This window comes from Streptomyces sp. NPDC007991, from assembly GCF_042958445.1.
In the GTDB taxonomy this organism is placed as follows: domain Bacteria; phylum Actinomycetota; class Actinomycetes; order Streptomycetales; family Streptomycetaceae; genus Streptomyces.
The window spans coordinates 1-115343 of the sequence record NZ_JBIBJD010000013.1 but is presented as its reverse complement, the minus strand read 5'-3'; the positions used below and the strand labels follow the sequence as shown (position 1 = coordinate 115343).

At 71.9% G+C, this 115343-nt stretch carries 96 protein-coding genes and 1 riboswitch (1 of these 97 running past the window's edge); of the genes, 39 read left to right on the top strand and 57 right to left on the bottom strand.

What is annotated here, in order from left to right; translation table 11 throughout:
• The 5 genes from ACFZDA_RS33130 to ACFZDA_RS33110 all read left to right on the top strand — a co-directional run.
• Positions 1–639, top strand: partial view of a helix-turn-helix domain-containing protein gene (locus ACFZDA_RS33130; protein ID WP_391088825.1) — the final stretch only. It extends 1125 nt beyond the left edge of the window; 639 of the gene's 1764 nt are visible here — the last part of the coding sequence; the start codon falls outside the window, past its left edge; the stop codon is at positions 637–639.
• A gap of 80 nt (positions 640–719) precedes the next feature.
• The gene (locus ACFZDA_RS33125) at positions 720–2213 is read left to right on the top strand and encodes an ABC transporter substrate-binding protein (RefSeq protein ID WP_391088823.1); all 1494 of its coding nucleotides are present in this window, start codon (positions 720–722) and stop codon (positions 2211–2213) included.
• Entirely contained in the window at positions 2213–3973 is a 1761-nt protein-coding gene (locus ACFZDA_RS33120) for an ABC transporter permease subunit (protein WP_391088821.1), read from the top strand. Before ACFZDA_RS33125 ends, ACFZDA_RS33120 begins: the two co-directional genes overlap by 1 nt.
• Positions 3963–4943 carry an oligopeptide/dipeptide ABC transporter ATP-binding protein gene (locus tag ACFZDA_RS33115; RefSeq protein WP_391088819.1) on the top strand — a complete coding sequence of 327 codons (981 nt, stop codon included), beginning with the start codon at positions 3963–3965 and terminating at the stop codon, positions 4941–4943. The genes ACFZDA_RS33120 and ACFZDA_RS33115 overlap by 11 nt, the downstream gene beginning before the upstream one ends.
• The gene (locus ACFZDA_RS33110; protein ID WP_391088817.1) at positions 4940–5620 is read left to right on the top strand and encodes an ATP-binding cassette domain-containing protein; all 681 of its coding nucleotides are present in this window, start codon (positions 4940–4942) and stop codon (positions 5618–5620) included. The genes ACFZDA_RS33115 and ACFZDA_RS33110 overlap by 4 nt, the downstream gene beginning before the upstream one ends.
• Positions 5621–5768: 148 nt before the next feature.
• Here ACFZDA_RS33110 and serA read toward each other — a convergent pair whose 3' ends face one another.
• The 6 genes from serA to ACFZDA_RS33080 all read right to left on the bottom strand — a co-directional run bounded on the left by serA (position 5769) and on the right by ACFZDA_RS33080 (position 15715).
• Positions 5769–7358: a phosphoglycerate dehydrogenase gene (gene serA / locus ACFZDA_RS33105; protein ID WP_306963324.1), complete on the bottom strand. Its 1590-nt coding sequence runs from the start codon at positions 7356–7358 to the stop codon at positions 5769–5771.
• A 220-nt stretch (positions 7359–7578) separates the two neighbouring features.
• Positions 7579–8577, bottom strand: a complete 999-nt coding sequence (gene ilvC / locus ACFZDA_RS33100) for a ketol-acid reductoisomerase (RefSeq protein ID WP_391088814.1) — start codon at positions 8575–8577, stop codon at positions 7579–7581.
• A 121-nt stretch (positions 8578–8698) separates the two neighbouring features.
• A complete protein-coding gene (ilvN, locus tag ACFZDA_RS33095) occupies positions 8699–9223 on the bottom strand; it encodes an acetolactate synthase small subunit (protein WP_010048631.1) in 525 nt (174 codons plus the stop codon).
• Between the two features lie 21 nt (positions 9224–9244).
• Complete coding sequence (locus ACFZDA_RS33090) at positions 9245–11092, bottom strand: acetolactate synthase large subunit (protein ID WP_391088812.1); 1848 nt, start codon at positions 11090–11092, stop codon at positions 9245–9247.
• A gap of 230 nt (positions 11093–11322) precedes the next feature.
• Positions 11323–14340 (bottom strand): EAL domain-containing protein, encoded by a 3018-nt coding sequence (locus ACFZDA_RS33085; protein WP_391088810.1) that lies wholly within the window; start codon positions 14338–14340, stop codon positions 11323–11325.
• A 424-nt stretch (positions 14341–14764) separates the two neighbouring features.
• The gene (locus ACFZDA_RS33080; protein WP_391088808.1) at positions 14765–15715 is read right to left on the bottom strand and encodes an NAD(P)-dependent oxidoreductase; all 951 of its coding nucleotides are present in this window, start codon (positions 15713–15715) and stop codon (positions 14765–14767) included.
• Positions 15716–15792: 77 nt separating this feature from the next.
• Here ACFZDA_RS33080 and ACFZDA_RS33075 point away from each other — a divergent pair, with 77 nt between their 5' ends.
• Both ACFZDA_RS33075 and ACFZDA_RS33070 read left to right on the top strand, forming a co-directional pair.
• A complete protein-coding gene (locus ACFZDA_RS33075) occupies positions 15793–16791 on the top strand; it encodes an aldo/keto reductase (RefSeq protein WP_391088807.1) in 999 nt (332 codons plus the stop codon).
• 124 nt (positions 16792–16915) lie between these two features.
• Entirely contained in the window at positions 16916–18088 is a 1173-nt protein-coding gene (locus ACFZDA_RS33070; RefSeq protein ID WP_391088805.1) for a PQQ-dependent sugar dehydrogenase, read from the top strand.
• 20 nt (positions 18089–18108) lie between these two features.
• On the opposite strand, the gene ACFZDA_RS33065 is transcribed toward ACFZDA_RS33070, so the two are convergent.
• The 7 genes from ACFZDA_RS33065 to ACFZDA_RS33035 form a co-directional block, all read right to left on the bottom strand.
• Positions 18109–18324 (bottom strand): DUF6191 domain-containing protein, encoded by a 216-nt coding sequence (locus ACFZDA_RS33065; protein WP_391088803.1) that lies wholly within the window; start codon positions 18322–18324, stop codon positions 18109–18111.
• 49 nt (positions 18325–18373) lie between these two features.
• A complete protein-coding gene (locus tag ACFZDA_RS33060; protein WP_391088801.1) occupies positions 18374–21445 on the bottom strand; it encodes an AAA family ATPase in 3072 nt (1023 codons plus the stop codon).
• A 558-nt stretch (positions 21446–22003) separates the two neighbouring features.
• Positions 22004–22189, bottom strand: coding sequence for a hypothetical protein (locus ACFZDA_RS33055; RefSeq protein WP_391088799.1), 186 nt, complete (start codon positions 22187–22189; stop codon positions 22004–22006).
• A 200-nt stretch (positions 22190–22389) separates the two neighbouring features.
• Positions 22390–22920 carry a hypothetical protein gene (locus tag ACFZDA_RS33050; RefSeq protein ID WP_391088797.1) on the bottom strand — a complete coding sequence of 177 codons (531 nt, stop codon included), beginning with the start codon at positions 22918–22920 and terminating at the stop codon, positions 22390–22392.
• Between the two features lie 35 nt (positions 22921–22955).
• Positions 22956–23531 carry a GNAT family N-acetyltransferase gene (locus ACFZDA_RS33045; RefSeq protein WP_391088796.1) on the bottom strand — a complete coding sequence of 192 codons (576 nt, stop codon included), beginning with the start codon at positions 23529–23531 and terminating at the stop codon, positions 22956–22958.
• On the bottom strand, positions 23509–25755 hold the full coding sequence (locus tag ACFZDA_RS33040) for an MMPL family transporter (RefSeq protein ID WP_391088794.1): 2247 nt from the start codon (positions 25753–25755) through the stop codon (positions 23509–23511). The genes ACFZDA_RS33045 and ACFZDA_RS33040 overlap by 23 nt, the downstream gene beginning before the upstream one ends.
• Before the next feature lie 156 nt (positions 25756–25911).
• Positions 25912–26322, bottom strand: coding sequence for a hypothetical protein (locus tag ACFZDA_RS33035; protein ID WP_391088792.1), 411 nt, complete (start codon positions 26320–26322; stop codon positions 25912–25914).
• 190 nt (positions 26323–26512) lie between these two features.
• Between ACFZDA_RS33035 and ACFZDA_RS33030 the strand changes: the two genes are divergently transcribed.
• Positions 26513–27322 carry a methyltransferase domain-containing protein gene (locus ACFZDA_RS33030; RefSeq protein ID WP_391088790.1) on the top strand — a complete coding sequence of 270 codons (810 nt, stop codon included), beginning with the start codon at positions 26513–26515 and terminating at the stop codon, positions 27320–27322.
• Between the two features lie 66 nt (positions 27323–27388).
• Here ACFZDA_RS33030 and gatB read toward each other — a convergent pair whose 3' ends face one another.
• The 10 genes from gatB to ACFZDA_RS32980 all read right to left on the bottom strand — a co-directional run bounded on the left by gatB (position 27389) and on the right by ACFZDA_RS32980 (position 39718).
• Positions 27389–28903, bottom strand: coding sequence for an Asp-tRNA(Asn)/Glu-tRNA(Gln) amidotransferase subunit GatB (gatB, locus tag ACFZDA_RS33025; RefSeq protein WP_391088788.1), 1515 nt, complete (start codon positions 28901–28903; stop codon positions 27389–27391).
• A gap of 14 nt (positions 28904–28917) precedes the next feature.
• Positions 28918–29157, bottom strand: coding sequence for a hypothetical protein (locus ACFZDA_RS33020; protein WP_391088786.1), 240 nt, complete (start codon positions 29155–29157; stop codon positions 28918–28920).
• On the bottom strand, positions 29154–30653 hold the full coding sequence (gene gatA / locus ACFZDA_RS33015; protein ID WP_391088784.1) for an Asp-tRNA(Asn)/Glu-tRNA(Gln) amidotransferase subunit GatA: 1500 nt from the start codon (positions 30651–30653) through the stop codon (positions 29154–29156). The genes ACFZDA_RS33020 and gatA overlap by 4 nt, the downstream gene beginning before the upstream one ends.
• 6 nt (positions 30654–30659) lie before the next feature.
• On the bottom strand, positions 30660–30956 hold the full coding sequence (gene gatC / locus ACFZDA_RS33010) for an Asp-tRNA(Asn)/Glu-tRNA(Gln) amidotransferase subunit GatC (RefSeq protein WP_004925108.1): 297 nt from the start codon (positions 30954–30956) through the stop codon (positions 30660–30662).
• A gap of 902 nt (positions 30957–31858) precedes the next feature.
• Positions 31859–34156, bottom strand: coding sequence for an EAL domain-containing protein (locus tag ACFZDA_RS33005; protein WP_391088781.1), 2298 nt, complete (start codon positions 34154–34156; stop codon positions 31859–31861).
• 257 nt (positions 34157–34413) lie between these two features.
• Positions 34414–36609, bottom strand: coding sequence for an NAD-dependent DNA ligase LigA (ligA, locus tag ACFZDA_RS33000; protein ID WP_391088779.1), 2196 nt, complete (start codon positions 36607–36609; stop codon positions 34414–34416).
• A 15-nt stretch (positions 36610–36624) separates the two neighbouring features.
• Positions 36625–37632 carry a methionine synthase gene (locus ACFZDA_RS32995; protein ID WP_391088777.1) on the bottom strand — a complete coding sequence of 336 codons (1008 nt, stop codon included), beginning with the start codon at positions 37630–37632 and terminating at the stop codon, positions 36625–36627.
• Positions 37633–37661: 29 nt separating this feature from the next.
• Complete coding sequence (locus ACFZDA_RS32990) at positions 37662–38360, bottom strand: SDR family oxidoreductase (RefSeq protein ID WP_391088776.1); 699 nt, start codon at positions 38358–38360, stop codon at positions 37662–37664.
• An 18-nt stretch (positions 38361–38378) separates the two neighbouring features.
• On the bottom strand, positions 38379–38918 hold the full coding sequence (locus ACFZDA_RS32985) for a TIGR00730 family Rossman fold protein (RefSeq protein ID WP_391088774.1): 540 nt from the start codon (positions 38916–38918) through the stop codon (positions 38379–38381).
• Positions 38915–39718, bottom strand: a complete 804-nt coding sequence (locus ACFZDA_RS32980; RefSeq protein WP_391088771.1) for a methyltransferase — start codon at positions 39716–39718, stop codon at positions 38915–38917. Before ACFZDA_RS32980 ends, ACFZDA_RS32985 begins: the two co-directional genes overlap by 4 nt.
• An 81-nt stretch (positions 39719–39799) precedes the next feature.
• Between ACFZDA_RS32980 and ACFZDA_RS32975 the strand changes: the two genes are divergently transcribed.
• Positions 39800–40123, top strand: coding sequence for a DUF427 domain-containing protein (locus ACFZDA_RS32975; RefSeq protein WP_391088769.1), 324 nt, complete (start codon positions 39800–39802; stop codon positions 40121–40123).
• A 61-nt stretch (positions 40124–40184) separates the two neighbouring features.
• Complete coding sequence (locus ACFZDA_RS32970; protein ID WP_391088768.1) at positions 40185–40967, top strand: alpha/beta fold hydrolase; 783 nt, start codon at positions 40185–40187, stop codon at positions 40965–40967.
• Between the two features lie 73 nt (positions 40968–41040).
• Here ACFZDA_RS32970 and mnmA read toward each other — a convergent pair whose 3' ends face one another.
• Positions 41041–42171 (bottom strand): tRNA 2-thiouridine(34) synthase MnmA, encoded by a 1131-nt coding sequence (mnmA, locus tag ACFZDA_RS32965; RefSeq protein WP_391088766.1) that lies wholly within the window; start codon positions 42169–42171, stop codon positions 41041–41043.
• 60 nt (positions 42172–42231) lie between these two features.
• On the opposite strand from mnmA, the gene ACFZDA_RS32960 reads away from it, so the two are divergent.
• Positions 42232–42897, top strand: a complete 666-nt coding sequence (locus ACFZDA_RS32960) for an N-acetylmuramoyl-L-alanine amidase (RefSeq protein ID WP_391088764.1) — start codon at positions 42232–42234, stop codon at positions 42895–42897.
• A gap of 11 nt (positions 42898–42908) precedes the next feature.
• On the opposite strand, the gene ACFZDA_RS32955 is transcribed toward ACFZDA_RS32960, so the two are convergent.
• Complete coding sequence (locus ACFZDA_RS32955) at positions 42909–43391, bottom strand: hypothetical protein (RefSeq protein WP_391088762.1); 483 nt, start codon at positions 43389–43391, stop codon at positions 42909–42911.
• A gap of 397 nt (positions 43392–43788) precedes the next feature.
• On the opposite strand from ACFZDA_RS32955, the gene ACFZDA_RS32950 reads away from it, so the two are divergent.
• Positions 43789–44166 carry a helix-turn-helix domain-containing protein gene (locus tag ACFZDA_RS32950; protein WP_391088761.1) on the top strand — a complete coding sequence of 126 codons (378 nt, stop codon included), beginning with the start codon at positions 43789–43791 and terminating at the stop codon, positions 44164–44166.
• A 7-nt stretch (positions 44167–44173) separates the two neighbouring features.
• Here the strand turns inward: ACFZDA_RS32950 and ACFZDA_RS32945 are convergent, their stop codons facing one another.
• The 3 genes from ACFZDA_RS32945 to ACFZDA_RS32935 form a co-directional block, all read right to left on the bottom strand.
• A complete protein-coding gene (locus ACFZDA_RS32945; protein WP_391088759.1) occupies positions 44174–45343 on the bottom strand; it encodes an aminotransferase class V-fold PLP-dependent enzyme in 1170 nt (389 codons plus the stop codon).
• A gap of 149 nt (positions 45344–45492) precedes the next feature.
• The gene (locus ACFZDA_RS32940) at positions 45493–45759 is read right to left on the bottom strand and encodes a DUF4190 domain-containing protein (protein WP_391088757.1); all 267 of its coding nucleotides are present in this window, start codon (positions 45757–45759) and stop codon (positions 45493–45495) included.
• A gap of 50 nt (positions 45760–45809) precedes the next feature.
• Complete coding sequence (locus tag ACFZDA_RS32935) at positions 45810–45977, bottom strand: hypothetical protein (protein WP_391088755.1); 168 nt, start codon at positions 45975–45977, stop codon at positions 45810–45812.
• 116 nt (positions 45978–46093) lie between these two features.
• Here ACFZDA_RS32935 and ACFZDA_RS32930 point away from each other — a divergent pair, with 116 nt between their 5' ends.
• Complete coding sequence (locus ACFZDA_RS32930; RefSeq protein WP_391088754.1) at positions 46094–46732, top strand: TetR family transcriptional regulator; 639 nt, start codon at positions 46094–46096, stop codon at positions 46730–46732.
• On the opposite strand, the gene ACFZDA_RS32925 is transcribed toward ACFZDA_RS32930, so the two are convergent.
• Positions 46668–47705: a WYL domain-containing protein gene (locus tag ACFZDA_RS32925; protein WP_391088753.1), complete on the bottom strand. Its 1038-nt coding sequence runs from the start codon at positions 47703–47705 to the stop codon at positions 46668–46670. The genes ACFZDA_RS32930 and ACFZDA_RS32925 overlap by 65 nt on opposite strands.
• 102 nt (positions 47706–47807) lie before the next feature.
• Here ACFZDA_RS32925 and ACFZDA_RS32920 point away from each other — a divergent pair, with 102 nt between their 5' ends.
• Positions 47808–48404, top strand: a complete 597-nt coding sequence (locus tag ACFZDA_RS32920) for a TIGR03086 family metal-binding protein (RefSeq protein ID WP_391088751.1) — start codon at positions 47808–47810, stop codon at positions 48402–48404.
• On the opposite strand, the gene ACFZDA_RS32915 is transcribed toward ACFZDA_RS32920, so the two are convergent.
• Positions 48377–49237 carry an acyl-CoA thioesterase domain-containing protein gene (locus ACFZDA_RS32915; RefSeq protein ID WP_391088749.1) on the bottom strand — a complete coding sequence of 287 codons (861 nt, stop codon included), beginning with the start codon at positions 49235–49237 and terminating at the stop codon, positions 48377–48379. The genes ACFZDA_RS32920 and ACFZDA_RS32915 overlap by 28 nt on opposite strands.
• Positions 49238–49372: 135 nt before the next feature.
• Here ACFZDA_RS32915 and ACFZDA_RS32910 point away from each other — a divergent pair, with 135 nt between their 5' ends.
• Complete coding sequence (locus tag ACFZDA_RS32910; protein WP_391088748.1) at positions 49373–50608, top strand: alpha/beta hydrolase-fold protein; 1236 nt, start codon at positions 49373–49375, stop codon at positions 50606–50608.
• Here the strand turns inward: ACFZDA_RS32910 and ACFZDA_RS32905 are convergent.
• The 9 genes from ACFZDA_RS32905 to ACFZDA_RS32865 all read right to left on the bottom strand — a co-directional run bounded on the left by ACFZDA_RS32905 (position 50499) and on the right by ACFZDA_RS32865 (position 60204).
• Complete coding sequence (locus tag ACFZDA_RS32905) at positions 50499–51173, bottom strand: trimeric intracellular cation channel family protein (protein WP_307177611.1); 675 nt, start codon at positions 51171–51173, stop codon at positions 50499–50501. The genes ACFZDA_RS32910 and ACFZDA_RS32905 overlap by 110 nt on opposite strands.
• Before the next feature lie 76 nt (positions 51174–51249).
• Positions 51250–52371, bottom strand: coding sequence for a dipeptide ABC transporter ATP-binding protein (locus ACFZDA_RS32900; RefSeq protein WP_391089085.1), 1122 nt, complete (start codon positions 52369–52371; stop codon positions 51250–51252).
• Positions 52372–52403: 32 nt separating this feature from the next.
• A complete protein-coding gene (locus ACFZDA_RS32895; protein WP_391088747.1) occupies positions 52404–53486 on the bottom strand; it encodes an oligopeptide/dipeptide ABC transporter ATP-binding protein in 1083 nt (360 codons plus the stop codon).
• Entirely contained in the window at positions 53483–54493 is a 1011-nt protein-coding gene (locus ACFZDA_RS32890; protein WP_391088745.1) for an ABC transporter permease subunit, read from the bottom strand. Before ACFZDA_RS32890 ends, ACFZDA_RS32895 begins: the two co-directional genes overlap by 4 nt.
• A gap of 92 nt (positions 54494–54585) precedes the next feature.
• Positions 54586–56355, bottom strand: a complete 1770-nt coding sequence (locus tag ACFZDA_RS32885) for an ABC transporter substrate-binding protein (protein ID WP_391088743.1) — start codon at positions 56353–56355, stop codon at positions 54586–54588.
• An 8-nt stretch (positions 56356–56363) separates the two neighbouring features.
• Positions 56364–57362, bottom strand: coding sequence for an ABC transporter permease subunit (locus ACFZDA_RS32880; RefSeq protein ID WP_391088741.1), 999 nt, complete (start codon positions 57360–57362; stop codon positions 56364–56366).
• 353 nt (positions 57363–57715) lie between these two features.
• On the bottom strand, positions 57716–58516 hold the full coding sequence (locus ACFZDA_RS32875) for an enhanced serine sensitivity protein SseB C-terminal domain-containing protein (protein ID WP_391088739.1): 801 nt from the start codon (positions 58514–58516) through the stop codon (positions 57716–57718).
• Positions 58517–58679: 163 nt separating this feature from the next.
• A complete protein-coding gene (locus tag ACFZDA_RS32870; RefSeq protein ID WP_391088737.1) occupies positions 58680–59468 on the bottom strand; it encodes an enhanced serine sensitivity protein SseB C-terminal domain-containing protein in 789 nt (262 codons plus the stop codon).
• Between the two features lie 67 nt (positions 59469–59535).
• Positions 59536–60204 carry an AAA family ATPase gene (locus ACFZDA_RS32865; protein WP_391089083.1) on the bottom strand — a complete coding sequence of 223 codons (669 nt, stop codon included), beginning with the start codon at positions 60202–60204 and terminating at the stop codon, positions 59536–59538.
• Between the two features lie 176 nt (positions 60205–60380).
• Positions 60381–60481: riboswitch (glycine riboswitch) on the top strand.
• A gap of 162 nt (positions 60482–60643) precedes the next feature.
• Between ACFZDA_RS32865 and gcvT the strand changes: the two genes are divergently transcribed.
• The 6 genes from gcvT to ACFZDA_RS32835 all read left to right on the top strand — a co-directional run bounded on the left by gcvT (position 60644) and on the right by ACFZDA_RS32835 (position 68328).
• Positions 60644–61765 (top strand): glycine cleavage system aminomethyltransferase GcvT, encoded by a 1122-nt coding sequence (gene gcvT / locus ACFZDA_RS32860; protein WP_391088735.1) that lies wholly within the window; start codon positions 60644–60646, stop codon positions 61763–61765.
• A 105-nt stretch (positions 61766–61870) separates the two neighbouring features.
• Positions 61871–62248 (top strand): glycine cleavage system protein GcvH, encoded by a 378-nt coding sequence (gcvH, locus tag ACFZDA_RS32855; RefSeq protein ID WP_020276709.1) that lies wholly within the window; start codon positions 61871–61873, stop codon positions 62246–62248.
• 14 nt (positions 62249–62262) lie between these two features.
• The gene (gene glyA, locus ACFZDA_RS32850) at positions 62263–63540 is read left to right on the top strand and encodes a serine hydroxymethyltransferase (RefSeq protein WP_391088733.1); all 1278 of its coding nucleotides are present in this window, start codon (positions 62263–62265) and stop codon (positions 63538–63540) included.
• A gap of 105 nt (positions 63541–63645) precedes the next feature.
• On the top strand, positions 63646–65013 hold the full coding sequence (locus ACFZDA_RS32845) for an L-serine ammonia-lyase (RefSeq protein ID WP_391088731.1): 1368 nt from the start codon (positions 63646–63648) through the stop codon (positions 65011–65013).
• A gap of 198 nt (positions 65014–65211) precedes the next feature.
• Positions 65212–65769 carry a GH25 family lysozyme gene (locus ACFZDA_RS32840; protein WP_391089081.1) on the top strand — a complete coding sequence of 186 codons (558 nt, stop codon included), beginning with the start codon at positions 65212–65214 and terminating at the stop codon, positions 65767–65769.
• A gap of 96 nt (positions 65770–65865) precedes the next feature.
• Complete coding sequence (locus ACFZDA_RS32835) at positions 65866–68328, top strand: SpoIIE family protein phosphatase (RefSeq protein WP_391088729.1); 2463 nt, start codon at positions 65866–65868, stop codon at positions 68326–68328.
• A 31-nt stretch (positions 68329–68359) separates the two neighbouring features.
• Here ACFZDA_RS32835 and ACFZDA_RS32830 read toward each other — a convergent pair whose 3' ends face one another.
• Positions 68360–69022 (bottom strand): NAD(P)-binding domain-containing protein, encoded by a 663-nt coding sequence (locus ACFZDA_RS32830; RefSeq protein WP_391088727.1) that lies wholly within the window; start codon positions 69020–69022, stop codon positions 68360–68362.
• A 77-nt stretch (positions 69023–69099) separates the two neighbouring features.
• Entirely contained in the window at positions 69100–69792 is a 693-nt protein-coding gene (locus ACFZDA_RS32825) for an FCD domain-containing protein (RefSeq protein WP_391088725.1), read from the bottom strand.
• A 194-nt stretch (positions 69793–69986) separates the two neighbouring features.
• Between ACFZDA_RS32825 and ACFZDA_RS32820 the strand changes: the two genes are divergently transcribed.
• On the top strand, positions 69987–71699 hold the full coding sequence (locus ACFZDA_RS32820; RefSeq protein WP_391088723.1) for a 2-isopropylmalate synthase: 1713 nt from the start codon (positions 69987–69989) through the stop codon (positions 71697–71699).
• Positions 71696–72487, top strand: a complete 792-nt coding sequence (locus tag ACFZDA_RS32815) for an ATP-binding cassette domain-containing protein (RefSeq protein ID WP_391088721.1) — start codon at positions 71696–71698, stop codon at positions 72485–72487. Before ACFZDA_RS32820 ends, ACFZDA_RS32815 begins: the two co-directional genes overlap by 4 nt.
• A gap of 66 nt (positions 72488–72553) precedes the next feature.
• Here the strand turns inward: ACFZDA_RS32815 and ACFZDA_RS32810 are convergent, their stop codons facing one another.
• Together ACFZDA_RS32810 and ACFZDA_RS32805 are read right to left on the bottom strand one after the other, a co-directional pair.
• Entirely contained in the window at positions 72554–72766 is a 213-nt protein-coding gene (locus ACFZDA_RS32810; protein ID WP_020271014.1) for an EF-hand domain-containing protein, read from the bottom strand.
• 48 nt (positions 72767–72814) lie between these two features.
• On the bottom strand, positions 72815–73729 hold the full coding sequence (locus tag ACFZDA_RS32805; RefSeq protein WP_391088720.1) for a MerR family transcriptional regulator: 915 nt from the start codon (positions 73727–73729) through the stop codon (positions 72815–72817).
• 48 nt (positions 73730–73777) lie between these two features.
• Here ACFZDA_RS32805 and ACFZDA_RS32800 point away from each other — a divergent pair, with 48 nt between their 5' ends.
• Positions 73778–74449 (top strand): GNAT family N-acetyltransferase, encoded by a 672-nt coding sequence (locus tag ACFZDA_RS32800; protein ID WP_391088719.1) that lies wholly within the window; start codon positions 73778–73780, stop codon positions 74447–74449.
• Here the strand turns inward: ACFZDA_RS32800 and ACFZDA_RS32795 are convergent.
• From ACFZDA_RS32795 to ACFZDA_RS32770, 6 genes are all read right to left on the bottom strand, one after another.
• Positions 74403–75029, bottom strand: coding sequence for an ADP-ribosyltransferase (locus tag ACFZDA_RS32795; RefSeq protein WP_391088717.1), 627 nt, complete (start codon positions 75027–75029; stop codon positions 74403–74405). The two genes, ACFZDA_RS32800 and ACFZDA_RS32795, sit on opposite strands and share 47 nt — an antisense overlap.
• A gap of 93 nt (positions 75030–75122) precedes the next feature.
• Complete coding sequence (locus tag ACFZDA_RS32790) at positions 75123–76301, bottom strand: PQQ-binding-like beta-propeller repeat protein (protein ID WP_391088715.1); 1179 nt, start codon at positions 76299–76301, stop codon at positions 75123–75125.
• Between the two features lie 109 nt (positions 76302–76410).
• A complete protein-coding gene (locus tag ACFZDA_RS32785) occupies positions 76411–76914 on the bottom strand; it encodes an ATP-binding protein (protein ID WP_391088713.1) in 504 nt (167 codons plus the stop codon).
• 276 nt (positions 76915–77190) lie between these two features.
• Positions 77191–77958 carry an enoyl-CoA hydratase-related protein gene (locus ACFZDA_RS32780; protein WP_391088712.1) on the bottom strand — a complete coding sequence of 256 codons (768 nt, stop codon included), beginning with the start codon at positions 77956–77958 and terminating at the stop codon, positions 77191–77193.
• 86 nt (positions 77959–78044) lie between these two features.
• Complete coding sequence (locus tag ACFZDA_RS32775) at positions 78045–79265, bottom strand: Ig-like domain-containing protein (protein ID WP_391088710.1); 1221 nt, start codon at positions 79263–79265, stop codon at positions 78045–78047.
• 160 nt (positions 79266–79425) lie between these two features.
• Complete coding sequence (locus ACFZDA_RS32770; RefSeq protein WP_391088709.1) at positions 79426–80670, bottom strand: Ig-like domain-containing protein; 1245 nt, start codon at positions 80668–80670, stop codon at positions 79426–79428.
• Between the two features lie 186 nt (positions 80671–80856).
• On the opposite strand from ACFZDA_RS32770, the gene glgX reads away from it, so the two are divergent.
• Entirely contained in the window at positions 80857–83109 is a 2253-nt protein-coding gene (glgX, locus tag ACFZDA_RS32765; RefSeq protein ID WP_391088708.1) for a glycogen debranching protein GlgX, read from the top strand.
• Positions 83110–83194: 85 nt separating this feature from the next.
• On the opposite strand, the gene ACFZDA_RS32760 is transcribed toward glgX, so the two are convergent.
• Together ACFZDA_RS32760 and ACFZDA_RS32755 are read right to left on the bottom strand one after the other, a co-directional pair.
• Positions 83195–83878: a TetR family transcriptional regulator gene (locus ACFZDA_RS32760; protein WP_391088707.1), complete on the bottom strand. Its 684-nt coding sequence runs from the start codon at positions 83876–83878 to the stop codon at positions 83195–83197.
• A gap of 117 nt (positions 83879–83995) precedes the next feature.
• Complete coding sequence (locus tag ACFZDA_RS32755) at positions 83996–87844, bottom strand: beta-ketoacyl synthase N-terminal-like domain-containing protein (RefSeq protein WP_391088705.1); 3849 nt, start codon at positions 87842–87844, stop codon at positions 83996–83998.
• Between the two features lie 251 nt (positions 87845–88095).
• On the opposite strand from ACFZDA_RS32755, the gene ACFZDA_RS32750 reads away from it, so the two are divergent.
• On the top strand, positions 88096–88914 hold the full coding sequence (locus ACFZDA_RS32750; protein WP_391088703.1) for a BTAD domain-containing putative transcriptional regulator: 819 nt from the start codon (positions 88096–88098) through the stop codon (positions 88912–88914).
• Positions 88915–88920: 6 nt separating this feature from the next.
• Here the strand turns inward: ACFZDA_RS32750 and ACFZDA_RS32745 are convergent, their stop codons facing one another.
• The 4 genes from ACFZDA_RS32745 to ACFZDA_RS32730 all read right to left on the bottom strand — a co-directional run bounded on the left by ACFZDA_RS32745 (position 88921) and on the right by ACFZDA_RS32730 (position 92345).
• Positions 88921–89676, bottom strand: a complete 756-nt coding sequence (locus ACFZDA_RS32745) for an alpha/beta fold hydrolase (protein ID WP_391088701.1) — start codon at positions 89674–89676, stop codon at positions 88921–88923.
• A gap of 116 nt (positions 89677–89792) precedes the next feature.
• The gene (locus tag ACFZDA_RS32740; RefSeq protein ID WP_391088700.1) at positions 89793–91025 is read right to left on the bottom strand and encodes a beta-ketoacyl-ACP synthase II; all 1233 of its coding nucleotides are present in this window, start codon (positions 91023–91025) and stop codon (positions 89793–89795) included.
• Positions 91025–91264: a phosphopantetheine-binding protein gene (locus tag ACFZDA_RS32735; RefSeq protein WP_391088698.1), complete on the bottom strand. Its 240-nt coding sequence runs from the start codon at positions 91262–91264 to the stop codon at positions 91025–91027. Before ACFZDA_RS32735 ends, ACFZDA_RS32740 begins: the two co-directional genes overlap by 1 nt.
• Positions 91265–91334: 70 nt before the next feature.
• Positions 91335–92345, bottom strand: a complete 1011-nt coding sequence (locus ACFZDA_RS32730) for a beta-ketoacyl-ACP synthase 3 (RefSeq protein WP_391088697.1) — start codon at positions 92343–92345, stop codon at positions 91335–91337.
• 356 nt (positions 92346–92701) lie between these two features.
• Between ACFZDA_RS32730 and ACFZDA_RS32725 the strand changes: the two genes are divergently transcribed.
• The 4 genes from ACFZDA_RS32725 (at position 92702) to ACFZDA_RS32710 (ending at position 96862) form a co-directional block, all read left to right on the top strand.
• On the top strand, positions 92702–93694 hold the full coding sequence (locus ACFZDA_RS32725; protein WP_391088696.1) for an aldo/keto reductase: 993 nt from the start codon (positions 92702–92704) through the stop codon (positions 93692–93694).
• Positions 93695–93745: 51 nt separating this feature from the next.
• Entirely contained in the window at positions 93746–94444 is a 699-nt protein-coding gene (locus ACFZDA_RS32720; protein ID WP_391088695.1) for an HAD family phosphatase, read from the top strand.
• 129 nt (positions 94445–94573) lie between these two features.
• Positions 94574–95281 (top strand): HAD family hydrolase, encoded by a 708-nt coding sequence (locus tag ACFZDA_RS32715; RefSeq protein WP_391088693.1) that lies wholly within the window; start codon positions 94574–94576, stop codon positions 95279–95281.
• Positions 95282–95407: 126 nt separating this feature from the next.
• The gene (locus ACFZDA_RS32710; protein ID WP_391088691.1) at positions 95408–96862 is read left to right on the top strand and encodes an MFS transporter; all 1455 of its coding nucleotides are present in this window, start codon (positions 95408–95410) and stop codon (positions 96860–96862) included.
• A gap of 68 nt (positions 96863–96930) precedes the next feature.
• On the opposite strand, the gene ACFZDA_RS32705 is transcribed toward ACFZDA_RS32710, so the two are convergent.
• The gene (locus tag ACFZDA_RS32705; RefSeq protein WP_391089079.1) at positions 96931–97932 is read right to left on the bottom strand and encodes a ScbA/BarX family gamma-butyrolactone biosynthesis protein; all 1002 of its coding nucleotides are present in this window, start codon (positions 97930–97932) and stop codon (positions 96931–96933) included.
• Positions 97933–98239: 307 nt separating this feature from the next.
• On the opposite strand from ACFZDA_RS32705, the gene ACFZDA_RS32700 reads away from it, so the two are divergent.
• The 7 genes from ACFZDA_RS32700 to ACFZDA_RS32670 all read left to right on the top strand — a co-directional run bounded on the left by ACFZDA_RS32700 (position 98240) and on the right by ACFZDA_RS32670 (position 110272).
• A complete protein-coding gene (locus tag ACFZDA_RS32700; RefSeq protein WP_391088689.1) occupies positions 98240–100156 on the top strand; it encodes an ABC transporter transmembrane domain-containing protein in 1917 nt (638 codons plus the stop codon).
• Positions 100153–102033: an ATP-binding cassette domain-containing protein gene (locus ACFZDA_RS32695; RefSeq protein WP_391088687.1), complete on the top strand. Its 1881-nt coding sequence runs from the start codon at positions 100153–100155 to the stop codon at positions 102031–102033. The genes ACFZDA_RS32700 and ACFZDA_RS32695 overlap by 4 nt, the downstream gene beginning before the upstream one ends.
• 22 nt (positions 102034–102055) lie before the next feature.
• The gene (locus ACFZDA_RS32690) at positions 102056–103810 is read left to right on the top strand and encodes an ABC transporter transmembrane domain-containing protein (protein WP_391088685.1); all 1755 of its coding nucleotides are present in this window, start codon (positions 102056–102058) and stop codon (positions 103808–103810) included.
• Positions 103807–105591 (top strand): ABC transporter transmembrane domain-containing protein, encoded by a 1785-nt coding sequence (locus tag ACFZDA_RS32685; protein ID WP_391088683.1) that lies wholly within the window; start codon positions 103807–103809, stop codon positions 105589–105591. Before ACFZDA_RS32690 ends, ACFZDA_RS32685 begins: the two co-directional genes overlap by 4 nt.
• 170 nt (positions 105592–105761) lie before the next feature.
• The gene (locus ACFZDA_RS32680; RefSeq protein ID WP_391088681.1) at positions 105762–107822 is read left to right on the top strand and encodes a M4 family metallopeptidase; all 2061 of its coding nucleotides are present in this window, start codon (positions 105762–105764) and stop codon (positions 107820–107822) included.
• A gap of 210 nt (positions 107823–108032) precedes the next feature.
• A complete protein-coding gene (locus tag ACFZDA_RS32675; protein ID WP_391088679.1) occupies positions 108033–109682 on the top strand; it encodes a M4 family metallopeptidase in 1650 nt (549 codons plus the stop codon).
• Positions 109683–109750: 68 nt separating this feature from the next.
• Positions 109751–110272 carry a DUF1990 family protein gene (locus tag ACFZDA_RS32670; RefSeq protein ID WP_391088678.1) on the top strand — a complete coding sequence of 174 codons (522 nt, stop codon included), beginning with the start codon at positions 109751–109753 and terminating at the stop codon, positions 110270–110272.
• Between the two features lie 48 nt (positions 110273–110320).
• Here ACFZDA_RS32670 and ACFZDA_RS32665 read toward each other — a convergent pair whose 3' ends face one another.
• Positions 110321–112942 carry an alpha-glucan family phosphorylase gene (locus ACFZDA_RS32665; protein ID WP_391088676.1) on the bottom strand — a complete coding sequence of 874 codons (2622 nt, stop codon included), beginning with the start codon at positions 112940–112942 and terminating at the stop codon, positions 110321–110323.
• 290 nt (positions 112943–113232) lie between these two features.
• On the opposite strand from ACFZDA_RS32665, the gene ACFZDA_RS32660 reads away from it, so the two are divergent.
• Together ACFZDA_RS32660 and ACFZDA_RS32655 are read left to right on the top strand one after the other, a co-directional pair.
• Positions 113233–114435 carry a S8 family serine peptidase gene (locus ACFZDA_RS32660; RefSeq protein ID WP_391088674.1) on the top strand — a complete coding sequence of 401 codons (1203 nt, stop codon included), beginning with the start codon at positions 113233–113235 and terminating at the stop codon, positions 114433–114435.
• Between the two features lie 215 nt (positions 114436–114650).
• Positions 114651–115343 (top strand): maltotransferase domain-containing protein (locus tag ACFZDA_RS32655; protein ID WP_391088672.1); only part of this gene is annotated, 693 nt, incomplete at its 3' end.

The window sequence follows — 115343 nt, the reverse complement described above, 5'->3', positions numbered from 1 at the left end:
GGCACCTCGCGCGGAGCGACCCGCAGCGCCTCGCGCGCAGTGGCCGGCGCTTCGGGCAGGCCGGACTCCGGCGCCCCTTCGTCCGGTGCGGGCGGCGTGACCCCGCACGGGCCGGCCGGCAGCCCGAGCGGTGCCCGGGCCGGACAGTCCGGAGCCTCTTCCCACGGGGCGGCCGGCGGTGCCTCGCGCGGAGCGGGGGGTCCCGCCGCCGGTCTCGCGACGCCCCGCTCCGGGCTCGCCGAGCTGGGGACCGCCTGGTGGGAGGCCTCGGCGGCGGCGCGGGCCGCGTTGGCCGAACCCCGGCTGGGGCCCGTCGCCGAGTGGGTGTCCATCGGGCCGTTCCGGCTGCTCACCGCGCTGCCGCCGGAGGTGGCCCGCGACCCGGCGGTGCACGCCCTGCTCTTCCCCGTCCACCGGGAGCTGGCCCGTACCGCCGAGGTCTACCTCGACTGTGCCGGACAGGCCGCCCGCGCCGCCGCCGAGCTGGGCATCCACCGCCAGACCCTGTACTACCGCCTGTCCCGGATCGAGAAGCTCACCGGCCTGGACCTGGACGACGGTGAGGACCGACTGCTCCTGCACATGGCGTTGAAGGGGGCCCGGCTCGCACAGGGGCACGACATCGGACCGTCCGGGTAAGGGCCCCTTCTGAAAACGATTGTCATCATGCTACGGTCATGGCGCTTCCGTCCTTTACCAGGCCTTGACCGAGGTGTCCCGTGCGCGTCCCCGCCCGTTTCGTCCCCTTCGCTGCCCTCGGCGCGGCTTCCGCCCTGCTCACGGGCTGCTTCTCCGGTGGGCAGCCGGCCACCGACGGCTCCGCTGCAGGGGGCAAGCGCGTACGCGTCGCGATGATGCAGCCACCGCGCTCGGGGCTGTCCCCGCTGTCGGACGACGCCTTCAAGCTGTCGCGCTGGTCGACCGCCGAGACCCTGGTGAAACTCGACGCGGACGGCGACGCAGAACCCGCACTGGCCACCGAGTGGACCCAGTCCGGCCGGAGCTGGACCTTCACCCTGCGCGACGGCGTCACCTTCCACGACGGGACGAAGCTCACCGCCGAAACCGTCGTCAACTCCCTCACCAAGGCGGCCTCCGCCGCCCCCAAGCCCCGCATCCTCGACGGCGTCGACCTGACCGCGAAGGCCGACGGCGACAAGGTCACCGTCACCACCGCCACCGAGGACCCCCTGGTCCCGCAGCGGCTCAGCTCCCCGCAGCTGTCGATCCTCTCCGCCAAGGCCTACCGGGGGAAGACCGTCAACCCCGTCGGCGCGGGCACCGGCCCCTTCGAGCTGACGAAGGTCAACGGCACCTCCTCCGCCGCCCTCGACCGCTACGACGGCTACTGGGGCAAGAAGGCCAAGGCCCCCGGCATCGACGTCCGGTTCGTGCCCGACGGCACCGCCCGGGCCGCCGCCCTGCGCAGCGGCGAGGCCGACATCGTCGAGGCGGTGCCGGTGTCACAGGCGGCGGTGCTGGACCAGGACCTGATCACCGAAGTGCCCATGCCGCGCACCAACACCCTGTACCTCAACACCGAGAAGGGCGTCTTCAAGGACGCGTCGGTGCGGGCGGCGGCCCGGGAGGCGATCGACGCCGAGTCGATCGTGAAGGGCGTCTACGAAGGGCGCGCCGACGTCGCCGAGGGTCTGCTCGGACCCGCCCTGCCGTGGGCGGCCGAGCTGCGGGAGCCGGTGAAGCGGGCCGAGGCCGGCGACCCGGCCGGCCGGACGATCACCATTGGCACCTTCACCGACCGCGCCGAGCTGCCCGAGGTCGCCGCCGCGCTGCAACAACAGCTGCAGAAGGCCGGGTTCAAGGTGAAGCTCGACGTCCGCGAGTACGCCAACATCGAGTCCGACGCGCTGGCGGGCGCGTTCGACGCGTTCATCCTCTCCCGCGCCACCGTCCTGGACTCCGGCGACCCGGCCGCCTACCTCTACAGCGACTTCGCCTCCGACGGCTCCTTCAACATCCCCCAGCTCGCCGACCCGGCCGTGGACAAGGCCCTGAGGAAGGCCGGCGAGACGCCGTCCGGCGACGCCCGGCGCAAGGCGGTCATCGCCGCCGAGGCCGCCGTACTCGGCACGGACGCGGCCGTGCCCATGCTGCACGAGCGCGTGATCCAGGGCGACGCCGCCGGCGTGACCGGCGCCGCCCACGACCCGCGCGAGCGGGAACTGGTCACGGCGGACACCTACGTCAAGTGATGGCCCGGATACGGCGGTTGGCGGACGCCGCCGCGCTGACCCGCCTCGTGTGCCTGATCGGCGTCCTGGCCGCCGTCGGCCTGCTGCCCTGGCTCTCCGGCCGGGACCCGGCGCTCGCCGTGCTGCGCGCCCGCTCCGCCGAGCAGGACCCGACGCGGGAAGCCCTTGACTCGGTACGACGGGACCTCGGTCTGGACGCCGGGCCCCTGTCCCTGCTCGGCGGCTGGGCCTCCGGCCTGCTGCGCGGCGACCTCGGCACCTCCTGGGTGTCGGGCACCGAGGTCCTGCCCTCGGTGGTCGCCGGGCTCCAGGTGTCACTGGCGCTGATGGGCGCCTCGCTCGGCCTGGCGCTGCTGGTGGCGTGCACGCTGGTCGCGCCGGTGCTGGTGCGGGGCCGCGCCTCGGCCGGGGCGTGGGCCGCGACGCTGGTCGCCGTACCCGAGTTCCTGCTGGCCACGGTCGTGCTGCTGGTGTTCGGGGTGTGGCTGGGGTGGCTGCCGACGTCGGGCTGGGCGGGGCCGGAGAACATGGTCCTGCCCGCCGTGGCCCTCGGCGTCCCCGGCGGCGGGCTGCTCGGCCGCCTGGTCGCGGACGCGCTGCCCGCCGTGCTCGACGAGCGGTGGGTGGAGCTGTGGCGGGGCGCCGGAGTGAGCCGGGCGCGGATCGCGGGAGCGGCGCTGCGCCGCGTCCTGCCGCCGCTGGTCCCGCAGTTCGGGATGGTCGCCGTGGGGCTCACCGGGGGCGCGGTCGCCGTGGAGACGGTCTTCGCCGTGCCGGGCATCGGCCGTACCGCGCTCGGCGCGGCCAAGTCACAGGACCTGCCGCTGCTCCAGGGCGCGGTGCTCGCGCTGCTCGCGCTCGGCCTGGTCACGGGCGCGCTGGCGGCGCTCGCCCGGCGGCGGCTGCTGGGCCCGGCCCTGCGGGACGCCTCGCTGGCGCTGCCCCCGGCACGGCCGGTGCGCGCCCATCCCGCGATCCCGTTGTCGCTGTTCACCGTCCTCGCCGTGACCATCGGCTGGGGCCTGCTGCGCGACCCGTACACCGTGAACACCACGGCCCGGCTGGCCGCGCCCTCCCGGACCCACCCGCTCGGCACCGACGGCCTCGGCCGTGACGTCCTCGCGCGCCTCGGCCACGGCGCCGCCTCCACCGTCGGCACGGCCGCGGCCGTCTGCCTGCTGAGCCTGCTGGTCGCACTCACCCTGGGCTTTCTGCCCCGGATCGCGCAGGGCGCGTCGGACATCGCCAACGCCCTGCCCCCGGTGATCGTCGGCATCCTGGTCGCGGCGGCCGTCGGCCCGGGCACCGGCGGCGCGGCCCTCGCGGTCGCGCTGATCTCCTGGCCGGCCCTGTCCGCGCACGCGGCGGCGCTGGTGCAGGAGGTGCGCGCCTCGGCGTTCCTGACCGCCCAACGAGCCATCGGGGCGAGCCCGTTGTGGATCCTCACCCGGCACGTCCTGCCGTCGGTGGCCGCTCCGGTCGCCCGCCATGCCCTGCTGCGCCTGCCCGGCATCGCCCTGGCCCTGGCCTCGCTGGGCTTCCTGGGGCTGGGCGCCCAGCCGCCCGCTCCCGAGTGGGGCCTGCTGCTCGACGAGTCCCGCGCCTACGTGGAACGCGCCCCGTGGGCGGCCCTCGCCCCGGCGGTGGCCCTGGCCCTGCTGGCCGGACTCGCGGTGTCGGGCGCGGCCCTCACACAGGGCCGGAGGATACGGCGCGTCACCCCGGGTCCCGTCAAGAAGGAGGCCCCCGTTGGAGTCTGAACCACTGCTGTCGGTAAGCGAGTTGCGGATCGCCTTCGACGGGGTCGAGGCCGTGCGCGGCCTGTCCTTCGACGTCCGGCCTCGCGAAGTGCTGGCGCTCGTCGGCGAGTCGGGAGCGGGCAAGTCCCTGACGGCCCGCGCACTCCTCGGCATGCTGCCGCGCGGCGCGACGACGAGCGGCACGATCGGCCCGGACCTCTCGGACCATCGCGGCCGGCGCATCTGCCTGGTCCCGCAGGACGCCCTGTCGGCCCTGTCGCCCGTGCACCGGGTGGGGGACCAACTCGCGGCCGCCGTACGGTCGGTGGCCGGGGTCTCCCGCAAGGAGGCGTGGGCCCGGGCGGTCGCGGCCCTGGACCGCGTCGGCATCCCGGACGCGGCCCGCAAGGCGCGGGCGTATCCGCACGAGTACTCCGGCGGGATGCGGCAGCGCGCGGTGATCGCCATGGCCACGATCAACGAACCGGACATCGTGGTCGCCGACGAACCCACCACCGCCCTCGACGAGGAGCGCCGTGACCAGGTGCTGCGGCTGCTCGCCGAGCAGCGGGAGGCGGTCGGCGCGGCGCTCGTCCTGGTCACGCACGACATGGACGCGGTCGCGGGCCATGCGGACCGGGTGCTGGTGATGTACGCCGGGCGTCTCAGCGAACTGGGCCCGGCGGAGGAGGTGCTGGCGCGTCCCCGCGCTCCCTACACGGCGGGTCTGCTGGCGTCCCTCCCGCAGCACGCGCCCCCGGGCCGCCGTCTCCCGGCCCTGCGCGGCACCCCGCCCGCCCCGGGCACGCTTCCGCCGGGCTGCGCCTTCGCCCCGCGCTGTCCCCTCGCCGCGGACGCCTGCCACACCGACGAGCCGGAGCCCCGGCCGGTGTCCGGACGCCTGGTCGCCTGCCATCGCTGGGAGGAACTCCCCCACCCGGCCACCGAGTTGTTCCTGAAGGAGATCCGCCCGGAGGGGCAGCCCGCATGACCGATCCCCTGCTCGACGTCCGTGACCTGGTCGTCCGCTACGGCTCGGTCACCGCCGTGGACGGCGTCTCCTTCGCCCTGGCCGCCGGCGAAACCCTCGCGCTGAACGGCCCGTCCGGCTGCGGCAAGTCCTCCACGGCCCTGGCGGTACTCCGGCTGCGCCGCCCCGCCGGCGGTGAAGTCCTCTTCGAGGGACGGGAGTTGACGTCCCTCACCGAACGCGAGCTGCGCCCGCTACGCCCGCGTATGCAGCCCGTCTTCCAGGACCCGTACGGCTCGCTGAGCCCCCGCCACCGCATCCGCGACGCCATCGCCGAACCACTGAAGGTCCAGGGACGCTGGGATCCCGCCGACGGCCCGGCCCGGGTCGCCGAACTCCTGGACCGGGTCGGCCTCGACCCGGCCTACGGCGACCGCCGGCCGCACGAGCTGTCCGGTGGCCAGTGCCAGCGCGCCGGCATCGCCCGCGCCCTGGCGTCCGAACCCCGGCTGCTGGTGCTCGACGAGCCGGTGTCGTCACTCGACCCGTCGGTACGCGCGGGCGTGCTGAACCTGCTCGCCGACCTCCAGGACGACCTGGGCCTCGGCTACCTGTTCATCTGCCACGACCGGGCCGTCGTACGGCACTTCGCGGACCGGGTGATCGAGATCCGTGAGGGCCGCGTCACGCCCCCTTGACGCCCTCGAGGACCTGGCGGCGTCGGACATGCCGCCGCCAGATACGGGAAAACGCCGGACGAGCCGATCAACTCAGCCCGTCCGGCGTGTGAAGACGAACCCGTTCGGGGCTAACGGGGGTCCCGGGGGCGTCAGCCCCCGGGATGCGTCAGACCAGGTTCACCGAGCGGGCCGAGGTCGCACCGATCTCGGCCGCCACTTCGGCCAGCACACCGGAGGTCACCGTGTCGTCCACGGTCAGCACCGCCAGCGCCTCGCCGCCGGCCACGGCCCGCGACACCTGCATACCGGCGATGTTGATGCCCGCCTCCCCGAGGATGCGGCCCACCGTGCCGACGACACCCGGCCGGTCCTCGTACCTCAGGACGACCATGTGCTCGGCGAGCGCGAGGTCGACGTCGTACTCGCCGACGGCGACGATCTTCTGGAGGTGCTTGGGCCCGGCGAGCGTGCCGGAGACCGACACCTCCTCGCCGTCGGCGAGGGTGCCGCGCACGGTGACGACGTTGCGGTGCTCGGTCGCCTCCGAGCTGGTGGTCAGCCGCACCTCGACGCCGCGCTCCTGGGCGAACAGCGGGGCGTTGACGTACGACACCGTCTCGTCGACGACGTCCTCGAAGACACCCTTGAGGGCGGACAGCTCCAGCACCTTCACGTCGTGCTGGGTGATCTCGCCGTACACCTCGACGTCGAGGCGGACCGCGACCTCACCGGCGAGCGCGGTGAAGATCCGGCCCAGGCGCTCGGCGAGCGGCAGGCCCGGCTTGACGTCCTCGGCGATGACACCGCCCTGCACGTTCACCGCGTCCGGTACGAGCTCACCGGCGAGCGCGAGACGCACGGAACGGGCGACGGCGATGCCCGCCTTCTCCTGCGCCTCGTCGGTGGAGGCACCGAGGTGCGGGGTGGCGACGACCTGGTCGAACTCGAAGAGCGGCGAGTCGGTGCACGGCTCCTTGGCGTACACGTCGAGACCGGCACCGGCGACCCGGCCCTCCTTGAGGGCGGAGTACAGCGCCTCCTCGTCGACGATCCCGCCGCGCGCGGCGTTGACGATGCGCACGCTCGGCTTGACCTTGCGCAGCGCCTCGTCGCCGATCAGGCCGAGGGTCTCGGGGGTCTTCGGCAGGTGGACGGTGATGAAGTCGGAGACCTCCAGCAGCTCGTCCAGCGACAGCACCTTGACGCCCATCTGCGCGGCGCGGGCCGGCTGCACATAGGGGTCGTAGGCGACGACCTTCATGCCGAAGGCGGACATGCGCTGCGCGACGAGCGCGCCGATGCGGCCGAGGCCGACCACGCCGAGGGTCTTCTCGGCCAGCTCCACGCCCGTGTACTTGCTGCGCTTCCACTCGCCGTTCTTCAGCGCGGCGTTCGCCTGCGGGATGTTGCGGGCGGTGGCGAGGAGGAGACCGCAGGCGAGCTCGGCGGCGGTCACGATGTTCGAGGTGGGGGCGTTGACGACCATCACGCCGGCCTTGGTGGCGGCGGAGACGTCCACGTTGTCCAGGCCGACGCCGGCTCGCGCGACGACCTTGAGCTTGTTCGCGGCGGCGATCGCCTCGGCGTCGACCTTGGTGGCCGAACGGATCAGGATCGCGTCCACCTCGGCGATGGCCGGGAGCAGCTCGGCCCGGTCCGCGCCGTTGCACTGCCGGATCTCGAAATCCGGGCCCAGCGCGTCGACGGTGGCGGGCGACAGCTCTTCAGCGATGAGTACGACTGGTTTCGAGCTCACGTGAGTCCTCACAAGTCCAATGCTGCGGACGGCCGTCCCGACGGCCGCAGGCGGTGGAGGGGTGCATGCCGCGTGGAAGACGCACGACGCTGTGGGCCTGACGCGTATATATGCAGCAGTGTAGTGGTGCGGCGGTGGGCGTCTCACGCCTGCGCGGAAGGATCACCCGGATGAGAAAGGGCCCGGCCGCGGCGTCGGTGCCGCGGCCGGGCCCGAGGGCTCACGCCTCCTCGTCGACCCAGCTCATGAGCTTGCGCAGCTCCTTGCCGGTGGTCTCCAGGAGGTGCTCGGAGTCCTGCTTCTTGTACTCGTTGTACTTCTTCAGACCGCCGTGGTACTCGTCCATCCAGTTCTGGGCGAAGGAGCCGTCCTGGATCTCGGCGAGGACCTTCTTCATCTCGGCCTTGGTGGCGTCCGTGATGATGCGCGGGCCGGTGACGTAGTCGCCCCACTCGGCGGTCTCGGAGATCGACCAGCGCATCTTCTCCAGGCCGCCCTCGTACATGAGGTCCACGATCAGCTTCAGCTCGTGCAGGCACTCGAAGTACGCGATCTCCGGCTGGTAGCCGGCCTCGGTCAGCGTCTCGAAGCCGGCCTTGACCAGCGCGGCCGTACCACCGCAGAGGACGGCCTGCTCACCGAACAGGTCGGTCTCGGTCTCCTCGGTGAAGGTCGTCTTGATGACGCCGGCGCGGGTGCCGCCGATGCCCTTCGCGTACGACAGGGCCAGCGCGAAGGCGCCTCCCGTGGCGTCCTGCTCGACGGCGGCGATGCAGGGAACGCCGCGGCCCTCCTCGTACTGGCGGCGCACCAGGTGGCCCGGGCCCTTCGGGGCGACCATGCAGACGTCCACGCCGGCCGGGGGCTTGATGAAGCCGTAGCGGATGTTCAGGCCGTGGCCGAAGAACAGCGCGTCGCCGTCGTTCAGGTTCGGTGCGATGTGCTCCTCGTAGACCTGGGCCTGGATCGGGTCCGGGACGAGGATCATGATGACGTCGGCCTCGGCGGCGGCCTCCGACGGCGTCACCACGCGCAGGCCCTGCTCCTCGGCCTTGGCCTTGGACTTGGAGCCCTCGTGCAGACCGACGCGGACGTCGACACCCGAGTCACGGAGCGACAGCGCGTGGGCGTGGCCCTGGCTGCCGTACCCGATGACCGCGACCTTGCGGCCCTGGATGATGGACAGGTCGGCGTCGGCGTCGTAGAACAGCTCGGCCACTTTGGGTTCTCTCCTCGGGAGTGCAGGTGTTGCGTCCCACCGTATGACGGGGGGCGGAAGGGAAGTCTGGGGGTCTCGGAATACGGGCGGACGGCGGCACGCCGACCGCCCGTTTCAGGTCTTACGCCGACCGGTCCAGGGCGCGCAGCGACCGGTCCGTGATGGAACGGGCCCCCCTGCCGATCGCGATCGTTCCGGACTGGACGAGCTCCTTGATGCCGTACGGTTCCAGCATCTTGAGCATGGCCGACAGCTTCTCGCCGGATCCGGTGGCCTCGATGGTGACGGCCTCCGGGGAGACGTCGACGGTCTTGGCGCGGAACAGCTGGACGATCTCGACGATCTGGGAGCGCGTCTCGTTGTCGGCGCGCACCTTCACCAGGACGAGTTCGCGCTGCACCGCCTGCGACGGCTCCAGCTCGACGATCTTCAGCACGTTGACGAGCTTGTTGAGCTGCTTGGTCACCTGCTCCAGCGGCAGGTCCTCCACCCCCACGACGATGGTGATCCGGGAGATGTCGGGGTGCTCGGTGACGCCGACGGCGAGCGAGTCGATGTTGAAGCCGCGGCGGGAGAACAGCGCGGCGATCCGGGCGAGGATGCCGGGGGTGTTCTCCACCAGGACGGAGAGCGTGTGCTTGGACATGATCTCTTCGGTCTCTCTCGCTCAGTCGTCTTCGTTGTCGCCGAAGTCGGGGCGGACGTCCCGGGCGGCCATGATCTCGTCGTTGGAGGTGCCGGCGGCGACCATCGGCCAGACCATCGCGTCCTCGTGGACGATGAAGTCGACGACGACCGGGCGGTCGTTGACGGAGTTCGCCTCCTGGATGACCTTGTCGAGGTCGTCCGGGGACTCGCAGCGGATGGCGTAGCAGCCCATGGCCTCCGACAGCTTCACGAAGTCGGGGACGCGGGTGCCGCGGGCCTCGGGGTTGACGTCGTCCGGGCCGGAGTGCAGCACGGTGTTGGAGTACCGCTGGTTGTAGAAGAGGGTCTGCCACTGGCGGACCATCCCGAGAGCGCCGTTGTTGATGACGGCGACCTTGATCGGGATGTTGTTCAGGGCGCAGGTGGCGAGCTCCTGGTTGGTCATCTGGAAGCAGCCGTCGCCGTCGATGGCCCAGACGGCCCGGTCGGGTGCGCCGGCCTTGGCGCCCATGGCGGCCGGGACGGCGTAGCCCATGGTTCCGGCGCCGCCGGAGTTCAGCCAGGTGCCCGGCTTGTCGTACTCGATGAAGTGGGCGGCCCACATCTGGTGCTGGCCGACGCCCGCCGTGAAGATCGTGCCCTCGGGGGCGAGCTGTCCGATGCGCTCGATGACCTGCTGCGGGGAGAGCGAGCCGTCGCCGGGCTGGTCGTAGCCGAGCGGGTAGGTCTCGCGCCAGCGGTTCAGGTCGTTCCACCACATGCCGTAGTCGCCCTGGTGGCCCTCGCTGTGCTCCTTCTGCACGGCCTGGATCAGGTCGGCGATGACCTCGCGGGCGTCACCGACGATCGGCACGTCGGCGGCGCGGTTCTTGCCGATCTCGGCCGGGTCGATGTCCGCGTGGACGATCTTGGCGAAGGGCGCGAAGCTGTCCAGCTTGCCGGTGACGCGGTCGTCGAACCGGGCGCCGAGGGCGACGATCAGGTCGGCCTTCTGCAGGGCGGTGACGGCGGCCACCGAGCCGTGCATGCCGGGCATGCCCAGGTGCTGCGGGTGGTGGTCGGGGAACGCGCCGAGTGCCATCAGGGTGGTGGTGACGGGCGCGCCGGTGAGCTCGGCGAGGACCTTCAGCTCGGCGGTGGCCTTGGCCTTGAGCACACCGCCGCCGACGTACAGCACGGGTCGGCGGGCCTGGGTGATCAGCTTGGCGGCCTCGCGGATCTGCTTGGCGTGCGGCTTGGTCACCGGGCGGTAGCCGGGCAGGTCCATGGCGGGCGGCCAGGAGAAGGTCGTCTTCGCCTGGAGGGCGTCCTTGGCGATGTCGACCAGGACCGGGCCGGGGCGGCCGGTGGAGGCGATGTGGAAGGCCTGGGCGATGACCCGCGGGATGTCATCGGCCTTGGTGACGAGGAAGTTGTGCTTGGTGATCGGCATGGTGATGCCGACGATGTCCGCCTCCTGGAAGGCGTCCGTGCCGATCGCCTTGGACGCGACCTGGCCGGTGATCGCGACCAGCGGCACGGAGTCCATGTGCGCGTCGGCGATCGGGGTGACCAGGTTGGTGGCGCCCGGCCCCGAGGTGGCCATGCAGACGCCGACCTTGCCGGTGGCCAGCGCGTAGCCCTCGGCCGCGTGACCGGCGCCCTGCTCGTGACGGACCAGGACGTGGCGCACCCGGGTCGAGTCCATCAGCGGGTCGTAGGCGGGGAGGATGCAACCGCCGGGAATGCCGAATACCGTGTCGGCGCCGACCTCCTCGAGGGAGCGGATGAGGGACTGCGCGCCCGTCACCTGCTCGGGGGCGGAGTGCTGTCCTCCGGATCGGGGCCGGGGCTGCGGGTGATGGGCCCCGGTGGCCTGCTCGGTCATCGGCATTCTCTTCTCAGATGCTGAGGGTTTTTGCGAAGTTTGTGCGGTTTTCGTCTGCTGCACGGAAGGCGCCCGTGCAACAAAAAACCCCTCGTGCCATAAGGCAAGCGAGGGGAGCGCGCCGGGTGGGGTCGCTGAGCGGTCGAGGCTCAGCGTCAGCCGACGCGCTGTCCAAGTACGAGAATTCGGGTGCGCATGGCACAGACCCTCTCCCCGGCACGCACTCACTGTCAAGTGGGTGGGACGGGAGTCTCATTATGTGAGCGCAGGACCGTACCGCCCCCTATGACGGCGGACACACCCGAGCTGTACACCCGCGGGGCACCGCCCGCGAACGCCGGTTCGGCCGGTTCGTGCGGCACCGGATAATGGCCCGAAGCGAGCGCCCGGCGCAGCCGGTGCTCGTCGAGTGGCCCGGAGAAGGCCATGCCCTGCCCGAGCGTGCAGCCCATCGCACGCAGGGCGACGACCTGCTCGGGCAGATCCACCCCGTCGGCCACGGACTTCAGCCCGAGATCGCCGGCGATGCGCAGCAGCCCGCTGGTGATCTTGTGCAGACGGGCCGACTCGACGACGCCCTCGACCAGGCTGCGGTCGAGCTTCAGCACGTCGACGGGCAGCCGCCGCAGGGCCGTGATCGCCCCGTAGCCGCTGCCGAACCCGTCGAGCGCGATCCGGACCCCGACCCGCCTGAGGGCGCACAGCCGCCGCTCCAGCTCGTCCAGGCCGGTCCTGGGGTCGGCGTCGGACAGCTCGATGATCAGCGACCCGGACGGCAGGCAGTGCCGCGTGAGCAGCGCCTCGATCGAACCGAGGGGCATCGACCGGTCCAGCAGCCGGCGGGCGCTCATCCGGACCACGACCGGCGCCGACAGCCCGGCCGCGTGCCGCTCGGCGGCCTGATCGACGGCCTCCTCGATCATCCAGCGGCCCAGCTCTGCGGTCTTGTCGCTGTCCTCGGCCACACGCAGGAACTCCGCCGGGGTGAACAGCACCCCCTGCGAGGAGCGCCAGCGCGCCTGCGCGGACACCGACACGATCCGGCCGTCCTCCAGGGACACCACCGGCTGGTGCAGCAGGGCGAACTGCCCGTCGTGCAGCGCGGACCGCAGTCGCGTGGCCAGCTCCGCCTTGCGTACGACGTCCTGCTGCATCTGCGGTTTGTACAGCTCGACGCGGCCCTTGCCGCCGGCCTTGGCCCGGTACATGGCCAGGTCGGCGTTGCGCAGCAGTTCGCCCGCGCCGAGACCCTGCTCGGCGAAGGCCACGCCGATGGAGGCGTTGACCCGGACGTCGTTGCCGTCGATGACGTACGGCTGGGACAGCGTCGTCCTGAGGCGGTCGGCGAGCTCCAGTATGTGCCGCTGCCGGGCCTCGCGGTCGCGGGTGTTGTCCCCGACGATCAGGGCCGCGAACTCGTCGCCGCCCAGCCGGGAGGCGGTGTCGCCCTGCCGGACGGACTCCTGCAGACGGCGGGCGGCCTGGACGAGCAGTTCGTCCCCGGCCTGGTGCCCGATGGTGTCGTTGACGGCCTTGAAGCCGTCGAGATCGATGAACAGCACGGCCGTGTTCCGCAGGGCCACGCCCCGGTCGGAGGCGCGGCGGCCCGACAGCGCGTGCTGGACGCGCTTGGTGAACAGGGCGCGGTTGGGCAGGTCCGTGAGCGGGTCGTGCTCGGCGTTGTGCTGCAACTGGGCCTGGAGCCGGACTCTTTCGGTCACGTCCCTGCTGTTGAAGATGAGGCCGCCGTGATGGCGGTTGACGGTCGACTCGACGTTCAGCCAGCCCCCGTCCCCCGAGCGGAAACGGCACTCGATGCGCGTAGTGGGTTCCTCGACCGGGCTTGCGGCGAGGAAACGCCGCACCTCGTGCACGACGCAGCCCAGGTCCTCCGGGTGGATGAGATGGGCCAGTTCCGTACCCACCAGCCCCTCCGCCGGGCGGCCGTAGACGCCGGCGGCGGCCGGGGAGACGTACCTGAGGACGCCGCTGGGTGCGGCGATCATGATGACGTCGCTGGAGCCCTGCACCAGGGAGCGGAAGTGGTTCTCCTTCTGGGCCAGTTCCTGGGTGAGGGTGATGTTGTCGAGCAGCATGATGCCCTGGCGCACGACGAGCGCGAGCACGACCGTGCCACCGGTGAGCAGGACCACGCGGTCGACGCTGCGGCCGTTGAGGACGTTGTAGAGGATCCCCAGGGTGCACACGGCCGCCGCGAGGTACGGCGTGAGGGCGGCGAGGGAACCGGCGATGGGCCGGGCGGCCGGATACCGGCCGAGCTCGCCTCCGGGCGGCGGAGGGGGGTGCGGACCGCTGCGCTGCCCGGGCACGTGCTCGTGCACCACGCGCGTGTGCCCTCCCGTGTTCTGCCGGTCCGGGCCGTGCCGGTCGGTGTCCGGCGTGCGGGACCCGGCCCACGGGGCGTAGGCCAGGAGCAGCGAGCCGGCGAACCAGCCCGCGTCGAGCAGCTGGCCGGAGTGGTAGTCGTGGTGCATCAGCGGTGAGGTGAACAGGGCGTCGCACATCACGGTCAGCGCGAGGGCGCCGATCGCGGTGTTGACGGCGGAGCGGTTCACCGCGGACCGCCTGAAGTGCAGCGCGAGGACCATGCTGACCAGCGCGATGTCGAGCAGCGGGTAGGCCAGCGACAGCGCGGTGTGCGCCACGCCGGGCCCTTCGGACTTCGCGGCCTGGGCGAGGGCGAGGCTCCAGGCCAGCGTGAGTAGCGAGCCGCCGATCAGCCAGGCGTCAAGACCGAGGCAGACCCAGCCGGCCTTGGTGACCGGCCGTTTGGCGAGCACGAGCAGCCCGACGATCGCGGGCGGGGCGAAGCAGAGGAAGAACAGGTCGGCGTAGCTGGGACTGGGCACGGGCTGTCCGAGGACGACCTCGTACCACCCCCAGATCAGGTTGCCCAGGGACGCCATGACCGAGGAGAGGCCGAACAGCAGCCAGGCGGGTCGAAATCGGGTGCGGCTGCTGCGGCCGTAGAGGAAGCACGACACGGCGCCGGTGGCCGCTGCGGCGCTCAGCCCGAAGTCGCCCATGATCAGGGCCAGTTCGCGCGAACCCCAGCCGAACGCGGAACCGACGGCGTATCCCGCGCAGACCAGGGCGAGGACGAGCTGGAGGGCCGGGCCCCGCCTCGGGCGGGGGGCCGGCGTGCGGGGCAGCAGCGCCCCGGGGGACGGAGGCTGCGCCCGCAGCGCTCCGTCGAGCGTGGGTGCGGGGGTCGGCGGCGCGCTCACCGGACCCTCCTGATCCCGGCCGCACCCGGGACCTGGGGGCCCGGATGCGGCGGCTGGGCATGCCTTCTGCGGCTGCCGGGCCTGCGGCGGTGCCGGCCCTGGTCGGTGTGGTGGTCGCTGTGGTGGGTGTGGTGCCCGCCGTGATCGGCGTGATGACCGCGTCTGCTCGCGGCCGTCCGCCAGGGTCGCCGCCGGCAGCCCCGCCCCGTCGGATCGCTCGTCCATAGGCCGTGCATCGCCTGTCGCCCCCCTCACAGTCCGAAGTGTCCATCCCCGGCGCCGAACGGTCCGCGGCGCAGCCCCTGTCGGGACGATACACCAGTCTCGTCACTCAGGGACATAGGTTCTCTACTCTGCGTGACGATCAACAGATATATGAGTACCCACCGCGCCCGAAGGATTGCGGACGGTACTCGAGTTCGGATCAGCCGGTTGATGCACCCGTCGTAAGGATCACGTTGCGCAGCGGCTCCCGGTTCACATAACGGTTCAACTGGTCTACCAGGAGCCGCCTGGCGCGCGGCAGGAACGCGGAGGTGGGACCGCCGACGTGCGGGCTGATGAGTACCCCCGGCGCACGCCAGAGGGGATGTTCGCGCGGCAGGGGCTCCGGGTCGGTGACGTCGAGGGCGGCGGTGATGCGGCCGCTCTCCAGTTCGGCGAGCAGCGCCTTGGTGTCGACGACGGGGCCGCGGGCGACGTTGACGAGGAGCGCCCCGTCCTTCATCCGGGACAGGAAGTCGGCCCCGGCCAGGCCACGGGTGGTTTCGGTGAGCGGCGTGGACAGGATGACGACGTCCGCTTCCGGGAGCAGCGCCGGGAGTTCGGTGAGCGGGTGCACCGGCCCGCGCACCGTGGTGCGCTCGGAGCGCGCGACGCGCGCCACCCGCGCCACCTCGAACGGAACGAGCCGGTCCTCGATGGCCTCGCCGATCGACCCGTACCCGACGATGAGGACGTTCTTGTCGGCGAGGGCGGGCCGGAACCCGGCGAGCCACTCCCCGCGGTCCTGCGCGCGGACGAAGTCGGGGACCCCGCGCAGCGAGGCCAGGATCAGGGTGAGGGTGAGCTCTGCGGTGCTGGCCTCGTGCACCCCGCGCGCGTTGCACAGTCGCACGCCCGCGGGCAGGTGCCGCAGCCCCGGCTCCACGTGGTCGATCCCGGCCGAGAGGGTCTGCACGACCTGTACGTGGCTCATCCGCGGCATCGGACGCACGCACAGCGGACTGGGCTTCATGTAGGGGACGACGTAGAAGGCGCAGTCCGCCGGGTCGGCGGGGAAGTCCTCCTCACCGTTCCAGAAGCGGTAGGCGAGGCCCTCGGGGAGTCCCTCGATCTCGTCCGGCGGGATGGGCAGCCACACGTCAGCAGTCATGCACAGGAGGCTATGTCAGGAGGGTGCGACGGCAGAGGTTAGGTTGGGGTGGCCGGAACAGGGAGGGTCACGACCAGGTGGAGCGCAGGACGATCGGCGCGGCGGCGCTCGCGGTGGGGGCCGTCGGACTCGGGTGCATGCCGATGAGCTGGGCGTACAGCGCGTCGCGGCAGCGCGGCGACGAGTCGCTCAGGGCGGTGCACCGGGCGCTCGACCTGGGTTCGTCCCTGCTGGACACGGCCGACATGTACGGACCCTTCACCAACGAACTGCTGGTGGGGCGGGCGCTGAAGGAACGGCGGCCGGACGCGTTCGTGTCCACGAAGGCCGGCCTGCTCGTGGGCGACCAGCACATCGTCGCCAACGGCCGCCCGGGGTATGTGAAACGGGCCTGTGACGCGTCGCTGCGGCGTCTCCAGACGGACGTCATAGACCTCTACCAGTTGCACCGCGCCGATCCGGAAGTGCCCGTCGAGGAGACATGGGGCGCGATGGCGGAGCTCGTCCAGGCCGGGAAGGTTCGGGCGTTGGGCCTGTGCGCGGTGGGCGCACGGGCCGGCCGCCGCTCCGGGGCCCGGCTGCACGACGCGACGATCCGGCAGCTGGAGCGGGTGCAGCAGGTGTTTCCGGTGAGCGCTGTGGAGGCGGAGTTGTCGGTGTGGTCGCCGGAGGCGCTGGAGACGCTGCTGCCGTGGTGCGAGACGCGGGGCATCGGGTTCCTGGCGGCGATGCCGCTCGGCAACGGCTTCCTGACCGGCCGGCTGCGGCCCGGCGCGGGCTTCGAGGCGGACGACGTCCGGGCCCGGCACCCCCGCTTCACGGCCGAGATGATGGCCGCGAACCAGCCGATCGTCGCGGGCCTGCGCCGGGTGGCCCGACGCCACGGCGAGCACGTCACAGCCGCCCAGGTCGCCCTCGCGTGGGTCCTCGCCCAGGGTCCGCACGTGGTCCCGGTGCCCGGCACGAAGCAGGAGCGCTGGGTCACGGAGAACGCCGCCGCGGCGGCCCTGCGCCTGACGGCGGAGGACCTGCGCGAGGTGGCGGAACTGCCGCCGGCACAGGGGTCGTGGGACTGAATCCGTCCCGCAGGGGGGGCGTTTCGGTCAAACCCCGTGTTCGCGGCTGCGCGTTCCGTGATCGGGAACTTGTCAGGCGCCGGCGGTGTATGACAGGGAGAGGACCTGCCCCGTCGAAGGGACCATGATCGTGCAACGTCGAGCCGTGCCGACCGTGTTGGCCGCCGCCGCGCTCCTGCTGACGGCAGGCTGTTCGTCCGACGGCGGAGGATCGTCCGGCACCAACGCGGGCGCCTCCCCGAGCCGCAGCACACCGGTGTCGTCCGCACCGACGGGACAGGCCGCGGAGCGCACACCGCCCGCCAAGGGCTCGGTGAAGGTGGTGCGTACCGTCGCCAAGGGCCTGGACTCCCCCTGGGGACTCGCCCCGCTGCCGGGCGGCGGCCTGCTGGTCTCCTCCCGGGACGACGGGACGATCATCCGGGTCGACGAGAAGACCGGCAAGAAGACCGAGCTGGGCGAGGTGCCGGGCGTATCGGCCGCCGGCGAGGGCGGCCTGCTCGGCATCGCCCTGTCCCCCGACTACGCCTCGGACCACATGGTCTACGCGTACTTCACCTCGGCCTCCGACAACCGCATCGTCCGCATGCTGTACGACGCCAAGAAGCCCTCCGGCGAGCAGCTCGGCGCTCCCGACACGGTCTTCAAGGGCATCCCCAAGGGCTTCATCCACAACGGCGGCCGGATCGCGTTCGGCCCGGACAAGATGCTGTACGCCGGCACCGGCGAGAGCGGTGACACGGGCCTGTCCCAGGACAAGGACTCCCTGGGCGGCAAGATCCTGCGGCTGACCCCGGAGGGCGAGCCGGCGCCGGGCAACCCGTTCGGGAACTCGCCGGTGTACTCGTACGGCCACCGCAATGTGCAGGGCCTGGCCTGGGACGCGAAGCAGCGTCTGTTCGCCTCGGAGTTCGGCCAGGACACCTGGGACGAGCTCAACGCGATCAAGCCGGGCGACAACTATGGCTGGCCCGAGGCCGAGGGCAGGTCCGACGACTCCGGGTTCCACAACCCGGTCGAGCAGTGGGCCACGGCCGAGGCCTCGCCCAGCGGCATCGCCTACGCCGAGGGGTCGGTCTGGATGGCGGGCCTGCGCGGCAAGCGGCTGTGGCGCGTCCCGCTGAACGGCACCGAGGCTTCGGCCAAGCCGCAGGCGTTCCTGGAGGACGAGTACGGCCGGCTGCGCACGGTGGTCTCGGCGGGCGGCGACCGGCTGTGGCTGGTGACCAGCAACACGGACGGCCGGGGCAGTCCGAAGGACGGGGACGACCGGATCCTGGAACTGCGGGTGACCTAGTCCTCCAGTCCTCCAGTCCTCTAGTCCTCGGAGTCTTCGGGGTTTTCGGGATTTTCGGGGTTTTCGTCCACCGGCTCCTGTGGCGGGCGGACGACGACCTTCCCGGACGACAGGTCTATCGGCCCGCGTCCGGGATCGGCGTCCCCGGTGTCCTGCCGGGTCAGCTCCAGGCGGTTCTGTTCGTCTCGGGTGTGTTTGCGGCCGGGTGAGAACAGTTCCTCGAACATGTTGAACACGGAGCCTCCCTGGGCCGCGTCACCCCCGATGTCCTTTACAGCGTATACCTCAGCCTGCCGGGCCGGGCATGACGGATTCGGCCGGGAACAGCCCCAGCCGGTGGGCCACCGCCGCCGCCTCGCCGCGCCCGGAGACGCCGAGCTTCGCCAGGATGTTGGAGACGTGGACGCTCGCGGTCTTCGGGGAGATGAACAGTTCCTCGGCGATCCTGCGGTTGGTGTGACCGGCGGCGACCAGGCGCAGCACGTCCCGTTCCCTGCTGGTCAGGCCGAGGGCCTCGGCGGGGTCGGCGGGTGCGGGGGCCGGTTCCGCGGCGGGCGTGAGCGGCAGGCGGGCGCGCTGGGCGAGGGCGGTGGCGGCGCCGGCGAGCGGCCGGGCCCCGAGGTGGCGGGCGACGGCGTGGGCGAGGCGGAGCAGTTCCGTGGCCCGGTCGCGCTCGTCGGCCTCGCCGCCGCCCGTCAGCAGCGACTCGGCCAGGCGGTAGCGGACGCGGGCGAGGTCGTAGGGGCGCTCCAGGGGTTCGAAGGCGGTGACCACCTCCGACCAGAGGTCTGGGGCGCTCCGGCTTCCGGCGCCTTGGGATGCGGCGCGGTGGAGTTCGGCGCGGACCCACTTTTCGTGGGCGAACCAGACGGGGGCGTTCGTGGTGAGGCGTTTGACGGCCTCGAAGATGCTCTCCAGGGTCTCCTCGCGGCCGTCCCGTGCGGTCGGCAGGGCCCGGGCGTCGGCCTCGGCCGTGGCGGCTTCGAGCAGCAGCGGCCAGGCGTAGCGCTGGGTGCCGGGCGGGAAACCGGACTTCAGGGTGCGGGCCAGTTCGGCGCGGGCGTCTGCGAGACGGCCCTCGGCGACGGCGAGCTGGAGGGTGAGGCAGGCGATCGGGAGGTCGTGCTGCGGCATGGGGTCGTGCGGGCCGTAGGAGGCGCGGCTCTCGGCGAGATGGCGAGCGGCCTCGGGCACCCGGCCGCGGGCGAGCGCGAGGAACGCCAGGGTGTTGGCGCCCGACCCGTACGGCGCGGCCGTCTGCCCGTGCCGCTGCGCGTTGACGGCCGCCTCGGCCGCCTCGTCCCAGCGGCCCAGGGAGACGAGCGACTCGGCGAGGTTGCTCCAGACCCAGCCCTCGGATTCCCGCAGGCCCATGCTGCCGGTGAGGCGCAGGCCCTCGCGCAGGACGTCCACGGCCTCCTCGGAGCGCCCGATGCCCTCCAGGGAGGAGGGCAGGTTCACATGACTGCGACCCACGACCGCCGCGAGTCCCCGGGCCACGACCTCGTCCCTGACCTCGTACATGTGGGTCAGTCCGGCCTCGATCTGCCCGGCGTCGATCATGAGTCCGCCGAGGGTGAGCCGGGCGTTGGACTCGATGTCGTCGGCGCCCACCATGCGCGCGTACTCCACCGCACGCTCCGCGGCCGTCAGGGCCTCCGGGCCCGGCTGGCGCAGCATCGACCAGTGGGCGACCGTGGCGAGCACCTCGGCGTGCACCTCGGACGGCGGCAGGCCGCGGACCAGGTCCTGCGCGGTGGCGATCTCCTTCCAGCCGTCGCCGCGGGCGAGCCGCTGCACCAGCCGGGAGCGCTGGATCCAGAACCAGGCGGCGCGCAGGGGGTCGGCCTCCGCGTCCAGCTGGCGCAGTGCCCGCTTGGTGATCTTCAGGGCGCGTTCGCGCTCCCCGCAGAGCCGTCCGGCAACGGCCGCCTCGGCCAGCAGGTCGAGATGGCTGAGCGCGGTGGCCTCCGGACCGCCGCAGGGTGGATAGACCTCGGCGTAGTCGACGGGGCGCAGGGTGCGGCGTACGGCCTCGGGGGCGGTGTCCCACAATTCCATCGCCCGTTCCAGCAGCCGCAGCTGCTCGGCGTAGGCGTGGCGGTGGCGGGCCTCGACGGCGGCGTCGAGGACGGCGGGCAGGGCCTTGGCCGCGTCGTGGGCGTGGTACCAGTAGCTGGCCAGGCGCGTCGCGTGCTGGTCGGCTGGGACGAGGGTCGGGTCGGCCTCCAGTGCTTCGGCGTAGCGGCGGTTGAGGCGGGAGCGCTCGCCGGGGAGCAGGTCGTCGCTGACGGCCTCGCGGACCAGGGAGTGGCGGAAGCGGTAGCCGTCGCCGCCGGGCGCCGGGGTGAGGATGCTGGCGTTCACGGCGGCCCGCAGCGCCTCGATGAGGTCGTCCTCGGCGAGCCCGGCGACGGCGGCCAGCAGCCGGTACTCGACGGTGGAGCCGCCCTCGGCGACGATCCGGGCGACCTGCTGGGCGGTCTCCGGCAGCCCCTCCACCCGGACGAGCAGCAGGTCGCGCAGGGAGTCGGTCAGGCCCGTGCGGCAGCCCTCGTGGGCGGCGACGGCGAGTTCCTCGACGAAGAAGGCGTTGCCGTCGGAGCGTTCGAAGATGGCGTCGATCTGGTCCGGGTCGGGTTCCTGGGCGAGGATGCCGGCGACCTGGCGGCACACCTCCTCGCGGTTGAAGCGGGCGAGTTCGATGCGGCGGATGGTGCGGAGCCGGTCGAGTTCGGCGAGCAGGGGCCTGAGCGGGTGTCGGCGGTGGATGTCGTCGGAGCGGTAGGTGGCCAGAACGACGAGGCGGCCGGTGCGCAGGGTGCGGAAGAGGTAGGCGAGCAGGTGCCGGGTGGAGGCGTCGGCCCAGTGCAGGTCCTCCAGGGCGAGGACGACGGTGTGCTCGGCGGTGACGCGCTCCAGCAGGCGTGCGGTGAGTTCGAAGAGGCGGGCCATGCCGTCCTCGTCGTGCCGGGCCGCTTCGCGGGCCGCGGCGGCCGTGCCGATCTCGGGGAGCAGCCGGGCCAACTCCTCCTCCTGCCCGGCGGCCGCGGCGGCGAGCGGCCCGGGCAGCTCGCGGCGCAGGGCGCGCAGTGCGGTGGAGAACGGCGCGAACGGCAGTCCGTCGGCGCCGATCTCGACGCACCCGCCGAGCGCGACGACCGCGCCCCGGGTGCGGGCCGCGGCGGCGAACTCCTCGACGAGCCGGGTCTTGCCGACTCCGGCCTCGCCGCCGATGAGCAACGCCTGGGGGTCGCCCGCGGCGGCACCGGCGAGGACCTCGTCGAGCAAGCCCAACTCGGCGTCGCGGCCGACGAACACGGGGCTGACGGACCTGGTCTCCACGAACCCGAGCATCGCATGCGACCCCGCCGGCCCGGCACCGGTTTTGCCACGCGACTCCCGGGCCCCGACGCCCGCCCCCACCCGGACACCCCCGGCACCGGCTGTCGCCCCCGCCCGGACACCCTCGGGACCGGCAGCCGCAGAAGCCCCCGCAGTCACCGGACCCTCGGCCGCCGCCCGGACACCCCGGGACCAGCCGACAACCCCGCCCGGACGACCACGAGACCGGCCGTCGCCTCCCTGCGTATCGCCCACGGCATCAGCAGCCACATCCGTCCCTGTGGCCACCGGACCCGCAGCCGCCGGCCAGGACGCCCCCGGGGCCAGCCCCCTCCGCCCGGACCGCCACCGCATCAGCCGCCTCCTCCGTCGGCACACCCCCGGGACAAGCTGTCGCCCCATCCATCCGGACGCCCCCGCCACGGGACAGCCCCCTCCGCCCGGACACCCCGGGACCAGCCGACGCCCCCGCCCGGACGACCACGGCGCCGGCAACCGCCTCCGCCTCCCTGTGGACGGGCACTGCATCAGCGGCCCCGTCCGTACGGGCGACCGGTGTCGGGCCCTTGTTCACGCGGCGGGAGCGGACCGTGGGCGGCGGAAGCGGCGGGTATGGCTCTCGTGCTCGGCGGAGCCTTCCGCGGCTTCGCGGCGGGCGGCGCGGCGGGCCCGGGCGGCCTCGCGGACCTGGCGCTCGTGGTCGGCGCGGCGGATGAGGTCGGCGGCGCGCAGCTGCTGGAACTCGTACTCGTACATGGCGTGTCCTTGGTGAGAGGCCGGGTGGAAGAGACTCGCTTTCCGCGATGCCTCCACCTTCGTCTCCCGGGCCGGGCCGCCACATCGGGAGAGTTCCGCATCTTGAGGGGCCTCGGGGGGCCTTAGACACGGCTGAGGGGCCCCAGGGGCTCCGTAAGGTGCTCGCGGATTCCCTAAGACCCCTCAGGACCTGCGGTGACTCAACCCGCCGAAGGCAGGGAGAGCAGGATGCCGGTGTACTTGAGGACCGCCAGGAACAGGCCGATCACGCCGAGCGCGACACCCGCCCAGGCGACCGACTTGATCCAGGGGGCCTGGATCCTGCCGGGCGTGCCGAAGGCCGGCCGGGCCAGTACGACGACGCCGACGATCAGCGCCGTCACCGCGAACAGGCCGCCCCACAGGGCGGTGGTCTGCCAGGCGTCGCCGTAGACCGCCTGGATCTGCTTGGCCACGCCCGCGTTCTGCGCCGTCTCCAGCTGGCCGATGAGGTTCTGCCGTGCGGCAGCCACCGTGCCGAGCCAGCTGCCGGTGAGCGAGACGACGCCCAGCGCGGCGGAGACCACGGCGGCAGCGCCCTGGCCGACGCCGGAGGCGCCCGCCTCCTTGGTCTCGGCGGTCTCGGCCGGGACCTCGGTCCGGGTCACCTCGTCGGACTTGGTGGTGTCCACCGCCTTCTCGTCGGTCGTGGCCTCGGTGGCCTCGGTCTCGTCCACTGCGTTCGTTGCCATGTGTCGCACCGTAGGGTCGCTGTCTGAGAAGTCTCTTAATGATCGTCGTGAGCGGCACGCGCGCGTGCGGCGCGCCACTCGGGCGCCAGCACCGACCAGACTTCGAGATCGTGCCGTACGCCACCATAGGGGTGGGCCTCGCGCCGCACACCGTCGCGGGTCATGCCCAGGCGCCGGGCCACGTTCAGGCTCGGCGTGTTTCCCGAGGCGGCGACCCACTCGATCCGGTGCATGCCGCGCTCTTCGACCGCCCAGTCGATCAGGACGCGCATCGCCCGGGTGACCAGACCACGCCCGGTCCCGGCGGGCTCCAGCCAGCAGCCGACCTCGCAGTTGCCGCTCGCGGCGTCGAAGTTCAGGAACAGCACGCCGCCCACGAGCTCGCCGTTCAGCCACAGTCCGTGCAGCGAGCGGGTGTCGGCGGCGCGGAGGTCGGCGTAGCGCTGGAGCAGGGCCCGCGCGGACTCCACGTCCGTCTCCTGCGACCCGAAATTGATGAACCGCCCGATGAAGTCCCTGCCCCGCTCCAGGTGCGCGAAGAACTCCTCGGCGTGCCAGGGCTCAAGGGGGCGCAGTTCCGCGCCGTCGTCACCCAGGGATATCGCGTACATCCGGCTGCCGCTCCTCCTCCGCCAGGACGTCCGCCACCCCGGCGTCCGTCGCGGCGGCCAGCCTCTCATGCGTGGCACGGCACTCGGGCGGTTCGATGCTGATCCGCGGCAGGCGCCTGTCCAGCCAGCGGGGCAGCCACCAGTTGGCGCCGCCGAGCAGGTGCATCAGGGCGGGGACGAGCAGCGTACGCAGGACGAAGGCGTCCAGGGCGACGGCGGCGGCCAGGGCGATGCCGAACATGGCGATCACACGGTCGCCGCTGAGCACGAAGGCGAGGAAGACGGAGATCATGATGACCGCCGCCGAGTTGATCACCCGGCTGGTCTCCGCGAGGCCGACCCGGACGGCACGCCGGTTGTCGCCGGTCTCCAGCCACTCCTCGTACATCCGGCTCACCAGGAAGACCTGGTAGTCCATGGACAGGCCGAAGAGCACCGACACCATGATCACGGGCAGGAAGGGTTCGATGGGCCCCGCGCTGCCGAGGCCGAGCAGTTCGCTGCCCCAGCCCCACTGGAACATCGCGACGACCACGCCGAAGGCCGAGGCCACTGCGGCGACGTTCATCGCGGCGGCCTTCAGCGGGATGCCGATCGACCGGAAGGCGAGCAGGAGCAGCAGACAGCCCAGGCCGATGACGACCCCGACGAAGACGGGCAGCTTGGAGACGATGACGTCGGCGAAGTCGTCGTAGCCGGCCGTCATGCCGCCGACCTGCGTATCGAGCGAGGTGCCCGCCTCGGCCCGGGGCAGCACCTTCTCGCGCAGCCGGTCGACGAGGTCGCTGGTGTGCTGCGACTGCGGTGAGGTCTCGGGGACGACGGTGAGGTACGCGGTGTCGCCGCCGGAGCCGAACGTCACCGGCGTCACCGAGGCGACGCCCTCGGTGGTCCGGAGCGTGGTGTCGAGGTTGTCCAGGGCGAGCTTGTCCTCGGCTCCGCCGACCTTCGTGACCAGGGTGAGCGGGCCGTTGACGCCGGGGCCGAAGCCGTCGGCGAGAAGGTCGTAGGCCTGGCGTGTGGTGGAGGTCTTGGGGTCGTTGCCCTGGTCGGAGGTGCCCAGGTGGAGCGAGAACGTGGGCAGCGCGAGGACGGCCATGACCACCAGGGCGACGGCCCCGAGCACCTTGGGATGGCGCTCCACGAACGCCGACCAGCGGGCGGCGAACCCGGTGGGCAGTTCGGGTTCGGGACCGTGCTGCGCCAGTCGGCGGCGCTCGCGGCGGCTGAGCGCCCGCGTGCCGATGAGGGACAGCAGGGCGGGCAGCAGCGTCACGGAGGCCGCGACGGTGAGGATCACGGTCAGGCAAGCCGCGACGGCGACGCCGTTGAGGAAGCTCAGCCGAAGGATCAGCATGCCCAGCAGGGCGATGCAAACGGTGGCACCCGCGAAGACGACGGCCCGTCCCGTGGTCGCGACGGCGTTGGTGGCCGCCTCGGTGACGGACAGCCCGCGTTTCAGTCCGCGCCGGTGTCTCGTGACGATGAACAGCGCGTAGTCGATGCCGACGCCGAGCCCGATCAGCATGCCGAGCATGGGCGCGAAGTCGGCGACGGTCATGGCGTGCCCGAGCAGCACGATCCCGGCGTACGCGGTGCCGACCCCGACCAGCGCGGTGGCGATGGGCAGAGTTGAGGCGGCGAGCGAGCCGAAGGCGAGGAACAGCACGACCGCGGCGACGACCACGCCGACGACCTCAGCGACGTGCCCGCCGGAGGACTGGGTGAGCGCGACCGCGCTGCCGCCCAGCTCCACCTGCAGCCCGTCGGTCTGAGCGCTCTTGGCCGTGTCGACGACGGCCTGCGCCTCGGACCGGCTGATGTCCTGCGCCTGGCCGTCGAAGGTGACCGTGGCGTACGCCGTACGGCCGTCCGCGCTGACGCGTCCCGTGCCCGGGCCGTCATAGGGGCTGGTCACGGAGGCTACGCCGGGCAGGTTCTCGACGCGTTCCAGGGCGCGGCGCATCGTCTGCTCGACGTCGGCGGCGCGGACGCTGCCGGAGCTGGTGTGCCAGACGACGGTGTCGCTGTCGCCGCCGAGCTTCGGGAAGCCCTCGTGCAGCAGCTGGGTGGCGCGGCCCGACTCGGTGCCGGGGACCTGGTAGTCGTTCGAGTACGCGGAGCCGGCGACGGCGGCGCCCGCGGCCACCCCCGCGAAGGCGAGGAGCCACAGCAGAACGGTGACCAGACGGCGTTGGACACACCAGCGTGCGAGGGCTGCCACGAAACGTGCTCCCAGGGTGACTTTTGGGATCTTTGAGCGGGAGCAGTCGTCCATGAACTGAACAGCCCGCAAAGAACGCATGAGCAATGCGGAAGCACTCTTACAGGCACACGAGATCATTTGTCGGTTTCGTGGGCTTATTCACAGCGGGCGGGATCAGTCGGACTGGTCCCCCAGCGCCATCACCATCACGCCGGCGATCAGCAGCCACAGCGCCCGCCGGGTGCGTCCCCGGGCACCCAGCACGGCGGCGCACGCGCAGACGGCCGCGCCCCCGGCGTACGCCGCCGGGACGTGGGCCGGTGCGGCGCGTGCGAGGCGGAGCAGGGCCGCGGCCAGCCCTGCCAGGGTCAGCGCGGCGCCCGTACCCGCCGCCGTCCAGCGGGCCCGCCGCGCGCCCTGCGCCGGATCATCGGCGTCGTCCAGCTCCTCGTCCGGTTCGTGGTCCGGCTCGGTCGGCTCGTCGTCCTGCTCGTCCGGCTCGGCATAGGGCTCGGGGTCCTGCGCGGCGGCTGGCTCCGGGCCCGTTATCTCAGGATCGGTGTCGGAATCAGCGCGTCCACTCATGGCCGAGACGGTAGCGCGTCGGGCGGGAAAACCGGGTGCGGGGCCGACGGGCCGGCTGTTAGCGTCCGCGGGTCCGAGGAACGCCCGCGGCGCCCCGCCGCCCGGCCGAAGCAGGTGCATTGTTTGACGGTCCGACCGAGCTCCGACGCATCCCTGTTCTCTTCCATGGACTCAAGGAGCCCGTTCACCGATGTCCGACATCACTTCCAGGACCTCGAACGACCATCTCGCTGACCGTCTGACCCACCCCCGCTACCCCCGCAGCAACGCCTACGACGTCCGCTGGACCATCGAGAACCAGATGGGCCCGCACGCGCTGTGGCTGCTGGAGTGGCTGGCCCCGGCGCTTGGCCTGGAGCAGCTGCCCCGTGGCGCGCGCGTGCTCGACCTGGGGTGCGGACGCGCCATGACGTCCGTCTTCCTCGCGAAGGAGTACGGGGTCCAGGTCGTCGCCGCCGACTTGTGGATCAAGCCCGACGAGAACGCGGCGCGTATCGCCGAGGCGGGCGTGGCCGATCGCGTTCTCCCCGTGTTCGCCGAGGCGCACGACCTGCCGTTCGGCGAGGGCAGCTTCGACGCGATCGTCTCCGTCGACGCGTACCAGTACTTCGGCACCAACGACCTGTATCTGCCCGAGCTGACCCGGCTGCTGAAGCCCGGCGGACGGATCGGCGTCGTCATGCCGGCGCTGCGGGAGGAGATCGACGGCCACGAGCCGCCGGCGCACCTGAAGGAGTACTGGCAGAAGGACCCGGGGTTCTGGGCTTTCCACACCCCCGCCTGGTGGCGGCGGCAGTGGATGCGCACCGGGGCCGTGGAGGTCGAGACGGCCGACTGGCTTCAGGACGGCTGGCGCGACTGGCTCCTGTGGAGCGAGGTGTGCGCCGAGGAGAGCCCGAGCGAGTTCATGGCGGACATGGCTCGCTGGTCGGTGGAGCTGATGCACGCCGACGTGGAGCACGTCCTCGGTTTCGCACGCGTCGTGGGACAGCGCCTGTGATGTGACACACCTGGGCGGATGCATCGGTCCCGATGCATCCGCCCAGGGCTGCGCAGAACGCCTGGCTCAGCCCTCGCCGACGCCCAGCTTCTGAAGGATCAGCTCCTTGACCCGGGCCGCGTCGGCCTGGCCCCGGGTCGCCTTCATGACCGCGCCGACCAGCGCGCCGGCCGCCGCCACCTTGCCGCCGCGGATCTTGTCCGCGATGGCCGGGTTGCCGGCGATGGCCTCGTCGACGGCGGCGGTGAGCGCGCCCTCGTCGGAGACGACCTTCAGACCGCGCTTGTCGACGACCTCGTCCGGGGTGCCTTCGCCCGCGAGGACGCCTTCGATGACCTGGCGGGCCAGCTTGTCGTTCAGGTCGCCCTTCACGACCAGCTCGGCGACCCGGGCCACCTGCTGCGGGGTGATCGCCAGCTCGTCGAGCGCCTTGCCCGACTCGTTGGCGCTGCGGGCCAGCTCGCCCATCCACCACTTGCGGGCGGAGGCGGCGTCGGCCCCGGCCTCGATGGTGGCGACGATGGGCTCCAGCGCACCGGCGTTCAGGATCGCCTGCATGTCGGTGGCCGAGACGCCCCACTCCTCGCGGAGCCGGTTGCGGCGGACCAGCGGCAGCTCCGGCAGCGCGGAACGGATCTCCTCGACCCACTCCCGGGACGGGGCCACCGGGACGAGGTCGGGCTCCGGGAAGTACCGGTAGTCCTCGGCCTCCTCCTTCACCCGGCCCGAGGTCGTCGACCCCGTGTCCTCGTGGAAGTGCCGGGTCTCCTGGATGATCGTCCCGCCGCTGCTCAGCACGGCCGCGTGCCGCTGGATCTCGAAGCGGGCCGCGCGCTCCACGGACCGCAGCGAGTTCACGTTCTTCGTCTCCGAACGCGTGCCGAACTTCTCGGTGCCGTTCGGGCGCAGCGACAGGTTCACGTCGCAGCGCATCTGGCCCATCTCCATGCGGGCCTCGGAGACGCCGAGCGCCTTGATGACCTCGCGCAACTCACGGACGTAGGCCTTGGCCACCTCGGGGGCGCGCTCGCCCGCGCCGACGATCGGCTTGGTGACGATCTCGATGAGCGGGATGCCGGCGCGGTTGTAGTCCAGGAGCGAGTGCGAGGCGCCGTGGATACGGCCCGTCGCACCGCCCACGTGCGTGGACTTGCCGGTGTCCTCCTCCATGTGGGCGCGCTCGATCTCCACGCGGAAGGTCTCGCCGTCCTCCAGCTGTACGTCGAGGTAGCCGTTGAAGGCGATCGGCTCGTCGTACTGGGAGGTCTGGAAGTTCTTCGGCATGTCCGGATAGAAGTAGTTCTTCCGGGCGAAGCGGCACCATTCGGCGATCTCGCAGTTCAGCGCGAGGCCGATCTTGATCGCGGACTCGACGCCGGTCGCGTTGACGACCGGGAGCGCGCCGGGCAGGCCGAGGCACACGGGACAGGTCTGCGCGTTGGCGTCCTGGCCGAGGGCGGTCGAGCAACCGCAGAACATCTTGGTCTTGGTGCCGAGTTCGACATGGACCTCGAGGCCCATGACGGGGTCGTACGACGCGAGTGCTTCCTCGTACGACACCAGGTCGGTCGTGGTGGTCACGGTGAACTTCCCTCTCAGCCCAGCAGGACGTCGTCGTCGCCCAGCCGCTTCAACTCGCGGTACAGGATCGCGAGGCCGGTGACGATGGCGGCGGCGGACACGGTGGCGTCGATCAGGACCAGGGTGTCCTTCTCGGCGCGGGCCTTCTTCAGCCGCTTGGCGACGCCGATCGCGCCGAACGCGGTCCCGGCCATGGACAGGTACGTGCCGGACCTGGACTTCTTGAAGCCCTTGGCCTTGGTCAGTGCGCTCACAGCGACGGAGCCTCCTCGATCAGCGGGTGGCCCCACTTTTCCACGAAGGCGGCCTCGACGGCGGCGCCGACCTTGTAAAGACGGTCGTCCTTCATGACCGGGGCGATGATCTGCAGACCGACCGGGAGGTTGTCCTCCGGGGCGAGACCGCACGGCAGCGACATGGCCGCGTTGCCCGCCAGGTTGGTCGGGATGGTGCACAGGTCGGCGAGGTACATCGCCATCGGGTCGTCGGCGCGCTCGCCGATCGCGAAGGCGGTGGTCGGGGTCGTCGGCGAGACGATCACGTCGACCTGCTCGAACGCCTTGTCGAAGTCCTGCTTGATCAGCGTGCGGACCTTCTGGGCGCTGCCGTAGTACGCGTCGTAGTAGCCGCTCGACAGGGCGTAGGTGCCGAGCATGATGCGGCGCTTGACCTCGGGGCCGAAGCCGGCCTCGCGGGTCAGGGAGGTGACCTCCTCGGCGGAGTGCGTGCCGTCGTCGCCGGTGCGCAGGCCGTAGCGCAGGCCGTCGAAGCGGGCGAGGTTGGAGGAGCACTCGGACGGCGCGATCAGGTAGTACGCCGACAGCGCCAGGTCGAAGGACGGGCAGTCCAGCTCGACGATCTCGGCGCCCAGTTCCTTCAGCAGCGCGACGGACTCGTCGAACCGCTGGATGACACCGGCCTGGTAGCCCTCGCCGCGGAACTGCTTGACGACGCCGACGCGCATGCCGGCGACGCTGCCGTTGCGGGCGGCCTCGACGACCGGCGGGACCGGGGCGTCGATCGAGGTGGAGTCCATCGGGTCGTGGCCGGCGATCACCTCGTGCAGCAGGGCCGCGTCCAGGACCGTGCGGGCGCAGGGGCCGCCCTGGTCGAGGGAGGAGGAGAAGGCGACCATGCCGTACCGCGACACCCCGCCGTACGTCGGCTTCACGCCGACCGTGCCCGTGACGGCGGCCGGCTGGCGGATGGAGCCGCCGGTGTCGGTGCCGATGGCGAGCGGGGCCTGGAAGGAGGCGAGCGCGGCGGACGAACCGCCGCCGGAGCCGCCGGGGATCTTGGTCAGGTCCCAGGGGTTGCCGGTCGGCCCGTAGGCGCTGTTCTCGGTGGAGGACCCCATGGCGAACTCGTCCATGTTGGTCTTGCCGAGGATGACCACGTCGGCGGCCTTGAGCCGCTTCGTGACGGTCGCGTCGTACGGCGGGATCCAGCCTTCGAGGATCTTCGAGCCGACGGTGGTCGGGATGCCCTCGGTGGTGAAGATGTCCTTGAGCGCGAGGGGAACGCCGGCCAGCGGACCGAGCTTCTCCCCCTTGGCACGCTTCTCGTCGACGGCACGGGCCTGGGCGAGCGCGCCCTCGCGGTCGACGTGCAGGAAGGCGTGCACCTTCTCGTCGACGGCCTCGATCCGGGCGAGGTGGGCCTCGGTGACCTCGACGGCCGTGAGCTCGCCGGAGGCGATCTTCGCGGCGGTCTCGGCGGCCGTGAGCTTGATGATGGGGCTGTCCGTCATGGCGGGTTACTCCTCCCCCAGGATCTGCGGCACCTTGAAACGCTGCTGCTCCTGGGCCGGGGCTCCGGAGAGCGCCTGCTCGGGGGTGAGCGAGGGACGGACCTCGTCCGGGCGCATGACGTTCGTCAGCGGGAGCGGGTGCGAGGTCGGCGGTACGTCTTGGTCGGCGACCTCGCTGACGCGGGCCACCGCGCCGATGATGTCGTCCAGCTGTCCCGCGAAGTGGTCGAGCTCTTCGGGCTTCAGCTCCAGACGCGCCAGCCGGGCGAGGTGGGCGACCTCCTCGCGCGTGATGCCAGGCATGCAGCGATCCTCTGGGGTGAGTGTGTGTGGTTCGGGCCTCGGGCCTGGCGTCACCTTCCCGTCGTCCGCCCCGGGGGCGGGCCGTGCGGCCTGAGGCGCGAGCGATCGCAGGGCGCCGGAGCGTCCTCGTGGCGGGCCACGTGGGCGATTCGGCAACGCGGCGAGCGTGCGTGCCAGGCGTCGCACGGCAGGCGGGAATGTGGCGCCAGGCCCTAATCCTATGGGGCGGGCAGGCGTGACCGTGAAACGGTTTGCCCGACCCCGGCTGCCCGGCCCGCCACAGGGGGTTCAGCACCGCATCCGAACCCGCCCGGGCCGGGGCCTGAGCGATGCGTCCCCGAGCCGTCCACCGCCGCCGCGGGGAGGGCGGCCCGGGGGGCGCTGCGGGCCACGGGAGCCGCGGGCACACAGCTGGCCAGTGTCCGATGCGCCCGGCCTCGCCCGAGCCGCGGGCACGGAGCCAGGCCAAGGCCCGGTGCGCCCGGCCCCGGCAGACCAGCCCCGCCCGAGCCGGGCACGGAGCCAAGCCAGGGTCCCGTGTGCCCGGCCCCGGCAGCCCGGCCCCGCCCGAGCCCTCCAGGACCGGGGACCGGACCCGGCCCGGCCGGGGGCCTAGACGATGCGGCCCGAGTCGTCCGCCGTCGCCGCCGGGAGGGCGGCCCGGGGGCGCTGCCAGCCGCGGGCCGCCGCAGGCACGCAGCCAAGCCAGGGTCCGATGCGCCCGGCCCCGCCCGAGCCGCGAGCACGGAGCCAGGCCAAGGCCCGGCGTGCCCTGCCCCGGCAGACCAGCCCCGCCCGAGCCGGGCACGGTGCCAAGCCAGGGTCCCGTGTGCCCCGCCCCGGCAGACCAGCCCCGCCCGAGCCCTCCAGGACCGGGGACCGGACCCGGCCCGGCCGGGGGCCTAGACGATGCGGCCCGAGTCGTCCGCCGTCGCCGCCGGGAGGGCGGCCCGGGGGCGCTGCCAGCCGCGGGAGCCGCGGGCGCGGAGCCAGGCCGTGGTTTCCTCGGGGGGCATGGCGGCGGCGACCAGCCAGCCCTGGACGGCGTCGCAGCCGAGGTCGCGCAGGCGCTCCCAGGTCTCGTCGTCCTCGACGCCCTCGGCGACGACGAGCAGGCCGAGGGAGTGCGCGAGGTCGACCGTGCAGCGCACGATCTCCGCGTCCTCGGTGTCGACGGCGAGCCGGGCGACGAAGGAGCGGTCGATCTTCAGCTCGCTGACCGGGAGCTTGCGCAGGTGCACCAGCGAGGAGTAGCCGGTGCCGAAGTCGTCCAGGGACATCTTCACGCCGTGCCCGGTCAGTCCGTTGAGGGTGTCGGCGGCGCGCTGCGGGTCCTCCAGGAGGACGTGTTCCGTTATCTCCAGTTGGAGCGCTCCCGCCGGGACGCCGTGCCGGGCGAGCCGCGCCGCGACCGAGCCGGCGAAGCCTGGGGTGTGCACATCACGCGGGGAGACGTTGACGGCGACCGGGACGAACAGTCCCTGGGCCCGCCACCGCGCGACCTGGCCGAGCGCGGTCTCCAGGACGTACTCGGTGAGATGGGGCATGAGGCCCGAGGATTCGGCGATCGCTATGAACTCGTCCGGCGGCACCTTGCCCCGCTCGGGGTGCACCCAGCGGACCAGTGCCTCCAGACCCGCGACCTGTCCGTCGAAGCGGACCTTGGGCTGGTAGTGCAGCTCGACCTCGTGGGCGTCCAGCGCCCGGCGGAGATCCCCCAGCAGACCGAGCCGGTCCGGGGTGTTGGAGTCGCGCTTCGACTCGTAGACCTCCACGCCCGTGCGGTCCCGCTTCGCCTGGTACATCGCCACGTCCGCCCGCCGCAGCAGCCCCTCGGCGTCCAGGGCGTGGTCGGGGAAGACGGCGACCCCGGCGCTGGCCTCCAGGACGAGGGTGAGGCCGTCGAGGTCGAGGGGGGAGCTGAGCGCGGCGACCAGGTTGCGGGCGACCCGGGTCGCGGACGTCGTGGAGTCGGCGACCGGCAGTAAGACGGCGAACTCGTCCCCGCCGAGCCGGGCGGCCTCCGCCCCGCGCGGCAGCGCCGCCCGCAGCCGGTCGGCGATCTGGAGGAGCAGCCGGTCACCGGCCAGATGACCGAGCGTGTCGTTGACCGACCGGAAACGGTCGAGGTCGATCAGCATCAGGGCGGCGCGCGCGTCGATCCGCTCGGCGTCGTCGAGTGCGGTCCAGATGCGCTCCAGCAGCCACTGGCGGTTGGGCAGCCCGGTGAGCGGGTCGCGCAGCTGCTCCTCGGCCCGGGCCCGGGCTATCCAGAGCGTGGAGTCCAGGGCGATGAGGGGGATGGAGAACAGCGGCAGCAGGATCGGCTTGGCCATGGCCACCACGCAGACCAGCGGCGCGATCCCCAGCAGCGCGACCGCGACGAGGCCCTGTCTGACCAGGGCGGTGCGGGCGACGGTGGGCAGGCCGGGGCGCGGGGCGTGCAGATACCACAGCAGGACGCGCGTGACCGCCAGGTAGGAGACGGCGACCAGGACCACCTCGGGCGCGGTGTAGAGCGTCCAGCTGTCCGGATCCGAGGGGGACTCGACGGACGGCACGGATCCGAAGACGCCCAGCACCAGGGCGCCGGCGCCGATGCCCAGGAGGTCGACCGCCCCGTGCAGGATGCCCTGGCGCCAGCGGTTGCGGCGGGCTATGCCGACCAGCACGACGACCGTGAGGCTGACCATGCCGGCCGGCAGCCAGCCGTACAGCAGCAGCACGGCGAGCGTGAGGGCGGCGCCCGAGCCGGTGCCGCCCCACCAGCGAGAGCGGCCCAGCATGACGAGGTGGCCGACGATGATGCCGGTCAGCACGGCCAGCGCCCAGCCGGCCGTGCCGGACGGGAAGAGCGCGTGGCCGCCGGTGAAGGCGCGGTAGAAGCCGGCGCCCAGGACGAACCCGGCCGCCGCGACGACCGCCGCGGGCAACGCGGGCCAGGACAGGTGCCGTTCGGAGTCCGCGTCCGCACCGGTCAGGCCGGCTGTGTGCTCGGTGCCCGGCTGTGCGGCACCGCGGCTCTCCGTGGCAGCGCGCCCTCCGGATGCGCGCCCGTCCGCGGTGTACTGTCCGCCGGGGCGTGCTTCCGCGCCCGGACGCCCCGCCGGCCGCCCCGCCCCACGGACTGCACGCCATACGACCGCCATGCGGCGCAGACGCAGCCGTGAGCCCGGCACGGCGCTCTCGGTCGGTTCCATTCCCGTCCCTCTCACAGCCGGCGGTGCCCACGCCCCGCGGCCCGGTGCCCGACAACTCCTGGGCGGCCCGCGTTGGAAAACCCTTCCCCGTGCTCCGCGAGCACGAAGATGCCCCGACCGCAGCTGGGCACGGCAGGCGCACATCTCAACAGTAGGCCGCAGAAGGCTTCCTCGGGCAGCGGTCGCCGACGGTTGCCCGAATGCGCCCCGGCCACCCGTATGCATCTGGTATGCGCCGAACGAGTGGCCTTCAACCGCTACTCCTCGGCCGAAAGAGCGACTTCGGCCGCCGCGTCCGGTCCTTGTTCGAGCAGGACCCCGAAACCCTCCTCGTTCAGCACCGGGACCTTCAGCTGCATCGCCTTGTCGTATTTCGATCCGGGGTTGTCACCCACCACGACGAATGACGTCTTCTTCGAAACCGAGCCGGTCACCTTCGCTCCGCGGGTCTGCAGCGCCTCCTTGGCGCCGTCCCGCGTGAAGTGTTCGAGGGTGCCCGTGACGACGACCGTGAGCCCTTCGAGCGGGCGCGGCCCTTCGTCCTCGCCGGTGCTCTCCTCCTCCATGCGGACGCCGGCGGCCTTCCACTTTCGGATGATCTCGCGGTGCCAGTCCTCGGCGAACCACTCCTTGACGGCGGCGGCGACGATCGAGCCGACCCCGTCCGTGTTCTTCAGCTCCTCCTCCGTGGCCTGGTCGATGCGCTCGATCGAGCGGAACTCGCGGGCCAGCGCCTCGGCCGCGACGGGGCCGACATGACGGATCGACAGACCGGTGAGGATGCGGGCGAGGGAACGCTGCTTGGCCGCGGCGATGTTCTCCAGCATGGCGAGCGCGTTCTTGCGGGGCTGGCCCTCCTGGTTGGCGAAGATCGTGGCGATCTTCTCCTCGCCGCTCTTCGGGTCGCGCTTGGGCAGGCCGCTGTCCGGGTCGAGGACGTACGCCTTGATGGGGAGCAGCTGGTCGACGGTGAGGTCGAACAGGTCGCCCTCGTCCGCCAGCGGCGGGTCCTCGGGCTCCAGCGGCTTGGTGAGGGCGGCGGCTGCGACGTAGCCGAAGTGCTCGATGTCCAGCGCCTTGCGGCCCGCGAGGTAGAACAGGCGCTCGCGCAACTGGGCCGGGCAGGTACGGGCGTTCGGGCAGCGCAGGTCGACGTCGCCCTCCTTCATCGGCCTGAGCGCCGTACCGCACTCGGGGCACTCGCTCGGCATCACGAACTCGCGCTCGCTGCCGTCGCGCAGGTCGACGACCGGTCCGAGGATCTCCGGGATGACGTCACCGGCCTTGCGGAGCACCACCGTGTCACCGATGAGGACACCCTTGGCCTTGACCACGTCCTGGTTGTGCAGCGTGGCGAACTCGACCTCCGAGCCCGCGACCGTGACCGGCTCGACCTGCGCGTACGGCGTGACCCGGCCCGTGCGGCCCACGCCCACGCGGATGTTGAGGAGCTTGGTGTTGACCTCCTCCGGCGCGTACTTGTACGCGATCGCCCAGCGCGGGGCGCGCGAGGTGGAGCCGAGGCGGCCCTGGAGGGGGATCTCGTCGAGCTTGACGACGACGCCGTCGATCTCGTGCTCCACGGAGTGGCGGTTCTCGCCGAAGTACGCGATGAACTCCCGTACGCCGTCGAGGCCGTCGACGACCTTGTTGTGCCGGGAGGTGGGCAGGCCCCAGGTCTTGAGCAGGTCGTAGGCCTGGGAGAGGCGGGTCAGACCGGTGAAGCCCTCCAGGGCGCCGATGCCGTGGACCACCATGTGCAGCGGGCGCGTGGCCGTGACGCGGGGATCCTTCTGGCGCAGGGAACCGGCCGCCGCGTTGCGCGGGTTGGCGAAGGGCTTGTCACCGGCCTCGACCAGCCGGGCGTTGAGCTCCTGGAACTTCTCCATCGGGAAGTAGACCTCGCCGCGGATCTCCACGAGGTCGGGCACGGAGTCGCCCTTGAGGCGCTCCGGGATCTCCGCGATGGTCCGGACGTTCGGCGTGATGTCCTCGCCGGTGCGGCCGTCGCCGCGGGTCGCCGCGCGGGTGAGACGGCCCTGCTCGTAGGTGAGGTTCACGGCGAGGCCGTCGACCTTCAGCTCGCACAGGAAGTGGTAGTCCTGCTCGCCCAGTTCTCTGGCGATGCGCTCTGACCAGGCGGCGAGCTCCTCGTCGTTGAAGGTGTTGTCGAGGGAGAGCATGCGCTGGCGGTGCTCGACCGCCGTGAACTCCGTCTCGTAGGCGCCGGCGACCTTCTGGGTCGGCGAGTCCGGGGTGCGCAGCTCCGGGAACTCCTCCTCCAGCGCCTCCAGGGAACGCAGCAGCTGGTCGAACTCCGCGTCACTGACGACGGGAGCGTCCTTCACGTAGTAGCGGAAGCGGTGCTCCTCGATCTGCTCCGCGAGGCGCGCGTGCTTCTCCCGTGCCTCGGCGGGCACCGTCGTCGTCTCCGCTTGCTTGTCGCCGGCCACCGTGTCGTCCTCCCGTTACTCTGGGTTGTCCGCGAGGGATCTCGCCGCCCGGACGCACTGGGCGAGGGCCGTGCGCGCGTACCCCGGGGAGGTCCCCGCGAGTCCGCACGCCGGCGTGAGAGTGACCGCCTCCGCGAGAAGCCCCGGTGACAGCCCCAGCCTGCGCCACAGCGTCCTGACACCCATGACGCTACCGGCAGGGTCTGACAATGGGCTCTCCGCGGACGGGACGACACCGGCGAAGAGCCGGGTACCGCCCTCGACCGCCTCCCCGATCACCTCGTCGTTACGCTCGGTGAGCAGGGAGAAGTCGAAGGAGACGGCCGCGGCGCCCGCGCGGCGCAGCAGCGCGAACGGGACGTCGGGGGCGCAGGAGTGGACGACGACGGGCCCGCCGGTGTGCACGCCGACGAGGTCGCGCAGCGTCTGCTCGACGATCTGCCGGTCGGCGGCCCGGTGGGTGCGGTAGCCGCTGGCGCTCTTGATCTGGCCGCGCAGGACGGCGGTGAGGGACGGCTCGTCGAGCTGGAGGACGAGTTGCGCGCCGGGGACCCGCCGCCGCACCTCGGCGAGGTGCTGACGGAGGCCTTCGGCGAGGGAGGCGGCGAGGTCGCGGCAGGCGCCGGGGTCGGAGAGGGCGGCCTCGCCGTTGCGCAGCTCCAGCTGGGCGGCGAGCGTCCAGGGCCCCACGACCTGGACCTTCAGCGGCCCCTCGTACCCCTGCGTGAATTCCTCCAGCGCGTCGAGGTCCTCGCCGAGCAGGGAGCGGGCCCGTTTGGTGTCCCGCCCCGGGCGGTCGCCGAGCCGCCAGCCGCTGGGCTCCACGCGCGCGTACAGCTCGACGAGCAGGCCGGCGGTCCGCCCGATCATGTCCGCGCCGGGCCCGCGGGCGGGCAGTTCGGGCAGGAAGGGGAAGTCCTCGAAGGTTCCGGTGACGGTTCTGACGGCCTCCCGGGCGTCGCCCCCGGGAAGGGAGCCGACACCCGTGGCGGCACCGAACCTGAACTGGCTGTTTTCGCTCACTGGGGCAGCCTACGCAGCGGCCCGGCCGGTCAGTTCCCCGGACGTACCGTCAGGTCGTTGACCTCGGCGTCCCTGGGCAGGTCCAGGGCCATCAGGATCGTCGTGGCGACCGACTCGGGGTCGATCCACTTCGACGCGTCGTACTCCTTGCCCTCCTGCTGGTGGACCTTGGCCTGCATGGGGCCGGCCGTGCGGCCGGGGTAGACGGAGGTGACGCGGACGCCATTGCCGTGCTCCTCGTGACGCAGGGAGTCGGCGAGGGCCTTCAGACCGTGCTTGGAGGCTGCGTAGGCGGACCAGCCGGCGTGGGCGTTCAGTCCGGCGCCGGAGTTGACGAAGACCACGTGGCCCCGGGCGGCGCGCAGCTGGGGCAGGAAGTGGCGGGTCAGCTCGGCCGGGGCGACGAGGTTGACGTTGAGCTGATGGTGCCAGGTCTTCGGGGTGAGCTCCCCGACCGGGCCGAGGTCGACGACCCCGGCGATGTGCAGCAGCGAGTCCACGCGGTCGGGCAGCGACTGGTGGGAGAAGGCCCAGGAGAGCCTGTCGGGGTCGGCGAGGTCACCGACCAGGGTCCTCGCCCCGGGGAACTCGGCCGCCAGCTCCTTCGCTCGGCCCGCGTCGCGCGCGTGCAGCACGAGGTCGTCCCCGCGCGCGTGCAGACGGCGGGCCACGGCCGCGCCGATGCCGGATCCGGCTCCGGTGATCACATGAGTAGCCATGCCCGCCATGCTCGCATCAGCGGGTGGTCACTCGATGCCCCGGCTCTCCTCCAGGTACGCCAGCGCGCCCACCGGCTCCTCCGCGAAGAACACCAGGTCGGTGAGCGGGCGGGGCAGGAAGCCCTCGTCCTCCATGCGGCGGAACTGCTCCTTCAGGCCGTCGTAGAAGCCCGCGGTGTTGAGCAGGACCACGGGCTTGTCGGTGTGGCCGTGCTTCTTCAGCTCCAGGATCTCCGTCGCCTCGTCGAGCGTGCCGGTGCCGCCGACCATGACCACCACGGCGTCGGCCTTCTCCAGGAGCAGCTTCTTGCGCTCGGCGAGGTCACGGGCGACGACCATCTCGTCGACGCCGGGGCGGGCCTTGGCCGCGAGGAACCGCACGGAGACGCCGACGAGCCGGCCGCCCGCCTCCTGCACGCCGTCGGCGACCACCTTCATCAGGCCGACGTCGGAGCCGCCCCACACGAGGGTGTGGCCGCCCTTGCCCAGCAGCTTGGCGAACTCCCGCGCGGGACGGGTGTAGCGCTCGTCGAGGTCGGCGGCGGAGAGGAAGACACAGATGTTCATGAACCCACCGTACGGGCCCGGTCCGCCGTCGCGGTGATCCGCATTCTGGACTGCCGGTGCGGGAGTTGTTCCCAGTCGTCCATGAACCGGGCGGCCAGGCCGTACCGGGCGGCGAGTGCCGTCAGCGTCGCCGTCCGGTAGTAGAAGTCCTCGTGCAGCACTTGGTGCTCCTCGCCCTCGGTGCGGTCGAAGGTGAAGTCGAAGAACCCGCCGGGCGCGAGGATCCGGCCGACGTGGGCGAAGCACTCCTCGATGACGTGCGGCGGCGAGTGCGAGAAGACGCTGTGCGCGTGCACGACGTCGAAGTGCGCGTCGGGCAGGAAGGCGAAGGTGAGGTCGTCGGTGAGCGCCAGGTAGGGCAGTTTGGACTGGAGGCCCTCGGCCACGAGGGTGTCCTGGGCGGCGAGCAGGATGTGCGGCGAGATGTCGATGCCGTAGTAGTGCCCGGCGTCGAGGTGGTCGATGAACAGGCGCCCGGCGCGCAGGTTTCCGCAGCCGATCTCCAGCATGCGGTGGTGCGGCTGGAGGCCGTGCCCCACCAGGTAGTCGAACTGCAGGCGCCCGATCCGCGTCCACGCCTCGCGCGAGGGGTTGTGCCCCACCGCGGCCTCCGCGCTGCGCGCCGCGTCGGAGGCCATCACGGCGCGGTAGTACGCGATGTGGTCGCGGTAGCGCAGCCGCAGCCAGGCGTCCCGCACCGCGCGCCGGGCGTGCGCGGGCACGCGCTCCGGGTGGCGCAGGGCGTACCGGACCTGGTGGGCCAGGGCGCCGCGGTTCCGGGCCCGTTCCGTGGCTCGCATGGGTGGCCTCCTGCGGCGGGGGAAGAACTCCGCTTCAGCGTGCGCTGTATCCAGGAAGTCGGCTACCCAAGGAGGGCGATCGTGACCACCGGGCATCGCATCACCGTCGAGCGCAGTGACCGGCCCGTGCGCGTGGCGCACGCCGGTCACGTCCTGGCCGAGAGCGACCGGCCGCTGGTCCTGCGCGAGACGGGCTGTCCCGACCGGTACTACATCCCGGCCGAGGACGTCCGCCTCGACCTGCTGACCCCGTCCGCCACGCGCACGTACTGCCCGTTCAAGGGCACCGCGTCCTACTGGTCGCTGCCGGACGCCGCGGACCTCGTCTGGGCGTATCCGGAGCCGAAGCCGGACGTCGCGCAGATCAAGGACCACCTGTGCTTCTACGAAGTGGAAGTGTTGTGATCGGCTGACGCACGGCCCGCCTCACCCAGGAACGCCGCGCCGTGCGGCAGTCTGCACTGACATGGACAAGAGGATCCTTTCGCGTGACGGCACCCGCATCGCGTACGAGAGCACCGGCCGGGGCCCCTCGGTCGTCCTGGTGAGCGGTGCGATGTCGACGGGCGGCACCCTGGCGCCGCTGGCCGTGTCCCTCTCGGAGCGTTTCCAGGCCGTCGTGTACGACCGCCGGGGCCGCGGTGCCAGCGGGGACACGGCGCCGTACGCCATGGAGCGCGAGGTCGAGGACCTGGCGGCGGTGATCGAGGCGGTGGGCGGCGAGGCATTCCTGTACGGCATCTCGTCGGGCGGGGCGCTGGCGCTGGAGGCGGCGGCGAGCGGTCTGCCGGTGCGGCGGGTGGCGGTGTACGAGACGCCCTTCGCGATGTCGCAGGAGGGTGCCGAGGAACGTGCCGAATACACCCGGCGGCTGACTCAGGCGCTCGGTGAGGGGCGGCGCGGGGACGCGGTCGAGCTGTTCCTGCGGCTGACCGGCCTCGCCGAGGGGGTGATCCAGGGCGCACGCCAGTCCCCCATGTGGGCCGCCATGGAGGCGATCGCCCCGAGCCTCGCCTACGACGACGCCGTCATGCGCGACGGCCGGGTCCCCCGGGACCGGCTGGCGTCGGTCGGCGTTCCCGTCCTGGCGGTGGCGGGCGACGCGAGCCCCGGCTGGCTGCGCGAGGCGGCCCGGGCGATCGCGGACTCCGTCCCCGACGGGTCGTACCGGACACTCCAGGGCCAGACGCACATGGTGGAGCCGAATGTGATGGCGCCGGTGCTGATGGAGTTCTTCTCGCGGAGCTGAGCACGCGGGACTGAAAGGGGTCTGAACGGGACGGGGGCACGCGCGCGTGGAGCCTGCCCCCAGGTCCGCAGGGTCAGGCCACGCCCGCCGTCGCCCGCCTGGTCGACGCGATCGTCGCCGACCCCACCACGCGTGTGCCGTCGTACAGGACGATCGCCTGGCCGGGGGCGACGCCGCGGACCGGCTCCGCGAAGGTCACCTCCAGCCGGCCGTCGGCCGGCTCGGCGGTGACCTCGGTCTCGCCGCCGTGGGCGCGGAGCTGGGCCGTGTAGGTGCCCGGGCCGGTGGGGGCGGCCCCGCACCAGCGCGGCTTGATCGCGGTCAGGGCGGTGACGTCCAGCGCGTCGGCCGGGCCGACCGTGACCGTGTTGGTGACCGGGGAGATGTCCAGGACGTAGCGCGGCTTGCCGTCGGGCGCCGGGGTGCCGATGCGCAGGCCCTTGCGCTGGCCGATGGTGAAGCCGTACGCGCCCTCGTGCGTGCCGAGGCGGTTGCCGGACTCGTCGACGATGTCGCCCTCGGAGCGGCCGAGCCGGTTGGCCAGGAAGCCCTGGGTGTCGCCGTCGGCGATGAAGCAGATGTCGTGCGAGTCGGGCTTCCTGGCCACGGCCAGGCCCCGGCGCCCGGCCTCCGCGCGGATCTCGTCCTTGGTGGTGAGCGTGTCCCCGAGCGGGAACATCGCGTGGGCGAGCTGCCTGTCGTCCAGGACGCCGAGCACATAACTCTGGTCCTTGGCCATGTCGGAGGCGCGGTGCAGCTCGCGGGTGCCGTCCTCGTGGACGATCACCTTGGCGTAGTGGCCCGTGCAGACCGCGTCGAAGCCGAGCGCCAGCGCCTTGTCCAGCAGCGCCGCGAACTTGATCTTCTCGTTGCAGCGCAGGCAGGGGTTGGGGGTGCGGCCGGCCTCGTACTCGGCGACGAAGTCCTCGACGACGTCCTCACGGAAGCGGTCGGCGAGGTCCCACACGTAGAAGGGGATGCCGATGACGTCCGCGGCGCGACGGGCGTCGCGCGAGTCCTCGATGGTGCAGCAGCCCCGCGCGCCCGTCCGGAAGGACTGGGGGTTGGCGGAGAGCGCGAGGTGGACGCCGGTCACGTCGTGGCCCGCCTCGGCCGCGCGGGCGGCGGCTACGGCGGAGTCGACTCCGCCGGACATGGCGGCCAGGACGCGGAGGGGACGGGAGCGCTGCGGGGTGTCAGTCATAACCCTTCCAGGGTACGGGGGCGCGGGAACCAAGGCCGCCGGGTATCCGTTGGCGATCACATGGGGGCGAGACGAGCATCCAAGGACACGGACCGGCGCATCGGGCGGCGGGCCCTGATCGTCGGCGGGGCGACGGCCGCCGTGGGTTCCGCGGTGCTGGCCCGGGACGAGCTGGGCCGGTTGTGGTGGCGGGTGCCGGGCGTCGAGAAGCCGCGCAAGGAGGGCGTGGTCGACTACGCGGGCGCGCGCTGGGTGGCCGCGTCGGACGCGAACTGGCGCCGCGCGGACCGGCCGGACGACTACGGCATAGACATGGTGGTCGTCCATGTCACCCAGGGCAGCTTCGACAGCGCGGTGAAGGCCTTCCAGGACCCGGGGCACAAGGCGGCCTCGCACTACATCGTCCGCGGGGACGGGCACATCGCCCAGATGATCCGCGAGCTGGACGTGGCGTACCACGCGGGCAACCGCGCCTACAACGAGCGCAGTGTCGGCATCGAACACGCGGGTTTCGTGGACCGCCCGCAGGACTTCACGGACGAGATGTACGAGGCTTCGGCCCGGCTCACGGCCCGGATCTGCGCGCGGTACGACATACCCGTCGACCGGCAGCACATCATCGGCCATGTGGAGGTCCCGGGCACGGACCACACGGACCCCGGGCCGCACTGGGACTGGGACAGGTACATGCGGCTGGTGCGTGAGGCGCCTGCGGCGCGGGCGTGAGCGAGCGCTGATCAGCGGCGGTGCATCCGCTCGATCCGTTCCGTCGCGGCGACGACGGCGGCCTGGAGATCGCGTGCGACGGTGCCCTGCCTGCGCGAGCGCTCGTACAGGGCGCTGGCGCTCAGCCCGGCCGGGAGGCGCCGGCCGACTTCCGGTAATTCGATGGCCCGGTACTCACCGGCGAGGCGGACGACCTCGCCGAGGATCTTCCCGAGCCTCTTACGCCTGAGGACCGCGACCTCCAGGGCGGCGACGTGCTCCTGGATCAGTTCCAGGTCCTTGGCGGTGGTGGGACGGGTGTCCAGGACTCCGAGCAGTGCGAACAGGGCGGTCAGCGCCTGGAGCGGACCGGCGAGGTCCTGGCGGCGCTGCTGGAGCTTGCGCAGGACGAGCTTGACCGCCAGAGCGAGGAGCCCGAGGCCCGCCGTGACAGCGGCCGTGAGGTACACGGGCGCGGCAGCGGCGGCGGCTTCGGTCAGCGCGTGCGAAGGCATGGCAGGGTCCGTTCCGAAGGGCAGGCGGTTCCCGCAGACGGGGAGCGTGCGCGACCCGTGGGGAACGTGCGCGCAACGCTCACGTTAACGGCGAGCGGGTGAGAGCTCTTGAGCTGAAGGCGACAATCTGCTGCCCGGAAAACTGTCCCCGTCTCACAGAAGCCTCCGTCGGCCGTTCAGGGCAACGGCCGACGGAGATCGGCAGACCCGACGGACATCACTCCAGGTCAGCGCCAGCTGCTCGGTTTCGCCCCGGACTTCGGCCCAGATAAGCGGTGGCGAGCGTTCCGCGTTCGGAGCATGTGTGTTTCAGATTAGAGGTTGCCTGCGCGGTTTACTGTGCGTTTCAGTGTGCGGTCCAGTACGCTCCCAGGGACGAAAACGGGAGGTGACCAGCGTGTCCGAGGATCAGGGGAAAGCGTTGTTCGCGGCTGTCGACGCCCTGTTGAAAGAGGCTTCGCCGGCGGACGGGCTGCCCGAGCCCGCCGAGCGCAGGAGACTGCGTGAGGCCGGCAGTCTCAGTCAGGAGCGCGTGGCCCAGACGCTGGGGGTCCGCAGGGAGACCGTGAGTGCGTGGGAAGCGGGCCGTTCGGAGCCCCGCGCGCCTCAACGGGCCGCGTACATCCGGTTGTTGAAAGGTCTGGCGGCCAAGTTCCCGCCGCCGCAGAGCATCGCGCCCCAGCAGTCCGTGCTCCGCGCCATCACGGCTCCGGCCGCCACCGCGCCGTCGGCGCCCGGCGGCGGACAGAAGCCGTCGCGGCCGGTGTCCGACTGACCTGCCCTCAGGTCAGTCCCGCCGCCCGGGCCCGTTCCACCGCCGGGCCGATCGCCTTCGCCAGGGCCTCGATGTCCGCCTCCGTGGAGGTGTGGCCGAGGGAGAAGCGGAGGGTGCCGCGGGCCAGGTCCGGGTCGGTGCCGGTGGCGAGGAGGACGTGGCTGGGCTGGGCGACGCCGGCGGTGCAGGCGGAGCCGGTGGAGCACTCGATGCCCTGGGCGTCGAGCAGGAGCAGCAGGGAGTCGCCCTCGCAGCCGGGGAACGTGAAGTGCGCGTTGGCCGGCAGCCGTCCCTCCGGGGCGGGGTCGCCGCCGAGGATCGCGTCCGGGACCGCCTTGCGGACCGCGTCGACGAGGTCGTCGCGCAGGGCGCCGATCTCGCGGGCGAACCACTCGCGCTGCTCGGCGGCCAGCCGCCCGGCGACCGCGAAGGAGGCGATGGCGGGCACGTCGAGGGTGCCGGAGCGGACGTGGCGTTCCTGGCCGCCGCCGTGCAGGACGGGGACGGGGGTGTGTTCACGGCCGAGGATCAGGGCGCCGATGCCGTACGGCCCGCCGATCTTGTGGCCGGACACGGTCATCGCGGCGAGGCCGGAGGAGGCGAAGTCGACCGGGATCTGGCCGAAGGCCTGGACGGCGTCCGAGTGCAGCGGGACACCGTATGCGGCGGCCGCGTCGGCGAGTTCGCGGATCGGCAGGATCGTCCCGATCTCGTTGTTCGCCCACATGACGGTGGCGAGGGCCACGTCGTCGGGGTTGCGGGCGATCGCCTCGCGCAGGGCGTCCGGATGGACGCGGCCGTGGGTGTCGACCGGCAGGTACTCGATGGTGGCGCCCTCGTGTTCGCCGAGCCAGTGCACGGCGTCGAGGACCGCGTGGTGCTCGACGGGGCTGGCGAGGACGCGGGTGCGGGCCGGGTCGGCGTCACGGCGTGACCAGTAAAGGCCCTTGACGGCGAGGTTGTCGGCCTCTGTGCCGCCCGAGGTGAAGACGACCTCGCTGGGGCGGGCGCCGAGGGCTTCGGCGAGGGTCTCGCGGGCCTCCTCGACGGTACGGCGGGCCTGCCGGCCGGATGCGTGGAGGGAGGACGCGTTGCCGGTGGCACCCAGGTGGGCGGTGAGCGCCTCTGCCGCCTCCGGGAGCATCGGGGTGGTCGCGGCGTGGTCGAGGTAAGCCATGGTGAGCCCGATTCTACGGCTCCCCCGCGGCGGTCCTCAGATCAAGGTTGGCCGAACCCGCAGGGAGGTGAACCGCTTTCCCTCGCGGCTGCGGCCCGTCGTCCCCGGGCCGGCCGCGGCTCTCCGGCGAAGGACGGCCCGGCGGCGGCTCAGAAGCTCCACGAGATCGTGCTGTCGGCCTGCACGAACGCGGCCAGGACCAGCAGGTCGGCGACGCCCAGGCCCAGACCCAGCAACGCGCGGCCACGGCGCTGGGTGCCGCGCCACAGGGCGACGCCCGCCAGCACGATGGCGATCGGGCCGAGGAAGACGTTCAGGACGAGGAGGCCGAGCAGGCCCAGGACGAAGGACGCGACGGCCATGCCGTCGGTGTCACGGATACCGGTGCGGCGCGTGGCCGGAGCGGTGAGCTGCATGGTGATCGACTCCCGGTGTCGGGTCGGTGGGTGGCTGGGCGGGTGCGGCGTCAGTGGGCCTGGGTGTGGTGCCGGCGGCCGTGGCGCTCGCGGAGCGCGAAGATGCCGAGCCAGACGGCGATGACGACGCCCGTGGCGACGGAGAAGGTGAGCGGCGCGTGGGCCACGGTGCCCAGGACGAAGCCCAGCAGCAGGAGTGCGGCGACGATGAACAACACGGGAAACAACCCCCAGGGTTTCGGTGAACGATTGTGGTTACAGTTGTTCACTGACTTCCCAGTCTAGCCCGTCCCATGACTTTCCAATTACAGAGAACAGTTGTTAACTGCATGGTATGAGTCACACCGTCGGCACCCGGCAGGCCCAGAAGCAGAAGACCCGGCAGGCGCTCCTGGACGCGGCCCTCGGGCTGCTGGAGGAACAGAGTCTGAGCAGCCTGGGGCTGCGCGAGGTCACCCGCGCCGTCGGTGTCGCCCCGACCGCCTTCTACCGCCACTTCCGCTCCACGGCGGATCTGGGCGTGGCCCTGGTCGAGGAGGCGCTGGGCAGCCTGCACCCGATGATCCGGACGACGGTGTCCACGACGGGCGACAGCGAGGAACGCATCGCGCGCGCCATCGAGCTGATCGCCCGTCACGTCGACGGGTACCCCGCACATGTCCGGTTCATCGCCCGGGAGCGACATGGCGGGGTCCAGCCGGTCCGGGAGGCCATACGGGACCAACTGGCCCGGTTCGCCCAGGAGGTCAAGGACGAACTGGCCAAGGACCCGGTGTCCGCGGGCTGGACCGAGGACGACCTGCTGATGCTCGCGCACCTCTACGTCGACCAGATGCTGATCACCGCGTCGCTCTTCCTGGAGGCACTGGAGGGCCCGGAGCGGGAGCGCGAGGAGCGCAAGCGTCAGGTCACGCAGGTGGCGACCCGGCAGATGCGGCTGATCGGCCTGGGCCGCCATCACTGGCTGGACTGACCGCACGACGGGCGGCGCGCTGATACAGCTCCCCGACGGAGGCGGCCGCCCTGGCCAGTTCCTCGCGTACCTCAGGGGGTGAAAGGACCTCCACCTGGTCGGCGAAGACGAGCAGGTGGCGGGTCTCCTGGAGGACTCCGCACGTCAGCCGCACGGTCGCCCACTGGCTCTCGCCGTCGTCCTCGAGGATCTCCGCCGGGAGGAAGGCCGTCAGCCGCAGGAACATGTCGAGCCGCTCGCGCCGCACCCGGACAATGACGTCCAGCCCGCTGGGCCGCTCCTCGACCTGGCGGCGCAGCCCCTCCCAGGCATCGGCGAGTTCGACGCCCGGGCGCCGCCGCACGGGCTCGTCGAGGAGCCGGGCGGAGCACACCCGGTCCGCCCGGAAGAGCCGGGGCTCGGCCCGCCGGTCGGCGACCAGGTACCAGACGCCGGCCTTGGCGACGAGGCCGTACGGGTCGACCGTGTACGTCCGCGCCTGGCGCTGTCCGCTGTGCCGGTAGCGCAGCCGCAGCCTGCGGTCGGCGAAGGCCGCGTCGCGCAGCACCTCCAGGTCGACGGCCGGCTGCGGCCCGCCGCGCCAGCGGGTGGCGTCGACGAGGATGCGCCGGGAGGCCGTCTCGGCGGCCGGGCGGTGCGGGGCCGGCAGCGCGGCCATCACCTTGCGCAGGGCCGAGCCGAACGCCGCGTCCAGGCCGAGCGCGGTGTGCGCGCCCTGCGCGGCCAGGACGAACAGCGCGCGGGACTCGTCGGCGGTCAGCCCCGTGACGTCCGTACGGAACCCGGCGAGCAGTGCGATGCCGCCGCGCCGGCCGCGTTCGGCGTAGACCGGGACGCCGGCGGCCGACAGGGACTCCACGTCGCGGTAGACGGTGCGGACCGACACCTCCAGCCGTTCGGCGAGTTCGCGTGCGGGGACCCGGCCACGGGTCTGGAGGAGCAGCAGGATCGACAGCAGGCGGTCGGACTTCACGGCATCAGCATCGCGGCGGCGCGGCGGACGGGCAAAATGTTGACGGCGGTTGTCAGGTTTTCCGGGGATGCTCCTCCCGTCCACGCACTCAGGAGGAGCTTCATGACCAACGATCCCCGTCCACTGTTCGCCCGCGCCGCGGAGCAGGCCGCCGAGCTCATCGGGTCCGTGCGCGCGGAGCATCTGGACGGCCCCACGCCGTGCAGCGAGTTCGACGTGCGCACCCTGCTGAGCCATCTCACCGGCGGGACCCACCGGATGGCCGTCGTCGCCGAGGGCGGTGACGCGGCCGCGGTACGGCCGTTCGCCGAGGGTGTGCCGGACGACGGCTGGACGGCCGCGTACGACGAGGGCAGGACCCGGGCTGTGAAGGCCTGGGCGGCCGACGACCTGCTGGACACGGTGGTGCGCCTGCCGTTCGGCGAGATGCCCGGCCGGGCCGCCCTGTCCGCCTACGTCCTGGAGACGGTGACGCACACCTGGGACCTGTCCGAGGCCCTGGGGCATCCGCGCGCTCGACCCGGAGCTCGCCGAGTTCGCGCTGACCGTCGCCCAGCGCGTGCTGCCGGACGAACAGCGGGACGAGAACACGCCGTTCGCCACGGCCCGGCCGGCCCCCGAGGGCGCCGACGTCCACGGCAGGCTGGCGGCCTGGCTCGGGCGCGAGCCGCTCAGCCGAGCCTGACCCGCGCGAGCTGACGGGACTGCGCCACCAGCCGGTCGGCGCTGTCCCACACCTCGGCGTCCTCCTCCAGGAAGCCGCCGGCGAGGTTGCGGGTGGCGATCGACACGCGCAGCGGGCCCGGCGCCGGGCGGCAGCGGACGTGCACGGTCAGCTCGACGGTGGGCACCCAGCCCGTCAGCCCGAGTTCGAAGGCGGTGGGCGGCAGGGCGTCCACCGCCAGCAGCAGGGAGAGCGGGTCGTGGTCCCGGCCGTCCGCGAGTCCGAACCAGGCCCGCATCTCGCCCTTGCCGGAGGGCTTGCCGAGGGCCCAGCCCAGCGTCGACGGGTCCAGCTTGAGCATCAGCCGGTCGGCGATGGCCGAGCTGCCGGAGACCGGGGCCGGGCCGTCCTCGGGGCCGAAGCAGTGCTCCAGCGGCGGGATCGCGGGCGGAGCGGCCGTCGTCCGGACGTCGTCGGGCAGGGCGTCCAGGTTGCCGTAGGAGGCGAGGACGCGGATGCGTTCCACCTCGCGGCCCTCGTCGTCGTACTGGAAGAGGGAGGCCTGGCCGGTCGACAGGGTCCGGCCGGTGCGGACGACGTCCGTGCGGACGATCGCCGGGCCGGGCTGGGACGCGGTGAGGTAGTGCGCCGAGATGGTGAAGGGGTCGGCGTGCGGCAGGGTGTCCGCGAGCGCGCGGCCCAGGACGGCCAGCAGATAGCCGCCGTTGACGGCGTTGATGATCGTCCAGCCGGCGGAGAGGTCGATGTCGTAGACGCCGGGCGCGCGTCGGGTGAGCGCGGTGTCGCGGTCGAACTCGCTGTCGCCGATCGTGGCCCGGACGGCCTGGGCGGAGGCTGCTTCTGGCATGGCTGAACAGTACAAGACCTAACTACTAAGCGGTAGCTTTGGTCGGTTGGGACTCAGGTGAGACCCGGGCAATTTCTCGGTAAGTGTCCGCACTCGTCCGTAAACCCGGACGGCCGTCCGCCCCTCTGAAGAGACATGAGCCTCACCGGGACTCCGTTCCTCTCCACGCTGATCGCGCTGTCGGTCGTCGCGCTCGCACTGCCGCTGGTCCTGTGGTCGCGCCTCCGCGGCCCCCGCGCCCTGCGCACCGCGACGCGCGCACTGATGCTGCTGTTCGCCCAGGGGACCGCCGTGGCGCTGGTGTTCACACTGGTCAACAACGCCAACAACCTGTACGACAACTGGGCCGATCTGCTCGGCACCGGCGACCACGTGCAACAGGCGGCCGACCTCGGCGCCGACGGCACCGGAGGCATCGCACTGAAGCGGCTGCCCCCGGTGCGCCAGACCTTCCGGCCGGCCACCGGGCCCGGCATGGGCGCGGCCGGCGGGGTGCGCGTCACCCAGCTCAAGGGCCGGGTGTCGGGCGTGAACGCAGAGGTCTACGTCTGGCTCCCGCCGCAGTACGACGAACCGGCCTACCGGCACCACCGGTTCCCGGTCGTGGAACTGCTGCCCGGCTACCCCGGCTCGGCGAAGGCCTGGTTCGGCTCGCTGCACGCGCACGAGCAGCTGGAGCCGCTGATGCGGGACGGGCGGATCGCCCCCTTCATCCTGGTCGCGCCGCGCACCAATCTGCTGGCCGGGGTGGACACGGGCTGCGCCAACATCCCGGGCACCGTCAACGCCGACACCTGGCTGAGCGTCGACGTGCCGATGATGGTCATGGACAACTTCCGCGCCGAGTCCGCCCCGCGGGGCTGGGCCGTGGCCGGCTACTCGGCCGGGGCGCACTGCGCGGCCAAGCTCGCCGTCGCCCACCCCGGCCGCTACCGGGCCGCCGTCAGCCTGTCCGGCTACAACGACCCGATCGGCGAACGCGATTCGCTCGCCGCGCAGACCCCCGCCCTGCGGGCCGCGAACAACCCCTACCTGCTGCTGCGCAGGGCGCCCGTCCCGCCGCGCGTCTCGCTCTACCTCTCCGGCCAGCCGCACGACGGCTACGAGGCGGCCGTCGCCCTGGAACAGGCCGCGAAGGCCCCGACGACCGTGCACGTGGTGTACATCCCGAGGAGCGCGGGCGGTCACACCATGGCGCTGTGGCGGCCGCAGGTGGTCCCGGCGTTCCGCTGGCTGACGGAGGTGTCGGGCCTCGGCCACGTCACGGCAGGACGGGCTGCTCCTCCTCGCTCACCGTCGACCGCCGGTGCCAGGCCCGCGGAGCTCGCCAGTGGAACCGCATCGCGAGCAGGCGCAGTACGAAGGCGGTGATCACCGCGAGGCCGCTGGTGAGCGGGTTCAGGGCGTCGTAGCGGATGCACAGGGCGACCAGGGCGGCGCCGACGATCGCCGGGACCGCGTACAGGTCCCGGTCCCAGCGCAGCAGCGAGGGCACCTCGTTGGCGAGGACGTCCCGCAGCACACCGCCGCCCACCGCCGTGGTCAGGCCCAGGCCGGCGGAGGCGGTCAGGCCGAGCCCGTACTCGTACGCCTTGATCGTGCCGGCGACGCAGAACAGGCCGAGGCCGGCCGCGTCGAAGACGTTCACGGCGACCTGGATGCGCTCCACCTGCGGGTGCAGGAAGAAGACGAGGAGGGTGGCGAGCAGCGGGGTCAGGAAGTACCCCAGGTCCGTGAAGGCGGCGGGCGGTACGGCCCCGATGACCAGGTCACGGAAGAGCCCGCCGCCCAGCGCGGTGACCTCGGCGAGCACGGCGATGCCGAACACGTCGAAGTTCTTGCGCACGGCCAGCAGGGCGCCGGAGATCGCGAAGACGAAGATGCCGATCAGGTCGAGCGTGTGCTGGACGGACGGGCTGAAGAGTTGCTGGAGCACCCGAACATTTTTACCCACGGCCGAGCCCCCGCCCCCAGGTGCGGGGACGGGGGCTCGGGCGAGGGCTCGGGCGGGGTCACTTCTCCACGGGGGTGGCGCCGCCGCTGCCGGCTGCGACCTCCTCGGCCGAGGACAGCAGCTCGGTGTCCTGCGGCTGCTGGTCCTCGAAGTTCTCCGGGTGGTGGCAGGCGACGCGCTGCCCGGCCCGCAGCTCCACCAGCGGCGGCTCCGTGGTCTTGCAGATCTGCGTCGCCTTCCAGCACCGGGTGTGGAAGCGGCAGCCGCTCGGCGGGGAGATCGGCGAGGGCACGTCGCCCTTGAGCAGGATGCGCTCGCTCTTGACGCCCCGGCGCTTGGGGTCCGGAATCGGCACGGCCGACAGCAGGGCCTTGGAGTACGGGTGCATCGGCGACTTGTACAGCTGGTCGCGGCCGGCCAGCTCGACGATCTTGCCGAGGTACATCACCGCGATCCGGTCCGAGACGTGCCGGACGACCGACAGGTCGTGCGCGATGATCACGTACGTCAGGCCGAGCTCCTCCTGGAGGTCGTCCAGCAGGTTCACCACCTGCGCCTGGATCGACACGTCCAGCGCGGAGACCGGCTCGTCCGCCACCACCAGCTTGGGGTTCAGGGCGAGCGCGCGGGCGATGCCGATGCGCTGGCGCTGGCCGCCGGAGAACTCGTGCGGGTAGCGGTTGTAGTGCTCGGGGTTGAGGCCGACCACCGACAGCAGCCGCTGGACCTCCTTCTTCACCCCGCCCTCGGGATCGACGCCCTGAAGCCGGAAGGGAGCGCCGACGATGGTGCCGATGGTGTGCCGGGGGTTCAGCGAGGAGTACGGGTCCTGGAAGATCATCTGCACGTCGCGGCGCATCGGGCGCAGCTCGCCGGTCTTCAGGTGGGTGATGTCCCTGCCCTCGAACTCGACCGTGCCGCCGGTCGGTTCGAGCAGCCGCGTGATCAGCCGGCCCATGGTCGACTTGCCGCAGCCCGACTCACCGACGACGCCGAGCGTCTCGCCCTTGCGGACCTCGAAGTCGATGCCGTCGACGGCGCGCACCGCGCCGGTCTGCCGCTGGAGCAGGCCCTTGCGGATCGGGAAGTGCTTCTGGAGGCCGGTCACCTTCAGCAGGACCTCGCCGTCGGCGGAGGTGTCCTGGGTGAGGGTGCTCCCGCTCGTGTCCGGTGTGCTCACCGCTTTGTCGTCGCTCACAGCTTTGTCGTCGCTCACAGCTTCGGCGCAATCTCTTCGGTCCAGATACGCTCCCGCTGCTCCTGCGTCATGTGGCAGGCGGCCCAGTGCGAGCCGCCGACCTCGGTCAGCTCGGGGCGGACCGTGCGGGTGACGTTGTCCTTCGGGATGTCCGCGTACGGGCAGCGCGGATGGAAGGCGCAGCCGGACGGGAGGTTGATGAGGGAGGGCGGCGCGCCCTTGATCGGGATGAGCCGGTCGGTCTCCTCACGGTCCAGGCGCGGCATCGAGCCGAGCAGGCCCCAGGTGTAGGGGTGCCGGGGCTCGGAGAACACGTCCTCGGCGGGACCGCGCTCGACGCACCGGCCGCCGTACATGACCAGCAGGTCGTCGGCCATCTCGGCGACCACGCCCAGGTCGTGGGTGATCATGATGACCGCGGAGCCGAACTCCTTCTGCAGATCGTGGATCAGGTCCAGGATCTGCGCCTGCACGGTGACGTCCAGGGCGGTGGTCGGCTCGTCGGCGATGAGCAGCTCGGGGTTGTTCACCAGCGCCATGGCGATCATGGCGCGCTGGCGCATACCGCCGGAGAACTCGTGCGGGTAGCCGTCCACGCGTTTGGCGGGCTCGGGGATGCCGACCCGGTCCAGCATCTCGATCGCCCGCTGCCGGGCCACCTTCTTGCTGACGTCGTTGTGGACCCGGTACGCCTCGACGATCTGGTGTCCGACCGAGTAGTAGGGGTGCATGGCCGACAGGGGGTCCTGGAAGATCATGGCCATCTTCCGGCCGCGCAGCCGCCGCACGTCGTCGGGGTCGGCCGCGATCAGTTCCTGGCCGTCCAGCCAGACCTCGCCGGAGACGTGAGCGCGCGCCGAGCGGTGCAGGCCCATCACACCGAGGGAGGTGACGGACTTGCCGGAGCCGGACTCGCCCACGATGCCCAGGGTCTTGCCCTTGCGCACGTCGAAGCTGACGCCGTCCACGGACTTGACCAGGCCGTCGTCCGTGTCGAAGTGGACGCGCAGATCGCGGACGGACAGGAACACGTCGTCGTCCGAGGACGGGGCGACGGTGTCCGGTTCACCGAGCGCGGCTTTGTCGAGCTTGCTCACGAGTACCTCACCCGGGGGTCGATGGCGGCGTACACCAGGTCGACGACGAGATTGCAGAAGACGATGAAGAACGCGGCGACCAGGGTCACGCCCATCACGATGGGCAGGTCGTTGTCCTTGATGGCCTGTACCGAGTATGCGCCGATGCCCTGGAGGGAGAACACGGTCTCGGTCAGCACCGCGGTGCCGACGAGGGTGCCGAAGTCCATGCCGAAGATGGTGACGATCGGCGTGAGCGCGGAGCGCAGGCCGTGCTTGGCCACGACCGTGGACTCCTTCAGGCCCTTGGCCCTGGCCGTTCTGATGTAGTCCTCGCTCATCGTCTCCAGCATCCCCGCCCGGGTGAGCCGGGCGTACAGCGCGGAGAACAGGAAGGCGAGGCTGACCCAGGGAAGCAGCAGGTGCCAGGCCCATTCGGCCGGGTTCTGTGTGAACGGGACGTAGTCGATGCTCTCCCAGATGGGGATCTCGTAGACGAAGAGCGCGAGCAGGATCTGGCCGGTGAAGAAGATCGGGAGCGAGACGCCGGCGAGCGCGATGAACATGGAGAAGCGGTCGATCGGCTTGCCCTTGCGCAGTGCCGAGATCACACCGGTCGTCACACCGGTGACCACCCAGATCACCGCCGCACCGACGGCCAGCGAGAACGAGACCGGAATCCGCTGCTCCAACTGCGGCCACACCTCGATGTGGCTCTTGAAGGAGTACCCGAAGCAGGGTGCGCTGCAGTGCGTCGCGTCGGGACCGAACTTGTAGTCGGCGCCCACCACGAGGCCCTTGACGAAGTCCCAGTACTGGACGTAGACCGGCTGGTCCAGACCCAGGTTCTGCTTGATCGCGGCGACGGATGCGGGGTTCGCGTCCTTGCCGACGTACTGGGTGGCCAACTGGTCGGCCGTCTGTCCCCCGATGCGGGGGACCAGGAAGAAGATGGCGAAGGTGACTGCGCTGACCACCAGCAGCAACAGCACTGCGCCCATGACGCGTCGGATGATGTACGCAGCCACAGCTGTACGGCCCCGGGTGGCCGCGGCGGGATCGTCCGCCGCGGCCACCCGTTGCCTTCACCTGCCTTTCGAAAGGATCCGGCCTGCTGGTGTTACTTGGAGGAGCTCATCAGCAGGTAGTCGTACATGCCGAGGTAGGCCTGCGTGACCGTGACGTTGGTCGCCGACGTCGGCCGGAGCAGCAGGTTCTTGCGGTAGACCAGCGGGACGACCGAGGCGTTGTCGAGCACCATCTTGTCGATGTCGCCCCAGGCCTTGGTGCGGGCCGCGTCGTCGGTGTTGGCGATCGCGTCCGACAGGGCCTTGTTGATCTTCGGGTCGTCCAGCTCCATCAGGTTGTTGCCGCCCGAGGGCTTGATGGCGGCACCGTTGACGATCTGGTCGAGGAAGCCGTAGCCGGTCGGCCAGTCGGCGCCCCATGCCATCGAGAGCATGCCGAGCTTGTTGTCGTGGACGTAGCTCGGGACACCGGCGAAGTTGGAGAAGTACTTGCCCGAGGGGAACTGCTTGATCGCGACGTTGATGCCGATCTTCTTCAGCGACGCCTGGACGGCGGTCGCCGCGGCGATCTCGGCGGGGCGGTCGGAGCGGGCCGTCAGGACCGTGCTGAAGCCGTTCGGCTTGCCGCACGCCTTGAGGGCCGCCTTGGCCTTGGCCACGTCACCCTTGTGACCGTCGGTCGCGTAGGTGTCGAACTTGGTGTAACCGTTCACCGACGGCGGCAGCAGCGTGGTCGCCACGTCACCCTTCGGCGAACCGCCCATGGCGTCGAGCACCGACTGCTTGTCGAGGCCCCACTGGACGGCCTTGCGGCAGTCGGCGTTGTCGAACGGCTTCACGTGGACGTTGAGCGCGATGTACTGCGTGGCGCCCGCGTACGAGCTGTCCGTCTGGTTGGCGTACTTGCCCTGCAGCACCTTCGGCTGGGTCTGCGGCTGCACGCCCGTGCCGGCCGCGTCAGCCGTGATCTTGTCGGAGAGCAGGTCGTTGTCGACCGTGACCGGGTTGACCTTGAACTTGATCGTGATCTTGTCCGGCAGGGCCTTGCGGACCGGGTCCGTCTTGGCGTCCCACTGCGGGTTGCGCACGAGGGTGGCGCCGCGGCCCTCCTCGTAGGACTGGAACTGGTACGGGCCGGTGGACTGGATCGCCTGCACGTACTTCGCACCGGTGTCCTTCGACTGCGGCACCGGCGCCGTCTGCGAGAACGTCGCCAGGTAGTCGAAGTCGGCGAACGGCTGCTTCAGCTTGAAGACGATCGTCCGGTCGTCCGGCGTCTCGATGGACTTGATGCCCTCCGGAGACTTGTCCTTGTAGGGACCCTGGTACTTGTCGCCGCCCTCCAGGTACGACTTGAAGTACGTCGGGCCGTTGGACAGGGCCTCGGGCGCGAAGTTGGAGCGCTCGATGGCGTACTTGACGTCCTTGGACGTCACCGGGGTGCCGTCCTGGAACTTCACGCCGGCGCGCAGCTTGTACGTCCAGGTCTTGGCGTCCGGGCTGGCCTTGCCGAGTCCCTCGGCGAGGTCCGGCACGACGGTCAGGCCGTCCTTGCCCGCCGCCGGCTTGAACGTGGTGAGCGTCCTGCCGTAGAGGCGGGAGAAGTTCTGCACCCAGCCGTAGTACGTGTTGCCCGGGTCGAGGGAGTCGGGCACGTCCGAGTGCTCGTACGTGACCGTCCCGCCCTTCTTGCTCGACGGGTTGACGATCGAGGTCAGCGCGGCGTCCTTCTTGCCGCTGCCTCCGCTCCCGTCGTTGTCGTCACCTCCGCCGCCACATGCGGCAGCGCCCAGCGACAGTGCCAGGACCGACGCAACGCCGGCGGTCACCCTTCTCGTCTTCACCTGAGGAAGCCCCCTCATTCGATGGATCACTTGCTGCGAGGGTCGAGGGCGTCACGCAGCCCGTCACCCAGCAGGTTGAAGGCCAGGACGGTGATGAAGATCGCCAGTCCGGGCACGAACATGTACTGCGGATCAGCCGTGTAGAGATCCACAGCGTTGCTGAGCATGCCGCCCCAGGAGGCCTGCGGCGGAGCGATACCGACACCGAGGAAGCTCAGCGCGGCCTCGAACAGGATGTTCGTCGGGATGATCAGCGTCGAGTAGACGAGGATCGGCGCGACGAGGTTCGGCAGGAGCTCCCGGAACAGGACGTACGGGCCGCGTGCCCCGAGGCTCGTGGCGGCCTCGATGAACTCCCTCTTGCGCAGGGTCATCGTCTGGGCGCGCACGATGCGCCCGATGTACGGCCAGCTGAAGAAGCCGATCACGAAGATCAGCACACTGATGCGCAGGGACAGGCCCTCGAGACCGAAGAACCCGTCCTGCACCGAGGCCGAGATCGAGATGGCGAACAGGAGCAGCGGGAAGGCGAGGAAGGTGTCCATCAGCCTGCTGATGACACTGTCGATCCAACCGCCGTAGTACCCGGCGATGACACCGAGCACGGTGCCGATGCACACGGACAGCAGCGTGGCGCCGCCCGCGACCAGGAGGGAGACCCAGGAGCCGTCGATGATGCGGGCGAGCATGTCCCGGCCGTACTGGGGGTCCACGCCGAGCGGGTGGTCCCAGCTCATTCCTCCCCAGCCGCCCTTGGGGGCGAGCAGCGCGGGATCGATGAGGTCCTGGTTGAACTTGTTGGGATCCAGGTTGAAGATCCACTGGATCGGCTTGGAGAGCACCGCCAGCAGCGTGAGCAGGATGACGACGACGCCGCCCGCCATCGCCACCTTGTCCCGCTTGAAGCGCATCCAGGCGATCTGGGTGAGCGAGCGCCCTTCGATCTGGCTCTTCTTGACCCCGGAGAGCACGGCCTCGGGCTGTGCTCCGGCTTCCGCCCCGGTGGTCTCGATCGGTGCGGTCACGGTGCGATTGACCCCTCTCGGGCCGGCGATCGCCGAGCCCCTGGCTGCCGCTGTAGCGGGTTGTTTGTCTCGTGCACGAGACCGACCCGGCCCGTGTCTTGCGGGGAGTCTTCAACGCTTTGGCGATCTGTTGCCAGACTTGGCGGTGAAAGGATGCGTAAACGTGATGCTGTCTGCGGGGTTCCGTTATCCGGACAGTGGGTAACGCGGGTCGGACGCGATGAGATAGGGGCATTTTAGGACATAGTCGATGTTTTCACCCCTATCTACGCGCGGAGAGCTGAGAGCCGCTCGCGTTCGAAGATGGGGAAACAGGGACCGCCGGACGGTCAGCGGGAGGCCCGCGGGGCGGGTCAGTACCGGCCCGGGACCGGGGGGTAGCCGTAGCCCGAGGCGGGGGCCTGGACAGGGGCGGTGGCGTGGGCCTCGCGGTCATAGAAGGGCCGGGCGCTCGCGCGCAGCCACATGGCGACCGGGTCGTGCTCGTCGGACATGGCGACGGTCGAGACGGGCAGCCCGTCCGGTACGGCACCGAGGGACTGCTGCATCATCGCGCGCACGGAATCCACGGCCGGCGGCGAGGTGTCGTACACATCCAGTCCGATGGCGAGGTACGGCGCGCCCAGCGCGGGCTGCACCCAGGCCCGGCGCAGCGAGCGGACGGCCGGGGTGCGGTGGGCGTTCTGCGCGAGCAGGGCGTAGAACTGCGGGAGCTCGATGGCCGGTTCGGACAGCCGCAGCGGGCCGGCGGGCTGGCGGTCCAGGCCCGTGGCGATCCGGCGCAGGTCGAGCCAGGGGATGCCGACGCCGCCGCCCGGGGCGTGCGGGTTGAGCCAGAGGCCGTAGTGGTCGGGGTAGAGGGCGCGGGCGACGTCGACTCCGTCGACCACCTCGTAGCTGCGGTTCCAGCCGCTGGCCGAGAGCTCCTGGGCGGAGGTCACGCAGGGGGCGTAGCCGTAGCCGTCGACCTCCATGTTCCCGTACTGGGCGTCGGGGGAGCCCGCCTGGCCGTGCCAGAGGAGCATCCAGATCTGGCCGGAGTGCGGGGTCGCGAGCGCGCGCAGGAGTGCCTCGTAGGCGTCGTAACGCCCGGGCGTGACCTGGCGCAGCATGTGCTCGACCTGTCCGGCCGCGGCCGTGCCGCTCGCGCTCACCTTTACCGCCCCTTCGTACAACGCCTCGACCGTGACCTAGCTTAAGCCCGTGCGGGGGCTCGGGGATTGGTGCCGGTTCGCGGGCGCGGGTCGTGTGTGGCTTGTCGCGCCCACGCGGCGGAGCCGCATTATGTCACCGCCCCGCGCCCCTCGGTCGGCTGTCCTACCGCTGGTAGAAGGGCCGGACCCTGTCTCTCATCCAGGTGCCCACCGGGTCCTCCGCCACGTCCAGGAGGACCAGGTTGACCGGCCAGGGGGCCGGGCACCGGGTCACGGCCCGGGACAGGGCCTCCAGGGGGAGGGCCCGCAGGTCGCCTTCCCACTGGGAGAGTTCGACGCCCACGAACATCACCGGGTCGGCGGTCTCGATCGCGGCGAGGCAGCGGCGGGCGGTGAGGACGACGCCGACGGCCTCGAACTCGGCGGAGGCGGCGGCGAGGAAGTCCACCGGGTCGTCCTGCCAGTCGGGCTCGAAGAGGCGGACCCGGCCGCCGCTCGCGGGGCCGTCCAGGGGGGTCCGTCCGGCCCGGCAGAGCTCGGCCACCGCGGGCGGCGGGAGCGGTATGCCGACCACGCCGCCCGGGTTGACGGCTATCCCCGCGTGCGGGGGCAGGCCGCGGGCGAACTCCACGGCGGGCGCGATGGTGTACGACATGTGGGAGCCGACGACCTGACGGAACTGCTCCTCGGAGCTGAACACCGGCACGTACGCCTGGCCCTCGATCTCGATGCCGGGCAGGTCGAGGGGGCCGCTCTGCGGGCCGCCGCCGTTCGGCAGGGGGACCCAGACGAAACTCCGGCCGAGCACCTCGACGATCCGCCCGCCGGCCGACGGCCCGGCGCCGAGGGAGGCCGAGAGCACCTCCTCCAGTTCGTTGCCGGGCCATCCGCCGTGCGGATGGGTCTGCGTGTGCGCCGGGAAGTCCGCGGAGAAGTCCGCCGGGAAGTCCATCTGCCTACCGCCTGCCTGGAACCACTGCTGTGGCTCAAAAGGCTAACGGCTTCCCGGCCGCCCGCGGTCAGCCCGTGAACCCGATCCGGCGCAGGGCGTCCGCCGCGTCCCGGTCGACGAGGATCGCCGAGCCGCAGCCCGCGGGCAGTTCGCCCCGCTCCACGGAGCGCAGCAGGCGGCCGGCCGCCGCGCGGTGGCGCAGGAACGCGTACCGGGAGACACCGCGGCCCCGGTCGCGCTGGCCGGCCAGGGCCTCCTCGGGGGTGACGTCGAGCATGAGCAGATGCAGGGTGCCGCCCCGGCGGCGGGCCTCGCGGGCCAGCCAGCGGCGGACCCAGGCCTGCGTGCCGCAGTCGTGCACGACGACGCCCTCGCCGGTGCGCAGGGCGCGGCGCAGCCCGGCGTAGTGGGCGAGGCGGACGAGCGGGCGGTAGACCCCGTACGGCAGGAAGCGCGGCATGCGGCTGTCCCAGCGGTCGCGGGTGTCCTGGGAGTCGATGCGCCGGCCGGGCACGGTGCGCCGCATCAGCGTGGACTTGCCGCTGCCGGGCAGGCCCGTGACCACGACGAGGTCGCGGGGGCCGAAGAGCAGCGCGTGCGGGCCGCGGCCGGCGCGCTCGCGCAGATCGCGGACGACCGGCAGCGGGCCGCAGGCCGCGTGTGCCGGAGCGGCCGGCTGCTCGGGCAGCGCGATGCCCGACGTCGTGGCGTACGCGGTGGTCCTGTTCACCGTGATCGTCCTCCCCTGGGGCCAGGTACTTCAGTCCCATCCCCGCCGAGTGTAAAGAGAAGGTAATGCCAGATGTCTCTGGATTTAGTCCTCTTCCCGCAACAGCCCTGCTACAGGTGGTCCCCCTGCCACCCCGCGACGATGCGTGCAATGATGTGCGCGCCAACTGCATACCGGCCGTTTGAATCCGCGCGGGAGAGTCCCCAGCACCGTCCGACGCTGGGGCGCCGAAGGAGCAAGTCCCTCCCTTGAATCTCTCAGGCCCCGTTACCGCGCGGGCGAGGCACATCTGAAAAGCGGGCCCTCCCCTGTCGCCGTGGCGACGGGCGTGGCTCCACCCAAGGTGCAAGCCGTGTCCCCCGTGGTCATGGCGAACCTCTCAGGTTCCGATGACAGATGGGGAGGAACGACCTCGCCCGTCATGCCCCTTGGAGACGACCGACCGATGAGCAGTACAGGAGAACTCCGCCACACCGCGCTCGATGCCCTGCATCGTGCGCTCGGCGCGACGATGACCGACTTCGCCGGCTGGGACATGCCCCTGCGCTACGGCTCCGAGCGCGACGAACACACCGCCGTGCGCACGAAGGCCGGGCTCTTCGACCTCTCCCACATGGGCGAGATCACCGTCACCGGCCCGCAGGCCGCCGCCCTGCTCGACTACGCCCTGGTGGGCGACATCGGCGGCGTCAAGCCCGGCCGCGCCCGCTACACCATGATCTGCCGGGCCGACGGCGGCATCCTGGACGACCTGATCGTCTACCGGCTGGGCGAGACCGAGTACATGGTGGTCGCCAACGCCTCCAACGCCCAGGTGGTCCTGGACGCGCTGACCGAGCGCGCCGCCGGCTTCGACGCCGAGGTGCGCGACGACCGGGACGCCTACGCGCTGATCGCCGTCCAGGGGCCGCAGTCCCCCGGGATCCTGAAGTCCCTGACCGACGCCGACCTCGACGGGCTGAAGTACTACGCAGGGCTGCCCGGCACGGTCGCGGGTGTCCCGGCCCTGATCGCCCGCACCGGCTACACCGGCGAGGACGGCTTCGAGCTGTTCGTGAAGCCGGAGCACGCGGCCGAGCTGTGGCAGGCCCTGACCAAGGCGGGCGAGGGCGCCGGGCTCGTCCCGTGCGGGCTGTCCTGCCGCGACACGCTGCGCCTGGAGGCGGGCATGCCGCTGTACGGGCACGAGCTGAGCACCTCGCTGACCCCCTTCGACGCCGGGCTCGGCCGGGTGGTGAAGTTCGAGAAGGAGGGCGACTTCGTGGGGCGCGAGGCCCTGCGGGAGGCCGCCGCCCGCGCCGAGTCCCAGCCGCCGCGCGTACTCGTCGGCCTGGTCGCCGAGGGCCGCAGGGTTCCGCGCGCCGGGTACGCGGTCGTCGCCGGCGGCGAGGTGATCGGCGAGGTCACCTCCGGCGCCCCCTCCCCCACCCTCGGCAAGCCGATCGCGATGGCCTACGTCGACGCCGCGCACGCCGGCCCCGGCACTGCGGGCGTGGCCGTGGACATCCGGGGCAGTCACGAGCCGTACGAGGTCGTGGCGCTGCCGTTCTACAAGCGCCGGAAGTAGACACTGGCCAGGGGCCGTGACAAGCGACCCCGTTGTCCGTCGTCCCAGCTCATCAGCAGTCCCCCCTTTCCACAGCACTCCCGCGCGTACAGGAGAATCCAGGCCATGAGCAACCCCCAGCAGCTGCGTTACAGCAAGGAGCACGAGTGGCTGTCGGCCGCCGAGGACGGCGTCTCGACGGTCGGCATCACGGAGCACGCGGCCAACGCGCTCGGCGACGTGGTCTTCGTCCAGCTCCCCGAGGTCGGCGACACGGTGTCCGCGGGCGAGACCTGCGGCGAACTGGAGTCGACCAAGTCGGTGTCCGACCTCTACTCCCCCGTCTCCGGTGAGGTCACCGAGGTCAACGAGGACGTGGTGAACGACCCGTCGCTGGTGAACTCGGCCCCCTTCGAGGGCGGCTGGCTGTTCAAGGTGCGGGTCGCCGAGGAGCCGGGCGACCTGCTCTCCGCCGACGAGTACACCGCGTTCTCCGCCGGCTGAGGAGTCATAGCCGTATGTCCGTCCTGAACACACCCCTGCACGAGCTCGACCCGGCCGTGGCCGCCGCGGTCGACGCCGAGCTGCACCGGCAGCAGTCCACGCTCGAGATGATCGCCTCGGAGAACTTCGCTCCGGTCGCGGTCATGGAGGCGCAGGGCTCGGTCCTCACCAACAAGTACGCCGAGGGCTACCCCGGCCGCCGTTACTACGGCGGCTGCGAGCACGTCGACGTGGTCGAGCAGATCGCGATCGACCGCGTCAAGGAGCTGTTCGGCGCCGAGCACGCCAACGTGCAGCCGCACTCGGGCGCCCAGGCCAACGCCGCCGCGATGTTCGCGCTGCTCAAGCCGGGCGACACCATCATGGGTCTGAACCTCGCGCACGGCGGGCACCTGACCCACGGCATGAAGATCAACTTCTCCGGCAAGCTCTACGACGTCGTCGCCTACCACGTGGGCGAGGACGGCCGGGTCGACATGGCCGAGGTGGAGCGGCTGGCGAAGGAGTCGAAGCCGAAGCTGATCGTCGCGGGCTGGTCGGCCTACCCGCGGCAGCTGGACTTCGCGGAGTTCCGCCGGATCGCGGACGAGGTCGGCGCGTACCTGATGGTCGACATGGCGCACTTCGCCGGGCTCGTCGCGGCGGGGCTGCACCCGAACCCGGTGCCGCACGCGCACGTGGTGACCACGACCACCCACAAGACGCTGGGCGGCCCGCGCGGCGGTGTGATCCTTTCCACTGCCGAACTGGCCAAGAAGATCAACTCCGCTGTCTTCCCCGGTCAGCAGGGCGGTCCACTGGAGCATGTGATCGCGGCCAAGGCGGTCGCCTTCAAGGTCGCCGCCTCACAGGACTTCAAGGAGCGCCAGCGCCGTACGCTGGAGGGCGCCCGCATCCTGGCCGAGCGTCTGGTGAAGGACGACGTCCGGGCCGTGGGCGTGGACGTCCTGTCCGGCGGCACGGACGTGCACCTGGTCCTGGTCGACCTGCGCCACTCGGAGCTGGACGGCCGGCAGGCCGAGGACCGCCTCCACGAGGTGGGCATCACGGTCAACCGGAACGCGATCCCCGACGACCCGCGCCCGCCGATGGTGACCTCGGGTCTGCGGATCGGCACACCGGCCCTGGCGACCCGGGGTTTTGCGGCCGAGGACTTCGCGGAGGTCGCGGACGTCATCGCCGAGGCGCTGAAGCCGTCCTACGACGCCGAGGCACTCAAGGCCCGGGTGAAGGCCCTGGCCGACAAGCACCCGCTGTACCCGGGTTCGCACACCTCGGGTTCACACACATAACGAAGAAACCTTTCGGGGTGCCCCGTTCCGCCCTGTCCCGCGTGGGGCGGGGCACCCTGTCCCCTGCACCACCCCTTGCACCACCCCCGTAGTCAGGAGTCCCCCGTGGCCATCTCGGTCTTCGACCTGTTCTCGATCGGCATCGGCCCTTCCAGCTCCCACACCGTCGGCCCGATGCGCGCGGCGCGGATGTTCGCCCGGCGGCTGCGCAACGAGGAGCTGCTGGCCCCGGCCGTGAAGGTCCGCGCGGAGCTCTACGGCTCCCTCGGCGCGACCGGCCACGGCCACGGCACGCCCAAGGCGGTGCTGCTCGGTCTGGAAGGCGACTCGCCGCGCACGGTGGACGTGGAGACGGCCGACGAGCGGGTGGAGGCGATCAAGGCCGCCGGCCGGCTGAACCTGCTGGGCGAGCACGAGATCGCGTTCTCCTACGACGACGACATGGTCCTGCACCGCCGCAAGGCCCTGCCGTACCACGCGAACGGCATGACCCTGTGGGCGTACGACGCCTCGGGCGCGGAGCTGCTGACGAGGACGTACTACTCGGTCGGCGGCGGTTTCGTCGTCGACGAGGAGGCGGTCGGAGCGGACCGCATCAAGCTCGACGACACCGTGCTGAAGTACCCCTTCCGCACGGGTGACGAGCTGCTGCGCATGGCCCAGGAGACCGGCCTGTCCATCTCGGCGCTGATGCTGGAGAACGAGCGCGCCTGGCGCACCGAGGAGGAGATCCGCGCCGGACTGCTGGAGATCTGGCGGGTCATGGAGGCGTGCGTGGCGCGCGGCATGTCCCGCGAGGGCATCCTGCCGGGCGGTCTGAAGGTGCGCCGCCGGGCCGCGAACACCGCCCGCAAGCTGCGCTCCGAGGGCGATCCGAAGGCCCTCGCCATGGAGTGGATCACCCTCTACGCGATGGCGGTCAACGAGGAGAACGCGGCCGGGGGCCGGGTCGTCACCGCCCCGACGAACGGCGCGGCCGGCATCATCCCGGCCGTGCTGCACTACTACGTCAACTTCGTGCCCGGCGCCGACGAGGAGGGCGTGGTCCGCTTCCTCCTCGCCGCGGGCGCGATCGGCATGCTGTTCAAGGAGAACGCGTCCATCTCCGGCGCCGAGGTCGGCTGCCAGGGCGAGGTCGGCTCCGCTTGCTCCATGGCGGCGGGCGCGCTGGCCGAGGTGCTCGGCGGCTCGCCCGAGCAGGTCGAGAACGCGGCCGAGATCGGCATGGAGCACAATCTCGGCCTGACCTGCGACCCGGTCGGCGGCCTGGTCCAGATCCCGTGCATCGAGCGCAACGGCATGGCCGCGGTGAAGGCCGTCACGGCAGCGCGCATGGCGATGCGCGGCGACGGCTCCCACAAGGTGTCCCTGGACAAGGTCATCAAGACGATGAAGGACACCGGCGCGGACATGTCGGTGAAGTACAAGGAGACGGCCCGGGGCGGGCTGGCGGTGAACATCATCGAGTGCTGAAGTCGCTGGTTCCTGCCGGAACTCTTCGTGCGACATGTTTTCGAGTGTCCGTCAGACGGTCGGATCAGACGTCACCGGTCACGACGACGCACTCCCACGACCCGTCGAAGTTGACATTTCCACGTCAGCCCGGAAGAGGCCGTGTCATGGTGGTGGACACAACTCCCCTCCCCCCACCAGCACTTCATGGAGCCTCCCATGCTGCGCGGCATCGACGTGAGCGCCTACCAGTCCTCCTCCTACGACACCGACGGCCTCTCCTTCGTCTTCGTCAAGGCGACCGAGGGGCGTTCCTACGTCAACCCCAGACTCGCCGCCCAGACGAAGCGGGGCCGCGACGCCGGGCTGGTCGTCGGCTTCTACCACTTCCTGTGGCCGGGCAACCTCACCGCCCAGGCCGAGTACTTCGTCCGCAAGGCCCCGGACCGGCCGGGGGACATCCTCGCCGTCGACTGGGAGACGACCAGTAACGGAACGCACGCGAGCAACGCGGAGAAGGACCTGTTCATCCGGAAGCTGAAGGATCTCCGGCCGGACAACCAGGTCGTTCTCTACACCAACCGCGACTTCTGGCTGCACGTCGACACGACCTCCTACGCGGGCGACGGCCTGTGGATCGCCGACTATGTCAGCGCGGGCAAGCCCCGCATCGAGGCGAAGTGGCGCTTCCACCAGTACACGGACGACCCGCTGGACAAGAACGTGGCCGACTTCGCGAGCAGGGCGGCGCTGCGGAAGTGGGCGGAGGACGCCTGATCGCCCGGTCGTAGGGGAGGTGCCGGGCCGCCCTGGGCCCGCAGCATGCGCGTCAGCGCCCGAGCGGGAACATACTTGCGTGTAGAGGTGAGACCCATGGCGCCTGTGCGAGATGAATTCGACGCGTCTCCGCCCGCAGGACCGCGCCCTCTCCTCGACGCGTCCCACGACGCGGTCGCGCTCGTGTCCGCAGCCGGCCGGGTGATCGGCTGGACGCGGGGCGCCGAAGCGCTCCTCGGCTACACCGGCGCGCAGGTGGTAGGACGCCCCGCCGCGGACCTGCTGGCGATGCCCGGGGACCCGGTACGTGTGGCCCGTATAGCGAAGCGGTGCCGCGCGGGAATGGGCTGGAGCGGCCGGGTCGCGGTACGGCACCGCGACGGCGGCCCTGTCGAGATCGGCCTGCGCGTGTCCGGGTCCTTTCACGTCGGCGAAGACGAGTGTTTTCTGATCTCGGCACGCGAGGAGCGGCAGCAATGGACCATGGGACAGTCCGTCCTCGACGGCTTCCTGACCCGCTCACCGGTCGGCATGGCGGTGATGGACCTGGATCTGCGCTACGTCTGGCTGAACGACACCCTGGAAAGCTTCGGCGGCGTACCACGTGAGCAGCGCCTGGGACGCCGTCTGAGCGAGCTGCTTCCGGGACTGCAGGCGGAGACCATCGAGGGCGTGATGCGCACGGTGCTCACGACCGGCGTCCCGGTCACCGACTACGAGTACATGGGATGGAGTTGGGCGGACCCGCACCGTCAGCACGCCTACTCCACCTCGTTCTTCCCGTTGGTGGATGCCGGCAACTCCGTCACCGGGCTGTGCTACATGGTCATGGACGTCACCGAGCGCTGGAACGCCCGCCGGCTGCTGTCGCTGGCCAGCGAAGCCGGGACCAGCATCGGCAGGACGCTGGACGTGATGCGCACGGCGCAGGAACTCGCCGACTTCGCTGTTCCCCGCTTCGCCGACTTCGTCATCGTCGACCTTCTCGAGCCGGTCCTGAACGGTGAGGGCCAGGGATACCGGTTGCCCGACGCCGGGCCGGCGCCGGCCCGGCCGGTGATGCGCCGGGCCGGAATGAGCTCCGTACGACAGGGCTGCCCGGAGGCCGTCGCCCGGATAGGGGACCAGGTCGACTTCGTTCCCCCGCCGCACGACGCGAACCTGCTCGTCGACGGCGAATCGATCTTCATACCCGTTCTCGACCCGAGCGATCGCCTCTGGACCACCGAGCAGCCGGCCAGGGCCGCCCGGATCCGCGAGTTCGGCCTGCACTCCCTCATCTCCGTGCCGATGCGGGCGCGCGACACCGTGCTCGGTCTCGCCACGTTCGCACGATCGCTGAACCCCACGCCGTTCCAGCAGGACGACGCTCTGCTGGCTCGGGAGCTGGTGGCGCGGGCGGCGCTGTGCGTCGACAACGCCCGCCGCTACACCCGGGAACACACCGCGGCGGTCACGTTGCAGCGCAGCCTGCTGCCCCACGCCCTGACGGGCGGAACAGCGCTGGAGGTGGCCTCCCACTACCTGCCGGCGGATGCGTCGGACGGGGTCGGCGGAGACTGGTTCGACGTGATCCCGCTGTCCGGCGCCCGTGTGGGCCTGGTCATCGGTGACGTGGTCGGCCACGGCATCGCCGCGGCGGCGACGATGGGCCGGCTGCGCACCGCTGTCCAGACCCTCGCGGACATGGACATGCCCCCCGATGAACTGCTGGCCCACCTCGACGACCTGGTGCTCCGGCTGAGCGAGGAACAGACCACCGACCAGACGGCCGACCAGACCGTCACGACCTTCCTCGGGGCGACCTGTCTGTACGCCGTCTACGACCCGGTGACCCAGCGGTGCACGCTGGCCCGGGCCGGTCATCCACCCCCGGTCGTCGTCACTCCGGACGGGCACGTCTCCTTCCCGGAGCTTCCCGCCGGGCCTCCGCTCGGACTGGGCGGGATGGCCTTCGAGGCCACCGAGATCGAGCTTCCCGAAAACAGCGTCTTCGGCCTCTATACCGACGGCCTCGTCGAAGGGACCGACCGCGACATCGAGCGCGGCATGTCCCGCCTCGGACACCTGCTGCGCTCGCCCGACTCCGACCTGGAAACGCTGTGCGCGGGCGCGGTGCGCCGGCTCGTTCCCACGCCGCAGCCCGACGACGTCGCCCTCCTGCTCGCCCGCACCCACGCCCTGGGCCCCGATCGAGTCGCCTCCTGGGACGTGCCGCTGGACCCGGCCGCCGTCGGTGACATCCGGGCCGGCGCGTTGCGTCAGGTCGAGGCGTGGAACTGTCAGGAACTGGCCATGACGACGGAGCTCATCGTGAGCGAGCTCGTCACCAACGCGATCCGCTACGCCTCGGGCCCCGTCCGCCTGCGACTGCTCCGTGACTCCCGCCTGACCTGCGAGGTCGCCGACGGCAGCAGTACGGCTCCTCGCCTGAGACATGCCCGCAGCACGGACGAAGGCGGCCGCGGGCTCTTCCTCGTGGCCCAGCTCTCCCATCGCTGGGGTGCCCGGTACACGCCCGGAGGGAAGATCATCTGGGCCGAGCAGGAGATCTCGTGACCGCCCCGGCAGCTCCGCAGAGCGACAGGGCCTAGCCGCTGTACTCCGGCGTACGCTCTGGCGACGCCTCCCCCAGGGCCTTCGTGACCGTCTCGACGCCGCCGCGCAGGCCGTAGACCGGGGTGCCGGGCTGCTGACGCCAGGAGTCGTCGAGGCCGCCCGCGTCGACGGTGTCGAAGCCGAGTTCCTCGATCAGCTCCCGTACCTTGCGCTTGGCCGCCGCGTCGTCCCCGGCCACCGGGAGGGCGATGCGGCCGGGGTCGCCGGCCGGGCGCGGGCGGTCCAGGATGTCCTGGGCGTATGTGCCGTTGAAGGCCTTGATCACCGGGCGGCCGAGCTGCCGCTGCGTCCAGCGGCTCTCCGTCAGGCCCTCGTCCTCGATCGCGTCGATCCGGCCGTCCCGCTCCCGGGGGTAGTAGTTGCCGGTGTCGATGACGGCGACGCCTTCGGCCGCCTCGTCGAACAGCCCGGACGGCAGGTCCGGGACCGCCTTCAGCGGAATCGTGACGACGACGATCTCGGCTCCCCGCGGTGCCTCCTCGACCGTCACGGGTGTCGCGCCGGTCTCCTCCGCGAGGGCGGTGAGCGTGTGCGGGCCGCGGGAGTTCGCGACGTACACCTCGTGACCGAGGGCGGTGAGCCGCCGGGTCAGATTGCCGCCGATGTTGCCCGCACCGATGATGCCGATCTTCATGTCCTCGCCTCGCCCTTCCAGGGGTCAGGAGTTCCTGGCCAGCTCTGTGATCAGGGTCAACCTTCGGGCCGGAGGGGCTATTCCGCCTTCCGGGAAGGTGCGAAAGGGTCCTCCAGTTCCCCGCGGAGCACCTCCGCCGCCCCCTCCGCGTCCCCGTCGGCCACCGCCCGGACGAGTGCCTCGTGCGCCTCGTCGCCGGTGTCGGGGTCGTCGGCGCGCAGGCCGGTCAGCGACAGCAGCTCGATCAGGCTCTCGCGCAGGACGGGGCTGAACTCGGCGAACAGGTCGGCGAGCACCGGGTTGTGGGCGGCGGCGATCACCGCGGCGTGGAAGGCGATGTCCGCGTCGACGAAGGCGGCGTCGTCGGCTGTGCCGGCGGCCCTGCGACGGTCCAGCGCGGCCCGGAGCGCCGCGATGTCCTCGGGGGTGCGGCGGCGCGCGGCGAGCCGGGCCGCGTGCACCTCGACCGCCATCCGGACCTCGTAGACGTCGGTCACGGCGGCCCGGCGCAGCCGGGTCGGCCAGTCCTCGACCGGCTCGGTCGCGATGACGAAGACACCGGCGCCCTGGCGGGAGAGGACCAGCCCGGCTCCGGCCAGCGCGCGCAGCGCCTCGCGGACGGTGGAGCGGCCCACGCCCAGCTCCTTCGCCAGCGTCGTCTCGCCGGGCAGCCGGGTGCCGACCGGCCAGTCGCCGCCGGCGATCTGCTCGCGCAGCCGGGCGGCGGCCTGCTCGACCAGCGGGCTGGGGCGGACGGAGCCGAGCGGCATGGCGTCACCAACTTGTCTGAGGAGTGGGAGGTTTCCACTTGTCTGAGGACCTGAGTGGTGGATAGCGTACTGCGCATGATCTTCCGCGGTCTTCTTCTCGGCTGCCGCGGCGGGGCCTGACACGACCGGCACCCCGCCGCGGGGCGCCGTGCCGCCGGTCACCGTCCGACCGAGCCGGAAGGCCACAGCCGACGATGACCACCACCCCCGCCCCGGCCTGGAACCCCCAGCGCCCGGGCCCCATGCCCTGCCACCGCTACCGTCCCTTCCAGGAGCGCGTGCACGTGCCCGCCGCGGACCGCGACTGGCCCGGCGCGCGGATCGAGCGCGCTCCCCTCTGGGTCCCCGTCGACCTGCGCGACGGCAACCAGGCCCTGGCCGAGCCGATGGACACGCCCCGCAAGCGCCGCTTCTTCGACCTGCTGACCGGCATGGGCTTCAAGGAGATCGAGGTCGGCTACCCCTCGGCGAGCCGTACCGACTTCGACTTCGTACGGCACCTGGTGACCAGCGGCGCCGTACCGGACGACGTCACGCCCGTCGTGTTCACCCCGGCCCGCCGGGACCTGATCGACCGCACCTTCGAGGCGATCGAGGGGCTGCCGAGGGCTGTGGTGCATCTGTACATCGCGACCTCGCCGGTGTGGCGGGACGTCGTCCTGGGGCGGGACCGGGCCGAGGTGTGGCGGACCGTGCGGGAGGCCGCCGAGCACATGGCCCGCCGGGCGGACCGGGCCTCGTCCGTCCGCTTCCAGTTCTCCCCGGAGACCTTCAACCTGACCGAGCCGGACTTCGTCCTGGACCTGTGCGACGGGCTGACCGAGCTGTGGGACGCGAGCCCGGACCGGCCGGTCACCCACAACCTCCCGGCGACGGTGGAGATCGCGACGCCGAACGTCTACGCCGACCAGATCGAGTACGTCCACCGCCACCTGGCCCGCCGCGACAGCGTGATCCTCTCCGTGCACCCGCACAACGACCGCGGCACCGGCGTCGCCTGCGCCGAACTGGCCGTGCTGGCCGGTGCCCAGCGCGTCGAGGGCTGCCTGTTCGGCAACGGGGAGCGCACCGGCAACGTCGACCTGGTGACCCTGGCGCTCAACCTGTACGCGCAGGGCGTCGACCCGATGATCGACTTCCGGGACATCGACACCGTCAGGGAGACGGTCGAGCACTGCAACCGGCTGCCCGTGCACCCGCGCCACCCGTACGCCGGGGAGCTCGTCCACACCGCCTTCTCGGGCACCCACCAGGACGCGATCAGCAAAGGCCTGTCCCGGCACGCCGAGCGGGCCCGGGAGCTGGGCGTGCCCGAGCGGCAGGCGCCCTGGTCGGTGCCGTACCTGCCGGTCGACCCGGCCGACCTGGGCCGTTCCTACGAGGCGGTGATCCGGGTGAACTCGCAGTCGGGCAAGGGCGGCACGGCCTATCTGCTGCGCACCCACCACGGCGTCGACCTGCCCGCGCGCATGCGGCCGGACTTCTCCCGGGCCGTGCAGGAGGCCACGGACGACAGCGGGCGGGAGATGACGGCGAAGGAGCTGTACGCGCTGTTCCGGGCGACGTACCTGGCGCAGGACGGGGAGGTGGCGCTGGAGGCCTGGTCCGTGCACCCGGACGAGGCCGGCGGCCACCGCTTCGTGTGCACGCTGCGCACCGGCGACCGCACCGGCGACTACGAGGGCACCGGCGGCGGCCCGGTCTCCGCGTTCGTCGACGCGCTGGCCGGCGCCGGGATCGCTGTCGACGTGCTCGACTTCTGCGAGCAGGCCCGCGACGGGGGCACGGACGCCTTCGCCGAGTGCCGGGCCGGCGGCAGGACGTGCTGGGGCGCGGGCCGGGACTCCTCGGCCCTGGGCGCCTCGGTGCGGGCGGTGCTGTCCGCGGTGAACAGGGCGCTGCGGTGACGCCGGTCGTCCTGCGCGCCGAGGACGTCCACGTCGTGCGCGACGGCCGGCCGATCCTGGCGGGGGTGTCGCTGACCGTCCGGGCCGGGGAGCACTGGGCGCTGCTCGGCGCGAACGGCGCGGGCAAGACGACCCTGCTCGGCCTGCTCGGCGCGCTCGTCCACCCGACCCGGGGCCGCGTGGAGGTGCTGGGGCACCGGCTGGGCCGGGTCGACCTGCGGGAGCTGCGCGCGCACGTCGGGCATGTCGACCCGCGGCATCCGCTCACCTCGCCGCTGCGGGTACGCGACGTCGTCCTGACCGGTCTGACCAACTCGGTGGAGCCGCTGCCCCGGTGGCGTCCGACGCCGGAGCAGCGGGAGCGCGCGGAGCGGCTGATCCGGACGCTGGGGCTGGCCGAGCACCGTGAGGCGCGCTGGCCCACGCTCTCCCAGGGGCAGCGCGGCCGGACCCTGATCGCCCGGGCGCTGATGCCCGAGCCCCGGCTGCTGCTCCTGGACGAGCCGGCCACCGGCCTGGATCTGCCGGGCCGGGAGCGGCTGATCGGGGCGCTCGGGGAGCTGCGCCGGGAGCATCCGCACCTGGCGACGGTCCTGGTCACCCACCATCTGGAGGAGCTGCCGGCGCACACCACGCACGCCCTGCTGCTGTGCGAGGGGCGACCGCTTGCGGGCGGCCCGGTGGCCGGGGTGCTGACCGCCGACCGGCTCGGCATGTGCTTCGGCCTGCCGCTGGCGCTGGAACGGCACGACGGCCGCTTCAGCGTCCGCACGGCCCGGCGGGCATGACGAGGGGCCCGGTCGGTCCGCGGACGGACCGGGCCCCCACGCCTCGCGGCACCGTGAGCGCCGGCGTCACTTGTTCAGGTAGGCCCAGAACTCGTCGAAGCTCAGCTTCTTGTCGCCGTCGAGGTCGCGGGTCTTGATGACGACCTCGGCGACCGACTCGGTGACGTTCCAGTCGCCGGACCGGGCCAGGGCGGTCTTGAACTCGGCAGCGGTGATGAATCCGTCACCGTCCGTATCGATCCGCTCGAACTGCTTGCGTGCTTCCTCGATGTCCGCCACCGATCCGCCCCTACTCTCGTGTTTCAGGTCTTGCTGACGCAGGTCAGATTAGCTGCCCGTGCGTGCCTGGAGCGCGGCGACCACCCAGGCGAACTCCTCTCGGTAGGCCGCCTCGGGCCCGGTGCCCTTCACGACGGTGAGCAACTCGCGGTAGCGGGCGACCCGGTTGGTGGCGTGCGACTTGAGCCGGTCCAGCACCGCGGCGGGGTCGGCATCGCCCAGCAGCTCGTCCAGCACCTCGGCGGCCTCCGGCGAGTCGGGGGCGATGCCGCGCTCACGGGCCCGGGCACCCAGCTGGACGAGCCGCCGGGAGAACCACAGGGACGCCCCGGCGGGTGTGTCATGACCGCGGTCGGCCGCGTTGAACTCGGCGACCTTGCGCATCTCGGCCCGGAAGTCCGGGTCGTGGAGCATCTCGGCCAGCTCCAGCCAGGCGTCCACCTGCTCGGGTGCCGGTTCCTCGGGCAGGTCGGCGGCGGTGTTCCGCATGCGGTCCCGGATCACCGGGTCGGCCGTGTCGAGCCCCTGGAAGATCTCGTCGACGAACTCCTCCAGGATGCGCCGCCGCTCGGCCGCCGACAGCCGTGCCAGTCTGTTCATCAGGGTCATCTCCTCCGCGTCGGACCCCCGCTTCGCGACCGTCGACAGCACCGCACGCGTCACCTTCAGCGACCGGATCTGCGCGTCCAGCGCGACCACGTGCGCGGCCGCGACCTGGGCGACCGTGGTCTCACCGGCCAGCACCCGGCGGACGTCCGCCAGCCCGAGGCCGAGTTCGCGCAGGGTCCGGATCAGCTCCAGACGCGCCACGGACGCGGCGTCGTACAGCCGGTAACCGCCGGCGGAGCGGGCCACCGGGGGCAGCGCGCCCTCGTCGGACCAGTACCGGATGGTGCGCACGGTCAGTCCGGTGACCCGGGCCAGTTCGCCGATGGTGAGCAGTCCGGTGCCGTCGTCGATCATGTCTGGGAGTCTGGGCCTTCCAGCGGGTGGAGACTCAAGGAGCGTGTGGTGGCGGACACTCTGGGGGACATTCTCGACGCGGCGGCCCGGGGCGTCTTCCCGCCGGCGGACGGCGGTACGACGATCGTGCCGCAGCCCTCGCCACGGGACGCGGGGGTCCTGGCCTTCACGGCGCACTCGGTCGTCTTCACGGACGAGGATCCCGGCTGGGTGCGGCGGGCGCTGGCCGCGACCGACTGCGACAGGCTCGCGGCCACGATGAACGCCCGCTTCCTGACGGCCCTCATGGACCGGACGGGACGCAGGTCGGACACCGTCGACGTGCTGCTGACCGGCGCCCCGCTGCCCGGGGAACCGCCGGTCGCACTGGCGGAGACCGACGATCCCGGCCATCCGCGCGTGGCATCCGCGCTGCGGCGGCGGGACGACGTACGGGTGTGGGCGGCGGACGGCGGGGTGCTCGTGCTGGGCCGTGGCGTGGCCGGGCGGTGGGAGACAGCCGTCGAGGTGGACGAGGGGGCACGGCACCGGGGGCTCGGGCGGCGGCTCGCGGCGGCGGGGCGGTGGCTGACCGGCGGCGCGCCGGTGTGGGCCCAGGTGTCGGCGGGGAACGCCCGCAGTCTGCGGGCGTTCCAGGCGGCCGGTTACCGGCCCGTGGGCTCGGAGGTGCTGCTCAGTGCCAGGGTTCGTAGTGCGGGTTGCTCTCGCACTCGCTCATGATCTCGGTCTTGGTCTGCTTGTCGACCGGGCAGACGCCGACGATGTACTCGCGGGCGATGCCGCCGGGGAAGGCGACCTCCTGCTGGTCGGCCCACTTGTGGGTGTCGCCGATGGTCTTGTTGACGTCGACTCCGCCGGGGGCGTCGACGTAGTAGTTGAAGGCGGACTTCCACTTCTTGAACAGGTCGTGGTCGTACGTGGTCGACACATACGGGGACGGCTGGTTGACCAGGACGTACTGCTCCAGGTCGTACTGGCCGTTCACCACGTCCCTGGGGTGGAAGCCCTCCTCGAAGATCACGGAGGGGCCGCGGCCGTCGGCGCGGTACAGGGTGCCGCAGCTGGTGCGCCAGGACGGGTCGGGGGTGATGCGGTCGGCCTGGACCCGGCGGTCGGCGGCGGCCTTGATCCTGTCGTCGAACTGGACGGGACAGGCGGCCGGTCCGGGGGCTGCTGCCGTGGCCACGGCAGCAGCGGAGGTCGCGGATGCCTGGCCGGGCGTGGCGGCCGTGGTCGTGAGGACGGCCGCGAGGGACAGGGCGGCGGCAGCGGTGCGCCGCCGCAGGCTGGTGCTGATCATGAGGAGCACGATCGCGGGTCCGCGGCGCGGCGCCGGGGATCCTCACTCGATCAGGGGCGTGTCAACTTCCCTTCGGTGGGCGGCTGCTGACCGTCACCGGAAGATGCCCGTGTGGCCGAGCGAGTAGCGGCCGGGCTGCGGGTAGACCGCGAGGCCGTGCGGTCCGTTGCCGACGGGGATGCGGGCGAGCTGGGTGCCGGTGCGGGTGTCGACGGCGTACACCTCGCCGTCGTAGCGGCCGGACAGCCACAGCACCTTGCCGTCGGCGGAGACGCCGCCCATGTCGGGGCTGCCGCCGTCGGGCAGCTGCCATTTCTTGGTCAGCTTGCCCTGGGTGAAGTCGAAGACGGAGATCGTGCCCTCGCCCCGGTTGGACACGTACATCTCGCGGGAGTCGCGGCTGACGTAGAGGCCGTGGCAGCCCTTGCCGGTGGGCATCAGCGTGGGTTCGGTGAACTTGTCGCCGTCCAGGACCCACATGCCGTGGGCCATCATGTCGGCGATGTAGAACTTCTTGCCGTCGGGCGAGACCTTCACGTCCTGGGGCATGGCGCCCTCGAACGGCAGCCGCTGCTGCCCGACGACCTTCATCTTCTCGGTGTCGACCTTGAGCAGTTCGCCGCTGAACTCGCAGGAGACGATGAAGTAGCGGCCGTCGAGGGAGAAGTCGGCGTGGTTGACGCCGTAGCAGGAGACCGGGACCGTCTTCTTGATCTCCATGGTGTGCGGGTCGCGGAAGACCAGTTCGCGGTCGAGGGAGGCCATGACGAGGGCGTACTTGCCGTTGGGCGTGAAGTAGAGGTTGTAGGGGTCGTGGACCTCGACCTCCTTGCCCGCCTTGCCGGTCCTCGGGTCGATCGGGGTGAGGGTGTGGCCGCGGTTGTTGTTGACCCAGAGCGTCTTCAGGTCCCAGGAGGGGACGACGTGCTGGGGCTGCCGGCCCACCGGGATGGTTTCGATGACCTCGTACGTCTTGGGGTCGATGACGGAGACCGTGTCGGAGCCGGTGTTGGGCACGTAGACCCGGGACGGGAAGTCCTTGACGACGGGGGACAGTTTGTTCGGGCGGTCGGCCGCGTACACGTCCTCGGGGTCGAGGACGGGCGGCATCCCGGGCAGCCCCCGCACGGGCTTCTTCTCGCGCGGCGTGGGCACGGCGGCCTTGGTGGCGCGTGCCCCGGAGGTCCGTTCCCCACCCCCGGTGCCGCAGGCGGCGAGGACGGCGAGGGCGGCGCCCGCGACGAGGGCGCTTTTGACAAAGTGGCGGTGCATTGCACCATTTAAGGTGCGCTTCGCGGAGAAACCGAGTGATTCACCCGATCGGCGGCCCCGCGGACTGTCGCAGGTCACACCCCTCGCCGGGCCCGGCCGCGGCGACGTCTCAGCGGTCGTTGACCCGCATCTCGAACCACGTGGTCTTGCCCCGGGGCAGCAGGTCGACCCCCCAGCGGTCGGCCAGCTTGTCGACGAGGAACAGGCCCCGGCCGCTGATGTCCAGCTCCTGGACCGGCATCAGACAGGGCAGTCCCCGGGAGGGGTCGCGGACCTCGACCCGGATCAGGCCGCGGCGCCGGTGCAGACGCAGCCCGAAGACCCGGGCGCCGGTGTGGCGTACGGCGTTGCCGACCAGCTCGGAGACGAGCAGGACCGCGTCCTCGGTGGTCTTGGGGGGGAGCCCCCACTGGCGCAGGACGACGACCTGGGTCAGCCGCCGGGCGGTGGCCGCGGACTCGGGGCGGGACGGCAGCGGCACCTCCGCCTCCGTCGGGTTGCCGTACAACTCCAGTGCCTTCAGCGCGCGTTCGTCCTCGACAGTCGGCGACCAGCGCGCCGCGGCCGCATGTGCGTGCCCCCGCGGCTGTTCCGTACCCTCCAGCCCCGCCATGCCCCCATCATGGCCGCCCGACGCCCCCTTGGGGGCCGTTCCCGGGGAAAACGGGCCCGGGAGCGGGGTGCCGAGCGGCGAGCCGACGGCCTATGCCGAACGGCACTTCGAAGGGCGCCCATGGCGCGTCTGACCTGCGGCGGCGGCCCGTCGCAGGACAAGGGGCCCGGACATGGGGCCGGACACGCTCAGGGCTGCCTCGATGCCGCCGTAAACCGCCCCATCGAGTGACCCCGGAACAGAGGCAGCGTCACATACGAGTCCTGGGAGGGGGATTCAGAGGAACTTCGCCTTGCCCGGCCCCTCCTCCACGAAGCTGCGCATGCCGCGCTCGCGGTCCTCGGTGGCGAACAGGCCCGCGAACCAGTTCCGTTCGATCGCCAGGCCCGTGTCGATGTCCGTCTCCAGGCCCGTGTCGACCGCCTCCTTGGCGGCGCGCAGGGCGAGAGCCGGACCCTGCGCCAGCTTGGCTGCCCAGGTGTGCGCCTGCGCGTACACCTCGTCGGCCGGCACGACCCGGTCGACCAGGCCGATCTCCTTCGCCTCGTCGGCCTTGACCATCCGGCCGGTGAAGATCAGGTCCTTGGCCTTGGAGGGGCCGACCAGGCGGGCCAGGCGCTGGGTGCCGCCGGCGCCGGGGATCAGGCCGAGCAGGATCTCCGGCTGGCCGAGCTTGGCGTTCTCGCCGGCGATGCGGTAGTCCGCGCACAGCGCGAGTTCGCAGCCGCCGCCGAGCGCGTAGCCCGTCACGGCCGCGACGACGGGCTTGGGGATCCGGGCCACCGCCGTGAACGAGTCCTGCAGGGCGCGGGCGCGCAGGACCATCGCGGTGTGGTCCATCGCCTGCATCTCCTTGATGTCCGCGCCGGCCGCGAACACCTTCTCCCCGCCGTAGACCACCACGGCCCGCACGTCCTCGCGGCGCCCGGCCTCCTCGGCGAGTTCCTTCAGCCGGTCCTGCGTGGCGATGTCCAGCGCGTTCATGGGCGGGCGGTCGAGACGGAGCGTGCCGACGCCTTCAGCGACTTCGAGAGAGACGGTCATGGCAGCAGGTTAACGGGGACTAACGGGCCAGGCCCCGGTGCGGTCGGTCACACCGGGGCCCCGTCGTCAGCGTCGCCGGCTCAGCGTCACTTCTTCCACTTGTCCCACGGCATGTTCCAGCCGTTGAGTCCGTTGTCCGGGTCGACGATCCGGTCCTCGGAGTTCTTGACGACCACCACGTCGCCGACCATCGAGTGGTTGAAGAACCACGCGGCCGGTGTGTTCTTGTCCCAGCCGCCGCGCACGTCACGCAGGCCGATGCAGCCGTGGCTGGCGTTGTGGTTGCCGAAGGCGCCGCCCGCCCAGTAGTTGCCGTGCAGGAAGGTGCCGGAGGTGGTCAGGCGCACGGCGTGCGGGACGTCCTTGATGTCGTACTCGCCGCCGTAGCCGACGGTCTCGCCGTTCATCCGGGTCACCGTGAGCATCTCGCTGATGACCATCTGGCCGTTCCAGGTCTCCATGCCGGGCTGACCGGTGGTGACCGGGATGGTCTTGATGACCTCGCCGTCGCGCATGACCTTCATCGTGAGCTTCTTGGCGTCGACGACGGAGACCTGGTTGCGGCCGATGGTGAACTCGACCTTCTTGTCCTGCTCGCCGTAGACGCCGGGGCGGCCCTCGACGCCGTCGAGGGCGAGGTCGACGGTCACCTTGGTGCCGGGCTTCCAGTACTTCTCGGGGCGGAAGTCGAGACGGTCGTTGCCGAACCAGTGACCCTCGACGTCCACGGCCGGCTCCGTGGTGATGCGGATGGCCTTCTCGACGTCGTCCGGGTTGGTGATGCCCCGGCTGAAGCGGAGGGAGAACGGCATGCCCACGCCGACCTTGGAGCCGTCCTCGGGGGTGAAGGTGCCGATGAAGGTGTTCTTCGGCGTCAGGGTCGTGAAGTCCGCGTCCTCCGCGGCCGTGCGGCCCTCGGCGTCCTTGGCGACCGCGTGGACCGTGTACGTGGTGGCGGCGGCCAGGTGGGTGGACGGCGCCCAGGTGGCGCCGTCACCTGATATCTCGCCGTCCACCTTCCCGCCCTTGGCGTCCTTGACCACGACCTCGGTCAGCTTGCCCTTGGCGGCCGTGACCTTCAGTTCCCCGCTGGTGTCGACGGACTTGGCGCCGTCCTTGGGGGTGATGTTGACGACGGCCTCGGACTGCTTGCTCCGCGCGGCGTCCGCGTCCTCGCCCCCGCCGGAACCGGAGCCGCTCCCCCCGCCCCCGCACGCCGTGACGGCGAGCAGCAGCACGCCCAGTATCAGTGCGAGCAGTCCGTGCCTGCCGCGGGCCGACGCCCCCGATATCGGTCGCCCGTTCAACGTTGTTCTCCCCTCCCAGGGCCTGGTCAGGCCCACCCCTGCGCGTCCCCCGCGCACCGGCGCATAGTAACCACAGGTCGCCGGGCCCCGGCGACCTGCGATTGTCACTGTTCAGTCCCAACTTCCACGGAAAGTTGAAGCAACCCGCCCCCCTGTCGGGCTACTTCACCGCGCTGCCCGCCCGCCACGCGTTCCAGCCCATGTTCCAGCCTCCGAGCCCGTTGTCGGGGGCGACCGTCGTGTCGTTGCTGTGGACCACCTCGACGACGTCCCCGATGAGGCTGCGGTCGAAGAACCAGCCGGCCGGGGTGTCCGAGCCGCCGCCCTTCACATCGCGCAGTCCGATACAGCCGTGGCTGATGTTGGTCCGGCCGAAGACGGCGCTGTGGGCCCAGTAGTTGCCGTGCAGGAAGGTCCCCGAGTCGGTCAGGCGCATGGCGTGCGGGACGTCCGGGATGTCGTACTCGCCCTTGCCGTCGCGCTTCTTGAAGCCGACCGTGGCGCCGTTCATCCGGGTGACGTCGTGCATCTCGGTCACCACCATCTTGCCGTTGTACGTGGTGTTCCTGGGCGCCCCGGCCGTGACCGGCACGGTGGCGAGCAGCTCGCCGTCGCGCCGCACCTCCATCGTGTGCCGGGCGGCGTCGACCACGGAGTTCTGGCTGCGGCCGACGGTGAAGGAGAACGTCTTGCGCTGGAGGCCGTAGACCCCGGGCGCCCCCTCGACGTCCCGCAGGCGCAGGGCGACGGTGACCTCGGTGCCGGGTTTCCAGTAGTGCTCGGGGCGGAAGTCGAGGCGGGTCCGGCCGAACCAGTGCGGGCGGATCTCGACGGCCGGGCGGGCGGTGACCCGCACCGCGCGTTCCACGGCGGCGCGGTGGGCGATCTCGCGGTTGAACTCCAGCGAGACGATCATGCCGGTGCCGACCGTGACCCCGTTCTCCGGACTGACGTAGCCGATGAAGCGTTCCTCCGGGACGTACGTGGTGAACGTGGTGTGCCGGGCGGAACGGCGTCCGTCGCCGTCCACGGCCACCGCGTCGACCGTGTACTTGGCGGCCAGCGCGAGCCGCTCGTCGTCGGGCTCCCAGGACAGTCCGTCGGCGGAGAGGTGCCCGGGCACCGGGAACTCCTGCGCGTCCTGCGACCGGACGACCTTCACCGACTCCAGCCTGCCGTCGGGCACACGCACCCGCAGCTTCTTCCCGGGGCGCACACCCCTGCTGCCGTCGTCGGGCGAGACCCGGATGACGTCCTCGGGCGCCGGGGGCGCGCCGAACACACCGGCGATCCCGCCCGCGTCGTCCGAGGTGCAGCCGGTGGCCCCGGTCAGGAGCCCTGCCCATGTCACTACGGCGGCCAGCGCGGCCCTCGCGCGCCGCGCGCGCCCTTGTACGTGCCTCACGAGGTGCCCAACGACCGGCCGCGGCCCCGGGAAACGACCATGCCCGCCCCCGGGGAAACGTGAGTGCGACCCACCCTCTGGGCAGAACAGTGGGGAGGACGACGCGCAGGGGAGCCGCGACCCGGGCCGCAGCAGAGCCGCACCCCTCTGTCCCCCGTCGTCCCACGAGCCGCGGGAGGCTGACAGGTGTCCAGCGCAGCCGAGCAGGAGGCGGTGGCCGGTCATCAGGCCACCGGGAACGGGCGCCAGGCCGCCGCCGTGAACGTCGCGCGGCGGGCCGCGCCGCCGCCCGCGGTGCCCGCCCGGCCGGGCGCGCCGACACCCCTGGGCGCCCGGTTCCGGGTCGGTCCGGACGGGGTGGCGGGGACCAACTTCGCCCTCTGGGCGGGCGGGGCCGAAGGGGTCGAGCTGTGCCTCTTCGACGAGCGGGGCAGGGAGTCGCGGGTCCGGCTCGCCGAGCTGACCCACGAGATCTGGCACGGCTTCGTCCCGGGCGTGCTGCCCGGGCAGCGCTACGGCTACCGGGTGCACGGCCGCTGGGACCCGTGGACCGGCGCCCGCTGGAACCCGGCGAAGCTGCTCCTCGACCCGTACGCCCGGGCGGTCGACGGTGACTTCGCTCTGCCGCCGGAGGTGTACGGGCACGTGCGCGACTGGCCGCAGCAGCACGTCGCCGACACCGTGCGCGACGACCGGGACTCGGCGCCGTACGTCCCCAAGGGCGTCGTCGTCCACGATGACGACGACTGGGCGGACGACCGCCGCCCGAAGACGCCCTGGGCGGACTCGGTGATCTACGAGCTGCACGTCAAGGGCTTCACCCGGCTGCACCCGGACATCCCCGAGGAACTGCGCGGCACCTACGCCGGTCTCGCCCACCCGGCGGCGATCGAGCACCTGGTGAGGCTGGGCGTGACGGCGGTGGAGCTGCTGCCGGTGCACCAGTTCGCGCACGAGGACCATCTGCTGCGCAGGGGCCTGCGCAACTACTGGGGCTACAACTCCATCGGCTACTTCGCGCCGCACGCGGCCTACGCGGCCTCCGGCACGACCGGGCAGCAGGTCGGCGAGTTCAAGCGCATGGTGCGCGCCCTGCACGCGGCCGGGATCGAGGTCATCCTCGACGTGGTCTACAACCACACGGCGGAGGCGGGCGAGCTGGGGCCGACGCTGTCGTTGAAGGGCATCGACAACCGCGGCTACTACCGCCTCCAGGACGACCCCCGCCGTTACGCCGACTACACCGGCTGCGGCAACACCCTGCACGTGGTCCAGCCGCAGGTGCTGCGGCTCATCACGGACTCCCTGCGGTACTGGGTGACGGAGATGGGCGTGGACGGCTTCCGCTTCGACCTGGCGGCGGCGCTGGCCCGCTCCATGCACGACGTCGACATGCTCTCCCCGTTCCTCGCGGTCATCGCCCAGGACCCGGTGCTGCGCCGGGTGAAGCTGATCGCCGAGCCGTGGGACGTGGGGTCGGGCGGCTACCAGGTGGGGGCGTTCCCGCCGCTGTGGACGGAGTGGAACGACCGGTACCGGGGCGCCGTGCGGGACTTCTGGCGGCACGCGCTGCCGGACGTACGGGAGATGGGCTACCGCCTGTCGGGCTCCAGCGACCTGTACGCCTGGGGCGGTCGCAGGCCGTACGCCTCCGTCAACTTCATCACCGCGCACGACGGTTTCACCCTGCGCGACCTGGTGAGTTACGAGCGCAAGCACAACGAGGCCAACGGCGAGGGCAACCGCGACGGCTCGGACGACAACCGGGCCTGGAACTGCGGCGCCGAGGGCGAGACGGACGACGAGGGTGTCCGGGCGCTCCGGCGGCGGCAGCTGCGGAACCTGCTGACCACGCTGCTGCTGTCGACCGGTGTGCCGATGCTGGTCGCGGGCGACGAGCTGGGCCGCACGCAGGGCGGCAACAACAACGCCTACTGCCAGGACAACGAGACCGGCTGGGTGGACTGGGGCCTGCTGCGGGACCCGGGCTGGAAGGCGCTGTGCGCGCTGACCTCCCGGCTGATCGGGCTGCGCCACAGGCACCCGGTGCTGAGGCGCCGGGCCTTCTTCTCGGGCCGGGCCCAGAGCGCGGACGGCCTGCGCGACCTGGCCTGGTTCACGTCCCGGGGCACCGAGATGACGGAGCAGGACTGGTACACGCCCGCCGCCACGCTGGGCATGTATCTGTCCGGCCGGGACATCCCGGGCCGGGACGAGCGCGGCGAACAGATCCTCGACGACAGCTTCCTCGCCGTCCTGCACGCGGGCGAGGAGCCGGTGGGCTTCGTGCTGCCGGGGCCGCCCTGGGCGGAGCGGTACGAGGTCGTCGTCGACACGAGCCTGGAGGAGCAGGGGGAGGCGCCGGGGGTGGAGCACCCGGCGGGGACGGAGATCACGGTGCCGGCGCGGGCGGTGCTGCTGCTGCGGGTGGCGGGCTGAGGCATCGTTTCGCCACCCCCGGGCCCCGGCGACGGCGGCCCGCCGGCCCGGTGGTCGGCGGGCCGGTCCGCATACGGGCCGGCTGCTACGCCTGCGACGCCGATGTGAGCGGGGTCGCGGCGGGAGCCGACGGCGCCGGGGTGCCGCGCCCGTGCTGGGAGTACGACAGGACGCCCGTGAGGACGATCCTGAGGACCTCGCGCAGTTCGATGTGGAGCGGCACCCGCCCGCCCGGATCCTGCGACCAGCGGTAGAGCAGGCCCAGGTACGAGTCACGGAGGATGTTGCCGACCCTCATCGGGTCGATGTCGAAAGTGACCTCCCCGCGCTGGCGCCCGGCTTCGATGATGTCGGCGAAGACCTGGCCCGCGTAGGGCTCTTCGAGGAGGGGCTGGCCGGCCTTCACCCACGCCTGGAGCATCGCGGCGGTGATCTCCCGCTCGGACTCGTTGAACTCCGCCAGTGCCGCCATGCACCTCTCCAGGTGCACCGTCACATCGTCGTTCCGGGACTTCATCGACTCTTCCATGCACAGCTCCAGGCGCCGCTTGCGGGCCTCGGCCCAGGCGGTGACCAGGTCTTCCTTGCGCTGGAAGTAGTTGAAGAAGGTGCCCCGGGCCACGTCGGCGTGCTCGGCGATCTGGTCGATCGTGGTGCGGTCGTACCCCTGCTCCGCGAAGAGCGTCAGGGCGGAGGTGTAGATGCGGTCCCGAACCCGCTGCTTGCTGCGCTCTCTGCGCCCGAGGGGGCGGGCAGGTTCAGAGGCCATGTGCTTCCTCGCCTTCTCACGTCGTTGTGCGGGCTCCCCCGGCCGGAAAAAATTATACCACGGTACATCTATGAGTCATGGTCTTCTTTTTCCTGAGGGAATGTCGGGGCGGTGGCGTCAGGGCCGTGACGCCACGGATGCGGCGATCACGCCGATGGGTTCGCCGCCCAGCAGCCGTCTGGCGGATATGTCGACACCCGCCGTGCGGTGCAGGCGCACCCTGAGCTCGGTCGCCAGCAGGGAATCGAGTCCCAGGGTCCGCAGCGGCCTGCGCTGGTCGAGCCGGGTAGCCGAGAGGCCGAGCACGGTGGCGGCCTGCTTCAGGACGTCGTCGGGCGTGGGGGCGCGCCCGGGGGCCGTGGTCGCGGGAACCGGCACCGGCACCGGCACCGGGCCTTCCGCGTCGCGCGCCTCGCGGGCGGGGCCCGCCGCCCGGCGGCGCAGTCGTATGTCCCGGAACTCCGCGATCACCTGGCCGTTCTCAGCCGTCAGCCACACGTCACAGCGCGCGTCGTCCGTACCGTCCGAGGGGGTGAAGCGGGCCACGCACCAGTGGTCCCGGCCGACTCCCGCCTCGTCCCGGACGACGACGCGGCCGAAGGACACCGGCACATAGCCGTCCGGCCTCCCTCCCGCCCCCGTGGCGTGCGGCCACGCGGCGAGCATCGTCAGCAGGCCCGCTTCGAGCCCTGTCGTCCCCGAGCCGGGCGAGGGGCGCATGCGAGCCACCGATTCGCCGTCGGAGCACCACAGTTGCGCCACGGTGCGCAGCGCCGCGTCGACCGTGTAGCCGCGGCCCTGGGCACGGCGGTAGAACTCCGCCGCCGGCACGTACGCGGTGCACCGGGTCAGGGCGGCGTCCAGCAGCTCCCGGCCGGACGGCTCGCCCGTCCCGCTCCGGCCGGCCAGGTCCTCCCCCGCGTCGGCGGATGGGCCGGCCGTGCGGAACCTTCCGGTCATGCACAGTTCACCGTCCCGGGTGCCGTCCGCGGTGCGCAGCGCGGTGACGGTGAACACGAAGCGGTCCGGCCGTGCGGCGGGCGTCAGGCACACGCGGACCGCGGCATCGCGGGCGTGTGCCAGCTCCCAGGGCCGGTCCCCGAACTCCACGTCCTCCAGCACGCCTTCACCGCCTCGCCCGATGCCGTCCGCCGCCCGCAGGACGGCCTCGGCGTAGAGCACCGGCGGCACGACGGCCGCGCCGTCCCGGGTGCGGACGCCCTGCCCCAGCTCGGCCAGGCCCAGCTCGCGCAGTCCGATCTCCCGTACGTGCTCGGCCGGCCCGGCGGGGGCCGGCTCCTTCCTGAACTGTTCCTGGTCCCAGGCGTACGTCGGCAGCGGCACGCGGGGCGCGGCCCCCTGGAAGTAGCGGTTCCAGTCGACGCGTCCGCCGTGGGAGAAGAGCTGCCCGAGGGCCCGGGTGATGTTCTCGCCGTCGTCCTGGTGGCGTGTGAGAGTGGCGACGGCGGCCGGTGCGGCGCCCTGTTCGCCGAGGACCGCCGTGACGGACTGGACGAGCAGCGGGTGCGGGCTGACCTCCAGGAACACCGTCTCCTCCTTGGCGGCTGCCCGCACGGCCTCGACGAAACGCACCCGCTCGCGGAGGTTGTCCACCCAGTAGGCGGCGTCCAGTTCGGGGCCGTCGACCGGCTCGCAGCGGGTGGTGGAGAACATCGCGGTACGGGCGGGCAGCGGCGTGAGGTGGGCGAGGGCGTCGGCCAGGTCGTCCCGCAGGTCCGCCATGTAAGGGGAGTGGGACGCCACGTTGACCTTGACGGGCCGGCACGAGACCCCTTCGGCCTGGAGGCGTTCGGCGATGCGGTGCAGAGCGTGCGCGTCCCCGGCGAGGACGGCACTCGCGGGGGCGTTCTCCGCCGCGACGCACACCGCGTCGCCGTAGGGCGCCGCCGCCTCCGCCGCGCTCAGCGCGTCGAGTTCGACGGCCAGCATCGCGCCGCGCCCCGCCTGGCTCTGCATCAGGGAGCTGCGCCGGCAGATGACCGAGGCGGCGTCCTGCAGCGACAGCGCCCCGCAGACCTGGGCGGCGGCCACCTCGCCCATGCTGTGCCCGACGCACAGGTCGGGTTCGGCTCCCTTGGCGCGCAGGAGCGCGGCCAGGGACACCTGCACGGCCCACAGTAAGGGCTGCACCACCGCGACATCGTCGGGGAGTCCGGACGGCGGTGCGTCCTCGCCGTCGCCGGTCAGCAGGCCGATGACCGACCAGCCCAGCTCCTCCCGGACGGCCGCGTCGCATTCCGTCAGGGTCCGGCGGAACACCGCTTCCGTGGCCAGCAGGCGGCGGCCCATGCCGAGCCACTGCGAGCCCTGACCGGGGAAGACGAACGCGGTCCGGCTCTCGCCCGTGAATCCGGCGTCGGCCGTCCCTCCGTCCGGGGTCTGTTCGCCCTCGGCCAGGGCGCGCAGGGCGGCGGCGAGTTCGCCGTGGGTGCGGCCGACGGCCCACAGGCGGTGGGGGTGGGCGTCGCGGCGCGTCGCGGCGGTGTGGCAGATGTCGCGCAGGGGGAACGCCCGCCCTTCGTCGCCGTCCAGGAAGTCGGCGTAGCGCGCGGCGAGCCGGCTCAGGGCGGCCGGGGTGCGGGCGCTGAGCAGCAGCGGCAGCGCCTCTTCGGGGGCGTCCGCAGGGCTCTGCGGGAGCTGCCCGGTGTGCGGCTCGGGCACGTACTCGCCGACGACGACGTGCGCGTTGGTGCCGGAGAGGCCGAAGGAACTGACCCCCATGACCGCGGCCCGGCCGCCGGGCACGAGCGGGGTGTTGCGCGTGACGCAGGCGAGGGTGGCCGCGTCCCCGGCCAGGGCGGGGTGCGGTGTGCGCAGGTGCAGGGACGCGGGGATGGTGCGGTGCCGGGCGATAAGCACGGTCTTGATCAGGCCCGCGATCCCGGCGGCGGCTTCGGCGTGGCCGATGTTGGTCTTGACGGAGCCGATGGGCAGCGGACGGGACCGGGACCGTCCTTCGTCTCCCAGGGCCTGCGCCAAGGCGCGCAGTTCGACGTCGTCCCCGACGGGGGTACCGGTGCCGTGCGCCTCCACGTAGTCCAGCCGGTCCGGGATGATGCCGGCGCTGTGGCAGGCGGAGCGGATCATCTCGGTCTGTCCGGACACGGCGGGCTGCAGCAGTGTTCCGCTGCCCTGGCCGTCGTTGGTGACGGCGCTGCCCCGCAGGACGGCGAGGATCTGGTCGCCGTCGCGCAGGGCGTCGGGCAGCCGCTTGAGCAGGACGGTCCCCACTCCTTCGCTGCGGACGAAGCCGTCGCCGGAGGCGTCGGCGAACTTGCAGCGTCCGTCGGGGGCGAGCATGCCGCCCTGGGAGTAGGTGATGGCGTCGGAGGGCGAGAGCACGGCGTTGACTCCGGCGGCGACGGCCAGGTCGCTCTCCCCGGTCAGGAGACTCTGCCGGGCCAGGTGCACGGCCACCAGGGACGAGGAGCACGCGGTGTCGACCATCAGGCTGGGCCCCCTCAGGTCCAGGGCGAAGGAGAGGCGCCCGGCGGTCATCGTCCGCAGCCGGCTGCCCGCCATCCCGTGCACGTCCTGCTGCCCGCCGGACTCCGCCAGGTCCGCGTACTCGGCGGTCGCCTGCCCGACGAAGACACCGGTGCGGCTGCCCGCCAGCGAGGACGGGAGGATGTGCGCGTCCTCCAGCGCCTCCCAGACGACCTGGAGGAGGACCCGCTGCTGGGGGTCCATGGCCAGCGCCTCGCGCGGGGCGATGCCGAAGAAGGCGGCGTCGAAGCCGTACAGGTCGTCGATGAACCCGCCGTGCCGCGAGACGGTCGTGCCCGGTTCGCCCGGCCGCGTCGAGTGGTACCGCCGCACGTCGAACCGGTCCTCCGGCACGGGGGTGACCGCGTCGGTGTTGTGTTCGAGCAGTTGCCAGAACGCGCGCACCCCGCGCGCCCCCGGAAATCTGCACCCCATCCCGACGATCGCGATGTCAGGCATGCCGCCTTGCTGCACGAAGCCCCCTTGATTTTGCGGTGTGAGGTCCAAAAGTAAACCAGAGACCAAGTTTGACTTCCAGTTGACTCCATGAACGACAAGAGAAGACTGTGTCACGGGCGCATTTCTCCCAACTTCGCAAGGTGGGCGACCTGCTGCTTCCTTGCATCGGGCGATGAGCGGCGAACGACACCGGTCAAAACATGAGCTACAGTCCATTGATACACCGCTACACACCTGAGCGAGGAGGACGGATGATCGCCAGAGTGCTGGGCCCCCTGCGCGTGACCATGAACGGCGTGTCGGTGGTCCCCACGGCGCTGAAGGCCAGAAAGCTCCTCGCCGTGCTCATCCTGAACCGGGGCCGCGTGGTGCAGCGGGCCGCCATCGAGCGCGAACTGTGGGGCCTCGACGTGCCCATGAGCGCCTCGACGGGCATCCAGAACTGCGTCATGCAGATCCGCAAGAGCTTCGGCCGCGCCCTCGACGGCGGCCCCTCGGACCGTCTCCCCAAGGAGACACTGATCACCGAGGCCACCGGTTACCGGCTCGAAGTCCCCGGCGAGCAGTTCGACGTCGTCGGCTACCACCGGCTCGTGTCGGCGGCGGGAGAGGCGGAGGCCAGGGGGGACCTGTCACAGGCGTCGGCGCAGCTGAACAACGCGCTGAAGCTGTGGCGCGACGCACCCCTGGCCGATGTGCCGGCCGGGCCCGTACTGCACCCGCACGTGCTGCGGCTGGAGGAGGACCGCAAGGCGGTGCTGAGTCAGCGCGTCGGCCTGGACCTGCGGCTGCGCCGTTACGCCGAGGTCATCGGCGAACTGCACGCCCTCGTGGCGCTCAACCCCTACGACGAGGTGCTGCACGAGTACCTGATGCTGGCGCTGTACCTCTCCGGGCGCCGCAACGACGCGCTGGCGGCCTACCAGGGCGTGCGCACCGCGCTGACCGACGGCATCGGCCTGGAGCCCTCGCACCGTCTGCGCCGCCTCCAGCAGCAGATCCTGAACTGCGACGACGCGCTGGAGCACACGTTCCTGGACGACCGCTCCTCCCATCTCGTCGGGGCGTAGCGCCCGTCAGTGGACAAGGGCCCCCGTGCGGGCGGCCGTCAGGGACGCGCGGAGCTCTTCGAGCAGGACGCCCTGACCGTACGGGGTGAAGGGGAAGAAGTGCCCGCCCCCGGCGAGCCGGCAGCGCAACGGGCCCGAGGTGAAGCGGGCCCACAGGGGCAGCGCGTCCGGCGGGACGAGCGGATCGTCCGTACCGGCCAGTGCGGTCACCGGCACGGTGAGCCGCAGCGGCTCCACGGCGTGCAGCGCGTCCCGCGCGAGCGCGAGGTCATGGGCCAGGACCTGCCGCGCGGGGCTGAGCGACGGATCGCGCAGGGCGTCGGCGGGCAGGCGGTGGGAGGCGAGGATCTCGGTCAGTTCTGCGGCGGAGCCCGGGAGTTGCGCGCCCGGGCGGCTTCGCGCGCCCGGTTGCGAACAGCTCACGACCAGGCCGTCGCAGGGCCCGCCCGCGTCGGCGACGGCCAGCGCCAGCAGCCCTCCCAGACTGTGGCCGTAGAAGACGGTGGGGGCGGAATCGAGGGCGCTCAACTCCTGGCAGACGCCCGGCACGGCGGCGGCCAGCGTCGTACGGGGTGCGAGGCCCGCGCGCCGCTCCCGCCCGGGCAGGGTGACGCCCACGACCTCCACCGTCTCCGGCAGACCGGCCAGGACGCTCGCGTAGCGCTGCGCGCCGGCGCCCGCGTGCGGGAAGACGACGACGCGGCTGCCGCGCTGTGCGGAGGGCCGCAGCACGTGCGTCCAGCCCTCGGAGTGGGAAGCCATGCTCATTCCTTGGGGGGGCGGGGCCATGGGAGCGCCGCACGGGCCGGGGCGCGTGCAGCGCCCGCGCCGGGCGGGGAGCGTGCTCCCCGCCCGGCGCGGACCTGTCGGGGTGATGCTCAGGCCGAAGTGATGACGAGCGCGGCGTTGTGCCCGCCGAACCCCAGCGACGTGCTGACGGCGACGTCCACCGGGATGGTGCGGGGTTCGCCGCTGACCACGTCCAGGTCGATGGCGGGGTCCGGGTTCTTCAGGTTCGCCGTCGGCGGCACCGTGCCGTGCTGCACGGCCAGCACCGTGTACGCCGCCTCGATGGCGCCCGCGGCGGCCAGCGCATGGCCGGTGACCCCCTTGGTCGACGTGACCAGGGGCGCGTCGCCCAGGACGCGGCGCAGCATCCTGCCCTCGACGAGGTCGTTCATCGCGGTGGCGGTGCCGTGCGCGTTGACGTGACCGACGTCGGCGGGGCCGGCGTCCGCGTCCGCCAGGGCGGCGCGCAGGGCCCGCTCGATGCCCTCCCCGTCGGGGTGCGGGGCGGTGGCGTGGTGGGCGTCGGAGGAGGATCCGTAGCCGCTGACGACGGCGCGGATCCTCGCACCCCTGGCGCGGGCGTCCGCCTCCCGCTCCAGGACCAGCACACCGGCCGCCTCGGCGGCCACGAAACCGTCCCGTTCCGCGTCGAACGGTTTGCCGGCGTGCTCGGGCGCGTCCCCCGACTTGGACAGGGCGCCCATCTTGCACAGCCCGGCCATCACCGTCGGGGTGAGCGCGGACTCACTGGCACCCGCCAGCACGATGTCGCAGGCGCCGGAGCGCAGCAGGTCGCGGGCGGTACCGATGGCGGTCGCCCCGGACGCGCACGCGGTGGCGGTGACCAGACTCGGCCCCCGCGCGCCGACGTCGATCGCCACATAGCCGGCGAGCATGTTCGGCATGTACTTCGTCACCAGCAGGGGCGACACCTTGCCGGCACCGCGCTCGCGCAGCGTGTCGTGCTGCTCCGCGAAGGTGGCGGCGCCGCCGAGCGAGTTGCCGAGCACCACCCCGACCCGGGTGCCGTCCCAGGTCGTGGCGTCCCACCCGGCGTCCGCGACGGCCATCCGGGAGGCCACGAGGGCGAGTTGGACGAAACGCTCCAGCTGCCAGCCGGCGAAGCCGCCCAGCAGGTCACCGGCGTCGAAACCCGGTACCCGGCAGGAGAAGTCGACCGACAGCTCGGTGAGCGCGGGGTCGCGTGTGGCGCAGGAGCGCCCCGACAGCACCCGCTCCCAGTTCTCCTCCAGGCCGATTCCGGCCGGGGTCACCAGGCCCAGGCCGGTGACGGCCGTGCCGTGCGTGGGACCGTCCGCCATCAGACCGCCGCTCCCTTGGCCGACAGCAGCTGGACCAGGTCGTCCAGGGTGTGCTCCTCGGTGAGCTCACCGTCGGCTATCTCGACCCCGAACTCCTTGTCCAGGACGAGGCCGAGCTCGATCAGGACCAGGGAGTCGAAGGACAGTGTGCCGAGCGTCACCTCGGACGCGATGATCTCCGGCTTGACCTTGAACTGGTCGGAGAGAAGGACCGAGACCCGCTCCGCGATCGCCTGCATGGTGTGTCTCCTTGTGGTGCGGTGGTGAGTGATGAGAGGTGAGGGTGGGTGTGCTGGGGAGCGGCCGGCGTCAGGCCGCGGTGATGTCGGGCCATACGAGCGCCACCGACCCCCAGGTGAGTCCGCCGCCGAACCCGCCGAGCACGACGCGCTGGCCGGGGAGCAGTTCGCCGTCGGCCGACGCGTCGGCCAGCGCCAGCGGGATCGAGGCCGCGACGGTGTTGCCGACCCGCTCGATGTTGGCGGGGAACCGTTCGAGCGGTACGTCGACGCGCTCGGCGACCGCGGCCAGGATGCGCGCGTTGGCCTGGTGGAGGACGACCTTGTCGAGGTCCTCGACCGCCCAGCCGGCGGCGTCGGCCGTCGCCGTCACGGAGGCCGCCATGCGGCGCACGGCCTCCGCGAACACCGGGCGGCCCGCCATGGTGAAGTAGGCGGCCTCCGGCGCGGCCGGCCGGCCGGTGGAACGCTGCCGTGAACCCCCGGCCGCCACCTGGATGAGGTCGCTCCGGCCGCCGTCGCTGCCGAGCTGGAGCCCCTTCAGGGCGCCCGGTTCCGTCGCCGCGCCGGCGCGCAGGTACACCGCTCCGGCGCCGTCCCCGAAGATGGCCCGGGTCGTACGGTCGGCCGGGTCGAGGATGGTGGAGAAGGTGTCAGCCCCGATGACCAGGACGGAGCGGGCGAAGCCCGCCTGGACGAAACCGGCCGCCGCGCCCAGCGCGTAGACGAAGCCCGTGCACACGGCGGCGATGTCGAACGCGCCGACCCCGCCGAGCCCCAGCCGGTCGGCGACCTCGGGCGCGGTGGCCGGGCAGGGGCGGTCCGGGGTGCTGGTGGCGACGACGACGATGTCGGCCCGCTCCTCGCCCGCGGACTTCAGGGCCCTGCGCCCGGCCTCGACGGCGAGGTCACCGGTCGATCCGCCCGGGTCGATGACGTGCCGTCGGCGGATCCCGGTCCGGCTGCTGATCCACTCGTCCGAGGTGTCCAGTTGCCGGGCCAGGTCGTCGTTGGTGACCACCGTGGGCGGGACCCAGGCGCCCAGACCGGCGACGACCGCGGCGCGGTCCGACCCGGTCATCCGGCGTCTCCGGCACCGCGGGAGTGGTCCGGGGTGCTGCTGTCAGCCACAGCCGTTGTCGCTGTCGTAGCCGTCACTGCGTCGTTCCTCCTGGCTGCTGTCGTGGTGCACCGATGTGCTGTGGCGCTCTGCGGAGTTGTCAGCCTGGCAACGCGGGCTCCGCTTTCCCTCACGAGCGGCCCACGCAGGGGACATGTGCCGCTCACGTCGGCCGTGAGCGGCACATGAGTGGTGCGTAAGTGCGCGCTGCCAGCCTGGAATGCGTCCGGCGGCGGCCCTGTGCCGCAGTGCAGGCGAACGTGCTCCGGACGCCCCTTCACACGACCCCGCTCACGACCGCGCACGAGGAGAACTGAGTGCAGCAACGCAGGATTGGCACCAACGGCCCGGTGGTCTCCGCCATCGGTCTCGGCTGCATGGGGATGTCGGAGTTCTACGGTCCGACCGACGAGGCCCAGAGCCTGGCGACCCTCCAGGCGGCCCTGGACAGCGGGGTCACGCTGCTCGACACCGCCGACATGTACGGCAAGGGACACAACGAGCGCCTGGTGGGCCGGGCCCTCGCGGGCCGCCGCGACCAGGTGGTCCTCGCGACCAAGTTCGGCATCCGGCGCGACGACAGCGACCCGCGCCAGGGCCGGAACATCGACTCCAGCCCGGAGCACTGCCGGCGGGCCGTCGACGCCTCGCTGCAGCGCCTGGGCGTCGACCACATCGACCTCTACTACCTCCACCGCAAGAGCCCCGACATCCCCGTCGAGGAGACCGTCGGAGCCATGGCGGAGCTCGTGCGGGCCGGCAAGGTCGGGCACCTGGGGCTGTCCGAGGTGACCGCGCAGACCCTGCGCAGGGCGCACGCCGTGCACCCCATCGCGGCCCTGCAGACCGAGTACTCGCTGTGGACCCGCGAGGTGGAGGCCGAAGTCCTGCCGGTGGCCCGGGAGCTGGGCACGTCACTCGTGGCGTACTCGCCGATCGGGCGGGGCTTCCTGACCGGTGCGATCAGCCGGCCCGAGGACCTGGACCCCACCGACTTCCGGCACTCGCACCCCCGCTTCCAGCAGGAGCACCTGGCGCGCAACATCCGCATGGTCGAGCGGCTGCGCGAACTCGCGGAGCTCTACGGGTGCAGTCCCGTACAGCTGGCCCTGGCCTGGCTGCTGGCCCAGGGCGAGGACATCGTCCCCATCCCGGGCACGCGCCGGATCGGCTACCTGCGCGAGAACGTCGCCGCCGCGGAACTGCGGCTCACCGACGAGCAGCTGGCCGCCGTGTCGGCCGCGGTGCCCCACGACGTCGTCTCCGGCGAGCGCTACGACCCGGCGGGCATGGCGACCGTCGGCCACTGACGCCGATCACTCCCCGCCCTTCACTCTCTTCCACCCGTAACGAGGAATCCCATGGCAGACAAGCTCCAGCAGCTCAAGCTGGCCGCCGTCAACATCGACGGCGTCCTGCTGAACGACACCTTCAGCCCCGTCATCCACAACTTCATCGTCAGCCGTGGCGGCGAGTACACCGCCGACGTCGAGCGCAGCATCTTCTCCCAGCCGCAGCTGGTCGGCGGCCAGGGCATGGCGAACGCGGCACGCGTTCCGTGGACCGCCCAGGAGGCGATCGACGTCTACTTCAAGGAGCGCGAGGAGTACACCCGCGAGCACCCGGTCGAGCTGCTCGACGGCGCGATCGACCTGCTGCGCCGGCTGCGCGGGCTGGGACTGAAGACGGTCAGCTACGGCGGCCTCGACAAGTCGCACTTCGACCACTTCCTGGGCGAGCACGCCGACCTCTTCGACGAGCCCGGCTACGTCTGCACCAACGACTTCCGCCCCGGCCTGCGCGAGATCACCACCGAGGTCTTCGGCCTGAAGTACGACGAGGTGCTGTTCATCGACGACGTGGCCCGGGTGGCGGAGGTCGCCCGGGCCCTCGACATCCCCTTCATCGGCCACCCCAGCTCCTTCGAGCACAGCTTCCAGCCCCAGCTGATGCGCGAGAGCGGCGCCCGGCACATCGTCGACTCGCTGCACTCCATCGACGAGGAGCTGCTGCGCACCCTCGACGCCGAGGCCGCCGCGCACTCCGTCTGGCGCGGCTGAGCCCACGCGCCGCCCCGCGTGCCGGACCGCCCTTCCCCCGGCCGGTCCGGCGCCGCCGGCGCCCCTCCCCTCCCCGCGCGGTCCCGGCCCTTCCGGCCGCGCCCCCTCATCCCACCCAGGAGTTACGCCTTGGACCGCGCCGCTTCCCCGCAGACCGTGCTGCTGGACTTCGACGGAGTGCTGAGCCTGAACGCGTCGAGCCTGCTGCTGCTCGCCCTGCACGAAGGCATCAACCGCCACACGGAGCTGCCGATCGAGGCGACGGTCACGCAGTTCAAGGCCATCAGCACCTTTCCCCAGCGCGAGAGCCTGCGCGTGCTGTTCGCGGGCCTCGGCATCGAGCAGCACCTCGGCGCCGAGATCGACGCGCTCAGGTCGCTGACCGCCGTCCGGGGCACACCGCTGGCCCTCGGCGAGGGCGTGGAGGCGTTCTGCGCCGAGCAGCGTGCGCGGGACGTGCGGTTGCGGGTCTTCTCCACGATGGACCGCACCACCGCGCGCCGCTCACTGCTCGACGGGCTGTTCCGGCCCGAGGACTACGTGGCGCTCGACCACGCCTCCAAGGCCGATCCCGACACCTACGCGGCGCTGCTCGCGGCCGAGGGCGAGGCGGACCCGGGGCAGTGGCTGCTGGTGGACGACTCCCCGCTCGCCCTGCGCGCGGCCAAGATCGCGGGCCTGCGCACGGTGCTGATGCGCGGCGCGGTCTTCTCGGACGACGACGTGTCGGCGTTCGGGCCCTTCATCGACGCGCAGGTGACCTCGTTCGCGGAGCTCGGCGCTCTCCTCACCGCCGAGGACGACCGGCCGGCCCCGCTGCCCGCCTCCCGGCTCTGACCCCGCACCCGACCCAAGCCGCCCCAGGATTGTTAGGTTTCGATGTCCCCGTCACTTGCTGATTCCGAGCTGTCACCCCCCAGGACCGTCCCTGCGGAGACCGCCCCCAATCCCACACGTGTACTGGTGGCCATCGCTCTGGCCGCCGTGATGCTGCCCATCTCCGTCACGGGGCCGGGAGTCGCCCTCGCCGAGATGTCCGGCGCGCTGCACGCCTCGGCCGCCTCCACCCAGTGGGTGCTGAACGCCTACAACGTGGCGTTCACCGCGTTCATGCTCGCGGCCGGTTCCGCGGCCGACCTCTTCGGGCGCCGCCGCCTGTTCCTGAGCGGCACGGCCGTCTTCGCGCTGGCCTCGCTCGTCGCGGGCACCGCGCCCACCATCCTGCTCGTGGACCTGGCCCGCTTCGTCCAGGGCATGGGCGCCGCCGCGGTGCTGACCAGCGGTTCCGCGCTGCTCGCCCACACGTTCAGCGGGGCCGCCCGGGCCAGGGCCTTCGGCATCTTCGGCGCCTCGATCGGGTTCGGCCTGGCCATGGGCCCGTTCGTGTCCGGTCTGCTGGTGGGCGTCGCGTCCTGGCACGCCGTGTTCCTGGTCAACGTCGCGCTCGGGGCGGTCGTGCTCGTCCTGGCCCGGCCGCTGCCCGAGTCGAAGAACCCCGGTGCGCGGCGCATCGACCTGCCCGGCGTGCTGACCTTCACCCTGGCCCTCATGCTGCTCGCCCTCGGCTTCGTCGAGGGGCCCTCACAGGGGTGGGGCGGCATCGTCACGCTCGGCTCCTTCGCGGGTGCGGCGCTGTTCCTCGCCCTGTTCGTCGTGGTCGAACTGCGTGTCGCCGAGCCGATGTTCGACCTGAGCCTGCTGCGGCGTCCCACGTTCGTCGCCATCATCTGGCAGCCGGTGAGCATCGTCTTCGCGTTCGCGGCCCTGCTCGTCTACCTGCCGCCCTACTTCCAGGGCGCGGGCGGCGCGGGCTCGACGATGTCCGGAGCGATGCTGCTGCCGCTGACCCTGCCGGTCTTCGTCCTGCCGCTGTTCACACCGACGCTGGTGCGGCTGCTGTCCGTTCGGATGCTGCTGGCCGTCGGACCGGCGGTGCTGGCCGTGGCGCTGCTGCTGATGACGTTCACCGACCCGGTGTCGTCCCGCACCGGGCTGTACGCGGCGCTGCTGCTGGCCGGTGTCGGTATCGGTCTGGCCTTCGGTGTCATGGACAACGCGGCGGTCAGCGTGGTGCCGGCCGAGCGCAGCGGTATGGCGTCGGGCATGTTCAACACCCTCCGGGTCGCCGGCGAGACGATCGGCGTGGCGTGTGTGGGCGGACTGCTGCTCACCTCGACCCGCCGGCAACTGCCCGCGGGCGACGGCACGATGGCCGACGACGTGGTCCAGGGCCGGCTGGGTTCCGTCCGCGCGGGCGGCGGACAGGACCTGGTGGACCGGGCGGTCCAGGGTCTCCAGCACGGCTGGGGCGTCGTCTACGTGGTGCTGGCCTGCGTGGCCCTCGCCGGGGCGATCGCCGTCTTCACCATGGTCCGCGACCGTGACCTGGACCAGTCCTCCGCCGCCCGGGAGGGATGACTGCTCGCCCACGGAACGAGAAGACCGTCCGGACCCCTCCTCATGGGGTCCGGACGGTCCTTGTTGTGTCACCGTCCCGCGCTGCCGCCGCGCTCCAGGCGGAAGGAGGCCCGGGCGACGCCGCGCCCGCCCTGTTCGAACGTCACGGGGATCGAGACGGACCCGGCGGCGCCGGCCGCCTGCTCCCGGCCGTCGCCGACCACCGTCAGGGGCTCGTCGAGTTCCGCGTAGGCGTGGAACGAGGCCTCCAGCCCGGTGAGCGACCACGACGCCGCCGGGGCCCCGAAGAGCTCCTCGGCGGTCAGCAGGGCCGTCTGCCGTCCCGCCTCCATCAGCACCATGCCGGGTACGTGGTCCTGGGCGTGGTCGAACAGGCTGGGGTGCCCGCCGGCCACCCGCAGCCGTGCCCGGACCTGCCGGCCCTCGGTGACCGGGTCGAGCAGCACCACGTTCTCCGGCCGCTCCCGGCCCACGCGCCCGGGCGCCACGAGTCCCTCGGTGACCGGCCGGCGGTACGACTCGGACGTCGGCGTGCTCCCGCCGTCCCGTCGTCCTCGGAGCATCCCGTACACGCTGTCGGCGACGTACTTCACCCGCATCGTCACCTCGCCCACCGGCTGCCCGGACACGCTGATCGCCATGCGGTACCGCAGGCCGCGCAGCGACCCCCCGACCCACTGCGCGTCATGCGTCGTGGCCGCGATCGTCACCTCGGCCGGCCCGTGCGCACGCTCCAGCGCGGTCAGGCCCGGCAGGTCCATCGACCACTGCTGGAGGACGAACTTGGTGCCGTCCGGCGCCCCGAAGTGCGCGTGCACCGCGTGCGTCTCGGCCTGGCGGCAGCACTCCAGCAGGAACAGCGGGTCGACCGCGGCGCGGGTCGTGTGGTCGGTGTAGTAGGCGTGGGACGGCGGCAGTTGCGCTCCGGCCACGAAGTGGTCGTCGTCGGCCGGCCTGCTGTCGGTCAGGAACACCTCCGACAGCGCCCGCCGGTGGACGAGTCCCTTGGCCACGGTGTGCTCGAAGGTGAGCGCCCGCAGCGCGGCACACACCCGGTCCGTCTCGGCCATCACGGTCACGCGAATCCCCTTTATCCAGACTGTCCTTGACGACGGCCACGCTCCCAGCGACGGCTCACGCGCACCTCACGCGCCCATCACGCCCCACCGAAGAAGAGGAAACAGGGAACGGCGGGGCGGGCGGGAATTCGACGACAGGGCCTGGCCGAGGACGGCCGTCGCGCTCGAACGGGCATCATCCGATCGGCTGATGCCGTCGTACGACCCCTCGAACGCGCAGGTCATGGGCCTACGACCGGGCCCGGTACGGCGGAAACTCGCTGGGCACTGTCAGTGGCGATCCGTAGGCTCGCTGCTGATGGCCACGACACCCGCCCCCGCCCAGGACCGTTCCGCCGTGCGTACGCTGCTGCGCCTGTGGCCGTATGTGCGGCCCGTGCGGTTGCGGCTGTTCACCGCCGCGTTCGTCGCGATACTGGCCTCCTGCGTGGGCCTGGTGATCCCGCTCGTGCTGAAGTGGATGGTGGACGGGCCGATCGCCGACCGCGACCCGGGCGGGGTCTGGCTCGGCGCGCTGTACCTGCTGCTGCTCGGCTTCGCCGAGGCCCTGCTGTTCGGGCTGCGGCGCTGGCTGGTGGCCCGGCCGCTCGCCCACGTCGAGGCGTCCATGCGGGAGGCCCTGTACCGGCACCTGCAGCGGCTGCCGGTGGCCTTCCACGACCGGTGGGCCTCGGGGCAGTTGCTGTCCCGGGGGACGACGGACCTGATGCTGCTGCGCATGTTCCTCGCCTTCCCGCTGACGTTCCTGCTGGTCAACAGCGTGACGATCCTCGTCGGGGTGGTCATCATGCTGCTCCAGGACTGGACCCTGGGGCTGGTGATCCTCGGGCCCGCCGTGCCCGTCATGGCCACCTGCGTGATCTTCGAGAAGCGGTACGCCAAGGTGGCCCGGCTCGCCCAGGACCAGGTCGGCGACCTGACCACGGTCGTCGAGGAGAGCGTGCTCGGCATCCGCAGCATCAAGGGCTTCGGCCGGCACCGGAGCCAGGCCCGTGCGTTCCGGGAGCTGTCGGGGACGCTGCGCGGCACGGAACTGCGCAAGGCGCGGCTGCTGGCGACGATCTGGGGCGTCATCGTGACGCTGCCGGAGGTCGCGATCGGCGCGGCGCTGGTGGTCGGGGTGGTGCAGGTGGCCGACGGGGGGCTGTCGGCGGGGACGCTGGTGGCGTTCCTGTCCACGGCGCTGGCGTTGCGGTGGCCGGTGGAGTCGATCGGGTTCCTGCTGGCGATGAGCCAGGAGGCGGCGACGGCGACGGAGCGGTACTTCGAGGTGATGGACGAGAGGGTGGAGGAGCGGGGGGTCGCCGGTGACGCGGTGTCGGTCCCCGGGGGCGGGACGCGCGACCCGGCGCCGCGAGGTGCCGCCGCGCCCGCCCGTGCCGCCCGGGCGGCACGACCGCCAGCGGCTCGAGCGGGCCTGCGCTTCCACGACGTCACCTTCCGCTACCCCGACGCCCCGCCCCACTCCCCTCCCGTCCTGGACCGCGTCGACCTCCATGTCCGCCCCGGTGAATCCATGGCCCTGGTCGGCGCGACGGGCAGCGGCAAGACGACCCTCACCGCGCTCATCCCCCGCTTCTACGAGGTCACCTCGGGCCGCATCACCCTCGACGGCGTCGACATCACGACCCTGTCCAGGCAGGCGCTGCGCGCCAAGGTCGCGGTCGCCTTCGAGGAGCCCACGCTGTTCTCGGCCACGGTCGGCGACAACGTGTCCATGGGCGCCGGCGACACGGCCGGCCCCGCCGAGCTGGAGCGCGCCCTGGCCGTCGCCCAGGCCGACTTCGTGTACGCGCTGCCGCAGGGCACGGACACCCGGGTGGGCGAGCAGGGCCACAGCCTCTCCGGCGGGCAGCGGCAGCGCCTGGCACTGGCCAGAGCTGTCGTCGGACAGCCGGAGTTCCTCGTCCTGGACGACCCGCTGTCGGCCCTGGACGTGCACACGGAGGCCGCCGTGGAGGCCGCCCTGCGCCGGGTCCTCGCGGACACCACCGCCCTGATCGTGGCGCACCGCCCGTCCACCGTGCTGCTCGCCGACCGGGTCGCCCTGCTGTCCGGCGGCCGGATCACCGCGGTCGGCACCCACCAGGAACTGCTGCGTACGAACGCCGAGTACGCGCACCTGATGTCCGGCGAACCGTCAGGGGAACAGCCGGACGGACTGTCGGACGGACTGTCAGGGGAACTGTCAGGGGAACAGGAGGGCGCACGATGACGGCGGCCACCACCGCACCGGCCGGCGGGACACCCGACGCCGGGAAACCCGACGCCGGGACGCCTGACGCCCGGACCCCGGCCACCGGCGACCTCTTCGACCGGGACGTCCTGCCCACGCCCCCGGGCGCCACCGGCGCCCTGCTGCGCTCCCTGCTCGCGCCCATGAAGGCCCGTGTCACGATCACGACGCTCCTGCTGCTGCTCCAGCAGGCGGTCGTACAGGCGGGTCCGCTGCTCGTGGCGTACGCCATCGACCGTGCCGTGCCGGCGTTCCGGGCGCAGGACCACGGGCCGCTGATCGCGGTGGCCGTCGGCTATCTGGCGTGCGCGCTGGCCGCGGGCGGGCTCCAGTTCGCGTTCGTCGCCACCGCGGCCCGCGTCAGCCAGGACGTGCTGCTCGACCTGCGCGGCCGGATCTTCCGCCACGCGCAGGCGCTGAGCGTCGACTTCCACGAGCGCTACACCTCGGGCCGGCTCATCTCCCGCTCGACCTCGGACGTGGAGTCGCTGCGCGAGCTGCTGGACGAGGGCCTCCAGGAGCTCGTGACGGTCATCCTGTCCTTCGTCTACATCTCGGCGATGCTGCTCTGGCTGGACCTGGGCCTCGGCGGTGCGGCGGTGGCGTCCCTGCTGCCGCTGCACGCGCTCGTGCGCTGGTATCAGCGGCGGGCCGGCCGGGTGTACCGGGCGCGGTCGACCGCCACCGCCGCCGTCATCGTCAAGTTCGTCGAGACCATGAACGGCATCCGGCCGGTGCGCGCCTTCCGCCGCGAGGCCGTCAACGACGCGGACTTCGGCGCGCTCAACCAGCGGCACGAGCGGACCAACGGCGACGCGACGCTGGAGATGGCCCGGTACGTCACCGGTTCCCGGCTGGTCGCCAACACGGCGGTCGCCTCGATCGTGCTGTGGGGCGCCTACCGGGTCGCGGACGGCACGCTGGCCCTCGGCGTGCTGGCGGCGGCCGTGCTGTACCTGCGGCGACTGTACGACCCCATCGACCGGCTCGGGATGTTCCTCAACTCCTACCAGTCGGCGGCGGCCTCGCTGGAGAAGATCGCCGGGCTGCTCGCCCAGGCCCCGTCGGTCCCCGAGCCGGCCACGCCCCGGCAGCTCCCACCGCTGAAGAGCGAACACCCCGGCCGCCAAGTGGTCTTCGACGGCGTCCGCTTCGGCTACCGCACCGGCGGCGAGGTACTGCCCCGTTTCGACCTGACGATCCCGGCCGGGCAGACGGTCGCGGTCGTCGGTTCCACGGGCGCCGGCAAGTCGACGCTGGCCAAGCTGCTGGCCCGGTTCTACGACCCGTCCGAGGGCCGGGTGCTGCTGGACGGCGTCGACCTGCGCGACCTCGCCGTGCCCGAACTGCGGCGCGGGGTGGTCATGGTGACGCAGGAGGCGTTCCTGTTCTCCGGCACGGTCGCCGACAACATCGCGATCGGCCGGCCGGACGCCTCGCGCGAGGAGATGGAGCGGGCGGCGAAGGAGATCGGCGCGCACGACTTCATCAGCTCCCTGCCCGACGGCTACGACACCGACGTCCGCAAGCGGGGCGGCCGCATCTCGGCCGGCCAGCGGCAACTGGTCGCGTTCGCGAGGGCGTTGCTGGCCGACCCCGCCGTGCTGATCCTCGACGAGGCGACCAGTTCGCTGGACATCCCGGGCGAGCGCGCGGTGCAGCGGGCGATGGCGACGGTGCTGAAGGGCCGTACGGCCGTGGTCATCGCACACCGGCTGTCGACCGTCGAGATCGCGGACCGTGTCCTGGTGATGGAACACGGCAAGATCGTCGAGGACGGCGAACCGGCCGGACTCGTCGCGGGCACGGGCAGGTTCGCGGAGCTGCACCGGGCCTGGCGGGACAGCCTGGCGTAGGACGGCGGCGGAAGGCGGGCGGATGATCGACGCGTACGAGGACCCCGGCACACCCGACCACCGGGGCGGCGCCCGTTACCTGTGGTGGCTGGTCACCCGGCAGCCCTGGCGGTGCGCGGCCGGCGCGATGTTCGGCAGCGTGTGGATGGTGCTGCTGGCGGCGACGCCGTATCTGATGTCCCGGGCGATCGACGACGGTCTGGAACCCGGTGACATGGGCGCGCTGGCGCTCTGGAGCGGCGCGCTGTTCACGGTCGGGGCGTTCAACTCCTGGCTGAGCATCATGCGCCACCGCACCATGACCCGCGTCCGGATGGACGCCAACTTCCGCACGGTGAAGGTCGTCGTCGGCCAGGCGGTGCGGCTCGGCGCCTCGCTGCCGCGGCAGATGGGGGCCGGAGAGGTCGTCACGATCGGTGTGGGCGACGTGCAGACGATCAGCCAGTCGCTGACGGTCGTCGGACCCGGCGTCGGCGCGGTCGTGGCCTATCTGGCGGTCGCCGTCCTGCTGGTCTCCGTCTCCCCGCTGATCGCCCTGGTCGTCCTGCTCGGGATCCCGGTGATCGTCCTGCTCGTCGGGCCGCTGCTCGGGCGGCTGCAGGGGTCCGAGACGGAGTACCGCGAACGGCAGGGCGTGCTCACCGCGCGGATCGGCGACCTGGCGGGCGGTCTGCGGGTCCTCGCAGGGCTGGGCGGCACGACGCTGGTCGCGGACGCCTTCCGCCGTGACTCGCGGCGGCTGCGCGAGCAGGGCTACCGGGTCGGCGCGGTGACCAGCTGGGTCCAGGCCCTCGGCATCGGCCTGCCCACCCTGTTCCTCGCCGTGGTGACCTGGCTGGCGGCACGCCTGGCCGCCCAGGGGGACATCACCGTGGGCCAGCTGGTGTCGGTCTACGGCTATGTCGCGGTGCTGGTGGGCCCGGTGTCCTTCTGGGTGGAGTGCGGCTACCAGATCAGCCGCGGCCTGGTGTGCGCGCGCCGCGTCGTACGGTTCCTGCGCCTGGAACCGATGCCGGACACCGGCACCCGCGACGCCCCGTTGGAACCGTCGTCCCTGCACGACCCCGAGTCCGGCGTGCGCATCCTCCCCGGCCGCCTGACGGCCCTGGTCGCGGACCATCCCGCTGACGCCACAGCCGTCCTGGACCGCCTCGCCCGCTATACCCCCTCGAACGCGACCTGGGGCGGCTACCGCCTCGACGAGATCGCCCTGCACCAGATTCGCCGACGGATCCTGCTGGCCGACCACGACTCCGACCTGTTCGCAGGAACCCTCCAGGACATGGTCAGACCTGCTTCCGGGGGCGCGGGGAACTGCGCGACGAGCCACACACCACCCGCACCCGCCCACGGCGACCAAGCGGCACTCCAGACGGCGCTCCACGCAGCCGCGGCAGAAGACATCGTCCAGGCCCTCCCCGACGGCCTGAACACCCAGATGGCCGCGCAGGCCCGCAACCTCTCCGGCGGCCAGCGCCAGCGCATCCGCCTGGCCAGAGCCCTCCTCGCCGCCCCGGAGATCCTCCTCACCGTCGAACCCACCTCCGCCCTCGACGCCCACACCGAGGCCACCGTCGCCGACCGCCTCAGAGCGGCCCGGCACGGCCGCACCACGGTCGTGACCACCACCTCCCCCCTCGTCCTGGACCGCACGGACACCGTCCACTACCTGGTCGACGGCAAGGTCGCCGCCTCGGGCAGCCACCACGAACTGCTCGGCACCACCCCCGGCTACCGCGCCCTCGTGGCCAGGGACACCGAGGAGGCGGTGCGATGAGCCGCGCACACCTGCCCGTCGCCGAACGGGCGGACGTCCGAAGCGCGTTGCTGGACCTCGTACGGGCCGACACCCGGGCCTTCACCACCGTCCTCGGCCTCAACGCGCTCGCCGCCCTGGCGGGTCTGGCAGGACCCTGGCTGCTGGGCCGGATGATCGACGACGTCCGCGCCGGGCAGGCAGTCGCCGCCGTCGACCGGCTGGCCCTCGTCCTCCTGGCCTGCGCCCTCGCCCAGTTGTTCCTCGCCCGCTGGGCCCGCTACGTGGGCCACCGCTTCGGCGAACGCACCCTCGCACGCGTACGGGAGCGGTTCGTCGACCGCGCCCTCGCCCTGCCCGCCTCGGTCGTGGAACGCGCCGGCACCGGCGACCTGACGGCCCGCGGCACCTCGGACGTCACGACCGTGGGCAACACCCTGCGGGACGCCGGTCCGGTCCTGCTCGTCAACCTCGTGCAGGCGCTGTTCCTGGTCGGCGCGGTGTTCCTGCTGGACCCGCTGCTCGGTGTGCTCGGCGTGCTCGGGCTGACGCCGATCTGGCTGGCGTTGCGCTGGTATCTGCGCCGGGCCCGGGACGGGTATCTCGCCGAGGGCGCGGCCACCTCGGACGTCGCGGAGATCCTCGCGGCGACCGCGGCCGGAGCGCGCACCGTGGAGGCGTTCCGGCTCGGGAAGCAGCGCACCGCGGCGAGCCGGGAGACGCTGGAGACGTCCCGCCGTACGCGCCTCTACACGCTGTTCCTGCGCTCGGTGTTCTTCCCGGCGGTGGAGGTGTCGTACGTCCTGCCGGTGGCCGGGGTGCTGGTGATCGGCGGGGCGCTGCACACCTCGGGCGCGATGAGTCTCGGGGCGGTGGTGGCGGCGGCCCTGTATCTGCACCAGTTGAGCAATCCGCTGGACGAGATCCTGGTCCGGGTCGAGCAACTGCAGAGCAGCGGCGCCTCGTTCGCCCGGGTGGAGGGGCTGGCCCGGGCGCCGCGGGCCGCCGGGGAGGGCGACGGTCCCGATCCGGACGGCGACCGTATCGACGTCACCGGCGTGCGCTACGCCTACGACGAGGGCGTCGAGGTGCTGCGTGGCGTCGATCTGACGGTGACTCCCGGGGAGCGGCTGGCCATGGTCGGGCCGTCGGGCGCCGGCAAGACCACGCTGAGCCGGCTGATGGCGGGCATCGACGCGCCGACCGCCGGCTCGGTGACGGTCGGCGGCGTGCCCGTCGCCGGGCTCGGGCCCGAGCGGCTGCGCCGCCAGGTCGTCCTGGTCACCCAGGAGCACCATGTGTTTCTCGGCACGGTCCGCGACAATCTGCGGATCGCCGAACCGTCCGCCGGGGACGCGGAGTTGTGGACGGCACTGTCGGTGGTCGGCGCCGATGCGTGGGTGCGGCAGCTGCCCGAGGGCCTGGACACCCTCCTGGGCCAGGGCGGTTGTCCCACCGACGGCTCTCAGGCCCAGCAACTCGCCCTGGCCCGCGTGGTGCTGGCGGATCCGCACACGCTGATCCTCGACGAGGCGACCGCGCTGCTCGACCCGACGACGGCCCGCCACACCGAGCGCGCCCTGGCCGCCGTGCTCGAAGGGCGCACGGTCATCGCCGTCGCGCACCGGCTGCACACCGCGCACGACGCCGACCGGGTGGCCGTGCTGGAGGACGGCCGGCTGACCGAACTGGGCACGCACGACGAGCTGGTGGCGGCGGGCGGGGCCTACGCGGCGCTGTGGCGCTCCTGGCACGGGGACCTGCCCGACGGCCAGGAACCGTCCACAGAACCGCCCGCATAGCGAACATGACTTTCCGGTCAACGAACCGTTTCCGGCCATACTCTTGACGCGCTCCTGACAGAAAGCGCACTCGCCTGCCACGCTTCCCACGACTGCTCCACAGAAACCCCACAGCAACACCTCCACCTCCCCAGGCCGGGCGACCCCCGGCCCCGCAGAAGGAGCCAGTGTTGAGAAGCAGTTCCTCGCGAAGAAGCACCTCCCACAGACGCACGTCCCACACTCCCCGCCGCACCGCGGCCGTGGCCCTCGCCGGCGTCGCCGCGCTGATCGCCGCCGCCGTGCAGAGCGGCACCGCCACCGCGGCCCCGGAGAAGGCACCGTCGGCCGCGGCCAAGGCGAATCCCGGCTCGGAGTCGGTCAGGCTCACCCCCGCCCAGCGCGCCGCGCTGATCCGCCAGGCCGACGCCGGCACGGCGCGGACCGCGAAGGACCTGGGCCTCGGCGCCAAGGAGAAGCTGGTCGTCCGCGACGTCCTCAAGGACCGCGACGGCAGCGTGCACACGCGCTACGAGCGCACCTACGACGGCCTGCCGGTCCTCGGCGGCGACCTGGTCGTGAAAAGCACCAAGGCGGACGCCACCGCGTCCGTCGTGAAGGCCGCCCGCGCCGCGATCAAGCCGGCCACGACGAAGGCCGCGGTGCCCGCCGGGCGGGCCCGGCAGCAGGCCCTGGCCGCGAGCAGGGCCGAGAAGGCCAAGAGCCCCGACGTCAACCGCGAGCCCCGCAAGGTGATCTGGGCCGGGAACGGCAAGCCGGTCCTGGCCTACGAGACGGTCGTCGGCGGTTTCCAGCACGACGGCACCCCGCAGGAACTGCACGTCGTCACCGACGCCACCACCGGCGCGAAGCTGTACGCGTGGGAGGCGATCGAGACCGGCACCGGCAACACGGTGTACTCCGGCACGGTCGACCTCACCACCACCCAGACCGGGTCGGCGTACAACCTCACCGACGGCGCCCGCGGCGGCCACAAGACGTACAACCTCAACCGCGGCACCTCCGGCACCGGCACGCTCTTCTCCGGCCCCGACGACGTCTGGGGCAACGGCAGCCCGTCCAACGCGGAGTCGGCCGCCGCCGACGCCCACTACGGGGCCGCGCTGACGTGGGACTACTACAAGAACGTGCACGGCCGCAGCGGCATCCGCGGCGACGGCGCGGGCGCGTACTCGCGGGTCCACTACGGCAACAACTACGTCAACGCCTTCTGGTCGGACAGCTGCTTCTGCATGACCTACGGTGACGGCTCGGGCAACGCGAACCCGCTGACGTCGATCGACGTGGCCGCGCACGAGATGAGCCACGGGCTCACCTCGGCCACGGCAGGCCTCAACTACAGCGGCGAGTCCGGCGGTCTGAACGAGGCCACCTCCGACATCTTCGGGTCGACGGTCGAGTTCTACGCCAACAACTCCTCCGACGTCGGTGACTACCTCATCGGCGAGGAGATCGACATCAACGGCGACGGCACCCCGCTGCGCTACATGGACAAGCCCAGCCAGGACGGCGCGTCCAAGGACGCCTGGTACTCCGGCATCGGCTCGGTCGACGTGCACTACTCCTCGGGCCCCGCGAACCACTTCTTCTACCTGCTGAGCGAGGGCAGCGGCACCAAGACCATCAACGGTGTCACCTACAACTCGCCCACCTCGGACGGCCTTCCGGTCACCGGCATCGGCCGCGACAAGGCGGAGAAGATCTGGTTCCGCGCGCTGACCACCAAGTTCACCTCGACCACCAACTACGCGGGCGCGCGCACCGGCACCCTCGCGGCGACCGGTGAGCTCTACGGCACCGACAGCGCCGAGTACAAGGCGGTCCAGGACGCGTGGGCGGGCGTGAACGTCGGCACCCGCTCCGGCGGCGGAGGAGGCGGCGGCACGTCCTTCGAGAACTCCGCCGACGTGGCGATCCCGGACCGGGGCGCGGCGGTCACGTCGTCGATCACCGTCTCCGGCCGGACGGGCAACGCGCCGTCCAACCTCCAGGTCGCCGTGGACATCGTCCACACCTACATCGGCGACCTCAAGGTGGAGCTGGTCGCCCCCGACGGCACGGCGTACACGCTGAAGGGCTACGGCACCGGCGGCAGCGCGGACAACATCGACACGACGTACACGGTGAACGCCTCGTCCGAGGCCGCCAACGGCGTCTGGCAGCTGCGGGTCCAGGACAACGCGGCCCGCGACACCGGCTACATCAACAGCTGGAAGCTCACCTTCCCGTAGACCCGTCCGCGGTCTGCCCCAGGGCAGGGCGCCGCCCCGGTGGGTTCGACTCCCCCGGGACGGCGCCCGCTTCACGTTTCCGGGCGTACACCTCGTCGTCGATTTCCGGCCAACATCACCCAGGCTCCTGACATGTACGCGTCTGAAGTGCCACTCTTCCCCCACCCGCCGCACAGCACCACAGCACTTCCCCCACATCGAGGAGCTTGTGTGTCTACCTCTCTCTACGCGCGTCATCGTCGCACCACGCTCGCCATCGCCACCGCCGTCGCGGCCGGCGCCCTGCTCACCACCGGTCTGACCACCGGCAGCAGCGCCGCCGCCGACTCCTCCTCCGGCAAGCCGGCCCTCGCCGCCGCACCTGTCCTGCTGACCGCGCCCGCCCGCACCGCCCTGATCAAGGAGCAGCAGGCGGACGCCGCGAAGACCGCCGACGAGATAGGCCTCGGCGAGCAGGAGAAGCTGGTCGTCAGAGACGTCGTCAAGGACGCCGACGGCACGGTCCACACCCGCTACGAGCGCACCTACGCGGGCCTGCCGGTCCTCGGCGGCGACCTCGTGGTGCACGCGTCGAAGTCCGGCGCGACCCAGGGCGTCACCAGAGCCACGAAGGCGAAGATCGAGGTCGCCTCGCTCAAACCGGCGGTCACCGCCGCCAAGGCCGAGAAGCAGGCCGTGACGCTCGCCAAGGCGGCCGGCTCGGAGAAGACCGAGGCGAACTCCACGCCCCGCAAGGTGATCTGGGCGGCCGACGGCAAGCCCACCCTTGCCTATGAGACGGTCGTCGGCGGCCTCCAGGAGGACGGCACCCCGAACGAGCTGCACGTCGTCACCGACGCCGCCACCGGCAAGAAGCTCTACGAGTACCAGGGCATCGAGACGGGCACGGGCAACACCACGTACAGCGGCAAGGTCACCCTCAGCACCACCAAGTCCGGGTCCTCGTACAACCTCACGGACGGCACCCGCGGCGGCCACAAGACGTACAACCTCAACCGCGGCACCTCCGGCACCGGCACGCTCTTCTCCGGCTCCGACGACGTCTGGGGCAACGGCAGCCCGTCCAACTTGGAGACCGCCGGCGCCGACGCGCACTACGGCGCCCAGATCACCTGGGACTTCTACAAGAGCGCCTTCGGCCGCAACGGCATCCGCAACGACGGCAAGGCCGCCTACTCGCGGGTCCACTACGGCAACAGCTACGTCAACGCCTTCTGGTCGGACAGCTGCTTCTGCATGACCTACGGCGACGGCTCGGGCAACACCAACCCGCTGACCTCGCTCGACGTGGCCGCGCACGAGATGAGCCACGGCCTGACCTCGGCCACGGCCGGCCTCAACTACAGCGGCGAGTCCGGCGGCCTGAACGAGGCGACCAGCGACATCTTCGGCGCGGGCGCCGAGTTCTTCGCCGCCAACTCCTCCGACGTCGGTGACTACCTCATCGGCGAGGAGATCGACATCAACGGCGACGGCACCCCGCTGCGCTACATGGACAAGCCCAGCAAGGACGGCGCGTCCAAGGACGCCTGGTCCTCCAGCCTCGGCAGCGTGGACGTCCACTACTCCTCCGGCCCCGCCAACCACTTCTTCTACCTGCTGTCCGAGGGCAGCGGCTCGAAGACCATCAACGGCGTGACCTACAACTCGCCCACCTCGAACGGCTCCACGGTCACCGGCATCGGCCGCACCAAGGCGCTGCAGATCTGGTACAAGGCGCTGACGACGTACATGACGTCGACGACCAAGTACGCGCAGGCCCGCACGGCGACCCTGAACGCGGCCTCGGCGCTGTACGGCGCGTCCAGCACCGAGTACAAGGCGGTCGCGGCCGCCTGGTCCGCCGTCAACGTCGGCTGACCAAGGCATCGCCTCGGGCGGTACCCGGGCCGAAGGCGGGCCCGGGTACCGCCCTACTCTTGGTGACCATGTCTTCGGAGGACTTCACCTACGCCGATGTCGGCGCCACCCGCGACGAGGGCTTCTGCCCCCCGGGCTTCCATCCCATGAACGTGCGCACCCGCCTCGGCGAGGGCGAGGAGGTCTTCCGCCGGGCCTCGGAGGCGGTGCTCACCTGGGAGATGCACCGGGCCCTCGGCGTCGGCATCGACGCCGGCGCGGACCGGGCCGCCCCCGGCGTCGACGTCACCGTCACCCTCGCCGGCATGATCAAGGCTCCCTGCCGTGTGGTGTGGACGGTCGAGGAACCCCGCCGCGCCGGCTTGGCCTACGGCACGCTGCCCGGCCACCCCGAGTGCGGCGAGGAGTCCTTCGTCGTGGACCGCACGGGCGACGGCACGGTCTGGCTGACCGTGAACGCCTTCAGCCGCGCGGCCAAGTGGTACGCACGGGCCGGGGGGCCGGCGACCAGGGGCTTCCAACACGCGTACGCCCGCAGGTGCGGCAACGTCCTACGGAACTTGGCAACGCAGGGTGGTGCAGAAACCTAGGGGCGCGGGGAACTGCGCGACCAGCCCCCACGCACCCGCGGACAACACTCAACGCATCAACAATCCCGCAGCCTCGACAAGCTCTTCAGAGGGCCCGGCGACCAAGCCCAACTCCGCGCTGGACGCCAACAGCCGATGCGCAGGCAGGATCCGCACCGTGTACCCAAAAGGCCCGGTGCGATCCAGGGACAAGGGCCCTTCATAAAGCCAGCGCCCGTCCTGGTCGGGTGACCCCACCGGCTTCAACGGAACGACCGCCGCGTCGGCGATGCGATCCTCCTCGTCCACCCGCCCCGACACCACCTGCACCTCGACATCGTCCGGCCCGAGGTCACCGAGTCCGACCCGCACCCGAAGCCCCAGCGTCGTACCGAGCTCGGCCAGTGCTTCGGACGCGGACGTCTCCACATGGTCGACGGTGACCCCCGGCCACGCCGCCCGCACCCGGCCCTTCCACTCGGCGAGCTCCCGCGCCGCGTCCGGATCCATGGAGCGGTGGGCGAGCGCCGCCGGCGTGTAGAGCCGCTCGACGTACTCCCGGACCATCCGCCCGGCCAGCACCTTCGGCCCGAGCAGGCTCAGGGTCTGGCGGACCATCTCGATCCAGCGGTCGGGCAGCCCGCTCTGGCCGCCGCGTTCGTAGAAGCCCGGCGTCACCCGCTGTTCCAGCAGGTCGTACAGCGCCGCGGCCTCTATGTCGTCGCGGTGGTCCGGGTCGGTCCCCGCCCCGTCGGCCGTGGGGATGGCCCAGCCGAAGTCCGGCTGGAACCACTCGTCCCACCAGCCGTCCAGGACGGACAGATTCAGACAGCCGTTGAGGGCCGCCTTCATCCCGGACGTGCCGCAGGCCTCCAGCGGGCGCAGCGGGTTGTTCAGCCAGATGTCGCACCCCGGGTACAGCTTCTGCGCCATCCCCATGCCGTAGTCCGGCAGGAACACGATCCGGTGCCGTACCCGAGGATCGTCCGCGAACCGCACCAGTTCCTGCACCAGCCGCTTCCCGCCGTCGTCCGCGGGGTGCGCCTTGCCGGCCACGACGATCTGGACCGGCCGCTCGGGATGCAGCAGCAGGTCCATCAGCCGGTCGCGGTCGCGCAGCATCAGCGTCAGGCGCTTGTACGACGGGACGCGCCGCGCGAAGCCGATGGTGAGGACATCCGGGTCGAGCACGCCGTCGATCCAGCCCAGCTCGGCCGTGCCGGCGCCGCGCTGCCGCCAGGAGGCCCGCAGCCGCTCCCGCACCTCCGTCACGAGCTGCTCCCGCAAGGCCCGACGCAGCTCCCAGATCTCCTGGTCGGGGATGCCCGCCATCGCGTCCCAGCGCTCCGAGCCGCCGGCGGTCAGGGCGTCCTCGGCGCGCTGGACGCCGATCTGCCGGGCGCCGAGCCGGAACACCTCGGGGGCGACCCAGGTCGGGGCGTGCACCCCGTTGGTCACGGAGGTGATCGGCACCTCGTCGGCGTCGAACCCGGGCCACAGGCCGGAGAACATCTCGCGGCTGACGTTGCCGTGCAGCAGGGACACGCCGTTGGCGCGCTGGGCCAGGCGCAGGCCCATCACAGCCATGTTGAACAGGTTGGGCTCGCCGCCGGGGTAGGTCTCCATGCCCAGCCTGAGGACGCGCTCGAGGTCGATGCGGGGCAGCTCGGCGTCGGGGCCGAAGTGGCGGGCGACCAGCTCGCGGTCGAAGCGGTCGATGCCGGCCGGGACGGGGGTGTGGGTGGTGAAGACGGTCCCGGCGCGCACCGCCTCCAGCGCCGAGTCGAAGTCCAGGCCCCCGTCGCAGAGCTCGGCGATCCGCTCCAGGCCGAGGAACCCGGCGTGTCCCTCGTTCGTGTGGAACACCTCCGGCGCGGGGTGCCCGGTGAGCCGGCAGTACGTGCGCACCGCCCGGACCCCTCCTATGCCGAGCAGCATCTCCTGGAGCAGCCGGTGCTCGCTGCCGCCGCCGTAGAGCCGGTCGGTCACGCCGCGCTCGCCGAGGTCGTTCTCCTCGACGTCCGAGTCCAGCATCAGCAGCGGGACCCGGCCGACCTGCGCCAGCCAGATCCGGGCGTGCAGCTGCCTGCCGCCGGGCAGGGCGAGGGCGACCTGGGCGGGGGTGCCGTCGGGCTCCTCCAGGAGGACCACGGGCAGCTCGTGGGGGTCGAGGACGGGGTAGTGCTCCTGCTGCCAGCCGTCCCGGGACAGGGTCTGGCGGAAGTAGCCGTGCCGGTAGAGCAGGCCGACGCCGATCAGCGGGACGCCGAGGTCGCTGGCGGCCTTCAGATGGTCCCCGGCCAGGATGCCGAGGCCGCCGGAGTACTGGGGCAGGGCGGCCGTGATGCCGAACTCGGGTGAGAAGTAGGCGATCGCGGCGGGGAGTTCGTCGGGCTGGGCCTGGTACCAGCGCTCGCCGGTCAGGTAGTCGTTCAGGTCGCCGGCGACGGCCGCGAGGCGGCGCAGGAAGCGGCGGTCCGCGGCCAGGTCCGCGAGCCGCGCGGGCGGCACGCTGCCCAGCAGCCGGACCGGGTCGCCGCCCGAGGCGGCCCAGCGCTCGGGATCGACGGACTGGAACAGGTCACGGGTCTCCGCATGCCATGACCAGCGCAGGTTGCGGGCCAGATCACTGAGCGGCCGGAGGGGTTCGGGGAGAACGGGTCGGACGGTGAATCGACGGATCGCCTTCACGGGTTCCACCTCGGCGCGTTGGCGGGATGACGCAGGGTTCTGACACGGAGCTTCATCGGCGTCACCTACGACAGTACCGGCGCCGGTGCCGCAGTCGCTGAAGCTCCGCCTCCCGACGCCCGATCGGCCGGAACCGGCCCATCCACGGATATGGCCGATTCCGCCCCCGTAGGCGTCCTTGTGGCACTTCACGCGTCACGAGAGGCTGCCCCTGGCGTACCGGCCCGCGCCTGTTCGTACGCGGTGCCCCGCGGCGGCCGTACGCCGAGTCGAGGAGGGGAACTCGGACCATGGCACGGACGCGCGCTCGGCGTCTGCGCTGGACGGGGGGCCTGGCGGCGGCGATCTGTGCCGCGGCGTTTTCGGCCACCACCCTGCCCGCGCACGCCGTACCGGAGGGGCGGATACTCGGCGCCGGACAACCCGGCTCCGTACACGGAAGTTATCTGGTGACACTGAAGGAGGGCACCCGGGCTCCGTCGGCGGCCGGAAAGGCCCTCGCCGAGAAGTACGGGGTGCGCGTCAGCCACACCTACGGCACCGTCCTGAACGGCTACGCGATCAGGACCGACGAGAGACGGGCCGGGCGGCTCGCCGCCGACCCCCGGGTCGCCTCGGTCGTCCAGGACACCCGTGTGCGGCTGGAGCACACACAGCCCGGGCCGCCCTCCTGGGGGCTGGACCGCGTCGACCAGCCGGGGCTGCCGCTGGACCGGAGCTACACCTGGCCCGAGTCGGCGGGCGCCGGGGTGACCGTGTACGTGATCGACACCGGCGTGCGGACCACGCACCGGGACTTCGGCGGCCGGGCAGGCCACGGCTGGGACTTCGTCGGGAACGACAAGGCCGCCTCGGACGCCAACGGTCACGGCACGCACGTCGCCGGCACGGTCGCCGGGCGGACCCACGGTGTCGCCAAGCGGGCCCGCGTGGTCTCCGTGCGCGTCCTCGACGCGGCGGGGGCGGGCACCACGGCCCGGGTGATCGCCGGGATCGACTGGGTGACCCGGCACGCGCACAAGCCCGCCGTCGCCAACCTCAGTCTGGGCGGCCCGCGCAACGAGCGGCTGGACGCCGCCGTCCGCGCCTCCATCGCCTCCGGCGTCACCTACACGGTCGCCGCGGGCAACGACGGCAGGCCGGCCGGCCTGTACTCCCCGGCGGGCGTCAAGCAGGCGCTCACGGTCGGCGCCACCGACCGCAGGGATGCAAAACCGGCCTTCTCCAACCACGGTCCGGCCCTCGATCTGTTCGCCCCGGGCGTGGACATCACCTCGGCGTCAGCCGCGAGCGACACCGCACGGGTCACCTTCTCGGGTACCTCGATGGCGGCACCGCATGCCGCCGGCGCGGCCGCGCTGTATCTGGCCGATCATCCGAAAGCGGCTCCGGCCCAGGTCACAAGGGCCCTGACCGAGGGAGCGGCGACCGGAAAGATCTCCGGCCGGGGTCCCGGTTCGCCGGACAAGTTACTGCGGGTGCCGCACGGCTAGGGCGAAGGAGCCGCCATGCGCAGGGGCCGGCCTCGTCCGCCGCGGACGAGGCCGGTCTTGTGTGTCGACATACGCGTGAGTAGTTAACAAAGTGCCGGATTGCCCACCCGAATAGGGTGGGAAGGCTCCCCCGGGTACCCCTCTCAGGAGCACCATGCAGGACCCACCTCCCCACAGACATCCGCCCACCCACGTTGACGCGGACAGGAGCGGTCATGCCCGCCAAGCACCATTCGTCACCACCCCCCACCCGCCGCACCGGGGCGCGCGCGCCCGCCGGCGAGTCCCGACCCGCGCGCCCGGCCGACGCCGGTCCCCAGATCCCGCAGCCACCCCCCGTGGGCGAGGCGACCGCCGTCGGGCGCATACCCGTGCTCGACGTCCGCCCGGTCGTCCAGCGCGGGCGCCGGCCGGCCAAGGCCGTGACCGGCGAGACCTTCGAGATCTCGGCGACCGTGTTCCGGGAGGGGCACGACGCGGTCGCCGCCAATGCCGTCCTGAGGGATCCCGAGGGCCGCCCCGGCCCGTGGACGCCGATGCGTGAGCTGGCCCCGGGGACGGACCGGTGGGGCGCCGAGGTCACCGCCGGGGAGCCCGGCCTGTGGTCGTTCACCGTGGAGGCGTGGGGCGACCCGGTCAGCACCTGGCGCCATCACGCGCAGATCAAGATCCCGGCGGGCATGGACACGGACATCGTGCTGGAGGAGGGCGCGCGGCTGTACGAGAGGGCGGCCGCCGGTGTGCCCGAGGAGGAGGGCCGCCGGGACGTGATCCTCGCGGCGGTCGCGGCCCTGCGGGACGAGAACCGCCCGGCGGCGGCGCGGCTGGCGGCGGCGCTGACGCCCGAGGTGGACGAGGTCCTGGCCCGCCATCCGCTGCGGGAGATGGTCACCACCTCCGAGCCGCTG

What these genes read in the sequence shown, in the direction of transcription:
- ACFZDA_RS32760 (WP_391088707.1), bottom strand. Translation starts at nt 83,878, where the DNA reads ATGGCCTCTGAACCTGCCCGCCCCCTCGGGCGCAGAGAGCGCAGCAAG.
- ACFZDA_RS32955 (WP_391088762.1), bottom strand. Translation starts at nt 43,391, where the DNA reads ATGCCTTCGCACGCGCTGACCGAAGCCGCCGCCGCTGCCGCGCCCGTG.
- ACFZDA_RS32795 (WP_391088717.1), bottom strand. Translation starts at nt 75,029, where the DNA reads ATGATCAGCACCAGCCTGCGGCGGCGCACCGCTGCCGCCGCCCTGTCC.
- ACFZDA_RS32835 (WP_391088729.1), top strand. Translation starts at nt 65,866, where the DNA reads ATGGCGCCTGTGCGAGATGAATTCGACGCGTCTCCGCCCGCAGGACCG.
- ACFZDA_RS32695 (WP_391088687.1), top strand. Translation starts at nt 100,153, where the DNA reads ATGACGGCGGCCACCACCGCACCGGCCGGCGGGACACCCGACGCCGGG.
- ACFZDA_RS32790 (WP_391088715.1), bottom strand. Translation starts at nt 76,301, where the DNA reads ATGCACCGCCACTTTGTCAAAAGCGCCCTCGTCGCGGGCGCCGCCCTC.
- ACFZDA_RS33080 (WP_391088808.1), bottom strand. Translation starts at nt 15,715, where the DNA reads ATGACTGCTGACGTGTGGCTGCCCATCCCGCCGGACGAGATCGAGGGA.
- ACFZDA_RS32745 (WP_391088701.1), bottom strand. Translation starts at nt 89,676, where the DNA reads ATGGCTTCCCACTCCGAGGGCTGGACGCACGTGCTGCGGCCCTCCGCA.
- ACFZDA_RS33110 (WP_391088817.1), top strand. Translation starts at nt 4,940, where the DNA reads ATGACCGATCCCCTGCTCGACGTCCGTGACCTGGTCGTCCGCTACGGC.
- ACFZDA_RS32755 (WP_391088705.1), bottom strand. Translation starts at nt 87,844, where the DNA reads ATGCCTGACATCGCGATCGTCGGGATGGGGTGCAGATTTCCGGGGGCG.
- ACFZDA_RS32830 (WP_391088727.1), bottom strand. Translation starts at nt 69,022, where the DNA reads ATGAAGATCGGCATCATCGGTGCGGGCAACATCGGCGGCAATCTGACC.
- ACFZDA_RS33005 (WP_391088781.1), bottom strand. Translation starts at nt 34,156, where the DNA reads ATGGAACCGACCGAGAGCGCCGTGCCGGGCTCACGGCTGCGTCTGCGC.
- glyA (WP_391088733.1), top strand. Translation starts at nt 62,263, where the DNA reads ATGTCCGTCCTGAACACACCCCTGCACGAGCTCGACCCGGCCGTGGCC.
- ACFZDA_RS33120 (WP_391088821.1), top strand. Translation starts at nt 2,213, where the DNA reads ATGGCCCGGATACGGCGGTTGGCGGACGCCGCCGCGCTGACCCGCCTC.
- ACFZDA_RS33090 (WP_391088812.1), bottom strand. Translation starts at nt 11,092, where the DNA reads ATGACCGAGCAGGCCACCGGGGCCCATCACCCGCAGCCCCGGCCCCGA.
- ACFZDA_RS32960 (WP_391088764.1), top strand. Translation starts at nt 42,232, where the DNA reads ATGGGGGCGAGACGAGCATCCAAGGACACGGACCGGCGCATCGGGCGG.
- gatC (WP_004925108.1), bottom strand. Translation starts at nt 30,956, where the DNA reads ATGCCTGGCATCACGCGCGAGGAGGTCGCCCACCTCGCCCGGCTGGCG.
- ACFZDA_RS32910 (WP_391088748.1), top strand. Translation starts at nt 49,373, where the DNA reads ATGAGCCTCACCGGGACTCCGTTCCTCTCCACGCTGATCGCGCTGTCG.
- ACFZDA_RS32840 (WP_391089081.1), top strand. Translation starts at nt 65,212, where the DNA reads ATGCTGCGCGGCATCGACGTGAGCGCCTACCAGTCCTCCTCCTACGAC.
- ACFZDA_RS32720 (WP_391088695.1), top strand. Translation starts at nt 93,746, where the DNA reads ATGGCAGACAAGCTCCAGCAGCTCAAGCTGGCCGCCGTCAACATCGAC.
- ACFZDA_RS32870 (WP_391088737.1), bottom strand. Translation starts at nt 59,468, where the DNA reads ATGGACTTCCCGGCGGACTTCTCCGCGGACTTCCCGGCGCACACGCAG.
- ACFZDA_RS32670 (WP_391088678.1), top strand. Translation starts at nt 109,751, where the DNA reads ATGTCTTCGGAGGACTTCACCTACGCCGATGTCGGCGCCACCCGCGAC.
- ACFZDA_RS33050 (WP_391088797.1), bottom strand. Translation starts at nt 22,920, where the DNA reads ATGGCAACGAACGCAGTGGACGAGACCGAGGCCACCGAGGCCACGACC.
- ACFZDA_RS32985 (WP_391088774.1), bottom strand. Translation starts at nt 38,918, where the DNA reads ATGAACATCTGTGTCTTCCTCTCCGCCGCCGACCTCGACGAGCGCTAC.
- ACFZDA_RS32805 (WP_391088720.1), bottom strand. Translation starts at nt 73,729, where the DNA reads ATGATCGACGACGGCACCGGACTGCTCACCATCGGCGAACTGGCCCGG.
- ACFZDA_RS32750 (WP_391088703.1), top strand. Translation starts at nt 88,096, where the DNA reads ATGATCGCCAGAGTGCTGGGCCCCCTGCGCGTGACCATGAACGGCGTG.
- mnmA (WP_391088766.1), bottom strand. Translation starts at nt 42,171, where the DNA reads ATGACTGACACCCCGCAGCGCTCCCGTCCCCTCCGCGTCCTGGCCGCC.
- ACFZDA_RS33060 (WP_391088801.1), bottom strand. Translation starts at nt 21,445, where the DNA reads ATGCTCGGGTTCGTGGAGACCAGGTCCGTCAGCCCCGTGTTCGTCGGC.
- ACFZDA_RS32785 (WP_391088713.1), bottom strand. Translation starts at nt 76,914, where the DNA reads ATGGCGGGGCTGGAGGGTACGGAACAGCCGCGGGGGCACGCACATGCG.
- ACFZDA_RS32740 (WP_391088700.1), bottom strand. Translation starts at nt 91,025, where the DNA reads ATGGCGGACGGTCCCACGCACGGCACGGCCGTCACCGGCCTGGGCCTG.
- ACFZDA_RS32820 (WP_391088723.1), top strand. Translation starts at nt 69,987, where the DNA reads ATGACCACCACCCCCGCCCCGGCCTGGAACCCCCAGCGCCCGGGCCCC.
- ACFZDA_RS32940 (WP_391088757.1), bottom strand. Translation starts at nt 45,759, where the DNA reads ATGCAGCTCACCGCTCCGGCCACGCGCCGCACCGGTATCCGTGACACC.
- gcvH (WP_020276709.1), top strand. Translation starts at nt 61,871, where the DNA reads ATGAGCAACCCCCAGCAGCTGCGTTACAGCAAGGAGCACGAGTGGCTG.
- ACFZDA_RS32700 (WP_391088689.1), top strand. Translation starts at nt 98,240, where the DNA reads ATGGCCACGACACCCGCCCCCGCCCAGGACCGTTCCGCCGTGCGTACG.
- ACFZDA_RS32690 (WP_391088685.1), top strand. Translation starts at nt 102,056, where the DNA reads ATGATCGACGCGTACGAGGACCCCGGCACACCCGACCACCGGGGCGGC.
- ACFZDA_RS32915 (WP_391088749.1), bottom strand. Translation starts at nt 49,237, where the DNA reads ATGCCAGAAGCAGCCTCCGCCCAGGCCGTCCGGGCCACGATCGGCGAC.
- ACFZDA_RS32945 (WP_391088759.1), bottom strand. Translation starts at nt 45,343, where the DNA reads ATGGCTTACCTCGACCACGCCGCGACCACCCCGATGCTCCCGGAGGCG.
- ACFZDA_RS33030 (WP_391088790.1), top strand. Translation starts at nt 26,513, where the DNA reads ATGTCCGACATCACTTCCAGGACCTCGAACGACCATCTCGCTGACCGT.
- gcvT (WP_391088735.1), top strand. Translation starts at nt 60,644, where the DNA reads ATGAGCAGTACAGGAGAACTCCGCCACACCGCGCTCGATGCCCTGCAT.
- ACFZDA_RS33045 (WP_391088796.1), bottom strand. Translation starts at nt 23,531, where the DNA reads ATGTACGCGATATCCCTGGGTGACGACGGCGCGGAACTGCGCCCCCTT.
- ilvN (WP_010048631.1), bottom strand. Translation starts at nt 9,223, where the DNA reads ATGTCCAAGCACACGCTCTCCGTCCTGGTGGAGAACACCCCCGGCATC.
- ACFZDA_RS33035 (WP_391088792.1), bottom strand. Translation starts at nt 26,322, where the DNA reads ATGAGTGGACGCGCTGATTCCGACACCGATCCTGAGATAACGGGCCCG.
- ACFZDA_RS32970 (WP_391088768.1), top strand. Translation starts at nt 40,185, where the DNA reads ATGGACAAGAGGATCCTTTCGCGTGACGGCACCCGCATCGCGTACGAG.
- ACFZDA_RS32980 (WP_391088771.1), bottom strand. Translation starts at nt 39,718, where the DNA reads ATGCGAGCCACGGAACGGGCCCGGAACCGCGGCGCCCTGGCCCACCAG.
- ACFZDA_RS33055 (WP_391088799.1), bottom strand. Translation starts at nt 22,189, where the DNA reads ATGTACGAGTACGAGTTCCAGCAGCTGCGCGCCGCCGACCTCATCCGC.
- ACFZDA_RS32990 (WP_391088776.1), bottom strand. Translation starts at nt 38,360, where the DNA reads ATGGCGGGCATGGCTACTCATGTGATCACCGGAGCCGGATCCGGCATC.
- ACFZDA_RS32930 (WP_391088754.1), top strand. Translation starts at nt 46,094, where the DNA reads ATGAGTCACACCGTCGGCACCCGGCAGGCCCAGAAGCAGAAGACCCGG.
- ACFZDA_RS32705 (WP_391089079.1), bottom strand. Translation starts at nt 97,932, where the DNA reads ATGGCCGAGACGGACCGGGTGTGTGCCGCGCTGCGGGCGCTCACCTTC.
- ACFZDA_RS32885 (WP_391088743.1), bottom strand. Translation starts at nt 56,355, where the DNA reads ATGAGGGGGCTTCCTCAGGTGAAGACGAGAAGGGTGACCGCCGGCGTT.
- ACFZDA_RS32730 (WP_391088697.1), bottom strand. Translation starts at nt 92,345, where the DNA reads ATGACCGGGTCGGACCGCGCCGCGGTCGTCGCCGGTCTGGGCGCCTGG.
- ACFZDA_RS32920 (WP_391088751.1), top strand. Translation starts at nt 47,808, where the DNA reads ATGACCAACGATCCCCGTCCACTGTTCGCCCGCGCCGCGGAGCAGGCC.
- ACFZDA_RS32825 (WP_391088725.1), bottom strand. Translation starts at nt 69,792, where the DNA reads ATGCCGCTCGGCTCCGTCCGCCCCAGCCCGCTGGTCGAGCAGGCCGCC.
- ACFZDA_RS32780 (WP_391088712.1), bottom strand. Translation starts at nt 77,958, where the DNA reads ATGACCGTCTCTCTCGAAGTCGCTGAAGGCGTCGGCACGCTCCGTCTC.
- ACFZDA_RS32685 (WP_391088683.1), top strand. Translation starts at nt 103,807, where the DNA reads ATGAGCCGCGCACACCTGCCCGTCGCCGAACGGGCGGACGTCCGAAGC.
- ACFZDA_RS32660 (WP_391088674.1), top strand. Translation starts at nt 113,233, where the DNA reads ATGGCACGGACGCGCGCTCGGCGTCTGCGCTGGACGGGGGGCCTGGCG.
- ACFZDA_RS32735 (WP_391088698.1), bottom strand. Translation starts at nt 91,264, where the DNA reads ATGCAGGCGATCGCGGAGCGGGTCTCGGTCCTTCTCTCCGACCAGTTC.
- gatA (WP_391088784.1), bottom strand. Translation starts at nt 30,653, where the DNA reads ATGACGGACAGCCCCATCATCAAGCTCACGGCCGCCGAGACCGCCGCG.
- ACFZDA_RS33070 (WP_391088805.1), top strand. Translation starts at nt 16,916, where the DNA reads ATGATCGTGCAACGTCGAGCCGTGCCGACCGTGTTGGCCGCCGCCGCG.